The 115,343-nt window shown below is 61.4% G+C and carries 92 protein-coding genes and 5 pseudogenes; 33 read left to right on the top strand and 64 right to left on the bottom strand.

The annotated features are described in order from the left end of the window. Nucleotides 1-4: 4 nt before the first annotated feature. Entirely contained in the window at nucleotides 5-730 is a 726-nt protein-coding gene (locus SB756_RS06600) for a Crp/Fnr family transcriptional regulator (RefSeq protein WP_410910470.1), read from the top strand. A 654-nt stretch (nucleotides 731-1,384) separates the two neighbouring features. On the opposite strand, the gene SB756_RS06595 is transcribed toward SB756_RS06600, so the two are convergent. The 16 genes and pseudogenes from SB756_RS06595 to SB756_RS06520 all read right to left on the bottom strand — a co-directional run bounded on the left by SB756_RS06595 (nucleotide 1,385) and on the right by SB756_RS06520 (nucleotide 19,955). After that, complete coding sequence (locus tag SB756_RS06595; RefSeq protein WP_243055333.1) at nucleotides 1,385-3,862, bottom strand: TonB-dependent siderophore receptor; 2,478 nt, start codon at nucleotides 3,860-3,862, stop codon at nucleotides 1,385-1,387. 96 nt (nucleotides 3,863-3,958) lie between these two features. Further along, a complete protein-coding gene (locus SB756_RS06590) occupies nucleotides 3,959-4,915 on the bottom strand; it encodes a FecR family protein (RefSeq protein ID WP_410910469.1) in 957 nt (318 codons plus the stop codon). Beyond that, entirely contained in the window at nucleotides 4,916-5,428 is a 513-nt protein-coding gene (locus SB756_RS06585) for an RNA polymerase sigma factor (RefSeq protein ID WP_410910468.1), read from the bottom strand. A 204-nt stretch (nucleotides 5,429-5,632) separates the two neighbouring features. Continuing rightward, entirely contained in the window at nucleotides 5,633-8,137 is a 2,505-nt protein-coding gene (locus tag SB756_RS06580) for a TonB-dependent siderophore receptor (protein WP_410910467.1), read from the bottom strand. An 83-nt stretch (nucleotides 8,138-8,220) separates the two neighbouring features. Beyond that, nucleotides 8,221-8,910, bottom strand: coding sequence for a FecR family protein (locus SB756_RS06575; RefSeq protein WP_341795945.1), 690 nt, complete (start codon nucleotides 8,908-8,910; stop codon nucleotides 8,221-8,223). Nucleotides 8,911-9,027: 117 nt separating this feature from the next. Further along, nucleotides 9,028-9,153, bottom strand: a pseudogene (locus SB756_RS06570) (FecR/PupR family sigma factor regulator); the annotation flags it as partial. Then, nucleotides 9,150-9,674, bottom strand: coding sequence for a sigma-70 family RNA polymerase sigma factor (locus SB756_RS06565; RefSeq protein ID WP_410910466.1), 525 nt, complete (start codon nucleotides 9,672-9,674; stop codon nucleotides 9,150-9,152). The pseudogene SB756_RS06570 and the gene SB756_RS06565, both read right to left, overlap by 4 nt. A 283-nt stretch (nucleotides 9,675-9,957) precedes the next feature. Then, nucleotides 9,958-10,344, bottom strand: a complete 387-nt coding sequence (locus SB756_RS06560; RefSeq protein WP_016486135.1) for a cupin domain-containing protein — start codon at nucleotides 10,342-10,344, stop codon at nucleotides 9,958-9,960. Between the two features lie 72 nt (nucleotides 10,345-10,416). Further along, complete coding sequence (locus SB756_RS06555; RefSeq protein WP_410910465.1) at nucleotides 10,417-11,241, bottom strand: AraC family transcriptional regulator; 825 nt, start codon at nucleotides 11,239-11,241, stop codon at nucleotides 10,417-10,419. Between the two features lie 83 nt (nucleotides 11,242-11,324). After that, nucleotides 11,325-11,876: a YdeI/OmpD-associated family protein gene (locus SB756_RS06550; RefSeq protein ID WP_410910464.1), complete on the bottom strand. Its 552-nt coding sequence runs from the start codon at nucleotides 11,874-11,876 to the stop codon at nucleotides 11,325-11,327. A gap of 48 nt (nucleotides 11,877-11,924) precedes the next feature. Next, nucleotides 11,925-13,244 carry a serine hydrolase domain-containing protein gene (locus tag SB756_RS06545; RefSeq protein WP_410910463.1) on the bottom strand — a complete coding sequence of 440 codons (1,320 nt, stop codon included), beginning with the start codon at nucleotides 13,242-13,244 and terminating at the stop codon, nucleotides 11,925-11,927. Nucleotides 13,245-13,264: 20 nt separating this feature from the next. Then, nucleotides 13,265-15,118, bottom strand: a complete 1,854-nt coding sequence (locus SB756_RS06540) for a DUF1302 domain-containing protein (RefSeq protein WP_341795948.1) — start codon at nucleotides 15,116-15,118, stop codon at nucleotides 13,265-13,267. Nucleotides 15,119-15,252: 134 nt separating this feature from the next. After that, nucleotides 15,253-15,723 (bottom strand): acyl-CoA thioesterase, encoded by a 471-nt coding sequence (locus SB756_RS06535; RefSeq protein WP_341795949.1) that lies wholly within the window; start codon nucleotides 15,721-15,723, stop codon nucleotides 15,253-15,255. Between the two features lie 2 nt (nucleotides 15,724-15,725). Beyond that, on the bottom strand, nucleotides 15,726-16,889 hold the full coding sequence (locus tag SB756_RS06530) for an iron-containing alcohol dehydrogenase (protein ID WP_341795950.1): 1,164 nt from the start codon (nucleotides 16,887-16,889) through the stop codon (nucleotides 15,726-15,728). Nucleotides 16,890-16,932: 43 nt separating this feature from the next. Continuing rightward, entirely contained in the window at nucleotides 16,933-18,720 is a 1,788-nt protein-coding gene (locus SB756_RS06525; RefSeq protein WP_410910462.1) for an acyl-CoA dehydrogenase C-terminal domain-containing protein, read from the bottom strand. Beyond that, on the bottom strand, nucleotides 18,717-19,955 hold the full coding sequence (locus tag SB756_RS06520) for a 3-hydroxyacyl-CoA dehydrogenase NAD-binding domain-containing protein (protein WP_410910461.1): 1,239 nt from the start codon (nucleotides 19,953-19,955) through the stop codon (nucleotides 18,717-18,719). Before SB756_RS06520 ends, SB756_RS06525 begins: the two co-directional genes overlap by 4 nt. Nucleotides 19,956-20,055: 100 nt before the next feature. Between SB756_RS06520 and SB756_RS06515 the strand changes: the two genes are divergently transcribed. Together SB756_RS06515 and SB756_RS06510 are read left to right on the top strand one after the other, a co-directional pair. Next, complete coding sequence (locus tag SB756_RS06515) at nucleotides 20,056-20,955, top strand: LysR family transcriptional regulator (protein ID WP_341795953.1); 900 nt, start codon at nucleotides 20,056-20,058, stop codon at nucleotides 20,953-20,955. Nucleotides 20,956-21,056: 101 nt separating this feature from the next. Beyond that, a complete protein-coding gene (locus SB756_RS06510; protein WP_410910460.1) occupies nucleotides 21,057-23,015 on the top strand; it encodes an alkyl/aryl-sulfatase in 1,959 nt (652 codons plus the stop codon). Between the two features lie 18 nt (nucleotides 23,016-23,033). Here SB756_RS06510 and SB756_RS06505 read toward each other — a convergent pair whose 3' ends face one another. From SB756_RS06505 to SB756_RS06495, 3 genes are read right to left on the bottom strand one after another with little or no spacing between them, the layout of a single operon-like run. Further along, nucleotides 23,034-23,333, bottom strand: coding sequence for a DUF202 domain-containing protein (locus tag SB756_RS06505; RefSeq protein WP_341795955.1), 300 nt, complete (start codon nucleotides 23,331-23,333; stop codon nucleotides 23,034-23,036). After that, nucleotides 23,326-23,712: a YidH family protein gene (locus SB756_RS06500; protein WP_338747061.1), complete on the bottom strand. Its 387-nt coding sequence runs from the start codon at nucleotides 23,710-23,712 to the stop codon at nucleotides 23,326-23,328. Before SB756_RS06500 ends, SB756_RS06505 begins: the two co-directional genes overlap by 8 nt. A gap of 13 nt (nucleotides 23,713-23,725) precedes the next feature. Beyond that, the gene (locus SB756_RS06495; RefSeq protein ID WP_410910459.1) at nucleotides 23,726-25,063 is read right to left on the bottom strand and encodes a DUF1329 domain-containing protein; all 1,338 of its coding nucleotides are present in this window, start codon (nucleotides 25,061-25,063) and stop codon (nucleotides 23,726-23,728) included. Nucleotides 25,064-25,213: 150 nt separating this feature from the next. Here SB756_RS06495 and SB756_RS06490 point away from each other — a divergent pair, with 150 nt between their 5' ends. Continuing rightward, a complete protein-coding gene (locus tag SB756_RS06490; protein ID WP_019472166.1) occupies nucleotides 25,214-26,176 on the top strand; it encodes a LysR family transcriptional regulator in 963 nt (320 codons plus the stop codon). Here SB756_RS06490 and SB756_RS06485 read toward each other — a convergent pair. From SB756_RS06485 to SB756_RS06470, 4 genes and pseudogenes are all read right to left on the bottom strand, one after another. Beyond that, complete coding sequence (locus SB756_RS06485) at nucleotides 26,161-27,471, bottom strand: MFS transporter (protein WP_341795957.1); 1,311 nt, start codon at nucleotides 27,469-27,471, stop codon at nucleotides 26,161-26,163. The genes SB756_RS06490 and SB756_RS06485 overlap by 16 nt on opposite strands. Nucleotides 27,472-27,534: 63 nt before the next feature. Then, nucleotides 27,535-28,698, bottom strand: a complete 1,164-nt coding sequence (locus tag SB756_RS06480; RefSeq protein ID WP_410910458.1) for an acyl-CoA dehydrogenase family protein — start codon at nucleotides 28,696-28,698, stop codon at nucleotides 27,535-27,537. Between the two features lie 15 nt (nucleotides 28,699-28,713). Continuing rightward, nucleotides 28,714-30,261 carry an AMP-binding protein gene (locus SB756_RS06475; protein WP_410910457.1) on the bottom strand — a complete coding sequence of 516 codons (1,548 nt, stop codon included), beginning with the start codon at nucleotides 30,259-30,261 and terminating at the stop codon, nucleotides 28,714-28,716. Nucleotides 30,262-30,711: 450 nt separating this feature from the next. Next, a pseudogene (locus SB756_RS06470) lies at nucleotides 30,712-30,822 on the bottom strand (ATP-binding protein); the annotation flags it as partial. 175 nt (nucleotides 30,823-30,997) lie between these two features. Between SB756_RS06470 and SB756_RS06465 the strand changes: the two are divergent. Further along, the gene (locus tag SB756_RS06465) at nucleotides 30,998-31,591 is read left to right on the top strand and encodes a GNAT family N-acetyltransferase (RefSeq protein ID WP_341795960.1); all 594 of its coding nucleotides are present in this window, start codon (nucleotides 30,998-31,000) and stop codon (nucleotides 31,589-31,591) included. After that, nucleotides 31,588-31,947, top strand: coding sequence for a cupin domain-containing protein (locus SB756_RS06460; RefSeq protein ID WP_019472176.1), 360 nt, complete (start codon nucleotides 31,588-31,590; stop codon nucleotides 31,945-31,947). The genes SB756_RS06465 and SB756_RS06460 overlap by 4 nt, the downstream gene beginning before the upstream one ends. Before the next feature lie 162 nt (nucleotides 31,948-32,109). Here the strand turns inward: SB756_RS06460 and SB756_RS06455 are convergent, their stop codons facing one another. Continuing rightward, entirely contained in the window at nucleotides 32,110-33,315 is a 1,206-nt protein-coding gene (locus tag SB756_RS06455) for a GAF domain-containing sensor histidine kinase (RefSeq protein ID WP_341795961.1), read from the bottom strand. A 440-nt stretch (nucleotides 33,316-33,755) separates the two neighbouring features. Further along, nucleotides 33,756-34,298 carry an AAA family ATPase gene (locus tag SB756_RS06450; RefSeq protein WP_341795962.1) on the bottom strand — a complete coding sequence of 181 codons (543 nt, stop codon included), beginning with the start codon at nucleotides 34,296-34,298 and terminating at the stop codon, nucleotides 33,756-33,758. A gap of 359 nt (nucleotides 34,299-34,657) precedes the next feature. Here SB756_RS06450 and SB756_RS06445 point away from each other — a divergent pair, with 359 nt between their 5' ends. The 5 genes from SB756_RS06445 (at nucleotide 34,658) to arsH (ending at nucleotide 38,706) form a co-directional block, all read left to right on the top strand. Further along, nucleotides 34,658-35,452 carry a substrate-binding domain-containing protein gene (locus tag SB756_RS06445; RefSeq protein ID WP_410910456.1) on the top strand — a complete coding sequence of 265 codons (795 nt, stop codon included), beginning with the start codon at nucleotides 34,658-34,660 and terminating at the stop codon, nucleotides 35,450-35,452. A gap of 390 nt (nucleotides 35,453-35,842) precedes the next feature. Then, nucleotides 35,843-36,190 (top strand): metalloregulator ArsR/SmtB family transcription factor, encoded by a 348-nt coding sequence (locus SB756_RS06440; protein WP_410910455.1) that lies wholly within the window; start codon nucleotides 35,843-35,845, stop codon nucleotides 36,188-36,190. Between the two features lie 21 nt (nucleotides 36,191-36,211). Then, the gene (locus tag SB756_RS06435; protein ID WP_410910454.1) at nucleotides 36,212-37,495 is read left to right on the top strand and encodes an arsenic transporter; all 1,284 of its coding nucleotides are present in this window, start codon (nucleotides 36,212-36,214) and stop codon (nucleotides 37,493-37,495) included. A gap of 27 nt (nucleotides 37,496-37,522) precedes the next feature. Further along, a complete protein-coding gene (locus tag SB756_RS06430) occupies nucleotides 37,523-37,993 on the top strand; it encodes an arsenate reductase ArsC (RefSeq protein WP_341795966.1) in 471 nt (156 codons plus the stop codon). 11 nt (nucleotides 37,994-38,004) lie between these two features. After that, entirely contained in the window at nucleotides 38,005-38,706 is a 702-nt protein-coding gene (gene arsH, locus SB756_RS06425; RefSeq protein ID WP_306378839.1) for an arsenical resistance protein ArsH, read from the top strand. A gap of 76 nt (nucleotides 38,707-38,782) precedes the next feature. Here arsH and SB756_RS06420 read toward each other — a convergent pair whose 3' ends face one another. Further along, nucleotides 38,783-39,949, bottom strand: a complete 1,167-nt coding sequence (locus SB756_RS06420) for a PLP-dependent aminotransferase family protein (protein ID WP_410910453.1) — start codon at nucleotides 39,947-39,949, stop codon at nucleotides 38,783-38,785. Nucleotides 39,950-40,029: 80 nt separating this feature from the next. Here SB756_RS06420 and SB756_RS06415 point away from each other — a divergent pair, with 80 nt between their 5' ends. Next, the gene (locus SB756_RS06415) at nucleotides 40,030-40,473 is read left to right on the top strand and encodes a MarR family winged helix-turn-helix transcriptional regulator (protein WP_341795969.1); all 444 of its coding nucleotides are present in this window, start codon (nucleotides 40,030-40,032) and stop codon (nucleotides 40,471-40,473) included. A gap of 72 nt (nucleotides 40,474-40,545) precedes the next feature. Here SB756_RS06415 and SB756_RS06410 read toward each other — a convergent pair whose 3' ends face one another. Continuing rightward, the gene (locus SB756_RS06410; protein WP_410910703.1) at nucleotides 40,546-41,514 is read right to left on the bottom strand and encodes an AraC family transcriptional regulator; all 969 of its coding nucleotides are present in this window, start codon (nucleotides 41,512-41,514) and stop codon (nucleotides 40,546-40,548) included. 101 nt (nucleotides 41,515-41,615) lie between these two features. Between SB756_RS06410 and SB756_RS06405 the strand changes: the two genes are divergently transcribed. Beyond that, nucleotides 41,616-42,863: an MFS transporter gene (locus SB756_RS06405; RefSeq protein ID WP_410910452.1), complete on the top strand. Its 1,248-nt coding sequence runs from the start codon at nucleotides 41,616-41,618 to the stop codon at nucleotides 42,861-42,863. A gap of 107 nt (nucleotides 42,864-42,970) precedes the next feature. On the opposite strand, the gene SB756_RS06400 is transcribed toward SB756_RS06405, so the two are convergent. Next, entirely contained in the window at nucleotides 42,971-43,567 is a 597-nt protein-coding gene (locus SB756_RS06400) for a TetR/AcrR family transcriptional regulator (RefSeq protein ID WP_341795971.1), read from the bottom strand. A gap of 122 nt (nucleotides 43,568-43,689) precedes the next feature. Next, complete coding sequence (locus SB756_RS06395) at nucleotides 43,690-44,913, bottom strand: MFS transporter (RefSeq protein WP_410910451.1); 1,224 nt, start codon at nucleotides 44,911-44,913, stop codon at nucleotides 43,690-43,692. 144 nt (nucleotides 44,914-45,057) lie between these two features. Between SB756_RS06395 and SB756_RS06390 the strand changes: the two are divergent. Further along, a pseudogene (locus SB756_RS06390) lies at nucleotides 45,058-45,219 on the top strand (alkene reductase); the annotation flags it as partial. A 265-nt stretch (nucleotides 45,220-45,484) separates the two neighbouring features. On the opposite strand, the gene SB756_RS06385 reads toward SB756_RS06390, so the two are convergent. After that, a complete protein-coding gene (locus SB756_RS06385) occupies nucleotides 45,485-46,192 on the bottom strand; it encodes an IclR family transcriptional regulator (RefSeq protein ID WP_341795973.1) in 708 nt (235 codons plus the stop codon). Between the two features lie 214 nt (nucleotides 46,193-46,406). After that, a pseudogene (locus SB756_RS06380) lies at nucleotides 46,407-47,131 on the bottom strand (OprD family outer membrane porin); the annotation flags it as partial. Nucleotides 47,132-47,368: 237 nt separating this feature from the next. Here SB756_RS06380 and SB756_RS06375 point away from each other — a divergent pair. After that, the gene (locus SB756_RS06375) at nucleotides 47,369-48,289 is read left to right on the top strand and encodes an SMP-30/gluconolactonase/LRE family protein (protein WP_410910450.1); all 921 of its coding nucleotides are present in this window, start codon (nucleotides 47,369-47,371) and stop codon (nucleotides 48,287-48,289) included. 45 nt (nucleotides 48,290-48,334) lie between these two features. Then, nucleotides 48,335-49,660 (top strand): MFS transporter, encoded by a 1,326-nt coding sequence (locus SB756_RS06370; protein ID WP_341795975.1) that lies wholly within the window; start codon nucleotides 48,335-48,337, stop codon nucleotides 49,658-49,660. A gap of 4 nt (nucleotides 49,661-49,664) precedes the next feature. On the opposite strand, the gene SB756_RS06365 is transcribed toward SB756_RS06370, so the two are convergent. Both SB756_RS06365 and SB756_RS06360 read right to left on the bottom strand, forming a co-directional pair. Then, nucleotides 49,665-50,846, bottom strand: coding sequence for an MFS transporter (locus SB756_RS06365; protein WP_410910702.1), 1,182 nt, complete (start codon nucleotides 50,844-50,846; stop codon nucleotides 49,665-49,667). Nucleotides 50,847-50,977: 131 nt separating this feature from the next. Continuing rightward, entirely contained in the window at nucleotides 50,978-51,655 is a 678-nt protein-coding gene (locus SB756_RS06360) for an RraA family protein (RefSeq protein ID WP_410910449.1), read from the bottom strand. 223 nt (nucleotides 51,656-51,878) lie between these two features. On the opposite strand from SB756_RS06360, the gene SB756_RS06355 reads away from it, so the two are divergent. The 3 genes from SB756_RS06355 (at nucleotide 51,879) to SB756_RS06345 (ending at nucleotide 55,275) form a co-directional block, all read left to right on the top strand. Then, nucleotides 51,879-52,856: a hydroxyacid dehydrogenase gene (locus SB756_RS06355; RefSeq protein WP_341795977.1), complete on the top strand. Its 978-nt coding sequence runs from the start codon at nucleotides 51,879-51,881 to the stop codon at nucleotides 52,854-52,856. Between the two features lie 85 nt (nucleotides 52,857-52,941). Further along, the gene (locus tag SB756_RS06350; protein ID WP_410910448.1) at nucleotides 52,942-54,270 is read left to right on the top strand and encodes an MFS transporter; all 1,329 of its coding nucleotides are present in this window, start codon (nucleotides 52,942-52,944) and stop codon (nucleotides 54,268-54,270) included. A gap of 87 nt (nucleotides 54,271-54,357) precedes the next feature. Further along, a complete protein-coding gene (locus SB756_RS06345) occupies nucleotides 54,358-55,275 on the top strand; it encodes an amidohydrolase family protein (protein WP_410910447.1) in 918 nt (305 codons plus the stop codon). Nucleotides 55,276-55,332: 57 nt separating this feature from the next. Here SB756_RS06345 and dapA read toward each other — a convergent pair whose 3' ends face one another. The 10 genes and pseudogenes from dapA to SB756_RS06295 all read right to left on the bottom strand — a co-directional run bounded on the left by dapA (nucleotide 55,333) and on the right by SB756_RS06295 (nucleotide 70,244). Then, a complete protein-coding gene (dapA, locus tag SB756_RS06340) occupies nucleotides 55,333-56,202 on the bottom strand; it encodes a 4-hydroxy-tetrahydrodipicolinate synthase (RefSeq protein ID WP_410910446.1) in 870 nt (289 codons plus the stop codon). A 332-nt stretch (nucleotides 56,203-56,534) separates the two neighbouring features. Then, the gene (bcsC, locus tag SB756_RS06335) at nucleotides 56,535-60,053 is read right to left on the bottom strand and encodes a cellulose synthase complex outer membrane protein BcsC (RefSeq protein WP_410910445.1); all 3,519 of its coding nucleotides are present in this window, start codon (nucleotides 60,051-60,053) and stop codon (nucleotides 56,535-56,537) included. After that, entirely contained in the window at nucleotides 60,041-61,156 is a 1,116-nt protein-coding gene (gene bcsZ, locus SB756_RS06330) for a cellulose synthase complex periplasmic endoglucanase BcsZ (protein WP_341798901.1), read from the bottom strand. Before bcsZ ends, bcsC begins: the two co-directional genes overlap by 13 nt. After that, nucleotides 61,156-63,438, bottom strand: a complete 2,283-nt coding sequence (bcsB, locus tag SB756_RS06325) for a cellulose biosynthesis cyclic di-GMP-binding regulatory protein BcsB (RefSeq protein ID WP_410910444.1) — start codon at nucleotides 63,436-63,438, stop codon at nucleotides 61,156-61,158. The genes bcsZ and bcsB overlap by 1 nt, the downstream gene beginning before the upstream one ends. After that, complete coding sequence (bcsA, locus tag SB756_RS06320; protein ID WP_410910443.1) at nucleotides 63,435-66,044, bottom strand: UDP-forming cellulose synthase catalytic subunit; 2,610 nt, start codon at nucleotides 66,042-66,044, stop codon at nucleotides 63,435-63,437. The genes bcsB and bcsA overlap by 4 nt, the downstream gene beginning before the upstream one ends. Then, nucleotides 66,041-66,748, bottom strand: a complete 708-nt coding sequence (gene bcsQ, locus SB756_RS06315; protein WP_241800889.1) for a cellulose biosynthesis protein BcsQ — start codon at nucleotides 66,746-66,748, stop codon at nucleotides 66,041-66,043. Before bcsQ ends, bcsA begins: the two co-directional genes overlap by 4 nt. Continuing rightward, nucleotides 66,745-66,963, bottom strand: coding sequence for a cellulose biosynthesis protein BcsR (gene bcsR / locus SB756_RS06310; protein WP_016500278.1), 219 nt, complete (start codon nucleotides 66,961-66,963; stop codon nucleotides 66,745-66,747). The genes bcsQ and bcsR overlap by 4 nt, the downstream gene beginning before the upstream one ends. Next, nucleotides 66,960-68,579: pseudogene (gene bcsG / locus SB756_RS06305) on the bottom strand (cellulose biosynthesis protein BcsG). Before bcsG ends, bcsR begins: the two are co-directional and overlap by 4 nt. After that, entirely contained in the window at nucleotides 68,572-68,757 is a 186-nt protein-coding gene (gene bcsF, locus SB756_RS06300; protein WP_016500280.1) for a cellulose biosynthesis protein BcsF, read from the bottom strand. The pseudogene bcsG and the gene bcsF overlap by 8 nt, the downstream one beginning before the upstream one ends. Then, a complete protein-coding gene (locus SB756_RS06295; protein ID WP_410910442.1) occupies nucleotides 68,754-70,244 on the bottom strand; it encodes a BcsE family c-di-GMP-binding protein in 1,491 nt (496 codons plus the stop codon). Before SB756_RS06295 ends, bcsF begins: the two co-directional genes overlap by 4 nt. A 290-nt stretch (nucleotides 70,245-70,534) precedes the next feature. Between SB756_RS06295 and SB756_RS06290 the strand changes: the two genes are divergently transcribed. Further along, nucleotides 70,535-72,391 (top strand): ABC transporter ATP-binding protein, encoded by a 1,857-nt coding sequence (locus SB756_RS06290; protein WP_410910441.1) that lies wholly within the window; start codon nucleotides 70,535-70,537, stop codon nucleotides 72,389-72,391. Nucleotides 72,392-72,476: 85 nt separating this feature from the next. Here SB756_RS06290 and SB756_RS06285 read toward each other — a convergent pair whose 3' ends face one another. Then, nucleotides 72,477-73,304, bottom strand: coding sequence for an IclR family transcriptional regulator (locus tag SB756_RS06285; RefSeq protein ID WP_341795987.1), 828 nt, complete (start codon nucleotides 73,302-73,304; stop codon nucleotides 72,477-72,479). A gap of 249 nt (nucleotides 73,305-73,553) precedes the next feature. Here SB756_RS06285 and SB756_RS06280 point away from each other — a divergent pair, with 249 nt between their 5' ends. From SB756_RS06280 to SB756_RS06250, 7 genes are read left to right on the top strand one after another with little or no spacing between them, the layout of a single operon-like run. Next, nucleotides 73,554-74,573 (top strand): ABC transporter ATP-binding protein, encoded by a 1,020-nt coding sequence (locus SB756_RS06280; protein ID WP_410910440.1) that lies wholly within the window; start codon nucleotides 73,554-73,556, stop codon nucleotides 74,571-74,573. Beyond that, a complete protein-coding gene (locus SB756_RS06275; protein ID WP_410910439.1) occupies nucleotides 74,570-75,439 on the top strand; it encodes an ABC transporter permease in 870 nt (289 codons plus the stop codon). Before SB756_RS06280 ends, SB756_RS06275 begins: the two co-directional genes overlap by 4 nt. Nucleotides 75,440-75,443: 4 nt before the next feature. Beyond that, complete coding sequence (locus SB756_RS06270; RefSeq protein ID WP_341795990.1) at nucleotides 75,444-76,238, top strand: ABC transporter permease; 795 nt, start codon at nucleotides 75,444-75,446, stop codon at nucleotides 76,236-76,238. 14 nt (nucleotides 76,239-76,252) lie between these two features. Continuing rightward, nucleotides 76,253-76,543, top strand: coding sequence for a (2Fe-2S)-binding protein (locus SB756_RS06265; protein WP_043201539.1), 291 nt, complete (start codon nucleotides 76,253-76,255; stop codon nucleotides 76,541-76,543). Beyond that, a complete protein-coding gene (locus SB756_RS06260) occupies nucleotides 76,540-77,898 on the top strand; it encodes an NAD(P)/FAD-dependent oxidoreductase (protein WP_341795991.1) in 1,359 nt (452 codons plus the stop codon). Before SB756_RS06265 ends, SB756_RS06260 begins: the two co-directional genes overlap by 4 nt. Beyond that, on the top strand, nucleotides 77,895-79,031 hold the full coding sequence (locus tag SB756_RS06255; protein ID WP_341795992.1) for an NAD(P)/FAD-dependent oxidoreductase: 1,137 nt from the start codon (nucleotides 77,895-77,897) through the stop codon (nucleotides 79,029-79,031). Before SB756_RS06260 ends, SB756_RS06255 begins: the two co-directional genes overlap by 4 nt. After that, nucleotides 79,028-80,071 (top strand): ABC transporter substrate-binding protein, encoded by a 1,044-nt coding sequence (locus SB756_RS06250; RefSeq protein WP_341795993.1) that lies wholly within the window; start codon nucleotides 79,028-79,030, stop codon nucleotides 80,069-80,071. Before SB756_RS06255 ends, SB756_RS06250 begins: the two co-directional genes overlap by 4 nt. 75 nt (nucleotides 80,072-80,146) lie before the next feature. Here the strand turns inward: SB756_RS06250 and SB756_RS06245 are convergent, their stop codons facing one another. Further along, nucleotides 80,147-80,917 carry an IclR family transcriptional regulator C-terminal domain-containing protein gene (locus tag SB756_RS06245; protein ID WP_341795994.1) on the bottom strand — a complete coding sequence of 257 codons (771 nt, stop codon included), beginning with the start codon at nucleotides 80,915-80,917 and terminating at the stop codon, nucleotides 80,147-80,149. A gap of 152 nt (nucleotides 80,918-81,069) precedes the next feature. Between SB756_RS06245 and SB756_RS06240 the strand changes: the two genes are divergently transcribed. From SB756_RS06240 to SB756_RS06225, 4 genes are read left to right on the top strand one after another with little or no spacing between them, the layout of a single operon-like run. Continuing rightward, nucleotides 81,070-81,879, top strand: coding sequence for a shikimate dehydrogenase family protein (locus SB756_RS06240; RefSeq protein WP_341795995.1), 810 nt, complete (start codon nucleotides 81,070-81,072; stop codon nucleotides 81,877-81,879). Between the two features lie 4 nt (nucleotides 81,880-81,883). Beyond that, nucleotides 81,884-83,617 carry an FAD-dependent oxidoreductase gene (locus tag SB756_RS06235; RefSeq protein WP_341795996.1) on the top strand — a complete coding sequence of 578 codons (1,734 nt, stop codon included), beginning with the start codon at nucleotides 81,884-81,886 and terminating at the stop codon, nucleotides 83,615-83,617. Further along, nucleotides 83,602-83,922, top strand: coding sequence for an NIPSNAP family protein (locus tag SB756_RS06230; RefSeq protein WP_016500295.1), 321 nt, complete (start codon nucleotides 83,602-83,604; stop codon nucleotides 83,920-83,922). Before SB756_RS06235 ends, SB756_RS06230 begins: the two co-directional genes overlap by 16 nt. Nucleotides 83,923-83,964: 42 nt before the next feature. After that, the gene (locus SB756_RS06225) at nucleotides 83,965-85,638 is read left to right on the top strand and encodes an FAD-dependent oxidoreductase (protein WP_410910438.1); all 1,674 of its coding nucleotides are present in this window, start codon (nucleotides 83,965-83,967) and stop codon (nucleotides 85,636-85,638) included. 108 nt (nucleotides 85,639-85,746) lie between these two features. On the opposite strand, the gene SB756_RS06220 is transcribed toward SB756_RS06225, so the two are convergent. The 19 genes from SB756_RS06220 to tssB all read right to left on the bottom strand — a co-directional run bounded on the left by SB756_RS06220 (nucleotide 85,747) and on the right by tssB (nucleotide 112,195). After that, a complete protein-coding gene (locus tag SB756_RS06220) occupies nucleotides 85,747-86,883 on the bottom strand; it encodes an OmpA family protein (RefSeq protein WP_410910437.1) in 1,137 nt (378 codons plus the stop codon). A 20-nt stretch (nucleotides 86,884-86,903) separates the two neighbouring features. Next, nucleotides 86,904-87,344 carry a type VI secretion system baseplate subunit TssE gene (gene tssE, locus SB756_RS06215; RefSeq protein ID WP_410910436.1) on the bottom strand — a complete coding sequence of 147 codons (441 nt, stop codon included), beginning with the start codon at nucleotides 87,342-87,344 and terminating at the stop codon, nucleotides 86,904-86,906. A gap of 4 nt (nucleotides 87,345-87,348) precedes the next feature. After that, on the bottom strand, nucleotides 87,349-87,885 hold the full coding sequence (tssJ, locus tag SB756_RS06210; RefSeq protein ID WP_410910435.1) for a type VI secretion system lipoprotein TssJ: 537 nt from the start codon (nucleotides 87,883-87,885) through the stop codon (nucleotides 87,349-87,351). Beyond that, nucleotides 87,866-88,963 carry a type VI secretion system baseplate subunit TssG gene (tssG, locus tag SB756_RS06205; RefSeq protein WP_410910434.1) on the bottom strand — a complete coding sequence of 366 codons (1,098 nt, stop codon included), beginning with the start codon at nucleotides 88,961-88,963 and terminating at the stop codon, nucleotides 87,866-87,868. Before tssG ends, tssJ begins: the two co-directional genes overlap by 20 nt. Then, nucleotides 88,927-90,696: a type VI secretion system baseplate subunit TssF gene (tssF, locus tag SB756_RS06200; protein ID WP_410910433.1), complete on the bottom strand. Its 1,770-nt coding sequence runs from the start codon at nucleotides 90,694-90,696 to the stop codon at nucleotides 88,927-88,929. Before tssF ends, tssG begins: the two co-directional genes overlap by 37 nt. Before the next feature lie 23 nt (nucleotides 90,697-90,719). Next, nucleotides 90,720-92,306: a type VI secretion system protein TssA gene (tssA, locus tag SB756_RS06195; protein ID WP_410910432.1), complete on the bottom strand. Its 1,587-nt coding sequence runs from the start codon at nucleotides 92,304-92,306 to the stop codon at nucleotides 90,720-90,722. Continuing rightward, nucleotides 92,303-95,617, bottom strand: coding sequence for an ImcF-related family protein (locus SB756_RS06190; RefSeq protein WP_410910701.1), 3,315 nt, complete (start codon nucleotides 95,615-95,617; stop codon nucleotides 92,303-92,305). The genes tssA and SB756_RS06190 overlap by 4 nt, the downstream gene beginning before the upstream one ends. A 19-nt stretch (nucleotides 95,618-95,636) precedes the next feature. Beyond that, nucleotides 95,637-96,770, bottom strand: coding sequence for a hypothetical protein (locus SB756_RS06185; RefSeq protein WP_410910431.1), 1,134 nt, complete (start codon nucleotides 96,768-96,770; stop codon nucleotides 95,637-95,639). A gap of 73 nt (nucleotides 96,771-96,843) precedes the next feature. After that, nucleotides 96,844-97,107 (bottom strand): PAAR domain-containing protein, encoded by a 264-nt coding sequence (locus SB756_RS06180; protein ID WP_082422857.1) that lies wholly within the window; start codon nucleotides 97,105-97,107, stop codon nucleotides 96,844-96,846. Nucleotides 97,108-97,191: 84 nt separating this feature from the next. After that, nucleotides 97,192-98,208, bottom strand: a complete 1,017-nt coding sequence (locus SB756_RS06175; RefSeq protein ID WP_410910430.1) for a formylglycine-generating enzyme family protein — start codon at nucleotides 98,206-98,208, stop codon at nucleotides 97,192-97,194. A gap of 21 nt (nucleotides 98,209-98,229) precedes the next feature. Then, a complete protein-coding gene (locus SB756_RS06170) occupies nucleotides 98,230-100,497 on the bottom strand; it encodes a hypothetical protein (protein WP_410910429.1) in 2,268 nt (755 codons plus the stop codon). Between the two features lie 17 nt (nucleotides 100,498-100,514). Further along, entirely contained in the window at nucleotides 100,515-103,022 is a 2,508-nt protein-coding gene (locus SB756_RS06165; RefSeq protein ID WP_410910428.1) for a type VI secretion system Vgr family protein, read from the bottom strand. Nucleotides 103,023-103,024: 2 nt separating this feature from the next. Then, nucleotides 103,025-105,676, bottom strand: a complete 2,652-nt coding sequence (gene tssH, locus SB756_RS06160) for a type VI secretion system ATPase TssH (protein WP_410910427.1) — start codon at nucleotides 105,674-105,676, stop codon at nucleotides 103,025-103,027. 151 nt (nucleotides 105,677-105,827) lie between these two features. After that, nucleotides 105,828-106,319 carry an Hcp family type VI secretion system effector gene (locus SB756_RS06155; protein ID WP_197898374.1) on the bottom strand — a complete coding sequence of 164 codons (492 nt, stop codon included), beginning with the start codon at nucleotides 106,317-106,319 and terminating at the stop codon, nucleotides 105,828-105,830. Between the two features lie 13 nt (nucleotides 106,320-106,332). Next, a complete protein-coding gene (locus SB756_RS06150) occupies nucleotides 106,333-108,060 on the bottom strand; it encodes an OmpA family protein (protein WP_410910426.1) in 1,728 nt (575 codons plus the stop codon). A 5-nt stretch (nucleotides 108,061-108,065) separates the two neighbouring features. Continuing rightward, a complete protein-coding gene (gene tssL, locus SB756_RS06145; RefSeq protein ID WP_410910425.1) occupies nucleotides 108,066-108,746 on the bottom strand; it encodes a type VI secretion system protein TssL, short form in 681 nt (226 codons plus the stop codon). Continuing rightward, nucleotides 108,743-110,098, bottom strand: a complete 1,356-nt coding sequence (gene tssK / locus SB756_RS06140) for a type VI secretion system baseplate subunit TssK (RefSeq protein WP_410910424.1) — start codon at nucleotides 110,096-110,098, stop codon at nucleotides 108,743-108,745. The genes tssL and tssK overlap by 4 nt, the downstream gene beginning before the upstream one ends. A gap of 20 nt (nucleotides 110,099-110,118) precedes the next feature. Next, entirely contained in the window at nucleotides 110,119-111,657 is a 1,539-nt protein-coding gene (tssC, locus tag SB756_RS06135) for a type VI secretion system contractile sheath large subunit (RefSeq protein ID WP_410910423.1), read from the bottom strand. Nucleotides 111,658-111,691: 34 nt separating this feature from the next. Next, nucleotides 111,692-112,195, bottom strand: a complete 504-nt coding sequence (gene tssB, locus SB756_RS06130; protein WP_197898369.1) for a type VI secretion system contractile sheath small subunit — start codon at nucleotides 112,193-112,195, stop codon at nucleotides 111,692-111,694. A 408-nt stretch (nucleotides 112,196-112,603) separates the two neighbouring features. Here tssB and SB756_RS06125 point away from each other — a divergent pair, with 408 nt between their 5' ends. Both SB756_RS06125 and SB756_RS06120 read left to right on the top strand, forming a co-directional pair. Beyond that, nucleotides 112,604-113,011, top strand: a complete 408-nt coding sequence (locus SB756_RS06125) for a histone-like nucleoid-structuring protein, MvaT/MvaU family (RefSeq protein WP_403004841.1) — start codon at nucleotides 112,604-112,606, stop codon at nucleotides 113,009-113,011. Nucleotides 113,012-113,335: 324 nt separating this feature from the next. Then, a complete protein-coding gene (locus tag SB756_RS06120) occupies nucleotides 113,336-114,625 on the top strand; it encodes an MFS transporter (RefSeq protein ID WP_410910700.1) in 1,290 nt (429 codons plus the stop codon). Nucleotides 114,626-115,343 lie beyond the last annotated feature (718 nt).

Raw genomic sequence — 115,343 nt, 5'->3', positions numbered from 1 at the left:
ACGCATGCAACACACGGTAAAACCCCAGAACAACCACTTGCTGGCTGCCCTGTCGCCAGAGGCGTTCAGCCGGTTGGCACCGGACCTGGAGCACGTCAACCTGCCCCTGGGCAAGGCGCTGTACGAGTCCGGCGACACCCTGAGCCACGTCCACTTCCCGGTCGATGCCATCGTTTCGCTGCTGTATGTGATGGAGAACGGCGCCTCGGCCGAAATATCAGTGGTCGGTAACGAAGGGCTGGTCGGCATCGCCGTGTTCATGGGCGGCGAAAGCACCCCCAGCCGGGCCATCGTGCAAAGCGCCGGGCATGCCTACCGTCTGCCCGTGCAAAAGATCAAGGACGAGTTCAACCGCCATGGCGAGTTGATGACTTTGATGCTGCGCTACACCCAGGCACTGATCACGCAGATGGCACAAACAGCGGTGTGCAACCGGCATCACTCCATCGACCAGCAATTGTGCCGCTGGTTGCTGTTGTCACTCGACCGCCTGCCGGGCGACCGCCTGTGTATGACCCAGGAACTGATCGCCAACATGCTCGGCGTGCGCCGCGAGGGTGTGACCGACGCCGCCGGCAAATTGCAGCGCCTGGGGGTGATCGAGTACAACCGCGGGCAGATCAGGGTGCTGGACCGGGCACGGCTGGAAATGCTGAGTTGCGAATGCTACGCGGTGGTGAAGAAAGAAACCGAGCGACTGCTGCCCTACATGCCGCCCCCCCAAGGTTGAACCCTGGCCAGATCAGCCAAATCTGCAGCGCGGGCATTGGCCCGCCCCCCCCCGCAGAGACTGAACGCCATGCGCCGGAATCAGACAGTCGCTAGCGGCCCGCTTTTCCCTTTGCATTCAAATGGCCGCTTTCGACCCTTAGCGGACTGTCGCTCCGATTTCACCTTCTTGCCGCTAGAAAGCTTTCTCTTTCATCTGCACGTGCAATGCACCGACAATTCTGAAAAAAAGCGCGGCTTCTGCGTCTCGTGTCGTTCATACATTCGAAAAGAGGGTGAAATGCTGATGGATTTGTCTCGAGACGCGGCGAAGGCTTCTCTTGACGGAGGTATCGACGCCACTGCTGCCCTCACCAGTGGCGTTGCTGCATTCATCTGAAGAGGACCATGCTGGGCTAAAAAAACGTTCGGCAATATGATGGCAAGCGTTCTGGCGGGCACAGTCGATGTTGCGGTACAGACTTATCCGGAGCTGAAACCCAATAAGGACATATGGATGGAAATCGCTAGGGAGTGCGCTGCAAGAAGGGTCTGTAACAGGAATGAAGAATGACTCGACAGCGTAGCAAGCGTCCACTATGGGTAGATGGTGGTCATTGTCGACCGGCAGTATCGCCCCATATCAAACGCTTGCATTAAGGCCTACAGATCGGGCTTAGAACGTACCACGCAAGGTCAACAGGTATTCACGGGGGTTACCGTACCAATTGTTCATCGCGTTGGTTCCCACGGTCTGGTAGTACTTCTTGTCGAAGATGTTGTTGACGTTAACCGATGCCGTCCAGTGCTTGTCGATTTCGTAATCGACCAGAGCGTTCCACACGGCATAGCCTGGCTGCTCGTACTCGAATGGATTCACGGTGGTGACGGTGTTTCCGAACGCATCCTTTACAGAAGAGGTTCCGCTGACGTAGTTTCGGCTCTGGATATTGGCGCCGAGGCCAAGCTTCCAGTGGTCCAGATCCCCTGGCAGGCGATAGCTGGTGAACAGCTTGAGCAAATGCTTCGGTGTTTGAGTGCTCAGCGGTTTGCCTCGGTTGGACGCTGTGCCGGTCTTGACCTGCTCGTTGATATTGAAAGTGTAACCCGCCCCGACCTGCCAGTTCGGCAGAAGCTCGCCGGTGATCTCGGCATCGAAGCCTTTGCTGACAATCTTGCCACCGTCTTCGTAGCAGCATGGGTTGCCGATCACGGTTTCGGAATTGAGCAGCATGGCCTCGTTCTCGCGCTTGGTGTAGTAGACCGCCAGCGAGAGGTTGGCTTTTTTGTCGAACAACTCGGCTTTAGTGCCCACCTCATAAGTATCACCCGTCATAGGCTTGAGCGACTGGTGATCGGTGCCCAAGTAGTTGGTCTGCGGGGTGTAAATCTGGCTGTAGCTGGTATAGACCGACCACTGCTCGTTCAGAGTGTAGACAAGCCCACCGAACGGGGTGATCACCCCGCTCTCCTTGCCGCCGGTAGGGTAAACTTGGCCATCGGATGGCGTCACGCTGGTGATGTTGTCGTCGTAGTCCGAATAACGCGCACCAACAATCAGTTTTAACGGCTCGGCCAGCTGCGCGCGCAGGGTAGCGTAGGCGCCGCTCTTACGCTGGTTCCATGCGGGGAAGTTGATGTACATCCCAGGCATGGCACCTTCAGGCTGATTGCTGATGTCGTCCTGACGTGGGTCGACCGGGATGTTGGCCATGCCTAGACGGAATGACTCGAAACCGCGCCGGGTTTCCTGATGGTCGATACCGAACAGCACCTCGTGCTCCAGGCCGAATGCACGAAAGCGCCCGGAGACGTTGGCGTCGTAAAGGTCTTGGTCAATGGTGTAATTGCGCCCCCAGCGTGAGAACAGCGAGCCTCTTCCAGTCGTGCTGTCGAGGGTACCGGTTGCCTGGCCGATGTTCTGGGTGATGTCTTGGCTGTAACGTGTATAACTGCCGTTGACCTTCCAGTCTTCATTGAAGGCGTGCTCCAGTTTGACGAACAGCTCGTTGGTTTCGTAGTTTGCTGTGGACCAGTCCGCGCCCAGTGATGTGTCGCGGGACAAACCAATGTCGTCGCCAGTGTTGTACCGAGGCAGTCCACTGTCCCAGTAACCCTTTATCTTGCGCCACTGGTGACTGCCGCCAAACGTCAGCAGCGTATCCGGTGTGAGGTCGGCTTCAAGGATCCCATAGTAGATTTCTTTCTTGCTGTTGGTGGTGTCGTAGAAATAATCGCGATCTTCGACGGCGACCACACCTCGCCCACGCAAGCGACCATCTAAACCGAGCGGCCCGGTGACATCGACCTCCTGGCGATAGTTGTCCCAGCTGCCCGCCGAGGTAGTGGTCTTGAGCTGGTTGAACGCCAATGGCTTCTTACGCACCAGATTGAGGGTGCCGCCAGGCTCACCGGTCCCGCTGAACAGGCCATCAGAGCCTCGCAGGATCTCGATATGGTCATACATGGCCATGTCTGGCAACGACTGATAGTTCTGCTGGCGGATCGCCGGAGCACCGCCGTCAGTCTGCACGCTGGTGACCTCGAAACCACGGGAGTAGAACTTGGTATCTACGCCGTTGCCGCCTACCACGGTGATGCCGGTCAGTTTATCCAGCGCCTGTTCCATGTTGGTGATGCCCTGATCCTCGATGTTCTGCCGGGTCAACACCGAGACCGATTGGGGAATCTCACGCAGCGCCACGGGAGTTTTACCCCCAACCGATACAGCGCCTGCGGTGTAGGAACCGGTATTTTCTGTCGTCAGTCCAAGGCCCTGGCTTTGGATGATGGTCGACCCCAGCTCCAGGGCCTTGTCGCCGACTTGGACTTTTTCGATCAAAAGGATGTCACCATTGAAACTCGCCTTCAGTCCGCTTCCACCGAGCAAACGCTGAACCCCTTCACCGGCGCTGAACTGCCCGCTCAATCCCTTGCTCTCCTGCCCCTTCAGTACCTCGCTGGCCACCATCAGCCTCAGACCTGCCTGGTCGGCAAAACGCGTCAAAGCTTGGTCCAGCGAACCTGGAGCAATGTTAAAGGTGTGGAGCGTGCTCTGAGTGCGTTCGGCCGCCTGTGTCGCAGTAGTCATGGCAAAGGCGGCAATGGTGGTAATGGCGAGGCTCAGGGCTGTCCGGCGAATCAAGTGCTGCATGTGTCCCCCCTTGCTGAAATCAGCGAAATAAAAATCACTCTCGACAGGGAAAGACGACAGGCTGCAAAAAGCCGACAGCGCGATAGCAAAAAATTTTCAGCGAGACACACGCACCCTGGTGTTGTCGCGTTCGATGAGGGTCAGCCAGGGCAGTTGGCGAATCCGCACAGGGAGCGAGCGTTGCAACAGCTGCAACTGTGCCGGCAAGTCATTGGTGCCGACGATGCCGGTCACCGGCAATTGGCGCAGCTCTGCGTCGCGGATCCAGATCAGCCCTGAGTGATAAGGTTTCATGGCGTCAAGCACATCACCAAGCGTGCGGTTGTTGAAGACGAGACGATCATGCAGCCAGGCAGTTTCGGCACTCGCGTCTACTGCGTATGGCTGGGACACGCCGTTGTCGTCATAGTCCAGCGCCTGGCCTTCCTGAACCTCAGCCGTTTGCACGGCATCGTTGGCTTGCACGTCTACCCGCACCGCATGTTCAGTGACCACCAGATGGACACTGCTGTCCTGCCGACGCACATCGAAAGCGGTGCCCAATGCGCGCATGCGCCCCTCGCCCGCCTCGACGTCGAAAGGCCTCTTTGGATCAGCAGCGACCTGCACGTACAGCTCGCCGCTATAAAGTCGCAGCACTCGCCGCGATCCATCCACATCGACGTCCAGTCGCGTCTGCGGTGCCAGTTCCAGGCGCGAGCCATCCGCCAGTTGCAGCGTACGGCGTTCACCCACTCCCGTGCGCTGGTCCGCCATCCAGCCGTTCTCGGCTGCCTGCCATGTCAGCCCGCAGGCAAGTCCCACCGCCAGCACCAAGCCCAAAACCGGCAGGCGCTGGGGGCGTGATACGGGGCATTGTAGGGCGCTACCCAACTGCTCCCACAGCCGTTCAGCCGCCTGTGCTGCCCGCTGATGCCCCGGCGAGGTTTCGCACCATTGCAGGTAACCCTCCCAGTCGACCTTCTGCTTGTCGCCCGAGTGCAGGTCGACCAGCCACTGCAAGGCTTGTTCGCGCAGGGCAGACTGTGTGGCTTGAGAATCAGGCACGTTCACTTAGTCTTCCATCAGCCCTAGGCGGCTGGCGCAGTGACTCAACGCCCGCATGATGTACTTGCTGACCATGCTCGGTGAAACGCCAAGCCGTTCGGCAATTTCCGTGTGCCCCAGCCCGTCGATGCGGTTGAGCAACAGTGCGTGGCGGCATTTTTCGGGCAACTCGTCCAAAGCGTTGTGCAGCAGGCGCAACTGCTCGCGCAAAAGCAGAAGCTCAGCTGGCCCCGGACTGGAGTCGAGCAACTCATCCTGAAGATCGTGCAACGATGCCTGAGTACCACGCCGCGAACGGCTGCGACAAAAGTCGATGATCAGGTTGCGCATCATCCGGATCAGGAAGAACTGCGGATTGCTGATGCTCTGAGTCCGTTCTTGGCGGTCGAGGCTCACATAACGCAGGAAAGTGTCTTGGGTCAGATCCGCAGCCAGATCACGATCACCGAGACGACGGTAGGCGAGTTGCTGGAGTTCGCGGTGGTAAAGGCGAAACAACTGCTCCATTTTGTCGGCCACTGCGCGCTCCGAGAGAGGTGACATCCATTTTTTGTGGAGTGAGCATACTGACTGTGAGAATCATTCGCAATGATGAGGATGCCGGATGAATGTCTGCAATGGGTCGAAAGCGGCCGGTCCTGAATGGCCGCTTTCGACCCAAAGCGGCCAGTGGGAAGCTTTGAATCTTACCCCCTACAGCCCCTCCAGATAATCAGTCACCACTTACCAGAATGTGCCACGAAGGGTCAGCATGTGATTGCGCTTTTCGCCATACCAGTTGCCAGACGCCGAAGAACCTAACGTTGCGTAGTAGGTCTTGTCGAAGATGTTGTTGGCGTTGTAGGCCAAGGTCCAGTGATCGTCGATCTTGTACTCGACGAGCGCGTTCCACACCGCGTAACCGCCCTGACGGTAGTCGTAGGCTTCGTTGCGCAGCACATTACCGGCGCTGTCGATCACACTGGCGGTACCGTTGACCAGATTCGCGCTCTGCACGATCGCGCCACCACCGACCTTGAAGTCGTGGAACTGGCCGGGCAGCTGGTAGGTGCTCCACAGTTTGAACTGGTGCTTAGGCGTAATGCTGCTGAACGCAGTGTTGTCCTGGCGGTTGCGATTGTTGTTGTAGGTGTAGCCGGCCAGCACATTCCAGTCCGGAAGGATCTCGCCGGTCAGTTCCATGTCGATACCCTTGCTGACCACTTCGCCTTGGGTCAGGTAACAACAGTTGCCACCGAACAGCACGTTGGTGAGCGTGTAGTTCGGGTCGACCACCGCCTCGTTGTTACGCTTGGTGTAGTACAGCGCAAACGAAACATTCACCGCACCATTGAACAGCTCGCCCTTGATCCCGGTTTCGTAGGTCTTGCCCTTCATCGCTTCGATCGAGCTGCCTGGCAGTGGACCTTGCAGCTTGTTCTGCTGCGGCTTGTAGATCTCGGAATAGCTGACGTAGGTCGACCACTCGTCGTTCAGGTCGTAGACCAGGCCCCCGTAGGGCACCAGCTTCGTGGGCTCGCGGGTGTCGATGTCGGACTGTACGCTCCACACACCGTTGCTGCGCGCGCGGTACAGCTGCTCGAACTTGTAGCGCTGGGCCCGGGCACCGACGATCAAGTGCAACGGCTCGGCCAGTTGAAGGCGCAGGGTGGAGTACAGGCCGTACTGGGTCTGGGTGTTAGGGCTGTAGTCGCGGTAGAAATCTTTGTTAGTCGCCGGCATCGGCCACGGCGTGGAGCTTGGGTCGAACACGTCGATGCCGCCACCGGAACCGGCCGACTGCATGGTGCCTTCCCACTGGCTGGTAATTTTTTGATAGTCGACTCCCATGAGGAACTCATGATGCAGGTCGAATGCCTGGAATTTACCGGCGATGTTGGCATCCCAAAGCTTCTGGTCGCTGCGGTACTGGTTGACGTTGCCGCTCCAGGCCGGACCATCGAGAGTGACCGGGTTGACCGAACCGAAGTTGAACGCACTCTTGCCGAAGCCGGAGTCCAGGGTCTGGGTGTAGGTGACGTTGGCTTTCCAGTCGTCATTGAACTTGTGGTCGACCTTGGCGAACACCTCCTGTGAGCGGCCATCCAGATAGGCCCAGCTCTCGGTCAGGCTGGTGTTGCGCGACAGGCCCAGGTCGGCGCCGGTGGCATAGCGCGGCAAGCCAGTGCCGGAACCGGTTTCGTGAATGCGCTCGGTGCGGCCACCGACGGTCAGCATGGTGTCTGGCGTGATGTCGGCCTCCAGAATACCGTAGACGATCGGTTTTTCAGTGGCACGGTCGTCGAGCATATACTGGCGGTCGGTGTAGGCGGCTACCAGGCGACCACGCAGTTTGCCGTCGAAACCCAACGGGCCAGTGACGTCGAACTGGGTGCGGTAGTTGTCCCAGCTGCCGGCCGACAGGTCGACCTTGAGCTGGTAGGTGTCCAGAGGGCGTTTGCGCACCAGGTTGATCATGCCACCCGGGTCACCGGTACCACCGAACAGGGCGGACGAACCCCGCAGTATTTCTACGTGGTCGAACTCGACCATGTCGTAGTTCTTGTTCGAGTAGAAGCTGCCCGACGTAGTACCCAAGGCCATCGGTGCAGCACCGTCAATCTGGATGTTCTCTACCTTGAAGCCGCGCGAGTAAAAATCCGAAAGGCGGAAGTTGTTGTTCTTCACCGTGATGCCGGGGGTAATCTTCATAGCATCGGCAAGGTCAGTCATACGCTGCTCTTCGATGACCTGGTGGGTGATCACCGACACCGATTGCGGTGTTTGCCGCAGGCTTGTCGGGGTCTTGGAGCCGATACTGACCTTCTCAGTGGTGTACGAGCCGGTATTCTCGGTCATCATGCCCATGCCCTGACCTTCGATGAGGATACTGCCCAGTTCCAGTGCAGATCCGCCGTCATTTGTCAGCGGTTGCAAGGACCAGTTGCCATCCGCGGCCTGCGTTGCTGTCAAACCGGTGCCCTCTAGCAGCAGGTGAAGTGCCATGTCGGCAGGCATCTCGCCGTTGACTGCTTGTGCCTGTTTGCCTTCGACCATGTTCGGAGTGTACGGCAGACTGATGCCGGACTGCTCGGCAAAGCGGTTCAACGCCTGGGCCAGTGGTGCTGCGGGCAAGTTATAGAGCTGTGCAGGTTGCTGCGCCTGAGCCATTTGGCAGAGGCTGGACATCGTGCCAATGCAGATGGCCTGGGCAAGCAAGGCGGGACGGTAACGGGATAGCAGATCCATCGAGTTGTGGCTCCTGAAAAGTGCGGGCTTTTTCTTCTTGTCGAAGGAGCCGGCGAAATCCCGTAAATAACCCGGCATTTTTTTCAGGCGGGAACGATGCGTACCCACAACGACGTACGCCAGACCAGGCGTACAGGCAGCGTGTGGGTCAGGGTGCGCAGGGCATTGTCTGTATCGTCGAGCTGAAATACGCCAGAGATCTTCAGCCCAGCCACGGCAGGGTCACAACCCACCCAGCCTACACGTTGGCGAGCCAACTGCTCGACCAGGTCTGGCAGGAGCATGTCCTGGGTGATCAACACGCCACGAACCCAGGCAGAGCCCTCGAAAGTCGGCCGCTCGACAAGTTGGGGGCCGGCCCTGTCGATGCGCCATTGCTGCCCGGCATGCGCCTGTGCTGACGCCTGGCCCGGAAACAGAACGGCAACACTGCCCTGGTCAACGGTCAACCGCGTGTAGCCGTTTTCCTGGCAAAGGCTAAAGGCTGCGTCGGTAGTCTCATAGCGCCCTTGCGCCGTAGTTACGCATAGCGGGCGCTGCAACGCGCCGAGGGCCGTTTGTACGTACGCCTGTCCTTCTCGCAGTGTGATTCGGCGCTCGCGCGAATCGAGCCTTACATCCACGGCACTCCTGCTGTCGAGTTGCACCGTACTGCCGTCGGCCAGTACGAAGCGGAGCCGCTCGCCGGTGTTGGTGCTGTAATCGGCGAAACTGGTGCGCCACGGCGACTGCTGCAAGGCACCACCCGCCATGCCCAGGCCAAGAAGGCCCAAGCCGAGCGCCTTGATTGCCGTGCGGCGCCCCTGATTACCCAATGTAGTGATTGCGACACCAGGCGGTAACTCTCGCGCGAGTGGGAAACAGGCTTGAGCCTCCAGCAGGGCTTGCCAGCGTGCCTCATGCCTTGGATCCGCCTGACGCCAAGCCATGCACGCTGCACTCACGCTCGGAGCGTGTTGTGAGGACTCGAGTTTCACCAGCCAGTCGATGGCTTGATCGAGGACCTTGTCTGTCATGTTTCGAGTGTGAGCTGGTAGCAGTGACGAATGGCCTTGGCCATGTACTTCTCAACACTGCTCAGGCTGACCTCCAGGCGGACGGCAATCTCTTGGTAGTTGAGCCCCTCCAGGCGCGACAGCAGAAACGCCATGCGTACCTTCGGTCCAAGGCCGTCAAGCATGGCGTCGATCTGCATCAGCGTCTCCAACAGCATCAGTTGTCGCTCAGCACAGGGCACTTCAGCCTCAGGCAACTGCGCCAGCGCCTGCAGATAGGCGGCCTCAAGCTTTTGCCGGCGATAGCGGTCGATCAATAGCCCTCTCGCTACGCTGCTCAACCAAGCCCTGGGTTGTCGCAACCCGGCAATCTGCTGCGGGCGCAGAATCGCATGCAAGAAGGTGTCCTGTGCGACGTCGGAGGCCTGGTCACCGAAGTGATGCCGCCGTTGCAGCCAACTAAGAAGCCAGAGGTGATGATCACGGTAAAGACCAGCGATACGCTCGCGTGTTTCAGGTGCGATAGCAGGGGAAGGCAACACGATGGCTCCTCGCTTCCGTGATCAGAATAAAGTGCAGGTGTTAATCATTCGCAATGATACGAGGTTCTTGGGGGCACTCTCAAGCGGCTGATCAACTACCCGCTATACATCCTTGTGCACGCAAATGTTCGCCCTCAGCTCATAGAGATTAATAATTTACCTAGCATTGGTGGCAGAACGTCCGCTATGGGTCGAAAGCGGTCGATCGCGAAGCGGCCCCTCCATGCCGGATAGGTGTCCGCTTCAGACCTGAAGGCAGCTAGCCAATATTACAGACGTCAACTCAGATCCAAACGTCATTCACAGCCGTTCGCTCCCCGCCTTCATGACCGGTATTCAACACGCCTCGCGGCTCGATCATCATGAGTTTCGTCTCCGTCTCTGCTGCTGTTCTGTGCTCTACACCACGCGGCACCACATACAGCTCGCCCGGCTTCACATGCACGCAGCCCTCTGGGAGATCGATGCGCAAGAGGCCTTCGAGTACCAGAAACGCTTCATCGGTCTCGGGGTGCGAGTGCCAAATGAATTCACCTTCGATGCGAACCACCTTGAATTGGTAGTCGTTCATTTCCGCGACCACCCGTGGACTCCACTGCTGCTCGATAAGCGAAGCTTTTTGAGTCAGGTTCACAGGTTGCGGTACGCATTGCTGATGTATGCCGGACATGGCAGATCCTCTCTAGTTGGAGCGACCAGCCTATCGAATGGGAAACACGCCTTTCTTGCACGATCCTGCACCTCAGCGAGAAGCACGCAAGCGTTCCAGCCAACGCAGGGGCGGCACGCCGTAGGTGCGAGTGAAGTGCCGGGTCATGTGGCTTTGATCGTGAAACCCTGCGGCGAGGGCGGCATCGACCAGGGTGAAGCCATCCAGGATCAGCCTGCGAAAACAATCCAGGCGCCGTAGCGTGACAAACCGGTAAGGGCTGGTGCCGTACAGGGCGCGAAAGTCCCGCGACAAGCTCCATTGCTCACGCCCGCTGGCCTGTTCGAGCCTCTCCAGCGTGATGCCTGCGTGCAGATGCTCCATGATGAACGCTCTGGCTCGCTCGGCGCTGCGGTAATCCAGACGTTTGCGGCCACGTGGCTTACCGCCCACGGCACGCAGCGCCATTGCCAGGTCATACACGGCGTCCTGCTCCTCCAGTGTTTCCAGAGGATGGTCCAAGGCTTGTACGAACGCCTCGCTGGCGCGATACAAACGGGGGTCGCAAGAGAGCCCGCCAGCGATGAAAGGCAACGGTTCGCCCCCGAGCACGTTCTGGATCAACGACGGGTCGATATAGGCCATCCGGTAGCGAAAGCCCACCTCCGTGCCGGCCATGCCGTCATGTACTTCATCCGGGTGCAGCACCAGTGTGTTGCCTGGCACGCCGTGGCACAGCGCCCCCTTGTAGTGAAAGCTCTGAACACCGGCAAGGGTACGGCCTATCGAGTACGTGTCGTGACGATGCGGGTCGTAGCCATGGCCACCAAACCAGGCTTCGATACGCTCCACGCTGCCAGGCGTAGTGCTGCGTATGACCCAATCAGCAGTGGATGACGGGTTTGCTTTTCGATCCATGAGTATGCTTGCCGCTATCGAGCCATGTTGGATGGGGTGCTTGACCCTTGGTGCTTCAGGATTTCCACCTGCGGCGGCATTTATCAATCTTGCGCCTCAGGCGCACGCAAGGCCTTGCTGTAGTAACCAGACGGGTCGAAACAGCAAACGTGCTTCTTGCCGGAGGCAAGCATATCGCATGCGTTGGCTATTCGTTTTGCCCGCGTGTGGGCCTGCTTGGCTGACGTGATCCAGTGTATCCAGTCTACTCGTGCGAGGGTCGTCGTATTGGTCCAGACCAGACGCGCCTCAGGCGTGGCTGCCAGTGCCTCCTGAAAATCGGGGGGGATGTCAGGTTCGGGCTCTTTCTTGACCGGGGTCAACTCCAGTTCAACGATGTCCCCAATGGCCGCATTTGCAGCTTCTAGTAACGCAGCGCTGATCTGCAGCCAATGGCTCAGTTGACCATCCGGTTCAAGGGTTGCCTGGAAAGGGTATCCATTCATTGTGCCTTCAACTGTGGTCCTTCCTCGCCTGGGAAGCCGTGCACTTGCCTCTTTTGGCAGGACCACGAAGGCCCATGACGGATCATTCCCAGGGTTTGCCGGACGAAGAAGCGTTGCTTCGAAGCGGGATTTCACAACGGTCTTTGTCATTGCAACGCCTCCAGTCACGATGCCAGGTTCAATTGCAGTAAAGACACTTTAACCCGGCAAGGCCGCCAGCACCGCACCCACCATGCTGTTGAACGCAGCGGGCGAGTCGACGACGCGCGCAGGGGCTTTTACCTCGCCGTCGGCACGGGTGGCGCGCCGGGCCTGATCGGCCGTTGCTGACAGCTTCACGATCACCACTTCGCGGCGGGGGTTGATATAGATTTTCTGACCGAAGCGCCCACTGGCCTCGACCGAACCGTCACCGTCGTTCTTCTGGTACCAGTAATTGCGGTAGCCGTAACCCGGGCGGCCAGGGCCGAGGTTGCCTTGGGCGAACACCGCCGGGTCCGCAGGCTGGAATGTGCTGTGCACCGCCTGGTTGAAGCTGTCGCCTTTGGCATCACGGGCCAGTTCGCGGCGCACCAGCTCGGCGAAGCGGGCGGTGTCACGCAGGTTGCAGCTGATGCCGCCACTGGCCATTTCGGTGCCCAGCGGGTCGACCTGCACGTAGGCATCGTCCTCGGCGAAGCGTGACCACAAGCGCTGCTCGACCAGTTGCGCCCAGTTGAGCCCGGTGATGCGCCGCAACGCCCATGCCAGCGCTTCCGGTGAGCCGTTCTGGTAGAAGAACGGCGCCTGGCTACCCGCGTGCGGCGCCTGCTGCACCTGCTGGAGGAAGCTGTAGATATCCCCTGGCATGCCCTCGCGCCGCGGTATCAGGCCGGTGGCGGCAAACAGGCCGAGGTCCGGCGGCATCTGTGGTGGGTACTCCACCGCCACCTGCATGTCCAGGTTGGCCTGCACCGTCGCCTCGCCGAACGGCGTGCCGCGCAGTTCCGGCACGTAATGCGCCAGTGTGCGCTGCGGGTCCAGCGCACCCTCGGCGATCAACTGGGCGGCGATCAGGCCGGTGACCGACTTGGTCATTGACGCCCAGATATGCGCCTGGCCGGGTTGGAACCCTTCCAGATAATGCTCATACACCACCTTGCCCTGATGCAGCACGATCAAGCCGTCGGTGCTGGTTTGCTGAAGGTAACCGGCCAGGGTCAACGGCTGGTCGCCGGCGCTGAAGGCCAGTTGGTCGAGCGCCGCCGCGCTGCCTTCGGCCAAAACCAGCGGTGTGGCCGCGCGGCCGATGCCACGGGTGGGCGACACCTCGCGGGCGTGGCGCATGGACCAGCGCAAGTACGGTGGCTGAAAGGCGTTGGCCTGGTTGACGCGCAATTCCGGTGCTGGTGGGAACCCCTGCATCACGCCCTGCCCGGTCGGTGCCCCGACCGCCAGCCCTGGTGCCAGCGCACCGGCCAGTATCAGGGCGATGCCGGGCAGGTTGGCGGATGATGGCTGCATGCTGCGCTTGGACATTGTCTTGCTCCTTGGTTGTACTAGAAATTGGCACCCACACTGAACGCGACATAATCGCGGTCGCCGCGGGTGCCGTAATCGCCGTCGAGGTAATCGGTGTAGGCCAGGCTTGCCCAGTACTGAGTGGCCAAGCTGACGTCCACGCCCAGGCTGATGGAGCGCGAGCCTTCGTTGAAGGCCGAGCCGTCAGCGGGTGAGTAGCCTTTGACGTCATGGGCCCAGGCCAGGCTGGGGCGAATGTCCAGGCCCTGGACAAGGTTCGGGTAGCTCCAGGTCGCGCGCAGCCGGTACCCCCACGAGAAAGGCGTGACAAAACCCTCGCCGTTGCAGTCGCCCGGGCTTTTCGAAATCGCCAGGCACAGGCTGTTGTCGGCCAGTTCGCCGTTGCCATAGGCACCGGAGCGGCCATACCGGGCCCCGAAACGCCCCTCCAGCCCACCGACATAGGTGGCGCCCACCTCGCCCATCAGCAGCAGCTGGTTGGCGCCCATGACCTGGCTGAACGCCTGCACGGCCGACACCTGGGCCTGGGTAACCTGCTTGCGCCGGTAACCGTCGAACGGCGTGCTGTCGGTTGCCGGGCGCAGACCATCGGCGTTCAGCGGGCTGCGGCCGGGGGCATTGAGCAACGACTGCAACACATCGTTGCCGTTGAGTTGTACCGGCATGTTCGGCCGATAGCTCACCTCCCCTTGCACGGCGGTACCGTTGCGCAGGGTGGTGGCGAAGGTGAGGCCGTACAGGCGGATGTCCTCCGGGTATTGCGCCTGGTATCGGGAAGTGCCCATGCGCAATGCACCGGCCAGGGTCTGCCCGTTGCTGGAAGCCAGGAAGGCGCCGCAGTTGGCCAGCGCCACACCGACATTGCCGCACAGCTCCCTGGCAAAACCCGTATTGGCGTAGTAGCGGCTGCTGACCGTGCCCAGGTAGGGGGAGCGGCTGTGGTAGTTGGCGGCGAACAGGCCGAACTCGGTATCCAGCCGTTCGACGTACCAGTGCAGCGAAAAACCCCATTGGCCGCCATTGCGCGGATCCTGGTCGGCGCCCCGGGGCACCCGCACGCCCTCCTCCGTCAGCGTCACACCGAACGGGGCCAGGGCCTGCGAAACGGCCGGGTTGGTGACCATCTGCCCGCCGACATCCAGGCCCCGGCAGCCCTCGGGCATGAAGTCGTTGCCGGAAAAGAACGTTGCGCAGTTGTCCAGCCGGGCCTGTTCCCAGTCCAGCTGGTAAAAGGCGTCGAAAGACAGCGCCTGGTTGAGGTTTTGCGTGACATACACCAGGTTGACCGGCGCCAGGGCGTCTTTCACCTCGGAGCCTGGCCGACGCAGCGCCGCCTGGTTGAAAGGGTTGATCACGTTCAGCCCGCCCTGGATGAACAGGCTTTCCCCCCAATTGACCACCTGTTTGCCCAGGCGCAGCGAACCGGGCTCGCCGTCGATGTCGTAGAGGGCATAGGCGAAGGCATCGAGCAGCTCCGCGCCTGCGGTTTTCGCCGATACCTGGCGATCGTGGTCGTCGATATCGACTGCGCGCTGGCTGTGGTCACGCTGCGCGGTGTCGTACCAGTAGCTGCCGCGCAGGAACACACCGAGGTTGTCGCGCCGCAGCTCCAGGTCGTGGGTGCCTTTGAAGATCGCCGAGAACACATCGCCCGCCCGGTAGTTGCGTCGCCCGTCGTTGCCATTGGCCGCCTGCAACTGCTGTTTGTCGGGGTTGGCGGTGCTGACTGCGCTGCCGAACGACAGGGCCGAGTCGAAACGCCCCTGTAACGGGCCAACGTCGAATTGCACGCCCGCCACCGGGGTGGCGAGCAGGCAGCACAGTGCCGCCAGCGGCGCGCGGCGCCGGCAGAAAAGTAGGGTTGCGCTCACTCTTAACCTCTTGTTGTTTTATTAGAGAGGGAAATGATGGGTTCAGCGCGGACGCGCCGGCCGCCCAGGCCGGCGGTGTCGGTGACCAGAAGTATCAGGCAGGTTGAACGCCCCTCACAAATAGCGTCTTCGGATCAATGCCATGCCGGTTCGTTATGGCTGGATGGGTCGGGCGACGCGATCAGGCTGCCGAGAGCGCTGCGCAGCCTGGCGGGGATGGCGACCGGGCGGTTGTCGCGACGGTCGACGAAAACGTGGGTGAAACGGCCGGCCGCGCAGGCTTCAGGTTCGCCCTCGACGAACACGGCCAGCGTGTAGTGCACCGAACTGTTGCCCAGACGCTCCACGGCGATGCCCACTTCGATGCGTTGCGGGAAGGCAACGGCGGCAAAATAGTCGCAGGCGGACCCGGCCACGTAGGCCACCACCGGGTCGTGGTGGATATCCAGGCCGGCATGTTCGATCAGCCAGGTATTCACGGCACTGTCGAAAAACCCGTAATAGACGACGTTGTTCACATGCCCATACACGTCGTTGTCATGCCAGCGCGTGGTGATCGGCTGGAAGTGGCGGTAGGCGCCGCGCAGCGGGCGCTCCCTGGCCATGGTCAGAACGCCGCCTGGTAGAGGGCCAAGGCATCGGCAAGGGTGACCTTGCGCGGGTTGTTGACCAGCAGCCGTTGCTGTTGCAGGGCATCCTCGGCCAGCAGCGGCAGGCTGTGCCGCGGTACACCGACATCACGCAGCCGGCTGGGCAGGCCGCAGCGTGGCGCGAGCTGCGCAAGCTCATCGATGAACTGGCTGCACAGGTCATGGGGGTCGCCAGGCACCAGGCGCTCGCCCAGCAGTGCCGGCGCCAATGCCGCATAGTCGGCGAACGCCTCGCGCCGGTTGAAGCGCATCACGTGGGGCAGCACCAGCGCATTGGCCAGCCCGTGCGGCACGTGGTAGCGCGCCCCCAGCGGGTAAGCCAGCGCATGCACCGCCGCCACCGGCGCGTTGGCAAATGCCTGCCCGGCCAGGCAGGCGCCCAGCAGCATGGCCTGGCGCGCCGCCAGGTTGCCACCGTTGTGTACCGCCTGGTCGAGGTTGCCGGCCAGCAGCCCCAACGCTTCGCGGGCCAACAGGCTGGACACCGGGTTGCGCTTGAACCGGCTGGTGGTGGCCTCGATGGCATGGACCATGGCATCGATACCGGTGGCCGCAGTGATCGCCGGTGGCAGGCCCAGGGTGCGCTCGGCGTCGAGCAGCGCCAGGTCAGGCAGCAACAGCGGCGAAATGACCGCCATCTTGGCCGCCTCGCCGGTGGTGATCACGGCGACCGGGGTGACCTCGGAGCCGGTCCCGGCGGTGGTCGGCACCTGGATCAGTGGCAGGCGCTGGCCCTTGGCCTGGTCGATGCCATAGACCGCCTCCAGGGTCTGGTCACAGGCGGGGTGTGCCAGCAGCGCCACCAGCTTGGCGACATCCATGGAGCTGCCGCCACCGAAACCTACGATCAGCTCGGCGCCGATATGCCGCGCCCGGCCCACCGCGGCCAGCACGCAGGCATGGCTGGGGTCGGCGCTGACCTCACCGAAGATCGCCACGCTCAGGTGAGCCTGGGTGAACCCTGGCAGTAAATCATCGAGCATGCCCAGGTTGACAATGCCCGGGTCGGTCACGATCAGCACACGGCGCACGCCGCGTTGCTGGCACAGCTGCGCCAGGCGCCCGGCGGCACCGGGTTCGCACAGCAGATGAGGGGTGGTGGCAAAACTGAAAGGCTGCATGCTCATGTTCCTCTTGTTGTTGTGGGTGAACAGCTGGGCAGAGTCAAAAGGCGAAGTGCGCTTCATCCAGGCTCATCAGGCACTGTGCGCCGCCGCGCAACGCCTCGCAGTGGGCATTTGCGCGCGGCAATACCCGCCGCCAGTAGAAGCCTGCGGCGTGCAGCTTGGCTTGGTAGAAGGCACTGTCTGCGCTGCCTGCGGCCAGTGCCGCGCTGGCCGTTACGCCAGCGCGCAGCCACAGCGCGGCCAGCAGCACGTAGCCCGAGTAGGCAAGGAAGTCGACCGACACTGCGCCGATTTCCTGCGGGTCACAGCGGCAGGCATCGACCACCTCGGCGCTCAGGTTGCGCCATTCCTGCAGGCGCTGGACGACCACCTGGGCCATCCCGGCCAGCTCGTCGGCAGCGCAGCCGCGAGCCGCTTCGAGCAACTCATCGATGAGCAGGCGCAACTGCTCGCCACCATCGCCAAGCACCTTGCGGCGGATCAGGTCCAACGCCTGGATGCCGTTGGTGCCTTCGTACAACTGGGTGATACGGCTGTCGCGCATCAGCTGCTCCATGCCCCATTCGCGGATATAGCCATGCCCCCCGTACAGCTGCACCCCCAGGCTGGCGACCTCCTGGCCGACATCGGTGAGGAAGGCTTTGACAATGGGGATCAGCAACGCCGCCCGGCGCCCGGCGGCCGCTTGCACGTCTGGCTGCGGGGCACCGTGCTCCTGATCCAGTGCTTGCGCTGCAAAGGCCGCCAGCATGCGGCAGCCCTCGCTGAGGGTTTTCTGGGTCAGCAGCATGCGCCGCACGTCCGGGTGGCAGATGATCGGGTCGGCATTGCGCTCGGGTGCCATCGGCCCAGCCAGGCTGCGCGACTGCAAGCGCTCGCGGGCATAGGCCAGGCCACCCTGGAAGGCCGCCTCGGCGATGCCCAGCCCCTGCAGGCCAACCTGAAACCGCGCATCGTTCATCATGGTGAACATGCAGGCCAGGCCCTGGTTAGCCTCCCCCACCAGCCAGCCGCGGGCGCCCTCGAAGTTCATCACGCAGGTCGCTGCACCCTTGATGCCCATCTTGTGCTCGAGCGCACCGCATTCGACGGCGTTGCGCGCGCCTAGCCCACCGCTACCGGTGCATTCGAACTTGGGCACCAGGAACAGGCTGATGCCACGCACACCGGCCGGCGCATCCGGCAGGCGCGCCAGCACCAGGTGGACGATGTTGTCGGTCAGGTCCTGGTCGCCGCCGCTGATGAAGATCTTGCTGCCGCTGATGCGGTAGCTGCCATCGCCTTGCGGCTCGGCGCGGGTGCGCAGCAGCGCGAGGTCGGTGCCGGCCTGTGGCTCGGTCAGGCACATGGTGCCGGCCCATTCGCCGCTGACCAGCTTGCCGAGGTAATCGCGCTTGAGCGCTGCGCTGCCATGCCGATGCAAGGCCAGCACGGCGCCCTCGGTCAGGCCGGAATAGATCCGAAACGACAGGGACGCGCCCATCAGCATTTCGTGAAAGCACGCCGCGACCATTTGCGGCAGCCCCTGGCCATCGTGCTCCACGGGGCCGGTCATGCTACCCCAGCCCTGCTGCACATATTGCCGGTAGGCCCGGCGAAAGCCATCGGGGGTGCACACAGCGCCTTGCTCCAGGCGGCAGCCCTGCTCATCGCCCTGGCGGTTAAGCGGCGCAACCACCTCGCCGGCAAACCGCGCGCCTTGTTCGAGGATGCCATCAATGGTTTCGCGATCCAGCTCGTTGCCCAGGCGGGCACAGTGCGCCGTCACATCGAACAGTTCGTGCAGGACGAAGTGCATGTCACGCAGGGGGGCTCGGTAGCTCATGCGCGGCCCTCGCGCACATCGGCCAGCTGCTTGCCCCCAGCCACCAGGCGCATCAGCAGGCCGGCCGGGCGCCAATGTTCGCCGAACAGGCCTTGCAGGCGTTCCAGCCGCGCCAACAGCAGGCTCAACCCCTGCTGGTCGGCCCAGCGCATCGGCCCACCGACCTCTGCCGGGAAGCCATAGCCATGCAGGTACACCCGGTCGATGTCGGCGCTGCAGCTGGCCACCGACGTCTCGAGAATCTTCGCCCCTTCGTTGACCAGCGCCAGCAGGCAGCGCTCACGGATTTCCTCGTCGTCGATCACCCGCCGGCGCACGCCCAGGTCCTGGGCGACCTTGAGCACCAGTGCATCGACCTCGGGGTCGTGCATGGCCTCGCGGCTGCCGGGGGCGTAACGGTAGTAGCCGTGGCCGGCTTTTTGCCCGAAACGCCCCAGCGCGCACAGGGCATTGTCGACCTGCACCAGAGGCGCATCCATGGCTTTGCCGGCCAGCTGGCGCGCCCGCCATTCCAGGTCGACGCCCACCACGTCATACATGCGGAACGGGCCCATGGCCATGCCGAATGCCTGCAGCGCCTCGTCCACCTGCCGCGGCGTGGCGCCTTCAAGCAGCAGCTTGCGCGCCTCGGCCGCGTAAGTGGCGAGCATTCGGTTGCCGATGAAGCCCGGGCAGTTGCCGGCCACCACCACTTCCTTGCCCATGCGCTGCCCCAGGGCCTGGGCCGCATCGAGCACTGCGGGCGAGGTGCGCTCCCCGCGCACCACTTCCAATAACTTCATCACATGGGCCGGGCTGAAAAAATGCAGCCCCAGTACCTGTTCGGGCCGACGGGTCACGGCAGCGATGGCATCGATGTCCAGTGCCGAAGTGTTGCTGGCCAGGATGGCTTCGGCTTTGAGCGTGCTGTCCAGGGTGCGGAAGATGTCCTGCTTGAGCGCCAGGTTCTCGTACACCGCTTCAATCACCAGGTCGGCTTCGGCGAGGTCGGCATAGGCCGTAACCTGGCGCACCCGCGCCAGGCAGGCGTCGGCCCCGGCCTGGTCAATACGCCCCTTGGCCACCTGCTGTGCCCAGGTCTGCGCAAGCACCGCCAGGCCGGCTTCGGTAGCACGCGGGTCGTTATCCAGCCACAGCACCGGTAGGCCTGCACGGGCCAGGCTGATGACTATGCCGCGGCCCATGGTGCCGGCACCAATCACCGCCGCCTGCTGAATGTTATAGGGAGTACTCACGGGTGACGCTCCTGATGACTGTTATGAAGGCATTGCCCTCACCCTAGTCAGGCGCCTACTATTTTTGAAATTCTCATTTTCCATCCCATGTATTTTTTGCATGAATATAGCCAACTTCGACCTCAACCTGCTGCGCGTACTGGACATGCTGCTACGTGAACAGAACGTTTCCCGCGCCGCCGAGCGCCTGGCCCTGACCCAGCCGACGGTGAGCAATGCCTTGGCGCGCCTGCGCGACCTGCTCGGCGACCCGCTGCTGGTGCGCGTGGGCCGGCGCATGCGCCCCACCCCGCGCGCCCTGGCCCTGGAAGGCCCGATCCGCGCGGCGCTGCAACAGATCGAGCAGACCCTCGGCGCCGGCGACAGCTTCGACCCGCAGCTCAGCCACCGCCAGTTGCGTATCGCCCTCACCGACTTCGCCGAGCAGCTGTGCATGCCCGGGTTGCTGGCCACCTTGCAGACCCACGCGCCACATTTGCGCGTGGACGTGCTGCACCTGACGCCCAACCTGCCGGCCGAAGCCCTGGACCGAGGCGAACTCGACCTGGTGCTGGGGCGCTTCGATGATGTGCCCGCGCGCTACGAGCGGCGCCACTGGCGCAGCGAAACCCTGCACGTGGCGGTGCGCCAGGGCCACCCCGAAGTGGATGGCGCGCTCGACCTGCAAGCCTTCCTGGGCCTGCGCCACCTGTGGGTGCACGGCGGTCAGACCCGCGGCATGGTTGACCAGTGGCTGGGTGAACAGGGCCTGGCCCGTCGCATCGTCTACACCACGCCCAATTACCTGCAGGCCGCGCACCTGGCCGCAAGCTCCGACCTGTGCGTGGTGCTGCCCACCGCACTGGCGCGCCATTTCGCCCGGCTGCTGCCGCTGCAGGTATTGGACCTGCCGTTCGCCCTGCAGCCCTTCCAGCTGGAGCTGGTGTACCTTGCCCACCGCCAGCACGACCCGGCACTGGCCTGGCTGGTGGCGCGCATCATGGAGATTGGCGCCAGCTGAGCCATCGCATTTGGGCATGGGTGGCCATGCAAGAGTGGTATTGGTTCGCCAATGAGCTCTGTCCTTAGAGTGTTCGCCCTCAGAACAACAAGGACCACCCCATGCGCCTACGCACACTGCCCTGCCTGCTGGCCCTGGCCCTGCCCTACGCGGCGCTGGCCGAAGGCCCCGCCAAGGACGCCACCGACCTCACCCGCCAGAGCAATCAACATTGGTTGCAGCGCCTGCCCTTCGCCGACCGCAGCGATTTCGACAATGCCCGCCGCGGCCTGCTTGAAGCCGCCGACCGGGCCGTGGTCAATGCTGATGGCAAAACGGTCTGGGACCTGCAGCGCTACGCCTTCCTCACGGGCGAGGCACCGGCCACGGTCAACCCGAGCCTGTGGCGCATCGCGCAGCTCAATACCATTGCCGGGTTGTTCAAGGTCACCGACGGCATCTACCAGGTGCGCGGCCTGGACCTGGCCAACATGACCCTCATCGAAGGCGAGCGCGGCCTGATCGTGATGGACCCGCTGCTGTCGGTGGAAACCGCCCGGGCCGGTTTGGCGATGTACTTCCGCCATCGCCCGCAGCGGCCGGTGGTGGCGGTGATCTATACCCACCCGCACGTCGATCACTTCGGCGGTGTGCGTGGGGTGATCGACGAGGCCGAGGTCAAGGCGGGCAAGGTGCAGGTCATCGCCCCGCAGGGGTTCTTCGAGCATGCCATCAGCGAAAACGTGCTGGCTGGGCCGGCGATGAAGCGCCGTGCGCAGTACATGTACGGCGCGCCGTTGCCACGCGGGCCACGCGGCCAGGTGGATGCCGGCCTGGGCAAGGGAGTGCCGGCCAATGCCACGGTCAGCCTGATCGCCCCGACCCGGCTGATCGAAAAACCCTTCGAGACCCTGCGCATCGATGGTGTCGATATCGAGTTCCAGCTCACACCTGGCACCGAAGCACCTGCTGAAATGAACCTGTGGTTCCCCCGGTTCAAAGCCTTGTGCATGGCCGAAAACGCCTCCCACGTGCAGCACAATGTGCTGACCCTGCGCGGCGCCCAGGTGCGGGATGCCAAGGTGTGGGCGCACTACCTGGACCAGTCGCTGTTGCGCTATGGCCAGCAAGCCGAAGTGGTGTTTGCCCAGCACCACTGGCCCACCTGGGGCGGCGCGCAGATCCGCGAATACCTGGCCGATCAGCGCGACATGTATGCCTTTATTGACAGCCAGACCCTGCGCCTGATCAACCGCGGCCTTGGCCCCACCGAGATCGCCGCCGAGCTGACCAGCTTGCCGCCACGGCTGGCCAGCAAATGGTACAGCCGCGACTACTACGGCTCGCTCAGCCACAACGTGCGGGCGGTGTATCAGCGCTACATGGGCTTTTACGACGGCAACCCGGCAACCCTCAACCCCTTGCCGCCGAGCGAGGCCGGCACGCATTACGTCAAGGCCCTGGGCGGCGCCGAGCGGGTGCTGACCCTGGCCCGTGAGGCCTACGGCAGCGGTGATTACCGCTGGGTTGCCGAGCTCACCCGGCACCTGGTATTCGCCCAGCCCGACAACAGCGCAGCGCGCGAGCTGCAGGCCGACGCCCTGGAGCAACTGGGGTACCAGAGCGAGAACGCCACCTGGCGCAACGCCTACCTGACCGGTGCGCAAGAGCTGCGCAACGGCGTGGCCCCGGCCGCAAGCAAGGGCGGCAGCGCCGACGACCTGGTGCGCGCCCTGACCCCGACGCTGTTCTTCGACTACCTGGGGGTACGCGTGGATGCCGCCAAGGCCGCCGAGCAGGACCTGACCATCAACTGGCACTTCACCGACCTGAACGAAGACTACGCCCTGACCCTGCGCAACGGTGTGCTCACCCACCGCGACCTCACTCGCCACGGGCAGGCGGATGTCGAGGTGAACATGAGCAAGGCCACCCTCGACCGCATCGCCCTGAAGCAGACCGGCTTTCTCAAGGAAGCGACCCTTGGGGACATCAACATCAGCGGCGAGCGCATGAAGTTCATGCGCTTCATGGCCGGGCTGGACGAGCCGGATGGGCGCTTCAATATCGTCACCCCCTGAAGCACCCGCAGCGCCGCTCTAGAACGAGCGGCGCAACCACACGCCCAGCACCAGGCCCGCCACCCCCAACGTACACAGCGGCACGCTCCAGGCGGCGGCGTGGCCCTGCTCGCGGCGCAGCATGCCCAAACCACGGCGGTAGACGCCGCGTTCACGCGCCCGGCCAAGCAGTGCCAGCAGCACCGCCATGCCAGCAAGCACCGGCATTTCGCCACGCCACGCCAGGCAGGCGACCAGCAGCAATGCCACCTGCGTGCGCCGCCAGGCCAGCACCGTACGTTCGGCCTGCAGCCCGGTGTCGCCCGTGGGTTCAGCCATGCCAACGCGCCCATAGCAGGCCCACCAGCGCCACACAGGCAAGCCCGCACGCCACGCTCAGCAGGGGCACCAGGCGGGGCAGCGGCAATGGCGCCTCGCGGCGCAGTGCGCGTTCCACCGCCAGCCAGCGCCAGCCGGCGCCCAGGCTCACCAGCAAGCTGGTGGCCAGCAACGCCAGCTCCATCGCCACCCGCCCCGACGTGGGCCAGGTATGGGCGGCGAAGGTTTCGATGGCGATGGCGCCGCCGAGCAACGCCAGGGCGGTGCGGATCCAGGCAAGAAAGGTGCGTTCATTGGCCAGGGTGAAACGCGGGTCGGGCGCCTTGCCTTGCCCCAGCAACCAGCGCTCCCAAGGGCTGTGACGGTGATCGGAATTCATCGGGGGTCCTGTGTCAGCGCAGCCCTTGGCTGCGCAATGCGCCGGGTGAGAAGTACGAAGCACTGGTGCGCACATCGAAAGCGTACGGCCTTGGCTGCTCGTTGGTCAGGCCCGACAGCTGATAGCGGCCACTGCGCAGGTCATAGATCGCCTCCATGGCATTGACCAGCGCCTGCCCGGTGACGTGGTAGTAGCTGTGCGCCTGGGCAGTGCGCCACAACTGCCCCTGGTGATCGAAGAAGTCCGCCTCGACGATGGCCCAGCTGTCCTCGTCCAGGTAATAGCGGCGGCTGGCATAGATATGCTTCGCCCCAGGCTTGAGGGTGCCCACCACTTCCCACACCCGGTGCAGCTCGTAGCGGGTGGGTTGCGGGTTGACGTGGCCCGGCCCGATCAGCGCGGCATAACCGAGCAGTGGCGATGCCAGGCGATAGCTGTTGTACGGCACGTGCAGGGCCTTCTTGCCCACCAAGGTCCACTGGTAGAGGTCCGGTGCACCATTGAACATGTCGCGGCTGTCGGCGGTGCGCAGGCCGGCCGTGCCCGGGGTGATGCTGTCATAGGCCAGCGCCGGGGCGCGCCGCACCCGCCGCTGGCTGCTGCTGTACAGCCACGACAGGCGCGGCTGCGCAACCTGATCGAGGGTTTCGTGCAGCACTACGGCATCGCCCGCCAGGCGCGACGGCGCGGTCATGCGGTAGCTCAGGTAGTACAGCACGTTACCCGTCTGGCCATCGTCAAGCACGTCGGGACGGGCAAACGTCTGTTGCAGGCTCATCGTGGCAAAGCGCCCATCGCCACGCGGTGTGATGCTGTCCGAAGCCAGGCTGAAACTGCCGTTGCGTGGCCGGGTGAGGTGGTTCCACAGCACCTGCAGGCCGTTGTCGGGCCTGGGGAATGCCAGCACGCCGTTAAAGCCTTCCACGCCGTTGCCGTCATTGACCAGGCGAGCGCTGGCAGCATTGTGCCGGGCCCATTCGCCCACCTGAGGCGGTACCGCGACACTGCGGTGGGACGGGTATACCGGCAGGCGAAACGTCTTGGGGTAGCGCTGGATCAAGGCCACCTGCCCCGCCGTCAGTTGCTCACGGTACTGCCCGTAGTTCTGCGCCGTGATGACGTACAGCGGCTGCTCATCGGCGTACGGGTCCAGCGGCGTGCCGTTGACCGCCAGCGACACCTGCCCCGCTTGCAGGCCCCCGCGCCAGGCCGGAATGCGGCCGTCGCTGCTGGCCCCGCGGTCAGCCCCCACCGGCGTCAGGTCTGGAAGCAGCGGCGTGGCCGCGACATGCAGGGCCAGCAGGCTGACGTTGATGAGCAGAATACTGCGTAGCAGGGCGACAGGTTTCATCGGGCTTGGCCTCTTGTTGTTGTGTTGTCCTGGCCGGGCTTGCCTTGGCCCGCCCTTTCGGGGTGATACTAGGAGCCGCGCTTCGAACGCCACAAATAACGTGTTCGGATACGTGCCATATCAGTTCGGCATACCCTTGGAACCGCTCCGATGACCCTGAAACAGCTCCGCTACCTGATCGCCATCGTCGAAGCCGGCAGCTTCTCCTCGGCTTCACGCCGCGCCTACATTGCACAACCGGCGCTGAGCAGGCAGATCAGCCTGCTGGAAAGTGAACTGGAAATGCAGCTGCTTGACCGCCAGCACGACGGCATTGCCCTGACCGATGCCGGACGCCAGCTTTACGAGGTGGCCCGCCAGGTGGTGCAGAAACTGGACTCGGTGAAGGACGAGCTGAAATCCAGCCGCGGCGACCCCAAGGGCCACGTGGCCATTTCCATTCCGGCCACCGCGGCCGACCTGCTGCTGCCGGAAATCGTCAGGCGCGCCGAACAGCGCTTCCCGGGCGTGACCCTGACGGTGTGGGACGGCCTCAGCCGCGAAGGCGGCCAGGCCATCGAACTGGGCAAGGTGGACTTCGGTGTGGTGCCCAATGCCGAGGAACTCGACCATGTCGAGGCCGAGCCGATCTTCACCGAGGCGCTGTACTGGGTCGGCGCATCAGCAGCGGGCACACCCGACACCATCACCCTGGCCGAAGCCGCCGCCACCCGGCTGGTGCTGCCGCCCCGCGCGCTGCACCTGCGCCGGCGCATCGAGCAAGCCGCCATGGAGGCCGGGGTGCCATTGACCGCAGCTTACGAACAACAATCGGCGCCCGGCATCGCCAGCCTGGTGCGTGCCGGCCTGGCGGCGACCATCAGCAACTGGCCGCCGCTGAGCGAACTGCTCGAACCCACGGCGGCGCGGCGCATCGTCGAACCGCGCATCAGCCGCACCATCGCCTTGGCGCACTCCCAGCACAAACCCTTGTCATTCGCCGCCGGTTGCCTGCGCGACCTGGTGCGCGGCGTGCTGATCGACCTGGTCAACAGCGGCCGCTGGCGCGGCGAACTGATCGGCAAAGAGCCCGAACCGCTGGAGGCCGTCCTGGGCGTTCAGCTGGCAGTCTGAGCGCGCGCCTGCCCGTCCCTTGCAGCCGACTCGCGCAGGCGTTGTCGGGTGCGCTGCGGGTTCAAGGTGGCCAGGCCGACTAGCCCGGCCACCACCAGCACCGCGCCGCATACCAGGAACCCCTGGGCATAGCCCGCCGGGTGTTCGGCACCCGCGCCCTGCACCAGCAAGCCGGTCACCACCGGCGCTGCCAGCCCGGCCAGCGAGGCGATGCCGTTGCCCATGGCGAGGATGCCGCCGCGCTGGGCCGCTGGGGTGAACTCGGCGAGCATCGCCGGGCCCACGGAATACATGACCAAGGCCAGGCCACCACTCAAGGTCAGCGCGGCAACCCGCACAGCGGTGCTCAGCCCGGGCAGGATCAGCGACGCCGACAACAGCCCGCCCAGCACCAGGCACACTGAAACGAATACACCACGTGCCACCCGTGAAGGCAGGCCGCGACGCATCAGGCGCTGGGAGAACCACGCCAGCAGCAAGCTCAGCGGTGTGGTCACGACCACGAACATGACGAAGATGCGCCCGGTCTGCAGCGGGTCGATACCCAGGCCCACTTGCAGGTAACTGGGCACCCAGGTCAGGGTCAACGCCAGCGACCAATTGGCAGCGAAATGGCACAGGTAGTTGCCCAGCACACTGGCGTCGCCCAGCAGCCGGCGATAAGGGATTGCCGGCTCATCGGCCTTGAGCTGGCTGCTGCGCAGGCGCTCCAGGGTGCCCTCCTGGCCCAGCCGCCACCACAGCAGGCACCAGACCAGGCCGATCAGCGCAAGGATGATGAAATTGCTGCGCCAGCCGTAATGCAGGCTGACCCAGGGGATCATCGCACCGGCCACCAGCAGCCCCATGGCACTGCCAGCATGCAGCAGGGCCACCGGCAGGTTGCGCCGATCGTTGGGGAACCACTTGTACAGCGCATGGGTGGCCACAGGCGATGCCGGCCCCTCGCCGATGCCCAACAACACCCGGCAAGCCACGATGGCCCACAGTGAGGTGGCAAACAGCATCGGCAGCTGGATCAGCGCCCAGAACAGGCCCATGCCCAACAGCAAGGTGCGGGTGGGGCGCCGGTTGGCCATGAAGCCACCGACCACGGCGGAGATCGCGAAAAACCAGTGCAAGGCACCGCCGATCAGGCCGAACTGGGTGGCCGTCAGGCCCAACTCGGCGCTCATCGGCACCGCCACCAGGCCGATCACCACCTTGTCGAGAAAGTTGACCAGCATCAGCAGGGCCAGCAGCGCCGCCACCAGCCAGGCAGTACGGGGGTTGGGCAGGGAAGAATCCGCAGTCATGGCGAGTACTCTTGTTATTGTTGTAGGTGTTGCCAAAAGGCCGCCGCAGGGGCGGCCCGATGGTCATGCAGGCATCAGCACGCCTTTGGCGATGGTGTTGCGCTGGATCTCGCTGGTGCCGGTGAGGATACGCATCATCCGCGTGGCGCGGAAAACCCACTCCACCGGGTGGCCCTGCATCAGCCCGGCGCCGCCATGCACCTGCACCGCCTTGTCAGCGATGCGGAAGGCCGCCTCGGAGACGAACAGCTTGCACATCGGCGCCTGGGTACGGATATCGCCGCCGGCGTCGCTCACCTGGGCTGTGGCGTAGACCATGCTGCGCGCAGCGTGCAGCTCGGTGGCCATGTCGGCGATCATGTGGTTCACCGCCTGGAACATGGCGATTGGCTGGCCGAACTGCTTGCGGCTGCGCGCATGCTCGATCGACAGGTTCAGGGCCAGGCCGGCCATCCCCAGCAGGGTCGGGCAATGCAGCAGGCGGTTGAGGGTGATGCGCCCCATGGCCAGCTTGAACCCCTGCCCTTCTTCACCAATCAGGTTGGCCGCTGGCACGCGTACATTGTCGAGCACGATATCGCCATGGGCACCCCCGCCGGACATCACCGAATAATCGCTCTCGATACGTACGCCCGGGGCCTTGAGGTCGACTAAGAACGCCGAAATACCCTGGGCGCCCTGCCCTGGCCCGGTCACTGCCAGCAGCACCGCCAAGTCGGCGTAGGTGGCCCCGGAGATATAGCGCTTGCTGCCGCTGAGCACATAGTGGTCACCGTCACGGCGCGCCTGGGTGCGAATGGCGGTCGCATCCGAACCGGCCTCGGCTTCGGTCAGCGCAAAGCACACGGCTTTTTCAGCGCGGCACACGGGCTTCAGGAAGGTCTCGATCTGGTAGGGGCTGGCCACCTTGAACAGGTGGCCGACCCGCGGCGGCCCAGACAGCTCGCCCAGCACATGCGGGGCCAGCATGGAGCCTGTCAGCACCGTCGCTTCTTTCACCGCGCACAGGTCGGCCACGTTCAGGCCGGCCCCACCCATGCTCTCGGGCAACATGATGGTGTACAGGCCTTGTTCGCTTGAACGCTTCCATACCTCCCGCAGCACCGCCTGCGGGTGCGGGCGCGCCCAGTCCAGGTTCGCCTGCTGCTCCAGCGGGCGAACCTGGTCACGGACGAAACCCTCGATCGCTTCGATGATCTGCGCAGCATTTGCACTTGGTTGATACATGGTGATGCTCCCTGGTCAGATACGACGTTCGCTGTGTTGCCAGTAGGTGTCCCGGACGAGGCGGCGCACCACCTTGCCGTTGGGGTTTTTCGGCAGTTCGCTGACAAAGTCCACGCCGCGCGGCTTCTTGAACCCGGCCAGCGCACGACCGCAACGCTCGATCAGCTCGGCGGCCTCCAGTTGCGCACCTGGCTTGAGCACCACCACCGCACGTACCGCTTCACCCCACTGCGCATCGGGCACGCCGACCACTGCTACCTCGAACACTTCGGGGAAGCTGTAGATGACTTGCTCCACTTCGCTGGGGTACACGTTGAACCCGCCGGATATGATCATTTCCTTCTTGCGATCGACGATGAACACGTAACCCTGCGCATCGACCTTAGCCAGGTCGCCGGTGAGGTAGTAGCCGTCACGCATGACTTCGGCGGTGAGCGCCGGGGCGCGCCAATAGCCCTGCATCACGTCCGGGCCCTTGACCACGATCTCGCCGACTTCGCCGGGGGCCACATCTTCGAACGCGTCGTTGACCACCCGCAGGTCGGTCTCGAAGTAGCACCGCCCGCAGGAGGCCAGGCGTTGATAGTCGCCGTCTTCCACCAGGTGGTCCTGCTCGGTCAGCACCGTGACCAGCGAGCAGGTTTCACCAGCGCCGTACCCTTGCACCAGAATCGGCCCGAACAGTTCGATGGCCTTTTTCACCAAGGCTGGCGCCATGGGCGCGGCACCGTACATGACCAGCTTCAGGCTGGCCAGGTCGAAGCGCTCGACGCCAGGGTAATTGACCAGCCGGTTGATCATCGCCGGCACCAGGAACAGCCGCGTCACCCGTTCGCGCTGGATGGTCTCCAGCAACAGGCGGTCGTCGTAACGATCGAGCAGCAAGTTGCAGGCGCCCACCGCCAGCAGCGGCATGATCTGCATGCCGCTGGCATGGGTGATGGGCCCCACGTGAGCCATGACGTCGCCTGGCCCGGAGCGCCGTGTGGGGCTGGCGATGCTCTTGCGCACCAGCGCCTTGCGGTTGCCGAACGAGAGCATGGCGGCCTTGAGCACGCCCGAGCTGCCGGAGGTGTAGTGCAGCACGGCCAGCGCATCGTCGGCCGGGTCCAATCCCAGCGCTGCGTCGCTGCCGCGCTCAAGCAACGCGGCATAACCCAGGTCACCGCCCTCGCCCTCCAGCACGATGAGCTGTCGCAGCAGCGGCAACTCCGCACGCCGCGTCGCCAGCGCCTGGGCAAAGCTAGCGTCGGTGATCAGTGCAACGCTGCAGGAGTCTTCCAGCACCCGCACCACTTCATCCAGTGACAGCCGCGCATTGATCGGCACCTTGACCATCGCCGCCTTGTACAGCGCCACTTCCGCTTCCACCAGCTCCACGCGGTTGGCGGCGAGGATCGCCACATGCTCGCCCACGGCCACGCCCAGCGAGCCCAGCCCTGATGCCAGGCGGTTGCTGCGGCGCTCCAGCTGGGCGTAGGTGACACGTGTCTGGCTGTCCGCCACGGCGATGTGGTCCGGCCAGTAGCGGGCACTTCGGGTAATGATCGTTCCAAGGTTCACGTTGTTGTTCTCGTCGACAGGAAGACATCGACGATGCTAAACAGCCATGCGCGGGCAGATGTAATACAAGATTCAGATGCCGGCCATAACGTTATTAGCTGGCGCAATGCATGAGACGTGCGAACTACCGCTCGATGTGCGTGCTGGAATACGTCGACCACCCGCTAGGCCGTATGATCGAAGGCGATGGCCAGCGCAAGGGCCATTTCAAGGAAGCCGAGCTAAGACCTCAGATCCTCAAGGGCTCTAGCGTCTGTATCGGCCCGGACATCCAAATGTCTGCATGGGGTCGTAATGTGACGGTCATACCTGATGGACACCCATTCAAGGTTCGATCGTCTGTGCTGGCCTCATTGCCGGCAAGCCAGCTCCCACAGCAATATCACCAGCCTTCAGGCGAGTGCTGGACTTGTGGGAGCCGCGTTTGCCGGCGATGGACCGCTCATTGTCGATGGATTTCAACCTGAAGCCAGGGTACAGCCGTGAGAGCCAATGATCCTCGCTCAGCGACTTGCCGGATGCAATCTTCCCTGAGATCAGATGTAGCACGGCACGACCAATCCCCAGGGCTGAGCCCTCAGACGGCTATCTGCCTTTGAGCATGGGCAGCGTCGCATGCCGTGCTGACGGTGTTCGCCCAGAGCATGATGGAAACCGTTGAATCCGCCTAACCTGCCAGCCTGCCTATGGCGTAATCCTTGAAAACCAGGTACCCGATCCCTTGGGAGCACTGTACATGCTTATCGACTTCAGACCCGCTCAAGCCTCGGATGCGCAAGATATTGCGCGCTTCTTTCAACTGACGTCGGAGGGCATGGCCGATTACATATGGAGCAAGCTTGCAACACCGGGAGAAGCATTGCTGAGTGTCGGCACGTCTCGCTATGCCAGGGAACAGGGCGACTTTTCCTACAAGAACTGCCTGATGGCCATTTTCGAAGGGCGCGTCATCGGCATGATGCATAGCTATGCCTTGCGCGAGACCCCTGACAGGCCTGTCGAGACAGACCCGGTCCTCGCGCCGTATTCCGACATGGAAATACCCGACACCTTATACATATCCAGCCTGGCCCTGGATGAAGCCTGGCGCAGCCAAGGGCTGGGCGTCCAGTTTCTTCGCCACGCTCAGCAACGGGCTGAGGACTCTGGCCTGGATGGGCTATGCCTGATTGATTATGCAGAAAACCACGGTGCACGACGCTTCTACGAACGTCACGGTTTTCAAATTGTTAAAACCTGCCAGATCGTTCCGCATCCGATGCTGAGCGTAACCGGTGAAGCCTATTTGATGTATCGCCCTACCCACAACGTGCTCGAGGAAAAACCATGAACAAGAAGCTGACCGTCTTCCGCGAACTGGATATCCAACCGGTGCGCGACCTTCCTTTTTTTGAAGAGGTCGTGGAAGGCACCCCTCATACGCTGACCTCCAAGTATTATCACGATGAACAGCAAGGTCGCATTTCCGGAGAATGGGAAGCCAGCACCGGAGCGTGGCGCATCGACTACAAAGTTTGGGAGTTCTGCCATGTCTTGAGTGGATGCTGCGTCATCGAGCTTGAGGGTTGCGCCCCCATCACACTGGCCGCTGGCGACACGTTCATTATCGAACCGGGCGCCAAGGGCAAATGGACCGTACTGGAAGACATGAAAAAGAACTTCGTGATCCTCTTGCCCGCGAACTAGGCACCGGGTGGCGTTTCATCGAGCGCAGCGCAAAGCCAGTGTGCATGCTGGCCTGCTGCCGGCGCTCGAATGTTCTTCGGCAGGAGCCCTTTACCTCATGGCTGCGCTGTCGCGCATAGAACCAAGCGTTCGGCGAAGCCACCTATCAACTGAGACCCACATCTAGTGCTCTTTCGTCCACTCCAAGGTGCCAGGGAACCTCGCGACGAAGCGCGTGCCGTCCTCAGGCGTAGAGGTTACTGACAGCGTCCCGTTGTGACCCGTTACGATCTGAGATGCAATATACAAACCGAGCCCCAGCCCCTCCCCGCGGCCACCACCTGCTGACCGTTTAAACGGTTGGAACAGTAGCGGTAACAAAACGTCGGGGATTTCTGGGCCATGGTTCATCACTGACAGAACTACATGATTTTCTTGCATGCTTGCGATCACCTCTATCGGGAGATCATGCGCCCCATGAGCAACGGCATTGCCCAATAGGTTTGAAAGCAATTGCCCCATTCTCCCAGCATCACAGAAGACCCCAGGTGAAATGATCACCTCTTGACGGATTTTGACGTTGGGATGACTCATCATGATTTCATTGATGACAGCAATAAAAATGTCACCCAGGTTGTCCACCAAAGTCCGTTTGACCGGAATGCCTCCCCCCAGCTTTCCTCGAGAAAAATCCAGGACATCTTCAATCAAGTTATTCATCCGCTGCGAGCTTTGTCGTATTGCAATGGCAAGCTGCTGCTCGCGACCGGCGGGCAGCCTGGCCTCCAGTAGATCAGCGCTCATTCTGATAGCGCTCAGTGGCGAACGGAGGTCATGCCCCAGTACGGCAATGAACTGCTCCCGGACAATGCCGGTCTCAGCCGCATTGGCCAGTTCAATCGTTTTGGCCTCAAGGTCCGCCAGAACGTCGAGTTGAACAGCTATTAACTGGGCGAAAAGCGTTAGTGTGTTGCACACTGCATCTTCATCAAAATCTGCTGGCACCTGATCAATGGCGCAGAGCGTTCCGAAAAAATCTCCGTTTGTCCTGGTGATAGGAATGGAGACATAGCTTTCCAAGCCGTATGTCTTAGGGGTGTGGTGGGTTGAGTACACCGGATGCTCACTGGCATTCTTGAATATAACGGGTTTGTGGTGCTGACGAATTTCGTGGCAAATCGTCGTTTCCAGCACCAACTCGCCGCCAGGTATGAGCCCAAAATCAATAGAATCATCGACGGCGCAAGCCACCCATTTCCTCTCGGTGACACGCGCAATTGCCGCAAAGCGCATGCCGGTAACATGCTTCACCATATTGAGAATAAGCGGAACGGCCTCGATCTTGGCAATCGTACTAATGTCATGTGAAAGGTCAGACGGATAAGGCATCAAGTCGCCGATTGGATGAATGGCAAATGGGCATTAAAGCGGAAGCCCCAGCGTTTGACAATGAACCCGCGCAGGGTACGCGGCCGTCAACATGGGCATGCGGTTACAATCGATATAGGTGGCTGTCTGGCAGATCCAGTTATGTGGCAGGCGTTGGTCGATTCAGGTGCCCGCTGGGTTGGCAGGGATGCGAGAAATGACAATTTGGCTTGCCATCCACCAACGGCAGCTCTGGGTCGGTCGCAGTCGGTCTCCACTGGCCCCTAACGACCCATAGCTGCCAGCGATCCAAAGCTCTTTAGTCAGTACCGGCGATGGGCCGCGAAGCGGCCCCGGTTACAGTTGTCCGCTATGGGTCGAAAGCGGTCACCTCAATCAGCACCTCCATTTCAGGCTCGGCTGCAAGTTGATCCGCCATTGCGGCAGGCGCCCGCCGCCATCTAATGACCTTGCACAACCCCATCAGGCTGCGTGCCCATGCTTGCGAGAAAAATCTCGGTCTCCCGATTGGACCGCAGGCAGACCACGCGACACCCCGACGGCACCGTCGCCACGAATTGCTTCATCGCCTTGCGAGACGAGGTTTTCGTCCGCCACATGAACCTGAAAAACCCCGGCAGGTTGGCCAGCAGTTCCGGGCAGTCATCCGGCAAGTCTGGCCGGGACCGACCGCGGTTCAGCATGGTTCTGAGGAGCACGCGCCAGAATCGAAGCGGCGCCGAGCGATCGATCCATATCACCATGTCAGCGCGGGCCAGGCGGTTGCGCCAGGTAGCCGAATGGCCGCCTTCGAAGATCCAGCGCTCACGAGCCTCGACCTCGTGGCATAGACGCGTCTTCTCGTCCCGGCTCCGCTCGACCCAGCCTGGCTGCCAATGAATCGTGTCGATATGCACGACCGGCAAGCCTGTGCGCTCGCCCAGCTTGCGCGCCAGGGTACTTTTCCCAGAACCCGGCTGACCAATGATCATCACCCGCTGCATTGAAGCTCCCTCTCGCCATGCTTGTTGAATATGGGGCGCGCGATTCTACGGCAATGGGCGATGCGGTCAACTGCACTGCCTTGGGCAGCTGACAGGTTGAATGACGCGCCCTCATCTGCAAGGAAGCGCCCGTCGCCATACGCTTCAGAGCCCCGTCTGCTCCTTCTTGGGGGCAGTCCAAAGATCACCTCTGACACGGCTGGCAGCTATGGGGCGTAAGCGCTGAGTCGCGATCGTCTGCTTTCTGCCCGCCGCTGCCATCTGCGGACAGAAATGTTAAACATTCTTAATTGTTGATTAATTACTTGCTTGCTTCTCGCCCCGGTAAAATTTCGCGCTTTCATGTGGAGAACGCTCCGATGCTTCGAATGCTGTCCTGTGCTGCCCTCTTGACCACTTCACTCGCCTGCTGCGCTGCTGACGTTGTACAAGGTGGCGAGCAAACGCTGACCGTTCTGAGCTCCGGCGGGATCATGGGCGCGATCCGAGAAGTGGCGCCAGCTTATGAGAAGAAATATGGCGTTAAGTTAGAAGTTCTCGCCGCGCCTTCGATGGGGGAAACCCCGCAGGCCGTCCCAAAAAGGCTCGCCCGCGGTGAGCAGGCGGATGTGGTTCTGATGGTAGGTTCGGCGCTCGACAACCTGGTCGGCAGCGGTCAAGCCGACAAAACCAGCCGAATAGATCTCGGAAAATCTTTCATCGCCATGGCCATTCGCAAAGGCGAACCGAAGCCGGACATAGGCACTATGCAGGCCTTGCGCACGGTGCTGCAAAACAGCAGCTCTGTCGCCTACTCCGACAGCGCAAGCGGCGTCTATCTCTCCACGACCCTGTTCCCTCGCATGCAACTCGGTGACCAGTTCGTGGCCAAGGCACACATGATACCTGCCGAGCCTGTCGGCGCGGTGATCGCTCGCGGGCAAGCCCAGATCGGCTTCCAACAGCTAAGTGAGCTTAAGCCAGTAAAGGGTATCGACATTGTTGGTCTGATCCCGACTGAAGCGCAGAAAATGACCATGTATTCGGGCGCTGTCGTCAGCAAGAGCCAGCATCATGCCGCAGCCCAGGCGCTCCTCAACTATCTGGCATCGCCAGAAGCCGACGCAGCGATCAAAGATAGCGGCTTGACGCCACTACCTCATACAGCAAGCTGACTGCGAGCGCCGGCATCGGTAATGGGAATGCGGCAAGACACGAATTGTTGCCCGTAGCCTTCGCTCCGCGAGCGATCGACTCATAGCTGCCAGTCGTAGCTTAGGTGATCTTTGTGGGAGCGGGCATGCCCGCGAAGCAGGCGACGCGTTGGATGGCACGGGCTTCGCCCGTGTTCGCGGGCAAGCCCGCTCCCACACTGATCGCGCAAACTTTTAGATTTTAAATAGGACAGCTGCTTCCACCGGGTTCGCGCCGGCCTCGGAAAAAGAGCAATGGCAGTGCTTTCGCAATGGCAGCTATCACCTCATTGCCGACGCTCAGTCCAAATGTCCTTGCACTAAACATATGGAAATTCGTATATTCGGATTTCCATATGTATTGGTGCAGTCATGATTACACCGCCTGATGTATTCAAAAGCCTGTCCGACGAGACCCGTGCTCGCGCCACCCTGCTGATCGCCAGTCTCGGTGAGCTATGTGTCTGCGAACTGATGTGCGCGCTGAACGACAGCCAACCCAAGATCAGCCGCCACCTCGCACATCTGCGCAGCAATGGCATGCTGTTGGATCGCCGCCAGGGGCAATGGGTGTATTACCGTCTAAACCCCGAGCTGCCAGCCTGGGTGCATGAGATGTTGCAGGTGACCTTGCAGGCAAATTCGCAATGGTTGGCCGACAACACTCTTCGGCTGAAGAACATGGACGGCCGCCCCGTCCGTGACGCTGCCTGCTGCTGATCAACATCGAGCGAGATCTTCATGCTGGTCGCCATTGCAGTCTTTGTTTTCACTCTCATCCTGGTCATCTGGCAACCGAAGGGGCTTGGCGTTGGCTGGAGTGCCGCGCTCGGTGCCCTCATTGCCCTGGCGGCGGGTGCCGTCTCGCTGCACGACATCCCGACCGTGTGGGCCATTGTCTGGAATGCCACCGCCACCTTCATCGCCGTCATCATCATCAGCCTGCTGCTGGACCAGGCCGGTTTCTTCGAGTGGGCCGCGCTGCATGTGGCCCGCTGGGCAGGCGGTAGCGGCTACCGCCTGTTCGCCTTCTGCGTCTTGCTCGGTGCTGCCGTGTCGGCGCTGTTCGCCAACGATGGTGCGGCGCTGATCCTCACACCCATCGTCATGTCGATGCTGCTCGCGCTAAGGTTCTCGCCCGCCGCAACGCTGGCCTTCGTCATGGCCGCTGGCTTCATCGCCGACACGGCGAGCCTGCCGCTGGTAGTTTCCAACCTGGTGAACATTGTTTCGGCCGACTACTTCAGGCTGGGCTTCAGCGATTACGCCTCGGTGATGGTGCCGGTGAATTTCGCCAGCGTGGCTGCAACCCTCCTGGTGCTGTTCGTGTTCTTCCGTCGTGATATCCCGAGGCAGTACACGGTCGCGGCCCTGAGGACGCCAAGCGAGGCGATTCATGACCGCGCTACCTTCAATGTCGGTGGCTGGGTGCTGCTGGTGTTGCTGATCGGCCTGTTCGCCCTGGAACCACTGGGTATCCCGATCAGTGCGGTCGCTGCAACTTGTGCGGCAATCCTTTTTGCCGTCGCCGCTCGCGGGCACCGCATCTCCACCCGTCGTGTGCTGCGCGAAGCGCCTTGGCAGGTGGTGATCTTTTCTCTTGGGATGTACCTGGTGGTCTACGGGCTGAAGAACGCCGGCCTCACGGATATGCTCACCCACTTGCTCAACCGACTTGCGCAGCAAGGGCTGTGGGCTGCCGCCATCGGCACCGGGTTGATCGCTGCATTGCTGTCCTCGGTCATGAACAACATGCCCAGCGTGCTGGTCGGCGCCTTGTCGATCCAGGCCAGCGAGGCGCAAGGGCTGGTGCGCGAGGCGATGATCTACGCCAACGTCATCGGCTGCGACCTCGGCCCGAAAATCACACCCATCGGCAGCCTCGCCACCCTGCTCTGGCTGCATGTGCTGGAGCGCAAAGACATGCGCATCACCTGGGGTTACTACTTCAAGGTCGGCATCCTGCTGACGCTACCGGTGCTGTTGATCACCCTTTCGGCCCTGGCATTGCGCCTGAGCCTCTGACATCCGCCACGAAGCGGAGGAGCCCCCATGCGAGTCCTGTTCATGTGCACGGCCAACAGCTGCCGCAGCATCCTTTCCGAGGCCATGTTCAATCACCTGGCGCCTCACGGATTTGAAGCCGTCAGCGCCGGCAGTTTCCCGAAAGGCCACGTGTTGCCTCGCAGCCTGATCACCTTGCAGCATGCGGGCATCTCTACTGAAGGGCTGAGCAGCAAGGGCAATGACGCGTTCGAGGGTTGCCCTCCTGACATCGTCATCACCGTTTGCGACAAGGCTGCCGGCGAAGCTTGCCCGGTGTATTTCGGCCCTGCACTGAAGTCGCACTGGGGACTGGAGGACCCGTCCGATGTCGTGGGTGATATGGCGTCGGTAGACGCTGCGTTCCGCGCCACGCTGGCCCGGATCGAGTCACGCTGCCAAGCATTCTTCGCACTGCCTTTCGATAACCTCGACCATGAGCAGCTCAAGCATGAGCTGGATCGCATCGGTACCCTTTAACAGGAGGAAACATGTCCGAGCAACTGCCTAATCTCGACCTTGCCCTATTCGATGTATCGCCAGCGGCAACCCGTTCCAGCGAGCACAAACCGCGCATCCTGCTGCTGTATGGGTCGACCCGCGAACGCTCTTTCAGTCGCTTGCTGGTAGAAGAGGCCGCACGCCTGCTGGAGCACTTCGGTGCAGAAACGCGGGTGTTCAATCCGTCGGGCCTGCCGCTACCTGACGATGTACCTGTCGACCACCCCAAGGTGCAGGAACTGCGTGATCTGGTGCAGTGGTCGGAAGGCCAGGTGTGGTGCTCTCCAGAGCGTCATGGTGCGATGTCTGCGGTTTTCAAGGCACAGATCGACTGGATCCCCTTGGCGCTGGGAGCGCTTCGCCCCACCCAGGGCAAGACCCTGGCAGTCATGCAGGTGTGTGGCGGCTCGCAGTCGTTCAACGTGGTCAACCAACTGCGCGTGCTCGGGCGCTGGATGCGGATGTTCACCATCCCGAACCAGTCCTCGGTACCCAAGGCCTACCTGGAGTTCGACGACGCTGGCCGTATGAAACCTTCGCCGTACTACGATCGCGTGGTAGATGTGATGGAGGAACTGGTGAAGTTCACCGTCTTGCTGCGTGACCGCCAGGAATTCCTGGTGGATCGCTATTCGGAGCGCAAGGAACACGCCGAGCAACTCTCTGCCCGTGTGAACCAGCGCTCGATCTGAGCGCTATGCCTGGCATGCCCGCTATGGGTCAAAAGCGACCTGTCGTGAATTGCAGATTTCGACCCATTAGCGATCGTCAGGCCGCCTGCTGGATCAGTGCCTGACGCAGGACGTCCGCCAAACGCTTAAGGCCTTCATCCAGCTTGTCGGGAGCAACATGGCTGAAGTTCAGCCTCAGGTGCCCTGGATGTTTGTCAGGCTCTGGGAAGAAGGGCTCTCCGGGCATGAACGCCACATTGGCCGCCAATGCCGGTTCGAGCAATGACCGGGTATCGATGGGGTGCTTGAGCGTCAGCCAGAAGAACAACCCTCCCTCTGGCATCTGCCACTCGGCCAAGTCGGCGAAGTGCGTCTCCAATGCGGCCTGGAAAGCGTCTCGACGAGCCCGGTAATAGTGGCGTAACGCTTCAAGATGACGCTCAAGCCTTTCTGTTCCCAACCATTGAAGCACCTGCCATTGGCCAACCCGACTGGTGTGCAGGTCCGCCGACTGCTTGAGCCGCAGCAAGTGCGGGAACAGGTCGGGGCTGGCAATCAGATACCCAATCCGCAAGCCGGGCAGCAAGGTCTTGGACACAGTACCGGTATAAATCCAGCTGGTGGTGTTCAGGCGGCTGACAACCGGCATGGCCGCGACGCCGTCGAAACTCAGTTCCCGATACGGCTCATCTTCGATCAATGTGACGTTGAACTCATCGAGAAGCGCCGCGACTTCGTCCCTTTTTCTGTCGCTGTAGCGCAGCCCCGACGGGTTCTGGAACGTTGGAATCAGATAGATGAACGCGGGGCGGTTCAGGCTCAGCAGTTCGCGCAGCGACTCCAGGTCCGGGCCATCGCGTTCCATCGGCAGCGAAAGGCAGTGCGCACCGAAGAACTGGAAGCTTTGCAACGCGGCCAGATAAGTAGGGGCTTCCAGCAGTACCGGCGTCCCTTTGTCGATATACAGTTTTGATGTCAGGTCCAGAGCCTGCTGCGAGCCGCTGAGAATCAGCACTTGGCTAGCCTCGCACTTGATTCCCAACGCCCGGGCTTCCCTGGCCAGCGCCTCACGCAACATCGGCTCACCCTCGCTCATCCCGTACTGGCCCATGCTGGTGGGCATTTCAGCCCAGTCCACAGAGGGCAGCATCTCCTCTGCCGGCAGGCCTCCTGCAAAAGACATCATCCCTGGGCGCTGCGCGGCGGCCAGAATTTCACGAATCAAAGAGCTTTTAAGGCGCGAAACACGTTCAGAAAATGCCATGGATCACCTCTGGCCAAGCGCGAACAATATAGGTCAAACTCCTTTACCTAAAGTAGAACGCTCGTCGAGAATAAGTCAACATGATTGACCTAAAAAACCAGGAAGCACAGCAGCAGGCCATGGAAGCGTTTTTCTTTGGCTATCAGGCGTTCACCACCAAGGCCGACGAGATGCTTGAGCGCAGGGGCTTGGGCCGTGTGCATCAGAGGATCGTTTTTTTCATAGCCCGGCACCCACACCTCAGCGTCAAGGAGCTGCTGGCCCTGCTCGGCGTGACCAAGCAGGCGCTGAACATACCGCTACGGCAATTGGCAGAGATGGGATTAGTGGACAGCGTGGCATCGCATACCGACAAACGGATGCGGTTGCTTCAGCTGACCAAAGAAGGCTCGCGACTTGAACAAATGCTGCGACGTGAACAAGTAAAGCTGCTTGAACGGGCATTCGGTGAGGCCGGAGAGGCGGCGGTAGCGGGATGGCTGGCTGTCAATGCGGCATTGGGGAAGATACAACATTCAACGTGAACCCGGATGCCCGGAACATGCGCATAATGCCAAAACCGCCCATTATGGCCCTTCCACTAATTGCACTCAGTTTCAGATGGCAGCCGACTGCCTCAACCTCCGACTCAACCCAGGCGTCTTACCCGTAACACGCTTGAACGCCCGACTGAATGCCGCCTGAGACGTATAGCCCAAACGCTGCGCGACCTCTTCAATAGGCATCCTTTCCAGCGTCAACCACTGGCTGGCAAGCCGCATTCGCACCTCGGTGACGTAGCGCAGCGGGGTCATGCCAATCGTCACTTGAAAACGCTCCGCAAAGACCGAGCGGGACGTATTGCATTGCTCCGCCAACTGCTCGACGGTCCAGTCGCGGCCCGGTTGTTGATGCAGCGCCAAAAGTGCACCTGCCAGCCGCGGATCGCGCAGGGCGGCCACCAGGCCGGAGGCGTTACCGCAGGCGCACTCGACCCAACCTCGAACGACCATGGCGGCGACCACGTCGGCCAATCGCGCGAGGATGCCGGCGAAACCGACGCGTGCGGCGCTGACTTCGCGCTCCATGGTGGTGAGAATAGGCACCAGCCCGGGATAACGCTGGCCGCCTGCATCAATCAGCATCAGGCCCGGCATCAGCTTGCCAAGGCCATGGAGGCTGCCCAATTCGAACGCCATGCAGCCACTGAACAAAAGCGTGGTCGGCATGGGGCCGGCATCGGTGCCGGTTTTCACCCCGCTGACGGCGTCGCCGAGAGGCTCGCCGTCCAGAAGGTCAATTTCTTGCACGGGCACGTGCGTATGCGAGAGCAATTGATGGGCCGCACCATGGGAGATGAAGACGGCGTTACCGGCGGACAGCGCATAGGTTGTCCCGTCTTCCATGCGCAGCACCGCGTTGCCGACCGCCAGGAAGTGGAACCAGGCATGCCCGGGTTTGGCAGCGAAGCCCAAGCCGAAGGCCGGGCCCGCTTGGATACGCCGGTAGTCGACACCGCGCAGGCGCATGCCGCGCAACAGCTCGTTGATGAGATCGGAAGAGAGGGCAAGTGGGTCTTTCGGCATTATCCAGGTGTTTTGGTCAAAAAATTGAGTTTTTAGATCATAGATCATCCAAACTCTCGCGCCTAGACTACGGGTCAATTGAAGATTGGGAGATCCGTGCAATGACTGACCTTGTATGCAATGCCGTACCCGACAGCCGTTCCGGCGCCGGGCCGGATGCAGAACCTGCAACCCCCGCGTGGATGGCCGTATTCTCGTTGGCCATGGGCGTGTTTGGCTTGCTGACCGCTGAGTACCTTCCGGCCAGCCTGTTGACGCCGATGGCGACCGAGTTGGGGGTATCCGAAGCGCTGGCTGGCCAAGCGGTAACGGTGACAGCCGTGGTGGCGCTGTTCGCCGGCCTGTTGGTGCCAGGCCTGACTCGCAGTATCGATCGCCGCTGGGTGTTGCTGGGTTTTTCCACATTGATGATCGCTTCCAATCTGTTGGTTGCCGTTGCCTCCAGTTTCGCGGTGCTGTTGTTGATGCGTATCTTGCTGGGCATCGCGCTTGGCGGGTTCTGGAGCATGGCGGCGGCGGTGGCGATGCGTTTGGTGCCGGGGGCTTTGTTACCGCGAGCACTCTCGATCATTTTCAGTGGCATCGCCATCGGGACGGTGGTTGCGGTCCCGCTGGGCAGTTATCTGGGTGGGCTTTATGGCTGGCGCAGCGCGTTCTTTGCAGCGACGGCGGTGGGTGTGGTGACCCTGGCTTTCCAGGCACTCACGCTGCCGAGCCTTGCGCCGCGTCGGCCGGCACGCCTACGCACGGTGCTTGAGGTGTTGCAGCGTCCAGGCATTGCTATGGGGATGTTCGGTTGTGTGCTGGTGCACAGCGGCCACTTCGCGATGTTTACGTATGTTCGGCCATTCCTCGAAGGTACGACCGGCATTGGCCCGCAGGGGCTGTCGCTGATGTTGCTGGGTTTTGGTGTGGCGAACTTTGTCGGCACCTTGGTGGCCGGGTGGATGCTTACTCGTCACCCGTTGGCCACCCTGGTCTTGATGCCCGCGCTGGTGGGCGTTGCGGCACTGGCGCTGGTCCTGTTGCCGGCGTCGGTGCCAGGGCAGGCTGTACTGCTGGCCGTCTGGGGCCTGGCCTTTGGGGGTGTGCCGGTGGCGTGGTCGAACTGGGTCGCCAGCGCGGTCCCTGACCAGGCGGAAAGCGCCGGGGGCATGGTGGTTGCGTCTGTACAGTCGGCCATCGCAACAGGCGCAGCCGCTGGTGGGGCAATGTTCAGCCTTGGTGGCAGCGCAGGCGTATTCGTCGCGGCGGCGGTGCTGATGCTGCTGGCCGCGTTGCTGATTGCACTGCGTGTGCAAGTTCCTTCGGTAGAGGGCGCTTTGCTGAACGGGTCGGCACTCCACTGATAGCCTGACTCTCCAAGCGGCTTATCTACTCCGGCGCCTACCGGCGACCCAAAGCTGCCAGAGCGGAGGCTCAGGTTCTGCTTCTTCCAAGGGCTGCGGTTACCCGCTCATTGCGCCACCTGGTTTCTAAGCACTCCCCGCAACAGCAGTTCGAGCGCCCTGCTTGCCTGCGCCAAGCGCGCAGCGCCGTCTTCAGCCTCCGCGATCCACGCAGCCGCTTCTGCCAAGCTGCCATGTATCAACGAGGCCAGCGCTTGAGCGTCAGCTTCGACGACAACGCCCTGTACCATCAATTGATGTATCAACTGTCGCATCGACTCTACACAATGTTGCTGTGCCTCCGGCGAGCCGCCACCCAACACAGCCCTGGCATCACGCAGCACGATCCGCTGAATCTGAGGCTCCAGGGCCATTTCAAGAAAGGCATGACAGCGCTGGCGAAAGCCGTCCCAGCCATCCTTGGCCGAGTCAGAAATGGCACACAGGCGCACATCCATCTCCGCATCGAGCTGCGCGACCACTGCCGCCAGCAACCCCTTCTTGTCGCCAAAGTGATGGTACAGCGCCCCCCGCGTCAGGCCCGCCTGGGCCGTCAGATCATCCATGGAGGTGTCCGCATAGCCGCGTTCACTGAATACTTTGCGTGCAGTCTCCAACAACGTGGCTCGGGTTTCTTCCATTGCGGCGCGAGTGCGGCGAACCATCCAGCTACTCCTTGTCTTCAGGCGGCATGAGGTGAGCGTATGCGAGTGCCGTCATACAACCTGTAGCCATTGTCTTGATCTCGACGCGCGCTGACAAGCGCCTGCTTCCTGCCCTCTTCGCCTTACTCGATGCAGGGTGGAGGCAAGGCAATCCGATCGGCGGCCCGCTCCCGCAGGCGGCAGTAACTCCAGAAAGCGACCAGCAACACCGCCACGCCGGCGCCCAGTGCCACGTTGAATCCGGCCTTGGCACCCAACACATCGACAACCTGCCCCGATGCCGCAGCCCCGCCGGCAACCCCGACGTTGAGGCCAGCGAGCAACCAGGTCATGCCTTCAGTCAACTTGTTGTGCGGAACAATGCGCTCTACCAGCGACATCGCCACGATCATGGTGGGCGCAAAGAACAGGCCCGCGACCAGGACTGCTGCGGCCAGCCCGATGATGTTGCCTGCCAGCAGCAGCGGCAAGGTGGTCGCCGCGGTCGCCAGCCCCCCCACTAGCAGCAGCTTGCGCAGTGGCGTATCGAGTTTCAGGGCACCGAACACCAGCCCCGCTACGCAGGAGCCGATGGCATAGCACGACAGCACCAAACTCGCCGCAGCCGGCATGCCCATCAGCTCGGCAAACGCCACGCTGACGATGTCGACAGTACCGACGATCACGCCCATCGCGACCATCAGCAAGGTCAGCAGGCGCACATCGGCGAGGCTGAAGATCGACACGCTACCTTGCTCCATGTCGGCGTCAGCCCTGACTGGCGGCTCAGTGCTGACCTGCACGGCCAGTGCGAGCGCACCAATGGCCAGGAGCACCGCGGCGGCCAGTGGTCCTGCTTGCGGCACTACCGCCACGCTCAGCCCCACCGAAATGGGCGGGCCGGCAATGAAGGTAACTTCATCGAGTACGGTTTCTAGCGAAAAGGCTGTCTGCAACTGAGGCTTACCGCGGTAGATCGCAGTCCAGCGGGCACGCACCATGGCCGACATGCTCGGCATGCAGCCGGCCAGGGCGGCGCCAGCGAATAACGCCCAGTCCGCCGTCTGCCAATAGCTGCACGCCAGCAGAAGGAGAATGCCCAGCACGCTGAGCCCGGCGGCGGCTGGCAATACCCGGCGCTGGCCGAAGCGGTCGACCAGACGCGAGACCTGAGGCGACAACAGGGCATAGGTCAATACGAAGGTGGCTGCCACTGCACCCGCCAGGCCGTAACTGCCGCGGATCTGCGACAACAGGGTAATGATGCCTATACCCGTCATCGGCAGCGGAATACGGGCCAGAAGGCCCGCCAGAACAAAACCCTTGGCCCCCTTTGCCTGGAACAATGCGCGGTAGGTTGTGAACATGCTCGACTCTCCTTATCGAATGGCCTGCGTACGCCTGGGCCCCAAATACATACACCTCGTATGATTACGACCCTATTATCATACGGGATGAATGTAAAGCCGCTGTCTTCCCGTATGATGAGCATCCGTGCGTAAGAAAGCCCTCAGCGCGCCAGCGCTGCCCTGATCACCGCCGAGGCAACCAACATCAGCGCCCTAGGCCGTGGCCACGCTGCAACCGCCGGTATCTGGAGCGCCGAACAGACGGCTGGCTGGAAGAAGGTCACCGACGCTGTGCATGCCAAAGGTGGCAAGATTGTGCTGCAGCACCGTGGTGTTGAGCTGAGCATCGCTCCCAGAGAGCGCTATTACGGCGGCGGAGCCAAGGGCTACACCGACTGGCCGAATGGCAATTACTGAACCCGCGCATCACAACAGGCAAATACACCATGAACAACCCCACCGGCCTTTCACAAGGCCGTCAAGTACGGCTGGGCGCAGGTGACACGCGTCTGGCTGAGGAGAACGCTTCAGATCTGTGCCCCGCCCTGAGGCCGTCCGCAGCCAGATACCTTACAGCGAGCTTATTGACTCAAGCGGACTCCAAAGACGCAGACTTGAAGCCCAAGCTTCGCATCAGATCACGTGCCGCTTCGAAGAACATGGGCTTGAGGCTTTCTGCGTACTCTTCCGTCAAACGACTCGCAGGCCCTGAAATGACAAGGGCGCCCATGAGTTCCTGTTGGGCACCGTAGATGGGCAGCGCCATCGAAGCAGCATGAGGGTCCGTTGCGCCTTTGGAGTAGTAAGGTTTTTGCAAGTCAATCCCGATTTCATAGGGAGCGCGCAAGGCCTGCGCACCCGCTGCTTCATCCATCGGACGCATGTCACCAGGTTGCAGGTTCAAACGCAGTCGATGCGATGAGTTGACGCGATATTGGCACATCCGATACGCACCGTGACGTACATAAAATGAAGCAGTTTCACCCGACTGTTCAGCCAGGTAATGCAAGCGTGGCATCACGTGTTTTTCGAGGTCCAGCGCTTCTTGGTATACAGCGTTCAAACGCATGACTTCACTCGCCAACTGATAGCGACCATCAGCCATGCGGGTAATGAACCCGTGGTTCTCCAGAGACACCATCAAGCGCATGATCGTGCTTTTGATCAGCCCGGTACGCTCAACCAGCTCGACAAGGCTCAGCGCAGAGTCGCCTATCTGAAAAGCGGTCAGCACGGTCAAAACACGGTCTGCCGATGCCACACCATTCACCGCTGGACGCGGCCGCGCTTTTGCCATTTGCAAAACCTCACACGATTGAGGCCCTCCATTCAACGCGAGGGCAGAAAAACCCCATTATCCGACAACGGTCGGCCCCCGCCAACGTAGCATGCGCCGTGGGCCAGATAAAAAAGCCAGCAGGGCAATGGCTGCGCCTGCTGGCAAGGGGTCAATCGGTTTCACATGAGGGTATGTTCAGCGCCTTGAGTTGAGGGCGCTGACTACCCGCTGTCGACCAGTGCCTCATACCGGTACGCTCACCCGCGCGCGTGAAGCTGAGCAGCATCTTGTCAGTCCACAAATACAGGCTGCTGCCGCCAGCCCCCTTGTCGATCGAACCCTGGTTGACCTGCACAAAGTTGCTATCGTCGGAAACGCTTTGATACCCCAGGGTCAGCGAGTGGCCTCGCAGTCGATGGCTGAACGCCGCACTCCAGAGATCATTGTCGATTTCGCCATCGCCACCCGCGGTGTAACCCCCGATGGTATAGCCTTGGCTACGCCCCGAGCTGCTGCCGTTGGCGCCGTCCGCAAGGGTGCGGAAATAGTGCAGGTCAGTGGTCAACGAGCTGTCATCGGTCAAGATTTCATCTTGGCGGTCAGGCCGGCGCTGCTCCAGTGGTCAGCTGCGCCATCGCCATCGGAAGGAATCATGCTGCCGCCCAGATGCCGTCCCCTGCCGCTGTCCAGCGTCAGGCCCAACATGGCCGTGGCGTCCACGCCGAACCCAACCACACCCTCGGTAAAGCCCGAGCGCAGGTCGAGCAGAAAACCTTGGGCCCACTCCTCGGTTTTAGAAGGCGCCGCCGCGCCCTCTCGGTTATCGCTGTTGAAGTAAAAATTGCGCATCGACAGTTGCGCATGGCTGTCGATGATCAGATCGGCTTGAGCAGGCAGGCCGATGACGCCGCCAATGGCTGCCAGCGCAATGCGACAGGTCGAATGTTGGGCTTTCAAGAAAAGCTACTCCGAGGAACAGTTATTATTTTTTCGAAACGACGTTTCCTTTAAATGGAGTCAGATTACCCTCAATTCGTCAACAGGCGCACAAGAAAGCGGGCCTTAGCGAAAAGCATCACCAAAATTCGCTTCACCCCTCGTCCGGTTATGGTTTATTTTGCAACGCCGTTGCATTAAATAAATCAAAACAACAATCCGGACGCCTTGGCGTCCACTGGCCCTACAGGAGCGCCCATGAGCTTCTTTGCTGCCCCTCCCACGGTAGAAACTACGGTATTCACCCGCCTGCCCGACCGTTTCCGCACCCCGCGCCCGACTGCCTGGGCCAATGCCAACCGCCAGGGCCGTGCCATCGACTCGTTCCTTGAAGGCCCATCGTTCGATCGCCGAGGCCATCTGTACGTGACCGACATCCCCAACGGGCGAATTTTCCGCATCTCGCCCCAAGGCGAATGGGAGTTGGTGTGCCAGTACGATGGCTGGCCGAATGGCCTGAAGATTCACCAGGACGGACGCATCTTCATCACCGACTACAAGCGTGGAATCATGTTGCTCGACCCCCAGACAGGTGCTATCGAGGCGCTGCTCGACTCGGCCGGTTCCGAGGGCTTCAAGGGTGTCAATGATCTGGTGTTCGCCCCCAACGGCGACCTGTTTTTCACCGACCAAGGTCAGACAGGCCTGCAAGACGCCACAGGTCGGGTGTACAAGCTCGACGCCGGGGGCAACCTGACTTGCCTGCTAGGCACTATCCCCAGCCCCAACGGCATCGTCTACGACCCCCACCTCAACCACCTGCTGGTGGCCGTGACCCGTGCCCAACAGATCTGGCGCATTCCCCTGGGCAATGGCTCGATCGTCGGCAAGGTCGGCGTGTTCGCCCAATTGCACGGCGGGCTGGGTGGGCCTGACGGACTTGCCCTGGATGCCCAAAGCAACCTTTACATCGCCCACACCGGTTTCGGTTCGGTGTGGAAGCTGTCGAAAGTCGCCGAGCCACTGGAACGCATCGTCTCCTGCGCAGGGATCAGCAACACCAACCTCGCCTTTGGCGGCGACGACGGCCAGACCTTGTTCATCACCGAATCCGAGACGGGCAGCATCTTGCAGGTCAGGACCAAGGCTCCGGGCCTTGCGATGTTCTCGCACTGCTGACAACGCCCCGCTTCACTGACGACAACTACAAGAAGACCAGACGACATGAACGATCAAAATCCGAATCTACCCCCGCTGAGTGAGGCCGAAGGCGAACGCCTGATGCGCCGCGTGCTGTGGCGCCTGCTGCCGTTCATTTTCTGCTGCTATGTCATCAGCTACCTGGACCGCACCAACGTCGGCTTCGCGGCCATCTCCATGAACCAGGACCTGGGCCTGACCGCCACGATGTTCGGCTGGGCAGCCGGGCTGTTCTTCTTCGGCTATTTCATCTTCGAACTGCCCAGCAACCTGCTGCTGCAACGCTTTGGCGCACGGGTGTGGATCGCCCGCATAATGGTTACCTGGGGCTTGCTTTCGATGGCCACGGCGTTCGCTACCGGGCCGGTCAGCTTCAGCATCCTGCGCTTCCTGCTGGGCGTCGCCGAGGCAGGCTTCACCCCCGGCATCTATCTGTTCTTCACCTACTGGTTCCCGGGCAAGTGGCGCGCCAAGGCGACCGCAGCCTTCCTGCTGGGCATTCCCACCGCCAACATCATCGGCTCACCGCTGTCCGGCTGGTTGATGCTGCAACACGACGTGATGGGCCTGAAGAACTGGCAACTGCTGCTGGTCACGGAGTCCTTGCCGGCCGTGCTGCTGGGGATCGCCTGCCTGTGGGTGCTGGTCGACAGCCCGGCAAAGGCCAAGTGGCTGAGCGAGCGTGAGAAGCAATGGCTAGGCAACCGGATTTCGCAAGAGCAGCAGTCGATCGGGGCAAACCATGGCCATACACTGCGCTCGGCACTGACCAACCCGAGGGTGTTCACCCTCGCGGCGGTCAACTTCTGCTGCATCGTGGGCTCGGTCGGCATCGGCATGTGGTTGCCGCAGATCATCAAGGGGCTGGGCATCTCCGCGGACAAGCTGGGCTTCGTAGTCGCAGTGCCTTACCTCCTGGGCGCTATCGCCATGACCCTCTGGGCACGCTTGGCCAACCGTAGCGAACAGCGTCTGCCGTACGTGGTTGGCGCGCTGGCTATCGCCGCCCTCGCCTTGGTCGCAGCCGCGTTAGCAGCAGACCCGCTGGTCAAGATCGCTGCGCTGTGCGTCGCAGTGGCCAGCATCCTGTCGTTCCAGGCCACCTTCTGGGCCATCCCCTCGACCTTCCTCACCGGCCGCGCAGCCGCCGGCGGCCTGGCGATGATCGTGTCGATCGGCAACCTGGGTGGTTTCACCGGGCCGTTCATGATCGGCATGATCAAGGACGCCACTCACAGCTTCGTCATACCGTTCTTCGCAGTGGCAGCCATACTGGTGATCGGCATCATCCTGATGGTCTTGCTGGGCGACCCGGCCAAACGGCAAGCCCCCCAGGGCCATGCTGTCTGAGCAATCAATGGCGGCGGTACAGGAGGTACTGCCCCAACAGCCCCAGCATCAGCACCGCGCCGGCGATCCCCAGTGCCTCCGGCGCGCCCCATCGAGCGGCGATCAAACCTGCGGCCATGCCGCCCAAAGCCTCGAAACCAAAGCGCATGGCAATGTAGAAGGCGATGACCCGGCCGCGCAAATGGCTGGGCGCGCCGCTCTGCAACTGCATGTTGGTGCTGACGTTGCTCAATGTGATGCCAAAACCCAATACCGCCAACGCCAGCAGTGCCAGCGGCAGCTCCCCCGCCAACCATAGGCCCATCAAGGCGACCCCGCACGAAAGCGCCCCGACCTCGGTGAACTGTCGCAGCCGTGGCAAGGCGCCGCCTACCGCCAACACCAGCGTCGCCACGAACGCCCCCGCCCCTGCAGCCCCCCATAGCCAACCCAACACCCGCGCATCTCCGGCGAACACCGCGCTGGCCAGGATGGGCAACAGTGCCGCGTAACAGGAAGCCAGCAAGTTGATCATGATCACGTTGACCAACAGCTGGCGCACGTTGCGGGTCTGCCACATATAGTGCAGACCCTCGCGGAACACCTGAGCGGTTGAGCCGCCGGCCTTGGGGCTGGCAGTACCGCGGACCTTGAGCAAGCCACCCAACAGCGCGAGAAAAGCCACGGCAGTGAGCAGGAAACAGGCTGCTTCCCCGGCAAAGGCAATCAGCGCCCCGGCCAGTGGCGGGCCAACGAAGCGCGCGGCATTGATCAGCATGGCATTGAGCACGAGCGCATTCGGCAGGTCGCCCGGGTTGTCGACGAAGCTGCCGATCAGCGCCTGGCGCAGTGGCGTTTCAAGGGCGTTGAGCAGGCCTAGCAGCAGGGCCATGCCGGCGATGAACGGCCCGTCCACCCAGCCCAGCCAGGTTGCGACGCCCAGCACCAGCGACTGCACGATCAAGATCATTTGCACGATGATGAGCAGCCGGCGCTTGTCGTGGCGATCGATCCATGCTCCCGCTAGCGGGCCGATGACCAGTTGCGGCGCCAACGACAGAAAGGTGATCAGCCCCAGTAGCACGGCCGAACCGGTCAGGTGATAGGCCAGCCAAGCCAATGCAACCTGCTGCACCCACTTGCCCAGCGTGGAAACACCCTGGCCGACGAAATAGATCTGGAAGTTGCGATGAGAGAGCGCCCGCACAGCGGCGGGCCAGCGCGTGCGATGCTGTGGTGATAAATCGGTCAAGTCTTGGAATCCTCAATAGCCCCGCGACCAACACCGATCCATCAGCCACTGCGCACCCCATCGCAAGGTGCGCAGGTGGAGCTGAATCAGCCTGGAAGCAGGCAGCCTTTCTTCTTCAAGGACTCCAGGACCCAGGAGCGGTCGTTGGTGCCTTGGGCAATTTTTTCCATCTGCGCGGTTTCGGCAGCGTGTTTGGCGGTGGCACCTGCGTAGACCTCGGAAATATGGTCGTAAGGCACGCACAGCAAGCCATCGTCATCACCGATCACCAGGTCGCCCGGCTCGATCACCATACCATCGATGGCGATCGGCACGTTGATCTCGCCCGGGCCATCCTTGTAAGGACCACGGTGCGAAACACCTGCAGCGAACAGCGGGAATTCACCCGCGCCGATGTTGGCAGCATCGCGGATGGCGCCATTGATGACGATACCAGCCACGCCACGCTTGACCGCGTAGGCCACCATCATTTCACCGATCAGCGCGTTGGTCAGGTCGCCGCCGGCATCGACCACGATCACATCGCCCGGCTGAGCGATGTCGATCGCGTAGTGCAGCATGAGGTTGTCACCTGGACGGGCTTTGACGGTCAAGGCCGGGCCGCACAGTACGCCTTGGCGATGCATGGGGCGCAAGCGGGCTCCACCAGCCGTCATGCGATTCATCGAGTCGCTGACATTAGCGACCGGAACCTCACGGTAGCGTGCAACCCACTCCTCGCCAACCTTACGCGGGCGCTCAAGCACTTGGAAGCCAATGCTCATGTGACATACCTCTCTTGGTGTTATTCGATGTCATCGGCTGCTGCCGAATGTGTTTTTAGAATGTCATTTCATTAAAATCATTGCAATGAGATTTTTCAGCCTAGACCCGCCTGTCTACGCGATAGATTTTAATTTTCTTGCAACAGCGTTTCATTATGATAGGGTTTAGACCATTGCCGCAGATGCGCGGCTGACTGCCCCTGACAAGAACAAGGTACCCACGATGTCCCGCACCATTCTGCTGACCGGCCCAGAGCTTGCCGCCGAGGCCATGAACCTTGCCGCCGAACAGGGCGTCAGAATCGTTCCCACCACGCCCTACCTGCCAGCCGAAGAACTGGAAGCCATCATTCGCGCCGAACAGCCCGATGCCATCGTGGTACGCCAGGGCAACCTGACCCGCGCCATGATCGAGGCCTCGGACAAACTGAAAGTGATCGCAAAGCACGGCGTGGGCTATAACACCATCGACATCCAGGCCGCCGCAGACCGCTGCATCCCGGTATCGATCGCCGTAGGCGCCAACGCCCAGTCGGTGGCCGAGCTGGCCTTCGCCCTGATGTTCAGCGTGGCCCGCCAAACCGCACTGCTGGACGCGCGCATGCGTGACGGGCATTGGGACAAGGCTTCTGCCAACGGCATCGAGCTCTCGGGCAAAACCTTGGGCCTGATTGGCCTGGGCTCGATCGGCGGCATCCTCATGGACCTGGTGTCGCCGTTGGGCATGAAAGTCAAGGTATTTGACCCTTACCTCAAGCAACTGCCAGACCGCCCGCACGTTGAACGTGAAGAGGATTTCCATCGCCTGCTGGCTGATAGCGATATCATCAGCCTGCACTGCCCACTGACCGAGACCAACCACAACCTGATCGGCGCTGCCCAGCTTGAGCGCATGCGCCCAGGTGCCATCCTGATCAATACCGCCCGGGGCGAGCTGATCGACACTAACGCCCTGGTCAAAGCGCTCAGCGAACGCCGCATCGCCGGTGCCGGCCTGGACACCTTCAACCCCGAGCCGCCGCCTGCCGACAGCCCGTTGTGGGGCCTGCCGACCTTGGTCGCCACGCCGCATGTCGGCGCCAACACCACCGAGGCCCGGGACCGTGTGGGCCTGGTAGCGCTGAAACAGATTCTCGATGTCTGGGCGGGTAATGCTCTGGACCCGCGTTGCGTGGTCAACCGCCACCTGTTCGCCAACTGATCACTCCACGCTTCACGCGCCCGCTTGGTGAAAAGCGACGCGTTCACGACGCATCACTCCAGAAAAAAAACAATTGGAGAGCACCATGACTTCAGCAACATCCCTGCCAAATGAACTCGAACGCAGCACCATGCGCCGAGTCGCCTGGCGCCTGCTGCCGTTCCTGATCGTCTGCTACCTGATCGCAATCATCGACCGCGGCAACATTGGCATGGCCTCCTTGCAGATGAACGAGGACCTGCAGCTCACGGCCAAGATCTTCGGCTTTGCCAGCAGCCTGTTCTTCTTTGCCTATTTTTTGGTCGAAGTGCCCAGCAATCTGGCCATGCAACGCTACGGTGCTCGCATCTGGATCGCCCGCATCATGATTACCTGGGGCCTGATCTCGGCAGGCACGGCGTTTGTGCAGGGCGCCAACTCCTTGTACGTGATGCGCTTTCTGCTGGGCGCGGCAGAGGCCGGATTCTTCCCGGGTGTACTGCTGTATCTCACCTACTGGCTGCCGTCGGCCTACCGTGCGCGGATGGTGGCGCTGTTCATGGTGGCCATCCCGGCTGCCAATTTCATAGGTTCACCGCTGTCAGGGTTGCTGCTGAGCCTGGATGGCTGGATGGGCATGCGCGGCTGGCACTGGCTGTTCATTCTGGAAGGTATCCCTGCCGTTCTGCTGGGCATCGCCTGCCTGTTTGTGCTTACCGATCGCCCCGAGCAGGCCAAGTGGCTCAGTGACGAGCAGCGCGGCTGGCTCATCAAGCGCCTGGCTGAAGAAGCGTCGAAAAAGACCGCCATCGGCCATATCTCGTTGTGGAAACTGCTGCGCCACAAAGACATCTGGGTGCTGGCACTGATCTACTCGGGTGCTTCTGCCGCAGGCAGCACCATGAGCGTATGGGCCCCTCAGCTACTGAAAACCTTTGGCCTCAGTGCCATGGAGATCGGACTGGTGAACGCCATCCCTTACGGCATAGCCTCGGTGCTGATGATCATTTGGGGTCGCAGCTCCGACCGTACCGGCGAGCGTCGCTGGCACACCGCAATGACCATGCTGCTGATCGCGGCAGGACTGTTGATGACTTTGTTCACCTCGTCGCTGCCAGCAACAGTAGTGATGCTGACCATGGTTCTGGTGGGTGCCTACTCGATGAAAGGGCCGTTCTGGGCGCTGGTGTCTGGCTGGCTGTCTTCCTCGACCGCTGCTGCGGGCCTTGCAGCCGTGGGCGCCATGGCCAACCTCATCGGCGGTGGCCTCATGGTCAATGCCTACGGCGCCATTCACGATGCCACTGGGAGCTACTCTCTGGCGCTGATGCCATTGGCCGCGCTGTGCACCGTGGCCGGTGTCGCGGTACTGGTAATCGGCCGAAAGCGCCAGCGCGAGCAAGCTGAAACATCCGGCGCCGCCAGCGCAAAATAAACCGCACAAGCTGCACCTCGATGCCCACTTTCCTGCCTCATGAACGTGGGCATCGTCTTTCATAATTACAAGAAAAGAGGAGTAGCCATGACGTTGTCTCGTCGCCAATTCTTGCTCGCCACCGGCGCACTGGGCGCTGTCGCCTCCATGGGCACCATGGCCGATGCGCCGTTCAGCAAAGGCGATGCGCCCCCCCGCCTGACGCCGCCTGAAGGCAGCATCGACTGCCACATGCACCTTTACGACAGCCGCATCCCGGCCGCATCTGGCGCTACCCTGCTGCCGCCGAACGCCTCGCTGCAGGATTACCGCAGGTTGCAGGAGCGCCTGGGCATCCGCCGCATGGTCATCGTCACGCCGTCAACCTACGGCACCGATAACCGCGTGATGCTCGAGGGTTTGTTACGCAGTGGGGGCGACGCCCGAGGCGTGGCGGTTGTGTCGAGTGCGATTACCGACACGCAGCTTGCCGAATTACACCAGGCGGGCGTGCGGGGTATCCGCTTCAACCTGAGCGTTGGCAACCAGGCACTCGATGGGCTGGAAAGCCTGGCCGCGCGAGTCGGCGAAATGGGCTGGAACGTGCAGGTCGCTCCCGGGCCGCTACTGCCCGAGATTGCCCCACGCTTGCTGGCATTGCCGGGCAAAATCGTTATCGACCACATGGGCCATGTACCGCAGCCCTTAGCGCTGAAGTCGCCGGCTTTCGCCGCGCTGGTGCGGCTGCTGGACACCGACCGAGCATGGATCAAACTGTCGGCTCCCTACCTGCGCTCGAAGACCGGAGCACCGCTATTCGAGGATGTCGGCAGAGTCGCCAGTACATTGATAAGCCATCGCCCTGATCGCATGCTATGGGGCAGTGACTGGCCGCACCCGACGCTTCCCGTCAAACAGAAACCCGATGATGCGCTGATCCTCGACCTGCTGATGCACTGGGCACCAAAGGAACAGACTCGAGCTCTGATATTGCGCGACAACCCCGCCCAGCTCTACTTTTTCTGATCACCTGCCAGACCTGATGCCTGGCTTTTTCGTGGGAGGCAAAGGCTGGGCCATCGCCTACAGGGCATCGGGTAGCGCCAGCACAGCCAGCAGTTTGTCTCTGGTCGTTTGAGTGCAAGGCTGCATCGGCTCGCGCAGCTCGTCGGTCATCAAGCCCTGGAACTGCAATGCCGCCTTGACCACGGCCGGGTTGGGCTCGGCAAAGGCCATCCTGATCCAGGGCAGCAACTGGTAGAACGTGCCACGCGCAGCCGCCCAGTCGCCGCTATCCACCTGCCGCAGCAGCCGCACGTAAAGGTGCGTATGCACATGGGCCGAAGCCGAAATGGCCCCTGCACCGCCCAGGCACAGGTTGTTGAATATTTGCAGGTCTTCACCGGCCAGCACTTGGGCATGACCGTCCTGGATCAAGGCCATGGTGGTTTCGCTGTCGCCGCTGCAGTCCTTGACTGCCGCGATACGGGGGTGGCGCACGATCCGGCGCAAGGTTTCGCGCTCGATGCGCACGCCGGTGCGGTACGGGATGTCGTATACGATCAACGGCACGCTGGCGGCATTCGCTACGGTATTGAAGAAGGCCTCTATGCCGGCCTGCGAAGGGCGGATGTAGCAAGGCGCCGGTACCAGAAGCCCAGCAATGTCACGCCGCTGGATTTCGGCCTGGAAGGCCAGCAACTCACGCAGGTTGTAACCCGACAGGCCCATCACCACCTGGCCTGGCGCCGCCCAGGCCAGCACGGCATCCAGCACAGCCAGTTGCTCGGCCTTGGACAGTGCCGCCGCCTCCCCCGTGGTACCGCACACCACAAAACCGGCCACGCCGTCTTCGAGCAGCTTCTTCACCAGCTTTTCCAGTGCGGCGAAGTCCACTTCATCGGCGCGCATGGGCGTGACAAGGGCAATCCAGATACCACGGAAATTCGACATGCAAAAACTCCTGATGTTGACCGAAAGTCAGCGTCAGCGGGTGAGGAGTCGAAGTGGTCTGGCAGGGATACCTGGCGCCTTCTGTCTCGTCAGCCCACCTGACGAGACAGCGCGCCTCGGTCAGATGAGCGGCTGTTTCTTGGATTTCTTGGCAACGGCAACGCACGCCTCTGCCTGGGCAATGAAGCCCGAAGCGGAAATGGCGTGGTTGGACATGGACATGCTGGCAAACCCGTTGCGTAGGTATGGCTGGATAATGGTGGGGCGACGTGCCTGGTGTCAACCCTTGGTCTGCATCGGCCCGTGTAGCAGCGTGCAAGCAGGTATTGCCGTCAACGCCACTCGCTGTAAGGCTCCAGCGGCGTTACCGGCAAGGCCAGGTTGCCCCGCCACGGCTCGAACAGGTAGCGCAGGTAGAGCATGGCATGGCTAGGCGCGTAGTCATCGCTGTGCTGCCAGTCGAAGCCGCCGCCCAGTACCCACCGATCACTCAGGCGCCGTTCGAACAGGCCGCGCAGGCGGTAGCCCAGCCCGCTGCTGTCGCTGGCTTCGCTCATGGCATAAATGTTGGAGTCAACGTCATATTGCGCCAGCACCCTGCGATTGACGTGGGCGTCCGGGTACAACCGGCTGCTGCCACTGTGGGCCTGGGACCAACTGACCGAACCCTCCAGCAACAGCGACCAGTCGTAGTTGCGCCAGGCGTAACTGACCGGCACGCCTACCGACGTGTAACGCTGTGGGCTGTAGTAGCCGCCCTGCCCCAGGCTGTAGCCGCCCAAGTCCTTGTCATGGCGCCAGTGCATCAGCGTCAGGCCAACACGCACACGCTCGTCGGCCCTTTCCACCACTCGGTGGTAATAGCCGGCCATGGCCCGAGTGCGCTGGTTGTCGGCAACGTTTTCGCCATACAGCCAGTGATGCCCCAAGCTGGCCCAGACACCGTTGTCGCCCCCTTGGTCCCAGCTCAGGCCAAGCGTGCCGCCATTGGCTGTGACACCGCCCCAACGCACGCCTGTCGGGCGGTCGCGTGCGCCGGCAAACGACAACAGCGAGTTGCTCATGGGCCGCCGCGATGCAGTCAGCGACCAGCCAACTTGACCGAGGTCTCCGCTGAGCGTTGCGCCACCCAGCCAGTTATTGACCGCATAGCCCTGGGTGGTGCCCAGGTCGACCGCCCAACGGCCGCCCTGCCAACCCAGCGCCAGCACGCTGCCATCAGCGGTCTGCGAGCCGCCGGGGCACGCAGGCAGCGATTTCCCGGCAGCGGTCCGGCCGACAAACTGGCAGCTACCGAAGTCGGGTGTGTAGCGGCCCTGATCGTTCTGCTCGAACGAGCCTGCATCCATGCCGATGCGCTCAACACGGGCAAAGGCGGTGCCGTCCTGCCAAGGGGTATCGACATGCAACAAGGTCGACTGGGTACTCAGCTCGGAGGTGCCCGGCGTACCGTCGTCCTGCCGCCAACCGTAGTCGTGCATCAGCGTCACATGGGTATTGCGCTGGCGATACAACGCATCGACGTCGCTGCGCAGGCTACGCGCCAGCCAGTCGTCGGCGTCCTGTTCACGGCTGGCCAGCGTCAGGGCACGGTCATCCCGTGGCGAGGCGGCAGCACGGTCCAGCAACTGCGCATCGGCCATTGCTGCGGCGTAGAGGTCCAGCGCCCGTTGCGGCTCGTGCTGCGCCACCAGGCGGGCAGCGTCCCGGCGCAACAATGGGTCAGGCCGGGGCTGCTGCGCTGCAAGCCGGTCGAGCAGCGCGGCCGCTTGGTCGTGATTGCCCAAGGCCACCCAGACAGCCGCCAGGCGCCGCTGGGCGTTGCTGTCATCGGCGGCCACCTGTGGCACCTGCACGGTCATCATGTGCCGGGCCTTGGTCAGATTGCCTTCAGCCACCGCGCTTTCGATCACGCCAAGGCGCGCTTCCGGTCGCCCGGGCTGTATGGCCAGCACACGCTGGTAATAACCACGAGCCTTGTCAGGCTCACCGCGCGCTGCCGCCCAGTCGGCCAACAATATCAGGTCGTCGGGGCCGCCTTCTCCACGCGCCAGGCTGGCTTCAAGCATGGCTGTCGCCTCAGTAACGCGGCCTTGAGCCTGCAGCTGCTGCGCCGAGGCCAGGGTCACGCGGCGCTGAATGCGCTGCTGCAGGGCATGCATGTCAGCGCTCCAGGCTGCCTGCGGCACTGCACCCAGGCTGTCCAGGGCCAAGGCATCACGGTCGCTGGACTCCAGGAACAGGCCATGGGCATAGCGGGTTGCTGGGTCGCGCGGCTGGTGCTGCACCAGTCTGGCGAAGGCCGCATCGGCCTCGGCGGTGCGGCCCTGGTGACGCAGGCTGTTGGCCAACTGATACACCAGCCAAGGCTCATCGGGGGCCAAGGCAGTGGCCTGGGCCAGCACCTGGCTAGCCGCTGCCCAGTCTTCGCGTTGCAGCGCCTGCTCACCCTGCTGACGCAGGCGTGCAAGTTCCAGGCTGCGACGCAAACTGGCGAACTGCACCTGCTGGCGAGTCGGCAGCCTGTCCAGGTACGCCTGCGCCTTGGCTGGCGATTGCGCCTGGTACACACGGATCAGGCCACGCACGGCGCTTTCATTATCCGGTGCCATGCGCCTCACTTGCAGGAACTGCCGCTCGGCGGCAATCGCATCGCCTTCAGCCAGCGAAACATCGGCCAGGCCGAGCAAGGCGTACTCATCTTTCGGGCGTTGCTGGCGCGCCTGCAAGTACAGTGCTCGGGCGCCTCGCAGGTTGTTGGCCTGCAGGGCGCGCTCAGCGTTGTGAAGTTGCGCCCAATACTGGCTGGACGACTCCAGGTCCTTCCATTGGCTGATCCAGTAGGTGTCCTGTTCCTTGGCACTCGCCGTCCGGAACGCTGTGTTGGCGTTTTCGTAACGGCCCTGACGCATCAGCGCATAACCCAGGGCGCCGTGCAGGCTGGCATCGTCCGGGTACCGGCGCAGCGCCCGACGCAGCTGTACTTCGGCTTCGGCATTTCGGCCCTTGTCGAGCAACGCCTTGCCGCGCTGGCCCGCCTGCCAGGACGGGTCGGCCAACAGCGTGCGCTGCTGTTGCAGGTTGGCGCTGGCCTGTGCCAGCAGCGGCGAAGCCGGGTAGCGCTTGAGGAAGGCTTGCCAGGCCGCTGCGCTGGTGCTGCTCACCGCTTGCCCGGACAGGTAGTCGAACTCCCGCTGGGCGGCAGCATCCCGGGCGCCGGGGTCGCGCGCCAGCTGATCGAGCAGTGCCAGCGCTTCGCGGTCACGCTTTTCGGCGAACAGCCAGCCAGCCAGGGTCTGGCGCAACCCGGCACTGCCGGGGTACTGCTGGTCCAGCTGCTGCAACTGCCTGATCGCCTCGGGCCGCTGACCTGGCAGGTTGCCGCGCACGCGCCAGTAATCCAGGGCCAGCTCAAGGCTGGGCGGCTCGCCGGCGAACAGCTGCTCATAAACCGCCAGCGCCTCCTGATTGCGCCCGGTAACGGCCAGCAGGCGCGCCTGCTGCAAGCGCCGCGCAGTCTGTGGCTGCTGCAACGCGAGCAGGCGCGCGGCCTGGCGCGCTTGCAGGCTACCGGGTGCCAAGGCATTGATCCTGGCACTCAGCTGTTCGGCCTCGGTGATGTTCTTTTCGCGCAATGCCAGGCTCAAGGCCGCCAGCAACACATCCGGGTTGCGTGGCTCCAGCAGCTGCAGGCGGCCCAGTGCATCACGCACCAGGTCGTCGCGGTGCAGCGCCTCGCCCCGGCGCACCTGGTCCAGCAGCCATTGGCGCTGCTCCCCGGCGTCCTTGGGTTGTGCGACGGCCTGGCAAGCCACCGTCGCCAGCATCAGCACGCCGATCATTCGCTGCATGGCGCACTCCAGGCCGGCAGCAGGTGGCCGTGCGAGTCAAAACGGTAACGGGCTTCATCCCAACCCTGGCCAAACAGCGCCAGCACCTGGCTGTAGTACGCCTTGGCCTCGACCGGCTGCTGATGCAAACGCTGCCGCTGCGCTGCCAGGCCAGCCACGTGCTCGGGAGAAGCCGCCAGCAAAGGCAGCAAGGCCGCAGAGAAACCGGCCGGGCCATGGCCGCTGGCAGCACCGCTGCGCGCATCCACGTGCTCGGGCGGCAGCCCGTCGCGTGTGGTCAATGCTGCCATCGGGGCATAGCGGGCCACCAGCTCGGCACGCTGGGGCGCGTCCTTGGCCAGCATGCCAACCCACAGGTAGACCCGGATGGCATCGTAATCACCGCCACTGCCATGCTGTGGGTCCGCTGCCAGCTCACCGGCCGGCGTCCACAGTAGCCAGTCCGGGGCGAAGCCTTTGGGTGACGATGCCAGCCACAAGCGCCGCGTATTGGCCGCCAGTTCGCCCCACAGCGGGTCCACCAGGCTGAAGCGGTCGAACAGTTGCAACGGCAGGTAACTGGGGTTAAGCCGCGTGCCACGGGCATCCTCGAAGCCGTAGTCGCCCGGCAGCAGCATCACCCCCAGGCCTGGCAGCTTGCGTACGGTCTGCGCAGCGATGCGCCACAGCAGGCGCTGGCCCAGTTGCGTGTAGGCCGGTTCGCCCCACAACCGCCCCGCTTCCAGCAGGCTGTAGGCAATCCACAGGTCGGCGTCGCTGGCATTGTTGGTATCCAGCACCTGCCACTGCTGCTGGCTGTTACGGCCCCACAGCCAAGCGGGAAGATGCCGGGCGAGGTCACCCTCGGCCAGGTTGTTGGTGGTCCAGCGCAGCAATTGCGCGAAGGCCTGCCGGTCATTGCCTACCAGGGCGAAGAACAGCGCATAGCTCTGCCCTTCCGAGGTGGTGATCAGGCGCTCGTCGCTCGGGTCGATGACCCGACCGTCCACACTCACCAGCTCGGCCTTGAAGCGGTCCCAGGCGGGCCAGGAACAGGCCGTCGCGGCATTGGCTAAGAAAGGCAGGCCGAAGGTGACCAGCCCCACCAGCAATCGGCGCATGATCACCCCGCCTCACCCAGGCGGCGCTTGCCTGCCCAGCGCAGTGCCCGCCAAAGCAGGAAGGCAAACAGCACCACGCAAATGGCCGCGATCGCCGCCAGCAGCACCGGGTGCTCGGACAAGTGGAACCACAACAGCAACCACCACGGCAATGCACCCACGAAGTAATGCTCGCCCACAAACTGGCTGGTAACGCCGCTGCTGCGCACCAGCGTTACCGAACCGGCCACCGCATCGAGCTTGCCCACATCGCCGAGCGTATCGCGCAGCAAGCCGTAATCGCTGTCGCTGCTGGCCAACAGGGCAACGACACTGCGCTGCGGGTGGAACGGCGACTTCAAACCGGTGATGGCCGCGATCGGTGCCTGCGCGCTCACCGCCACGCGGCTGCTTGCAGGCACCGCCCCGGTGTCGAAGCGCTGGCTTCCCGGCAGCCCTGCGCTGCGGCCTTGCAGCAACCAGTCACGCTGGGCGCTGAGCAGCAGGCCAAGGTTGGGCGCATCGCTCAGGGCTTCAGGCAGGCTGCCTATCAGCAGCAAGTCGGCATCGGCCGCTGCGGCCTGCTTCCAGTCATCCACCAGTTGCAGGCCCAGCGCCGGGTAACCGATTTGCCCGGCCAACCCGCCAATGGTATCGAGCAAGGTGCCGACCTGCATCGCCGTGGGTTTGCCCGGCATGATGACCAGGGTTTCGGAAAGGTCGGCCATGCGGCTGAACGGGAAGCCGCTGCGGGCAAATGCACGCAGGTCGGGCATGGCGATGTAGTGGTGATAACCGGACAGGTCGATGGTGGAGTTGTCGTCGATCGCTGCCCGCACATCCACCGGCAGGGATGTCTGGCAACGGTCGCGCTGGGCGCTGCCCAAGGTGCTGGCAAAGCTGAAATCAAAGCGCAGGCGGTTGCGGTCGCCGATTTTCAACGCCGGCACCAGTGACTTTTCGGTCAACGCAGTGCTGTCGCCGGAGAACACCGCCAGGCGCATTTCTTCGAGGGTGCCGCTGCGTCGGTCATTGCCCACCAGCGGCATGCTGGTGATGTACTGGTCGTTGACGCTGATGCTCAGGCGCGATTCGTCGGTCACCGCAGGCGCCGTGTAGCGGTATAGGGTGCGCAGCGGGATGCCCTGGTTTCGCCAGACAAACAGGTCGGGCGGCAGGTTCAGCTCCAGCGTCACCGGCCTAGGTTGAAGGCCACTGACTTGCAGCTGCTCGGGGTAGTCCAGCAGCTCGGCAAAGCGTACCGGCCGGTCGGTGCGCGTCCAGTTGGGGGCATCGTAAGGCTGACGTGGTTGCAAGGCAGTCATCTGCTCCACTTTCACCCGGGCGCCACGGAACAGGTTGTTCCCAACCGCCAGCGCCGATGCAGCCTTGACCAGATCATCGTCGTTGCGGCCCAGTACCAGCAGCACTTTGCTCCAGCGGTCATCCGGGTGGTCGATCATCTGCAGCACCGGGCCATCCACCGGCGGAAACTGCTGCAGGTCGGCGAGGAAGGCCGGGCGACGGTCGTTGGTGGCAAACACGATGCTTGGCTTTGGCGTGCCCGCCCGCGCCGGCAGGCGGTTGTACAGCACCGGGAAGGTTGCCTTGCGCCAACCGGCCTGGCTGCCGAAGTACGACGCCAGGATCGCCGCCGCGCGTTGCTCACCCAGGCTCGGCACGCCACTGAATACCACCGGCAGTTCCACTTTGCCGGTATCACGCGCATCGAAGAACGGCAGCGGGAAATACGCCAGGTCGTTGTCCAGCGCCAGGGCCTGCTCGTGCAACTGCACCTGGCTCTTGCGATTGAGGTTCAGCCACAGGCCGCTGTGCGCCGGGTCTTCGCAGATGTCGGTGTAGTGCCCGACAAACTCCAGGCGTACCCGGTTGAAGTCGCTGAGCAGCTTCGGGTCCAGCGGCAACTGGCGGCGCACGCGCTGGCCAGGCTGGTCCTTCTCCACGGGCACCACGCCCATCATTTCGTCATTGAGGTAGACGCGCAGATGCGACAGGTTCGGCAGCAGCGCTGGCGAAGGCGTGTAGTCCAGTTGCAGACTGGCGTCAGTGACCAGACGGTCGCGACGCACGCCGAACTCGATGTGTTCAGTGTTGCGCACCCCCAGCAACAGGCTGTCGGATGCATGCCCGAGCTGCGCGAAGGTTTTCATCACTGGCCAGTTCGGTACCGTGGGTACGGCTGGCTCGGCAAGCGGGGCTACAGAGGCGGCAGCAGCAGGCTGCGACAAAGCGGCAAGCAGCGCCATCGCCAGGCCCCAGGTACGCGCGGGATAACCAGTCATCATGCGTCTCGATCAACAAGGTTCAAAGAAGGAACAGCCCGTGGTGTGCGGGGCCAGTAGCTGGCCAGCCAACGTGCCAGCGCGCGCAGTGGCTGCAGCCACGCGTGTACCCACGGCGGCAGGTGCTCTAGCAGGCGCAGGTAACCGACACCGCCCAACTTCAGCACATCGACCAGGCTGCGCAGCGGGCGCTCGACCTCATGCTGCTCGCTCCAGCCCAGCCAGGCATCGGCGCGAGCAAACGTGCAGTGCACCAGATCGATACGCTGCTGTTGGCTTAGCGCGTTGAATACCAGGCCCACGTGCTGCCCGACCGTACGGGTGACACAGGCCTGGAAGGCGAACTCGCGCTGGCCACGGTTGAGCAGCAGGCGCACCTGCTCCCCCGGTTTCAGCGCAAGGCCGTCGTGCAGTTGCAGGCCGACACCGCCATCGGAGTAATCGACCAGGGTGCACGGGTAGGCGTGACCGCTGGCCAGCACCAGGCCTGCCGGCAGGCGCATCTGCACCCGGTGGGCGCGGCGCACCTGGCGCACTTCGGCGGCCACGGCAACCGCGGCGCCGATGATCAGCAGGTTGTAGACCACCCACAGCGAACTGACGATCACCGTGCCGATTTCTGCCGCCGGGCCGGTGAACAGGCGCCACACGGCAAAGCCCAGGCCCGCTACGTTGAGTGCCGCAAGCCACAGGTACGGCTGGGCGATGTGCCAGTCGAACTGCTCCTGCTCCATCAGGCCGCCCTTGGCGGTAACGTTGAACTTGCCTTTTTTCGGGGCGAACAGCGCGACCGTGGTGGGGCGGGCGATGTACCAGGCCAGCACGGTCTCGTACACCTCGCCCCAGAAGGTTTGCCGGTACTTGCCCTGCATGCGCGAGTTGGTCAGGCTGGCGTGGATCATGTGCGGCAGCACATACAACAGGATCATCAACGCCGGTGCGTAGATGATGTAGGCATGCAGTAGCAGGAACGCCAGCGGTGCGGTCAGGAACACCAGGCGCGGCAGGCCAGCCAGGAAGTGCAGCATCGCATTGGCATAGCACACCCGCTGGAACAGGCTCAGCCCACGCCCGAACACGGGGTTGTCGGTGCGGAAGATCTGCACCATGCCGCGTGCCCAGCGAATGCGCTGGCCGATGTGCGCCGACAGGCTCTCGGTAGCCAGGCCGGCCGCCTGCGGGATGCTCAGGTAGGCCGATGACCAACCCTGGCGGTGCATGCGCAAGGCGGTGTGGGCATCCTCGGTCACGGTCTCCACGGCAAAACCACCGATGCTTTCCAGCGCGGTGCGGCGCAGTACCGCGCACGAGCCGCAGAAAAACGCCGCGTTCCACATGTCGTTACCGTCCTGGATCAGGCCGTAGAACAGCTCCCCTTCATTGGGGCGGCGACGGAACGAACCCAGGTTGCGCTCGAACGGGTCGGGCGAAAAGAAATGATGCGGCGTCTGCACCAGTGCCAGCTTCGGGTCCTTGAGGAACCAGCCCACCGTCATTTGCAGGAAGGAGCGCACCGGCACGTGGTCGCAGTCGAAGATGGCAATCAGCTCGCTGTCGGTCACACCCAACGCATGGTTGAGGTTGCCGGCTTTGGCGTGCTTGCTGTCCGGCCGCACGATGTAGCCCACCCCCACCTCGTCGGCGAACGCGCGGAACGCATCGCGGCGGCCGTCGTCGAGGATATAGATCCGCAGGCATTCGCGTGGCCAGTCCAGGCCCAGGGCCGCCAGTACTGTGGTGCGCACTACCGACAAATCTTCGTTGTAGGTGGGGATCATCAGGTCTACGGTTGGCCAGTGCTGCGGGTTGGCAGGCAGGTTCGCCGGCTTGCGCTGCAACGGCCAGCTGGTCTGGATGTAGCCCAGGATCAGCACGAACCACGAATAGGTTTCCGCCGCCAGCAGGATCACCCCGCACACCAGGTCAGTGGTGTCGTTCCAGTTCAGGGTCGCGGTGTAGCGCCACCATAGATACCGGCAGGATATGATCGTCGACAGCACGATCAGCATCAGTGTCGGGAAACGCCCCGGCATGTGCCGCACCAGCATGGCAATGCCCAGCAGCAGGCCGATGAACACCAGCTGTGCCAGGTAGCCGAAGGGCTCCGTCACGCACAGCAGGGCCAGGCCCGTCGCGCACAGCGTCAGCGCACTGTAGAACGCCCGCCGGGCGAACACGCTCAAGCCGCGCAAGCGTGCCGAGGCTTCATGTCTGAAGGCACTGCCACGGTAGCGGGCAGGTACCTGCTGCAACCTGCCGATCACCAGGCTGCGGTAATGGCCCGCAACCTGTCGCGCATTCCGCAACTGCTCGCGCACGGTGGCCCAGACCCCCCGCGCGAACCCTGGCCGGTGTTGCGCCGGTTGCTGCCTTAGCAGCAGCCACAGGCTCTGGATCAACAGGCGGACCGGGTCGCCCAGGCTCGGACGCTTGCCCGCCAGTTGCGGGTACAGGCGCTGGCGCTCGGCCAACAGCGCCTGCCAGGCGGGGGACTCCAGGCGCAGAAACAGGAAGGCCAGCCATACGCCGAGGGTAAACAGGCAGGCTACCGGTAAGCGCGCACCGCGCGCGCTGAACCAGGTGTAGGTCGACAGGGGGCTCAACGTCACGGCTGGCGCCTCGTCAGGCAACGTACCGCCAGGCTCTGCACATCTCGGCAGGCCAGGCTATGCGGCGCGTAATGGCCGAGCGGTGCCTTGCATGCCAGCGCTTCGAGGAACGCCTCGTCGCGGTGCACCACCTGAATCGGCAGGCGATCACGGAACAGGTCACGCCATACCATCAACAAGTCGCTTTGCAAGCGGCTGGCCGGGTCGTAACGGTTGACCAGCAGCATGTCGTAGCGCTCGACCGGCTGGCGGCCGAGCAACAAGTGGCTGGCCATCTCGGCCTCGGCCACCAGTACTCGCACATCGGTCTCGATGCTGTGGCCAGCGGTATCAGGCGGCAGTTGCGGCAGGTCGAACAACACCCAGTCGAAATGCCCGGCCAGCTCGGCCTGACGCGCGCGCCATGCCTGCGCGTCGGGCATGGGGCGCGCCACGCCATCTGGCAGGTTGCCGAACGGCAGCAGGCATAGGCCATCGAGTACTTCATACACGGCATCGCCAACCGGCCGCCCTTGCCGCTCGGCCAGCGCCCAGCCTTCTTGCGTACCTAACGGCAGGTTGAAGTGCAGCCCGAGCAAGTTGCTTGGGCACAGGTCGATCAGCAGCACCCGCTCGCCCACGCCCTGCAGCGCATAGCCCAGCGCGGCCAGCAAGGCGCTGCGCCCCAGGCCACCACGCACGCCGTGCAAGGCCAGGCTGGTCATGCGGACACACCCTCGCGCTGCGCTGCAGCCGCGTGCAACGCGCCCGGGGTGCTGGCCCGATAGCTTTCACCCAGCAACGGCCAGCGCTGCAACGCCTGCTGAACCCCCACCAACATGGAAATGTCCTGGTAGTTCAGGTCTGGCATCGCCAGGTGCTGGCGCAACTGGGCGATATCGTCGCTGCGGTCGGACGGGTCTGCTTTGCCAGTGTTCATGGGCGCTCCTCGGGGATGGGCTGCCAGTCGGGCTGGCCTTGCAGGCGCATGTAGGCGCGCCCCTGATAGTTCACAACCTCCGCCCCGGAGGTCTGCGCAACCTGTTCTGTGGTCGGCAGGTCGGCCAGCAGGCCGGGCACATCCAGCGCCTGCTGCTGGCCCAGGCCGGCGTAAACGCGCGACACAAGCTCGGACAGTGCCAGGTAGCTGGTCGGTGCCGCGACACGCAGCGGCTCGCTGCGGGCCGGCTGCCCCATGCCGATGAACTTCAGGCCGACCGGTACATGGGTGATCGACGGCGTAGGGATTTCACGCATGCCTGACAGCTGCATGCGGTCACCGTGCAGCGCAGCGCCATGTTCCGGGACAATGGCCACGACCACGCGGCGGCCACTGCGCTCCAGCTCGTCGAGGAAGGTGCCCAGCTCACCAAACAGCCGGTTGGCGCGGGTGGCGTAATCGGCCACGCGGGTACCGCCGTCGGCGGTAACGATACGGTTGCCGTCGTGCAGGCTGATGCTGTTGTAGAACAGCGACACATGCTCGGCGGCGCTGCCTTGGCGCTGCCCCCACCAGCGGCGTAACACGTCCAGGTCACTGGCAATCGGCGAGCCGTCGAAACCGACCAGCGCGCGCGGGAAGTCGGTATTGCGCAAGCCGGGCTGCGGCATGTGCTGCTGGGTGATGTCGCCGATGAAGTTGTCGAACTGGCCGCTGTGGTTGAGCAAGGTATTGCTCTGGAAGCCGAGCTTGGCCAGGTTCTGGAACAACAGGCACTGCTCCGGGGCGCTCTGGTAAAGGCCCGCGTGGGACGACTGCCCGCAGCTGGCACGTAGCACGCGGATGGCCGCCGGCCCACTGTAGGAGGTGGCCGAATTGAACTGGTCGAAGACCACGTCCAGGCGCGACAGCAGCGGGTTGTCACGCAGCCCCGCGGCAGACAGGTCATCCCAGGCCAGCGAGCAGATGTTGATGATCAGCAGGTCGAACGGTTGCTCATCAACATTGATGGCAGGGAATGCCGTCACCCGCTCCCGCTCACTGGCGAAGAAACGTTCGAGCCAGCTGTCGAGCGTGGCATTGTCGGCAAGCGCTGCGGCCTGCACGGGCTTGCCGGGGCCGGCAGCCACATTGCCGGACGGCTGGCCGGCGTTGACGGCCAGTGAAGGCAGCCCGCCCACGGCCAGCCACGCCAGCCCCAGCAGGCTCAAGGTGCTCAGGCGCAGCCAATGGCGCAAGTACAGGTAGCCCACCAGCAACAGCGCCAACGCACCGAGCAGGTTCCAGTTGATGAAACGGCCCAGCAGTTCGAGCATTTAGTCCCATGAAAAGTCGAGCACACCCGGCTGTGCCAGCAGGCGGCTGAACGGCGGGAACCAGGTGTCCTGGTAGAACAACGCGACACCAATCGGCACCGCCACCAGCTGCCGCGCGACGCGCAGCCATCTCCCCGGCAAAGGCAGCAGCAGGAAAGCGGCGAACAGCAGGTTCGGCAGCGCCTGGAAGTCCAGCATGCCGAGGGCGACCAGCAGGAATTTTGCCAGGAAATAGAGGTTCCACCCTCCCAGTCCAGGCCAGCGCGCCAGTACCGGGAGGGAGGCGATGGTCTTAGTCATTACGGGGTTCTTGGCGTGCAGCGCGATGGCGGACGCCCAGCGGTTTCAGGTAACGGGGTGCAAGGCGGCGGCGCAACCAGCCGCGCAATGCAACGCGCAGGCGCAGCACCAGCAAGGCCAGGGCAAACGTCACCAGCGCAGTGATGGCAATTACTTGCAGGAGCTGCACGAAGTTCATGCTGTACCCCGCTTGCCCAGGGCAATCCGGCGTGGTGCCAGGGCCGACCTTGGGTGCGCAGGCTGTTGCGCCGCTGCATCCAGCCGCGGTGGCTGCGGTGCGCTGTCGTCGAGGAAGGCCGGGGTGGCCAGGCTGTCGACCCCGGCGAGTACCTCTTGGCTGATGAACAGTTCTTTCCACGACAACTGGAAGATGTGGTCAAGCGCTTGCTCGACCCCTTCAGAGCGGCAGGCGAACAGGAACAGGAACAGGACTTCGCCCACCACACAGGCAATGTCACCATCGCGGCGGAATACCGTGCGCGAACAGGCCTGCAGCGGGGTCAGGCCATGGGCCGGGCGCAATACCAGCAACTGGTGGACGATTTCGCCGTTGCGCACACCGTGCCACATGGTGTTCACGGCTTGCGCAAATGCACGGGGCGCTACCAGCCCGCAAATGGCCAGCGGCCGCAGCCGTGCGAGCAAGGCATCGAAGTTGCCCGGCAGATGCCGCCGCCATACGTAACCCTGGATGCTCTCGACCATGGTCAGGAAACGCGACAGGCTGGCACCGAACGGCACGATCTGGGTGGCACCACAGGCCAGCAGCAGTTGCTCGTCCTGATAGCGCAGGGTTGGCGCCATCTCGCGCACCACCAGCTTCAAGGCATTGCCACGTAACTGGCGCAGGCGGTGCAGCTCGCGTGCCAGGCTGTCCAGGCGCTGCCCGCCATCCATGGCAAAGATCACCGTGGCAGACACCGCTCTGCTGGCTTTGGCGCTCAGTTCGTCAAGGTTTTCGCAGACCTGCCAGTGCTCGGAGAAGGCGGGCGCGCCTTCCAGCACCGGGCGCTGGGCCAGGCACAGCAACTCATCACCACCGGTGTCGGATGGCACCTGCGGCGCTCCGGTAACGGCAAACCCGGTGTCAAGGCGCGCCAGCTCCAGGTCTCGGGTACCGGCCTTGCCGAGTGGGTTGCTCCAGAAATGCTGCAGGTAGCGCACCCCACCTTTGCCGCGGTACACCTGGGCCAGCCCGTCTACGCCCTGATTGAACGCGCGCAGCTGCTCCACCCGTCCAACACCCTGCCCGCTGCTGATGACCAGCAGCAGCGCAGCCTCGGCCAGCAATAAGGGCCGCAGGGCATTGCACCAACGGGCAACGTCATCGCCCGCCCAGGCCTCGAGTGGCGCCAGCAGCAACAGCACACGCCCGGGCACGTCGATGCGTGGCAAGTCATCAACCAGGTGCAGGGTGGCTTGCGGGGTGGTCTCGTACAGTGCCAGCTCGGCCGGGCCCTGCGCCGCATCGAGCGCACCCAGCACATCACCCATGGCTTGCGCATCGGTGATCAAGGTTGCCCGAACGTCGTCGAGCATGCCTGCAAGCACTTGGCGGCATAGCAAAGTGGCGTCTTCCGTGGCGTCACAGGCTACCCAGTACAGTCCTTGTTCATGAAGGCAGCTGCTTTCGGCGCCTATGCCGGAAATAGCCAACAACGGCATTCCATTCGTCAAAACAGTGGCTCTACGTCAAAAATTTAAACGGCTTTGAAGCTAGATTTGCACATGGGTCGTCGACGGCTTTTGACCCTCGTCAAAAAAACGACAAAAACACCGACGCACCATTTAAGTGCGTCAATTCTACAGCAGCAAGGCAAAATAATGTCAACCGCAAATGTAATGAATTGCAAAGGTGTGTCGAACGCTGCACCAAGGGCAGGATGCTGCATGCGAATGTGTCGATGTGCGTTAAGGTTACCTGTCAGGCAGATGCTGATTTACCGGAGACACGCATGCTTCGCATTTTTGAACGCTGGCTAGACCCCTTCCCCCCTGACGAAGTACCGCCGCCGCCAGTTGGCCTGTTGCGCTTCATGTGGGCCTGCACCCGGGGCGCTCGCGGCTACATTCTTGCCTTGGCACTGCTCAGTGCCGGGGTGTCGATTTACGAAGCCTGGCTGTTTGCGTTCCTCGGCCAGGTGGTCGACCTGCTCTCGGCCTGGCAGGCCGGTGGCGCCGCCGCCAGCACACAGGAAAGCCACGTACTGTGGGGGATAGGCATCGTCCTGGTTACCAGCATCGGGCTGGTGGCGCTGCGCACCCTGGTGCAGCACCAGGTGCTGGCAATCAATCTGCCGCTGCGCCTGCGCTGGGACTTCCACCGCCTGATGTTGCGCCAGAGCCTGTCGTTCTTCTCCGACGAGTTCTCTGGCCGGGTTACCACCAAGGTGATGCAGACAGCGCTGGCGGTGCGCGAAGTATTGTTCACGCTCATCGAGATCCTGCCCGGCATCGGCGTGTACTTCATTGCCATCATCGCCCTGGCCGGTGGCTTTGCCCTGAAACTGATGCTGCCGTTCATTGCCTGGCTCGTGCTGTTCGGGCTGGCCATGCTGTATTTCGTGCCACGCCTGGGCAAGGTCGGGCAAGAACAGGCCAACGCACGGTCGTCGATGACCGGGCGGATTTCCGATGCCTACACCAACATCACCACGGTGAAACTGTTCTCGCACTCCAAACGCGAAGCGCACTTTGCCCGTGCAGCCATGGAGGATTTCAAGCAGACCGGCTTTCGCCAGATGCGCCTGGTCAGCCAGTTCGAAATCGTCAACCAGGCACTGGTAGTGGGCTTGATCTTCGGCGCAGGCGGCTACGCGTTGTGGCTGTGGCACCAGGGCCAGGTCGGCACCGGAGCGGTCGCGGCCATTACCGCCATGGCCCTGCGTATCAATGGCATGTCGCACTGGATCATGTGGCAGATGACGTCGCTGTTCGAAAGCATCGGCACCGTGCAGGACGGCATGGCCACCCTCACCCGCGGCCCCAAAGTACAGGATGCGCCGGGTGCCACCGAGCTGGTAACCGGCGGCGGCGCGGTGAGCTTCGACAAGGTCTGCTTCAACTACAACGGCGAGCGCCAGGTGCTCAACGACCTGAGCCTGCATATTCGCCCGGGCGAAAAGGTGGGGCTGGTCGGCCGTTCCGGCGCCGGCAAGTCCACCTTGATCAACCTGTTGCTGCGCTTCTACGACGTGGACAGTGGCGAAATTCGCATCGATGGGCAAAACGTCGCCAAGGTGACGCAAGACAGCCTGCGCAGCGCCATCGGCATGGTCACCCAGGACACCTCGCTGTTGCACCGTTCGATTCGTGACAACATCGCCTATGGGCGCCCGGACGCAACCGACGCGCAAATCCGCGCCGCTGCAGCCAATGCCCAGGCCGATGGTTTCATTAGCCAACTCAGCGACCGCCAGGGCCACAACGGTTACGACACCTTGGTGGGCGAGCGCGGTATCAAGCTGTCTGGCGGCCAGCGCCAGCGCATCGCCATTGCCCGGGTAATGCTGAAGAACGCACCGATCCTGCTGCTGGACGAAGCCACCAGTGCGCTGGACTCGGAAGTGGAAGTGGCGATTCAGGAAAGCCTGGACGAAATGATGCAGGGCAAGACCGTCATCGCCATCGCCCACCGGTTGTCGACGATTGCCGCCATGGACCGGCTGATCGTGATGGATGAAGGGCGCATCATCGAGCAAGGTACCCACGCCGAGCTGTTGGCGAAGAATGGTACTTATGCCCGACTGTGGCAGCACCAGAGCGGTGGGTTCCTGGGTGAAGACCAGGGCGTGGCCGAGGCGGTTGAATAGGCTCACCTGAAGCTGACGCGGGCATTGTGGGAGTGACCTTGCCGGGGCGCTCCCACAGAAATCGCGCCTACCTGAATCTGGTACTTCAACCAAACACATGCGAAGGCCGGCGCAGCACCGGGTCGAACGGGTTGACCCGTTCGCCAATCGCCGCCGCCTCGCGCTTGAGCAATGCCACCACGGTCGGCATGCGGTTGGGCCCAAGGCGGTCGCTGATGGTCGCCACGCTCAACGCTGCCACCGCATGGCCGTTCCGGTCCAGAATCGGCACTGCCAGGCCGGCCATGCCGTCGAGCACTCCGGTGTTGCGCCCGGCGTAGCCGAGGCTGCGCACGTTGTCGATTTCGGCACGCAGCAACACTTCGTCGTAATGATGAAAGTCCTTCAACCGCGGCAGGTTGTAGCGGATCACCTCGTCCCGCTCCTCCTCAGGCAGGAAGGCCAGGATCGCCAGGCTGCCCTGCCCCACGCCCAACGCCACGCGGCCGCCGATGTCGCCGGTAAAGGTACGGATCGGGTACGGCCCTTCGCTGCGGTCCAGGCACACGGCATCGAACCCCGAACGCGCCAGCAAAAACAGCGAATCGCCCAGCGAAGCCGACAACCGCAGCAGGCTGGGGCGCACCACATCGCGCAGGTTGCCCGCCTGCCCGGCCTTGGCCGCCAGGGCAAAGAAATCCAGGCTCAGCCGATAACGCTTGCTGGTGGCGCACTGGTCGACCATGCCCTCCTCGATCAGGCTACGCAACAGCCGATGGGTGGTGGGCTGCGCCAGGCCAACCCGCAGCGCCAGCTGGCTGACCTTCTCGCCCTCCCCCCCGCAATCACCTAGCGCGCGCAGCACGGCGAACAAACGCGACACTGCGCTTACGCCAACTTCCTTGGCGCGTTCATTTCGTTTACCGGAATCCATTTTTCGTTTAACCCATAGAAATTTCATTGAGTGGAATAATTTCAAAATAGCTGTCACTCAGTGAAATTACTCTTTGTCGCCATCCTAATCATTGCCCTACTCTCCGGTCCATAGGGCGATATCACAACATCGGCCGCCGCCATAGAAGCGAGCGCCAACGTCCGTAAAAGCTTTGCTTTTCGCCGCTGGCGCTCTGCCCACCCTGAAGCTGCCGGGTTACCCCGGTTCCGTTTGCGATGGAGCACAGCCATGACCTTTCTGTTGATCGACAAGCTTTGCAAGCGCTATGGCGCTACGGAGGCAGTGGCCAGTTCGTCACTGGCCATCGAAAAAGGCGAGTTTGTCTCCCTGCTCGGCCCTTCGGGCTGCGGCAAGACCACCACCCTGCAGATGATTGCTGGCTTCGTCGAAGTAACCAGTGGCCGCATCGTCCTCGACGGCCGCGACATCACCCACGCCAAGCCGGCCAGCCGGGGCCTGGGCGTGGTGTTCCAGAGCTACGCGCTGTTCCCGCACATGACCGTGCGCGACAACGTTGCCTTCGGCCTGCGCATGCGCAAGGTGGCCAACGCCGAGATCGCTCGGCGCGTCGACCAGGCGTTGGCGTTGGTACGCCTGGACAAGCACGCCGAACGTTACCCGCGTGAACTGTCCGGCGGCCAACGCCAGCGTGTAGCCCTGGCCCGCGCACTGGTGATCGAACCGCCGGTGCTGCTGCTGGACGAGCCGCTGTCAAACCTGGACGCACACCTGCGCGAAGAGATGCAGTTCGAAATCTGCCGTATCCAGAACGAAGTCGGCATCACCACCCTGATGGTCACCCACGACCAGGCCGAAGCCCTGTCGATCAGCGACCGGGTAGTGGTGATGGAAGCCGGGCGCATCACCCAGATCGATGACCCTTACCGCCTCTACGAGCACCCGGGCACGCCGTTCATTTCCGACTTTGTCGGCAAGGCCAACCGCCTGCATGGCGTCACCGGCCCCGGCGGGTTACCGCAGGCAGCCGCCCAGGGCCCGCTGGTCCTCAGCCTGCGCCCGGAAAAGATCAGCCTTGGTGCAGCCGGCAGCGGCAAGCTGGCAGGCCGCGTCAGCTGCCGTTACTTCCTTGGCAGCCAGTGGCTGTACCGCGTCGATACCGCCTTGGGCAACCTGGCGGTGGTGCGCGCCAACGATGGCAGCGCGCCGCTGGACGAAGGTGCCCCGGTCGGCCTGGACTGGAACGATGCCCTGCTGCGGGTGCTGAACACAGCCGAGGTGGCCGCATGAGTACGGCAAAACTGCGCAGCAACACCTGGGGCTACGGCCTGAGCAGCCCAGCCCTGCTGTTGTTCCTGGCGTTGCTGGTGATACCGCTGGGGCTGACTGTGCTGTTGTCGTTCAACGCGTTCGACTACACCAGTGGTATCCAGGCCGGCCAGTACACCTTCAGCCATTACCTGAGCCTGGTGACCGACACCTATTACTACGAAATCTTTTTTCGCACCTTCTGGATCAGTGCCCTGGTCACCTTGTTGTGTGTGCTGATCGGCATCCCCGAAGCCATGGTCCTCAGCCGCATGGGCGCGCCGTGGCGCTCGATCTTCCTGATCCTGGTGCTGACCCCGCTGCTGATTTCGGTGGTGGTGCGCGCCTTCGGCTGGAGCCTGCTGCTGGGGTCTGACGGCCTGATCAACCAAGGCATCAGCGCCCTCGGCGGGCAGCCGGTGAAGCTGCTGTACACCCCGTTTGCGGTGATCATCGGCCTGGTCCACGTGATGCTGCCGTTCATGATCATCCCGGTGTGGACCTCGCTGCAAAAGCTTGACCCGGCCGCCGAGCAGGCCGCGCTGTCGCTGGGCGCCAGCCAGTGGACGGTGTTCCGCCGCATCGTGCTGCCACAGATCATGCCCGGTGTGCTGTCGGGCACGCTGATCGTGTTCGGCCTGGCCGCCAGCTCGTTCGCCATCCCGGGCCTGCTGGGCGGGCGGCGGCTGAAGATGGTCGCCACCATGATCTACGACCAGTACCTGGCCGAACTGAACTGGCCCATGGGCGCCACCATCGCCGTCGCCCTGCTGCTGATCAACCTGCTGGTGATGCTCAGCTGGAACCGGCTGGTCGAACGCCGCTACAAACGCGCACTTGGAGTGTGAACCGATGACCCGTAACGGCCCGCTGGCCTTGTCTTTTCATGCCTTGGTGATGCTGTTCATGCTCGCCCCGCTGGTGGTGGTGTGCCTGGTGGCATTCACCCCGGAAAACACCCTGAGCCTGCCCACTGCCGGCTTCTCGCTGCGTTGGTTCAGCGCTGTGTTCGAGCGTGCCGAGTTCCTCGACGCGTTTTACACCAGCCTGAAACTCGCCGCCCTGGCGGCCTCGCTGGCCACCCTGATCGCCGTGCCGGCGGGCCTGGCGCTGACCCGCTACAGCTTCCCTGGCCAGGGCTTTGTCAACGGCCTGCTGCTGTCGCCGATCATCATCCCGCACCTGGTGCTGGGTGTGGCCTTGCTGAGGTTGTTCGCCCTGCTTGGGGTCAATGGCAGCTTCACCTGGCTGGTGTTCGCCCACGTGGTGGTCATTACTCCGTACGTGCTACGCCTGGTACTGGCTGCCGCCATCGGCATCGACCGCAGCGCCGAACAGGCCGCGCAAAGCCTGGGCGCCGGGCGCATCACGCTGTTCTGCAAGGTCACCCTGCCAATGATTCTGCCCGGCGTGGCCGGTGGCTGGCTGCTGGCGTTCATCAACAGCTTCGACGAAGTGACCCTGTCGATCTTCGTCACCTCGCCTGCCACCCAGACCCTGCCGGTGCGCATGTACGTATACGCCACCGAGTCCATCGACCCGATGATGGCCGCCGTCTCGGCGCTGGTGATTGCCGTCACCGCCCTGACCATGATCGCCCTGGACCGCGTGTATGGCCTGGACCGCGTATTGGTGGGCAAGCAATGACAAGGAATGCCCCTATGCCGCTGTTCAAGCGCGTGGCCGAACACGACCGCGAGCCGCTGCCCTTCCTGCTCGACGGCCAACCGGCTCAAGGCATGAACGGCGACACTCTGCTGACCGCCATCCTCACCAACGCCACCCACCTGCGTGGCAGCGACTTCAGCGCCGAACCGCGCGCCGGTTTCTGCCTGATGGGCGCCTGCCAGGACTGCTGGGTACGCCTGCAGGACGGCCGCCGGGTGCGCGCCTGCTCGACCTTTCTGGAACCGGGCCAATGTGTCACCCGCGAACCGGGGCGCCAGCCATGAGCGCAACCGTCATCATTGGTGCCGGCCCCGCCGGCATCCGCGCCGCGCAAACCCTCGTGGCCCATGGCGTGCGCCCAGTGCTGCTGGACGAAGCCAGCCGTGGCGGCGGGCAGATCTACCGCCAGCAGCCGGCCAACTTTCGCCGCTCGGCCAAAGCGTTGTACGGCTTCGAGGCGGACAAGGCCCGGGCCCTGCACAACACCCTTGAACAACTGCGCGAGCAGATCGACTACCGGCCGGAAACCTTGGTGTGGAATGCCGAGCAGCAAGTACTGGACACCTTGCAGCAGGGCCAGTTGGCCGACCGCCTGGCATTCGACCGGGTGATCGTCGCCACTGGCGCTACCGACCGCGTGTTGCCGATCCCCGGCTGGACCTTGCCCGGGGTGTATACCTTGGGCGCCGCGCAGATCGCGCTGAAGTTTCAGGGCTGCGCCATCGGCGAGCGGGTGGTGCTGGCTGGCACCGGGCCGCTGTTGTACCTGGTGGCCTACCAGTACGCCAAGGCCGGCGCCACTGTCAGCGCAGTGCTCGACACCTCGCCGTTCAGCGCCCAGGTACGCGCCCTGCCGCGCCTGTTGCTGCAGCCGGGCACCTTTGCCAAGGGCCTGTACTACCGCGCCTGGCTCACCCGCAAAGGCGTGCCGGTGCATCAGGGGGTGACCCTGCTGGGCATCGAAGGCGAGCAACGCGCCAGCGCCGTACGCTGGTCGCGCAATGGCCAACAACACACCTTGCCGTGCGACGCCGTGGCATTCGCCCACGCCCTGCGCAGCGAAACCCAACTGGCGGACCTGCTGGGCTGCCAGTTTGCCTGGAACACCATCAACCGCGCCTGGCTACCGGTACGTGACGCCCAGGGCCGCGCCAGCAGCCCCGGTGTGTACCTGGCTGGCGACGGCGCCGGCATCCTCGGTGCCGACGGCGCCGAAATGACCGGTGAACTGGCCGCCCTGACGCTGCTGGCCGACCTCGGCAAACCTGGCAACCCGCAACGCCAGCATCAGCTGGAAAAACGCCTGGCTACCCTGCAGCGCTTTCGCCAGGGCCTGGAACAGGCCTTTCCGTTCCCCGAGCAATGGGCTCGGCAGGCCCCGGACCCGTTGACCGTGTGCCGCTGTGAACAGGTCAGCGCTGGCGAAATCCGCGCCACCGTGCGCGCCGGGCACTGGGAAATCAACCGGGTCAAAGCCATGTGCCGGGTCGGCATGGGCCGTTGTCAGGGCCGTGTGTGCGGGGCCGCCGCCGCCGAACTGATTGCCTGCGAAAGCGGTCGGTCCATTGACCAGGTCGGGCGCCTGCGTGGCCAGGCACCGGTCAAGCCCCTGCCCTTCGGCCTGGAGATCAAGCCATGAAGTGGATCGAGGTGGACGCCATTGTTGTCGGCGGTGGCATCGTCGGCAGCAGCGCTGCATTGACCCTGGCCCGCGGTGGCAAACAGGTGGCGCTGCTTGAACGTGACTTCTGCGGCTCGCACTCCAGCGGGGTGAACTATGGCGGGGTCCGTCGCCAAGGCCGCTCGCTGGCCCAGCTGCCATTGTCGATGCGTGCCCATGCCATCTGGGGGCAGTTGCGCGAGTGGATCGGCATCGACGGCGAGTACACCCGCAGCGGCCACCTGAAGCTGGCACGCAGCCAAACCGACTTCGACGCCTTGAAGGCTTATGCCCGTCGGACCCAGGCCTTTGACCTGCGCCTGCAACTGCTGGAGCACCGCGAACTGCGCCAGCGCTTCCCTTGGGTGGGCGATATCGCCGTCGGCGCGTCATATTGCCCCGAAGACGGCCATGCCAATCCGCGCCTGGTGTCACCCGCCTTCGCCCAGGCGGCCCGGCACAGCGGCGCCCAGTTGCACGAACAATGCAAAGTGCTGGAGGTAGACCACGACGGCCAGCGCTTCACCATGCGCACCAGCACAGGCCAGTGCTTCAGGGCGCCCTGGTTGCTGAACTGCGCCGGTGCCTGGTCGGCGCAACTGGCCGAGTACTTCGGCGAAGCGGTGCCGCTGACGGCGGCCCACCCGGCCATGCTGGTCACCGAGCCACTGCCGCTGTTCATGACCGCCAGCACCGGGGTCGAAGGCGGCGGTATCTACGCCCGCCAGGTGGCGCGCGGCAACTGCGTGCTGGGCGGTGGGCGTGGCTTTGCCCTGACCCCGACCACCGCCCGCCCGGGGCAAGCCGCAGTGCTCGACATCCTGCGTAATGCCACCGAGCTGTACCCGGCATTGGCCGGCGCCCAGGCGATTCGCACCTGGAGCGGCACCGAAGGCTACCTGCCCGATGACGAACCCGTGATCGGCCCCAGCCTGCGCCAACCCGGCCTGCTGCATGGCTTCGGCTTTGCCGGCGCCGGTTTTCAGATTGGCCCGGCAGCCGGGGAAGCCCTGGCGCAATGCGTCCTTCATGGCGCGCCGGCCATCAGCCTGGCGGCCTTTTCCATCAACCGTTTTCAGCCCAGCCACCACTACAAGGAAAACCTGTCATGACGCACAAGCAACGTTTGCTCGCCCTGTTCTGCACCGTACCTGGCCTGTTCGCCTGCCTGCCCGCCATGGCGCAACCCACGCTGTACCTGGGCATGAACGGCGGCACCATGGAGCGGCTGTTCAGCGACAACATCCTGCCCTCGTTCGAGAAGGCCAACGGGGTGAAAGTGGTGATCGTTCCCGGCACTTCGGCCGACATCCTGGCCAAGGTCCAGGCCACGCCGAACAAGCCGTCGATCCACGTGATGGTGCTGGATGACGGCATCATGTACCGCGCCATCGGCATGGGCCTGTGCAGCACGCTCAAGCCCAACCCGACGCTCGCCCAGCTGCCGGAGAAGGCCCTGATCAAGGACAAGGCTGCCGCCGTCAGCCTGGGTGTGACCGGGCTTGCCTACAACAGCCGCCTGTTCAAGGAAAAAGGCTGGGCAACACCCACCTCCTGGAACGACCTGGCCGACCCGCGCTTCAAGGACAAAGTGGTGTTCCAGTCGATGGCGTCATCCACCTTCGGCTTGCACGGTTTCCTCATGTACAACCGCCTGCACGGTGGCAGCGATACCGACGTCAACCCGGGCTTCACGGCCTGGAAGAAGAACGTTGGCCCGAACGTGCTGGAGTACATCCCAAACTCGGCCAAGCTTTCGGAAATGGTGCAAACCGATGAGGCCGCGTTGTTCCCGCTCACCCCTACCCAGGTGACGGCGCTGAAGCTCAAGGGCATCCCGGTGGAATACGCCGCGCCCAAGGAAGGCGCCGTGGTGCTCAACCAGGCCGAATGCGTCACCGCCAACAACGACCAGCCGGAGCTGGCGCAAAAGCTTGCCGAGTTCCTGCTCAGCCCTGAGGCGCAGGCACCGGCACTGGAACTGGGTGACCAGATCCCGTCCAACCCCAACACGCCGACCAGCGACAAAACCCGTGGCCAGGTCGAAGCCATGCAGACCTACCTGCAAACTGCCGTGACCATCGACTGGGACCAGGTCAACACCCAGCGCCCGGAATGGAACGCCCGCTGGAATCGCCAGATCGAGCGATAGGCCGAGGCCCCCTGGCCCGCTCCCGGCGCCCCAGGTGCCGGCCAGCGGGCACCGTCACCCCGCCCGCATGGCGCCTCAATCCAGCACTGGCCGCAACAGCGCCTGCGCCTCGTACAGTGGCGGCAAATAACGCATGCGGATTTCATCAACACTCAACCGCGAGGCATGAGTCGTGATGGTCAGCGTCGCTTTCAACTGCCCGGCACGGTCCAGCAACGGTACACCCAGCACCCGCATACCGACTTCATATTCCTGGTCAACAATACAGAAGCCCTGCCCCTTCACCCGGTGCAATTCCGCCTCCAGCTGTGCCCGGTCTGTGAGCGTGTAGGGCGTCAACACCCGCAACGGGTTGCGTGCAAAGTACTCACCTCGCTCCCCCTCACCCAGCCAGGCCAGCCAGATCCGCCCGCCGGCCGTGCAATACATTGGCACCCGCGAACCGGGCCTGATCGACAACGACGCCACATGGCTGTAGCGGCTGCGCACCAGGTGGATGATCTCGTCACCATCGCGGGTACCCACCGACACATGCTCCTGGGTCTGGCGCGCAACCTGCTCGACAATCGGCCGTAGCATGCGCGGCAGCTGCGCCGAGTCCACGTACGCCTGGCCAATACGTAAAGCCTTGGGCGTCAGCCAGTACTCGCGGCTGTCAGTTTCGGCAAAGCCCTCGTGCACCAAAGTCAGCAAAAAACGCCGTGCGGCACTCGGCGTAAGGCCAGACAACCTGGCCGCCTGCGGCACGCTCAGGCGCGGTTGCTCAGCGCTGAACAATTGCATCAGGGCCAGGCCTTTCTGCAAGCCGGCGATCAAATCGCGGGGGTGGATGGCGGGCGTGTTCATCTTTACGACTCGCAAGTGGAAAAAAACAGCCGATTACTGCGATAACCGGATCATGGTTGCGATTATCGCATCAAAAGCCCGATCAACGCATTGTTGCTCTTCCACCTCTGCATCACGCTTGCCTTCACAACAACATCAATAAGGAGGTCAGCATGATTCGTGGTTCCACTGAACTGGTTGCCATCGTCGGTTCGCCCATTGCCCAGGTGAAGTCCCCCGAGAACTTCAACACCTGGTTCGCCAACAACAACTGCAACGTCGCCATGCTGCCCATCGACCTGCACGAAGCCGCGCTGGGCAGCTTTGCCGACAGCCTGCGCGGCTGGCAGAACCTGCGCGGGTGCGTGGTCACCGTGCCGTACAAGCAGGCCCTGGCCAGCCGCCTGGATGGTTTGAGCGAACGTGCGGCTGCCTTGGGTTCGGTCAATGTGATACGTCGCGAGCGCGACGGGCGCCTGCTGGGTGACAACGTAGACGGCGCCGGCTTCCTCGGTGCTGCGCGCAAGCATGGCTTTGACCCGGCGGGTAAACGGGCGCTGGTGATCGGTTGCGGCGGGGTTGGCAGTGCCATCAGCTACGCATTGGGCGAGGCAGGTATCGTCAGCATTACCCTCAGCGACCCCAGCACAGCGCGCATGGGCGCTGTGTGCGAACTACTCGGCAATGCCTTCCCGGGGCTTTCGGTCAGCACGCAGTTCAGTGGACTGGAAGACTTCGACCTGGTGGCCAACGCCTCCCCGGTCGGCATGGGCACAGGCGCAGAACTGCCGTTGTCCGCTGCCCTGCTGGCCACGTTGCAGCCAGACACCCTGGTCGCCGACGTGGTCACTTCGCCCGAAATCACCCCGCTGCTGAACCGCGCCCGGCAAGTAGGCTGCGCGACCCAGACCGGCCCGGAAATGGCCTTCGCCCAACTCGGCCACCTTGGCGCCTTCATGGGCGTGACGCCGCAGGAGATCTGAGGCCATGGCCACTCTTGAACACATACAACACAGCTTTGACCTGGTGGTATTGGGCAGCGGCGCCGGTGGTTTTGCCGCCGCCGCCACGGCGGCTCGCCGCGGGCTGAAGGTGCTGGTAGTGGAAAAGGCCGAACGTTTTGGCGGCACCTCGGCGATATCCGGCGGCGCGGTGTGGCTGTACGGCACCGATCAAGCCCGCGCCGCGGGGGCCAAGGATTCACCCGCGGCCATGCGCACCTACCTCAAACATGTGATCGGCGACGGCTACGACCCTGCCCTCGCGGACGCCTTCATCGAACATGGCCACCAGGCACTGCGTTGGCTGGAACAGCACACCGAGCTGCGCTACGCCCTTCGACCGCACTCCCCGGATTATTACCCCGATGCCCCTGGCGCCACCCAGTTTGGTCGGGCGCTGGAAATGGTCGAGTACGACGGCAAGCACCTCGGCCCACGCTTCAAGGACCTGCAAATGCCACCGCCCGGCATGCTGTTGTTCGGCGGCATGATGGTCAACCGCGTGGATATCCAGCATTTCCTCAGCATTCGCCGCTCGCCCAGGTCGTTGTGGCATTGCCTTAAACTGATGGCACGTTACGCACGGGACCGCCTGCAGCACCCGCGTGGCACCCGGTTGACTACCGGCAACGCACTGATCGCCCGCCTGGCCACCAGCGCCTTTGCCCATGGCACACAGCTGTGGTTGCGCAGCGAGGCCCTGGAACTGATCGTTGAACAGGGCGCGGTCACGGGCGTGGTGGTACAGCACGAGGGGCGCCGCGAACGGGTACTGTGCCGCGGCGGTGTGGTGTGCGCCATGGGCGGGTTCGCGGCGGGCGCACTCGCCGCTGGCTACCGGCCAGCCCAGCAAGCACCGCACCTGACCATGTCACCCGCTGCCAACGACGGCGCTGCCCTGCGCCTTGGCCGGGCTGTTTCGGCAGCGCAGGGCGAGGGCCTGGCGGCCAACTTCTTCTGGGCGCCGGTTTCCGAACTGCGCCACGCCAGTGGCGAGCGTGAGCGCTTCCCGCATCTGGTTACAGACCGCGCCAAACCCGGCGTGATCGCGGTGAACCCGGCCGGGCGGCGCTTTGTGAACGAATCCGACTCCTACCACCACTTCGTGCAGACCATGTTCGCCAACGGCCTTTCCAGCTGCTGGCTGGTCTGCGACGCCGAGGCCATGAACCGCTATGGCCTGGGCCTGGCGCGGCCAAAACCGGTGAACAACCAGGCGCTGATCGACGCCGGTTACCTGTATCAGGCGGCAACACCGCAAGCCTTGGCCAAGGCCATCGGAGTCGACCCGCAGGTATTCGTGCACACCCTGGAGCAATTCAACGCCGACGCCTGCAACGGCATCGACCGCGCGTTCGGCAAAGGCGGCAACAGCTACAACCGCTACATGGGCGACCCGCAGCACACCCCCAACCCATGCCTGGCGCCGCTTGCCAGCGGGCCGTACTACGCCATCCGTATCCACACCGGCGACCTCGGTTCGGCCTGCGGCCTGGTGACCGACGCCCAGGCCAACGTGCTGAACCGCGACGGCCAGCCAATTGCCGGCCTTTATGCGGTCGGCAACGACATGAACTCACTGATGAAAGGCACCTACCCCGGCCCCGGCATCACCCTGGGCCCCGCCCTAACCTTCGGCTGGCTCGCTGCCAACCACATCACCGCGCGCCTGCAGGCGCCGGCCACCCAAACGGAGACCCCGGCATGTACTACGAACTGAGAACCTACACCCTCGACCCTCTGAAAATGGCCGACTGGCTGGCCCTGTACCAAAGCCATGCGCTGGAAGTGCAAAGCGAGCACCTGGGTAACCTGGTGGGCTTTTTCACCAGCGAGTTCGGCGACGTCAACCAGGTGGTGCACATCTGGGGCTATGCCAGCCTCGACGAGCGCATCGCCCGCCGCGCCGCGATGGCAGCCGACCCGCGCTGGGCGGAATTCTCCCGACGCAACCGCGAACTGGCGGCAGTAGTACGCCTGCAATCGCGGCTGATGCGGCCCACCGGCTTTTCGCCGCTGCAGTAAACCGTAAGCCATCTCCTACCAACGCCTGAGCGGAACCCTTGCATGCAACCCCTCGAATGCGACGTACTCGTCATCGGTTCCGGTGCCTCTGGCCTGGCGGCCGCCGTTACCGCCGCGCATCACGGCCTGCACGTGATCGTTGCGGAAAAAGCCAGCCAGCTGGGCGGCACCAGCGCCTGGTCGGGGGGCTGGCTGTGGGTTCCGCGCAACCCGCTGGCCGTTGCCGAAGGCATCGTCGAAAACGACGATGCCCCAGAACGCTACCTGCGTGCGCAAACCCATACGCACGAGCTGGACCCACGCCAGCGTGCATTCCTGCGCCACGGCCCCGAAATGGTGGCGTTTTTCCAACAGCACACCGCTGTACAGTTTCAATCCGGTAGCCGCATGCCTGACATGCGCGAAGGTGACGGCAGCGCAAACGGCGGCCGTTCGCTGTGCGCACTGCCCTACGACGGCCGCCTGCTCGGGCCTTGGCTGCACAAGCTGCGCCCGCCGCTGGACATCGTCAGCCTGGCCGGCATGGGCATTGCCGGCGGCGCCGACATGGCCGCCTTTTTCAATGCCACACAATCGCCCAAGGCAGCGTTGCATGTAGGTAAACGCCTGCTGCGCCACGGGCGCGACCTGCTGCTGCACCGACGCGGCCAGCAACTGGTCAACGGCAACGCACTGGTGGCACGCCTGCTGCGCAGCGCCCTGGACCTGGGTGTGACGCTGCTGACCGACAAGCCGGCCAGCCGCCTGTTGGGGGAAGGCCGGGTCAGCGGCGCGCTGTTTGCCGATGGCCAGGCGATTCACGCACGCCGGGGTGTGGTGCTGGCCTGTGGCGGCTTCCCGCACGACCGCAAGCGCATCGCTCAATTGATGGCTCATGCGCCGGATGGCACCCGGCATTACTCTGCAGCGCCCAAAGAAAACAGCGGCGACGGCCTGCGCCTGGGTGAACAGGCCGGTGGCCTGGTAAGTACCAAGCTGGCGCAATCCGGTGCCTGGGCACCGGTTTCGCGGGTACCACGCAAAGATGGTACCTTCGGCCATTTCCCGCACCTGATCGACCGCGCCAAACCCGGCTTCATCGCCGTGCGCCGCGATGGCCGGCGCTTCGTCAACGAAGCCGATTGCTACCATGACTTCATGAACGCACTGTTCGCTGCCACGCCGCAAGGCGAGCCACCTGAAGCCTGGCTGATCTGCGACCACGCCGCGCAACGCCGCTACGGCATCGGCTGGGCCAAGCCGTTTCCCTTCCCCACCCGCTTTTACCAACGCTGTGGCTACCTGCACAGCGGCGCTACGCTGGCGCAGCTTGCGCAACGCTGTGGGATCGATGCCGCGCAGTTGCAGCGCACGGTGGAAGGCTTCAACCACCCTGCGGCACAAGGTGAAGACCCCACCTTCCAACGCGGCGCGTCAGCCTACAACCGGGCCCAGGGCGAACCGCAGCAGGCACCCAACCCGTCGCTTCGGCCGTTGCTGAAGGGGCCGTTTTATGCGGTGAAATTGCTGCCAGGCAGCCTTGGCACCTTCGCCGGGCTGGGCACCGACGCCTCGGCCCGCGTGCTGGACCACGCGGGGCAGCCGATACCCGGGCTGTTTGCAGTGGGTAACGACATGCACAGCGTGATGGGCGGGTACTACCCGAGTGGGGGTATTACCCTTGGGCCGGGGATGACTTTTGGATATGTGGCTGGAAAAGCATTGAGTAGTTCATAGTCAACAAGCCACTCAAGCTGCTCCAGAGATCACGTTGATTTTCTCTGGTTTGAGGCTGTCTCGCTTCTCACTCAATGGTCACTTTCACTACGCGGCTCTATCTGAATATCATCGCTCTACCATTTCCTCGCACGCATGGCTTTGCGGCACTATTCGGATGTCCACACGCCGATTCTCTGCTCGACCATCGAGGGTGTCATTGCTGCTAACCGGCTGGCTGGCTGCCACGCCCTGCACAGCAAAACAACTGTCTGGAATATCCCCCATACGCTGCATCCAGTCGCGCACGGCAGAGGCTCGGGCTCGGGACAGTTCAAGATTTTTGACGGCATCACCCCGCGCATCCGCATGCCCGGAGATAACGATCAGCCAACCCGGTTGGGCCTTGATGTCAACCAGTGCGTTGATCAGCAGCCTGGTGGAACCGGGCTTGAGTTCTGCACTGCCAGGGTCGAACAGATTCAAACTGTCGAGCTGGATCGGCTCAGGCGTGCGGGGCTCATTGGCTTTCCTGGATGCCCACTCTTGCCAGCCTAGCCAACCCACAAAGACACTGCTGACCGTCAATGTCAGCAACCACGGCAACAAAGCGCGCTTCTGTACTGAAGGCTCGACTACAAATGTGTAGGTCGGCGGCACCGAAACAACAGACCCGATCTGAGGACTGACCACTGGCTCACCACGCGGCGCCCAGGCTTGCAAAGGAAGCGGCATCGTCACATCCCTGCTTCCCGATACCCGCTGCACCACATTGCTGATCTGGTGTCGGAAAACCGTAAGCGAAGCTAAAGGTGCGTGGCCAAGTCGCTCCAGACGGTGCTCCAGCCGCCCCAGCTCAACAGTCAGTTCACTCAGTGCCGACCAGTTGGACCTTCCCCAGTCCATTGTTCGAATCAAAGGATGTAGCTGAGCGAACAACCAGGCGATGAGATCGATGCGAGCTGAAGCCTGCACGGGCCACAAATGCGGCCACTGGTCCATGATTGTAGAGAGCAGCGCCACCCCTTCGGTCAAACCAGCGAGCCCCGTACGATAACTGCGCGCCAGTACAAAGGACGCTGCCGTCTGCAACTCTACCCCGTTAAGTTCGAAGAGCCGTAAGCACAATGCTTCAACTTTCACCCAGTCAACGTCGGGACACGCTGGGTGGTTAAGCTTGGCCAGTTCACCATGCAACACTCTGAACTCATCAAAACTGCCTGGGTCCCCACCCAGGCGAACCCGCATTTCAAAAAGCGCCGTCATGTGGCCCCCTTGTCGTAGATCTATGGCTTGGAGAGATAGCCTTCCTGCTTCAGGTGGCGCACAACCACCCTGCCCTCAGGCGCAAGCGTGGTGCCAAACGTGACCCGGCCACCCCCCTTGATGAGCACGTCGAGTGCGTATTCCAGATGACCCGGCTGTAGCTGAGGAAGCAATCCGATGCGCACCTCTGCGAGCCGCGGTTCATACCTGCGCAGCGTGTTCACAATGTCATTCATCAAGCCATGGGCCGTGGCCGGCAGCCCTTGTAAAACCGTCCCCATATCCGGCAAGCCATAGTCCGGCAGATGGGCGAGTGTCCCCGCACGGCTGTTGAGAATGCGCTGAAGATTGTCCAGAACCGAAAGCGTCAGCTGGTCATCGTCAGTGACCCTCTCCAGTTCCAACTCCCCGCTGAAATTCTGCAGCAGCGTTTCGTAAAGCGAAGGGCCTGGTTCAACCATTTGCTCAGTCCTCGGTACGCGGGCGCAACTTCAACCGGTTGTCACCGAGTTCGATAACCCTGGGCTTGTCCGGGTACAGGTCAGCACGCTGCAAAGTCAGACGCCACGCGTTCTGCACATTGTCCGGGCTTCTGAACAAGGCAATGACGCCAATATATTGGGCCTCACTCTGCAACGGCGTGCTGAGCTGAGCTGCCGCCCCAGGTTTGACCACCACGGCCTTTTCATTGAGTAAGTCGCCACCCAGAACCCGCTCGCCATGGCTTGCCAGATCCTCGTAGGTTGCCCTGCCCAGTGCCTCGTGATCGCGCAACTGGTAAACACGCACCAACACCGGGACCGATAGCCCACTCATGTCCACACTGGCGGTGTTCATCGCCGACCGCCCTGTAAAATCCAGATGCAGCGTTTTGACTTGCTTGTAGAAAATTGCATGGGCCGTGGAGGTGGTGCCGTCCACCACCTTCTGGGTGAGGCCACAGCCGCCCAGCAGTGTCACCAGCGCAACGACCGTGACGCGGTTAGAAGCGGTACGCCACATGCTGTACCTCCCTGTTGCAAGGATTGAGTTGCAGGCCTTGATATCGGCCCAGGTTGACAGTGATGGTGTTGGGGTGGGCCACTGGCTCTTCGCCCGTCGGCAAACCCAGTACTGCAGTCATTCCCAACCTGACTTGCGTACGGCCCAGTACCGGCGCCGGCAACAGGTGCAGCGGAATCGACAGCTGTAGCTTGGCCGTACAGCGCCACCCGAGATACACCTCCAGCAGCACCAGCAAGTCGAGCTGCAGCCGACCACCAGGTAGCCATTCACGCGCTTCATCCGGGTCGTCGGTATGCAGCAGCAGGCGCAACTGGCTGTTGGCATCTAGTCCGACAGCGCCTAGCGGCGTGCCTTGTGAAAGACTGACCGGGCTGTCAATTGCGAGGCTGGCCAGCCGTTGGAGTACAACCCGCTGCGGCCAATGCCCGGTTACGTATGCTTGTGTGCTTGGGGCCAGCAACTTCACCAACGCGGCAATCCCCTCTGCGTTGCGGGTGGGCAAGCGCATTACGCTGAGCAACGCCAGAAAGCGTGACATCGGTGTGGCGATACGTTCGGCCGTACCCGGTACCCCAAGCCCGATCAAGCCCAGCAAGCACTGTGAGGTCGCATCGCGCCCGCCCGCCTCAAAAGTCGCGGGATACGAGTACTTGCGCCAGATACGATAGAACTGGGTGAACACCCGATGGTTGAAGATATCGAGAAACGCCTCGATCGCTTCATGGCCCTCACGGCGCTGGGCAATGTCGTCCAGATAGGCCGTGGGCAGCGGCGAATCAACACCATACAAACCCAGTAGCCGCGTGCGTACGGTAATAGGGCGATCAGGACAGGCGTCGTCGAATTCTATGGCCTTCAACTCACTCGCGGGAAAGCCCATGCCAGGGTCGGGCCGAAAGCGGACCCCGTCATCCCCCGGGTGTGCGGTACTGCCTAACGGTGGTTGATCGACCAGTACATGCTCCAGCAACTGACAGAAGCGATACACATTGGCCGACGCCACCTGCCCCTCCATTACATCTAAAAGCCCCTCAGCCTTCAGCCGGGAATACGCTGACTGTGATGTTCGCTCCATCGCAGGCACCTCCCGGTAGGTTGCAAGATCAACGTCAGTTGCGTGCACAAGTGGATGTCGGCATACAGCGCGAAGAACCGGCTGAGCATTTCACCGAACAGGCAGATGTCCCCTTCCCCCGAAAAGCCATTACTGTCGATCGTCACCTCGATATCCACGCCGCGCAGCAGGAAGCCTTTTTCGAATCGCTGGATAAGGTGATGCTTGACATCAACGATGGCCTCCAAACGACGGCGATTGGTTTCGCTACCCGTCCACTCATACAAGGCCAACGTGCCACGCAGCACTTCAGCACTGTTGAGCATGGGCAAGAAGTTCGAGCCCAGATGGCTCAGCACTCGCCAGTGGAAACGGTCACGATTCGGCGGGTAGCATGGCAGCGTGGGTGAGGTCAGGTTGCGCACCTGCAGCCCGGCCTGGGTGGACTGCGCGGCAGCATCGAGCAAGGTACTGCGCAGGGCCTTGCGCGGCAGCTGGCCATTGGTCCCGGTAAGGCGCAGTGACAGGCTTTTGCGCTTGAGCAACACATCCTTGTCAAAGCCTTCCCCGCCCAGGATCAGCCAGGTGTCATGCAGGCCATTGGCGCCCTGCCTGAGGCGGGTATGAAAGTACCTCTCCGGGGCCTCATCGCGGAGCATGCCACCCTTGTGGCGAAAGCTGCTGAACGGCACGTAGTCCTGACGGATACTGTTCTTCGAACCGGACACCCTGTCTACGGAATAGATTTCCGTGTGACCGTCCTGCAGTCGCATCGGGCGAAGCAGGTACTCGTTCTGCAACGGATCCAGGTTGAGCGGATCCGCGTCCAGTGGAAACAAATTGATCACGGGGACCGCGTGTAAACGGATGTGCTCCTCGTTGGGCGTGAAGGCATGCGACCATGCCTCACATAGCACGACGTCAAGCTCGAACCAGGCAGCGTTCAGTGGCAATGACAACGACTCCAAGCCGCACAACGTCACGAACATGAATTTTTCGCGGAAGGTGAAGTACTCAAGCAGCAGCTGATAGCCACTGAACGCACTATCACCTTTGGGCCAAAGGCGGTCATCGTCAGCGAAGCCCTTGGGCTTGAAGTGGCCTTCAAGCACCTGACGTTCTGCCTCGCCCGGCATGCGCACATACAGCGCCTGTACCTTCAAGGTCAGTGCTTGATGCAGTGCACTGGCCAATGCGGCATCAGCGTTCAGGTACAGCGGTATCTGAGCAAGATCCAGCCGGGTCCAATCTGCCATCTCCCCACACAGGAAGCGCAAACGTAGCACCGCACGCCCATCAGGCTCGTGATCAATACGCACGGTGTCAAGCGTGAGCGGCTGAAGCGGCAAATCCTGTGTCGTGCAATAGCGACAGCGGGTACGTTGCGGACCCACTGGCTGAGACAGCACCTGGAACCCCCTGGCAATGGATTCGCTGCCTTTCATCTGGCTGACATCAGGCATGAGCTCAACGATGGCCAGCGAGGGGATGGTGCGCAGGTAGTGCGGCCACAGCAGGCTGACCAGTCCCTCGGTCAGCTCGGGCAAGTCGTCGTCCAGCTTTTCTCGCAGACGCCCCATCAAGAATGCGAAGCCCTCGAACAAGCGCTCCACGTAGGGGTCTTCGGCTCCGGGCTTGCCCAGATTGAGCTGCGCCGCTCGGTCGGGAAACGCCTGGGCAAACTCTTTACCCGCTTCCCGCAGGTAGCGCATTTCGGCATCGAAGTACCGTAGGGTTAGGTTGTCCTTACTCAAAACAGGGTCCTGATCAATGTGAGTTAGCTGCACAGCACCGCAGCACGTACCGGGTCAATCGCTACCAGCGCCGCCAACTGCTGTTCCATCTGCCTTGCCAGTGCTGGCCGGTCGGCATCGTTGCGCTGGGCTTTCAAGCGCAGCAGCTTGAGCAACCGTGCCTTGACCTCGAAGATCAGATCGGGCTCCCAGTCGGTCAGGGCGTGGTGGTGCGCGGCGGTATCCAGTTCAGTGAACAAATGAATGGCCAGTTCGGCCTTGCCGTACTGCTCGGCCACCCGGGCCATCAGCAGGCGCAGCAACCAGCGTTGCCGCCCGGCCTGCGTATCAGGCCGGTTTGCAAGCCACGCCAGCGCTTGCTCGACACCCTCAGCATCGGCTTGCGCCAGTGCCTCAGGTTCCAACGCGAGGATTTCGCAGGTTGCCGTGGTGGTTGCCGAGGCTGCAGCAGGCAGCCATTGGGCGGAGCGGCTGTCGCTGACGTGCTGGTTGATCCACTCGCGTGTGATTTCATCCGCGAAGGCCGAGCCATCGTTCCAATACAGCATGTCCAGCCCAGGCAAGCGCTGCAGCAGCATGTTCAGGTCATGTTTGACGATGGCTGCCCAGCTACCTTGCGGTTGGGGTGATTTGCTCAAGGCCTGATGCAGATGCCATTGCAGGTCCAACCAGAAATGGTTGACACCCTCGGCATACATCCGCTCGACCTGGTCGATCAACTCACTCCAGCGTTGCTGCACGTGCAGGCGTTTTAACTGGGCGCGGTATTCACCGCGCGGGGGCGCCAGCCGGGTAATGCCCTGTGCGTCTTGCGGCGGTACCTGATGCACGGTGTCCCAACGCAAGCTCTTCATCAGCCTATGCGCTGCCAGCCAACCTTCTGGTTGTTCACGCAGGTAGCTGGCCAAGCCCCGGCCACTGTCCAGCAAATCGCGACCGGACTTGATGGGTGATGCGCTCGGGCCAGGGGCGCTACTTCTCGGCGGTGAGTCACTGCTGGTCTGCGGGACGATTGCATCAACACCTCCCGACATAGCGAGTCTATTGCTGAGGGCGCCGTACAAGGCGTCCAGCCCCGGTCGCTGGTCTGCGGGCCAGTTGCTGCAGCCGTGCTCCAACCACACCAGCGCAGCCACCGTTCGCTCGGTTTCAGCCTTGACCACCTGAGGGTACAGCGACAGGCTTGCCAGGACCCTGCTGCCGGCAAGCCACTCCAGGGCCATTTTGCGGCTATTGGGACGCGCCGGCAGGATGTCGCAGGCATAGCGCTCCATCAGCGCCGCCAGCAAACTCAGGCCATCTGCCAAGCCGGACTCACCGTCCCTATGCAAGCGTGCCCACAGGTAGTAGGTGGCAACACGAAGGTCTTTGCAGGACTGCTGGAGCAGCTTCTGCGCCAGTTGGGCCACAAGGTCGACATCCGCCCCGGAGAGTTTGTTGACCTCTTCGCGCATGCGCTGGAAATCGTCGTCGTAGCCCGGGTCCTCTCCCACCGGTGCATCACCGCTGATGGGCGTTAGCCAAGGCTCCCAGGATTCGCTGTGTTTGCGGGCAATGACCAGTGGCTCGCTGGTGGACAAACAGCTTTCGATCAGGCTTTTCAGGCTCATTCGAAGCCCCCATTGTGCGTGTACTGCGGGGTATCACGGCCCTCTACCAGAAAGATCTCTCGCGGCAGGCTGAACCCGCGTAACTTGAGCAGCGCCAGCGGCCCTTCGCCCAACTCCGTGCGCAAATGCCAAGTCAGGCCCAGGCCATCTGGCGCATCCAGCACGACCCGGAAGCGACTGTCGCCGTCATCCAACGCCGTGATGTTGGCCTGCTCCAACAAACGAATCAGCCCCCAGGTGCCCTGGTAGTCCGCAAACAGACGTTCGCCGGTATGAACACTGCTCCACGTCAGGCTGATACCCGGATGATCACCCTGCCCGGGCCAGCGAAAGCGTTGCCAGCTTTCTCGCTGGTTGAAGTAGTGGTGCTTTTCACCGTTGAGTACGAAGGTGGTCTGCACCACATCACGCACAGGCTTGCCTTGCAGCTCGAAGCTCAAGCCCATACCGCCATCGGTGTACAGCACATCGGCCAACTGGCTCAGCTGGTTGATCGCGGTGAGAAAGTCCGGGTTGAAACGCAGCCCCTGGCTCTGCCCCGCGTCGGCCACCCAGCGGCTGCCTTCCTTGCGCAGAAGCCCCGTGAGTTGCTGTGCCAGAAACTGTTCGATCCGCCCGGAGTCGGCGCGGATCATCTGCCCCAGCATGGGCAATGAGGCGTCACTGCTGGTGACGGCGAAGGGATAGCGGCCGCTGAAAGCGCCCTGCCACTCATCGACGATCGCGCGCTGCCAGGTCCGGTTGAGGCCGGCCGACGACGGCTGCAGAATCTGTTGCCACGCCTGATCCAGCGGCTGCACGAACAGCGTATTGGCCGCTGGCCCCCAGTCGGCGCCGAGGCTGGCGGCGATCAGGTTGCCATAGGCCTGGGTGTCGGTCAGGTCCGCGCCTTTGCCTTGGAATACCGTCTGTGCCACGGCCTGCATCATCGCCTCGGGATCGGGCGCATTGACCACCTGCTGCAGCTTCAAGCGCACACCGGTGACCCGCGTGAGGAAGGCTTGCAGGCTCAGGCGGCCATCGACTGATCGCCCTTCAGTGTCCTTGCCCAGCAACGCCATCAAAGGGCCAAAGGTACTATCGAGCGGGCCGCTGGGTGTTTGGGGAAGTTGATCGACGATCGGTGCTGCTTTTTGCCCTACCAGCTTCTGCGCGGATTCGATCAGGGAATCGGCCAGGGCCTGGCCACGAACGCCGGCCTGGCCCTGGTAGCTCAACGTGTTCATCAAGGCGATCAATGGTGACTGGCGCACGTCACTCACCAGCGTCAACTGTGCAATCACATCGCGCAGGCCATGGCCCTGCTGCCAGCGCAGGCTGTTGAGGAAGGTTAGCCAGGCACTGCTGTAATCCTGGAAGTAGCGGGTGGTCAACCGCTCCCTAAGCTGGTCGGGGCTCAGCGCCTTGGCGATGTCGTTGGGGTGGTCGCTGAGTACCCAGTCGATCTCTTCGCGCCGGGCTTGCGCCGAGTCTTCAATGGCTGCACGAACCTGCCCTTCCCAGGCTTGGCGGGTGAATACACCGGGGACCTGTTCAGCACTGGCGAACAGAGCGCTTGCATCGGTGTCGCCGACCAGCTGTTGCAAACCCAACGCCGGGTAGTGGTTCGCCGCGGTGTCGAGGACCTGCTGGTACAGGCTGCTTTCAGCGTTTCGCTGACCCAGTTCACGCAGCAGCACCTGGCGTGTTTGGGCGATCAACCTGAGATTGGCCTTGATCGCCCAGTCAGGGTGCTCGGGCAGATGCTGGCCGTAGAATGTCCACAATGTCGGTTCGGCAGCGCCCAAGGTCTCGGCCAGGAAAGCAGCATCGGCTTTTTCTGGGCGCGCCAGCATCAGATAGGCTTTGAGGTAGATGTAAGCCTGCTGTGTCCGCTGAGAGCTCGCCGGAGGCAAGTTGACCAACGCCTTGAGCCGTTTTTCCAGCTCAGCGACGGCTGGGTCACGGAGCAGCTGGTTATTGGCCTGCGTATAGAGGGGCCACACCGCTTCACGCAGCTCGTGCGTCCGGCTCAGGCCAAAGCGCTGATACCACGGTGCGCCGTGTTCTGATCGGTAGCCCAGGCGGGAGAGTTCGCGTACCAGCTCACCCAGTGCCTGTTTAGTGTCTGTACCTGCTACAGGCTGCTGCAAAGCGCTGTACGCCGCCGCTATCTGACCGACCTCGGCACGGTTGCTCGCAAACGACAACAGCAAGCCGATGCCCCAAATGAAAGCGAGGCCGAGCGCAGAAACGTAGGCGACTCTGGCTGGGTGCCAACCCAGTCGCCGGGCTCGGGCGGAGCGATCGTTGAGGATCCCTGACCATGCTGGGTCTTCAGGCCAGTGATGATCCACGCGAAGGTTGTTCTGGAGTCGCAGCGGTAAGCTGAACCACACTCCACGCAACCAAACGTCGCGTCGCCGGAACAGCGCGGACAATGCAGCGCACCATCCGGAGACACCCTCGGTCGCAACATCGCGTGACAATCGAAGCAAGAAATCATGATCAGAGTCTTTTTGAAGCTGCGATAGACCCTGCTCACGTAAGGGTTGTGCGAGCATGCCTAAGTGGTCGGCGAGCCGCACTGGCGATAATGGTACCGGGAGCATGCAGCCTACCGCTCCGATTTCGCGCGCGTGCTGCGGCCACATACTGTCGCAGACCTGCCACACATGCAGCAGCAATTGGCAGCGTAGGGTTTTGGCCAGATTCTGCAAACGACGAACGCTATCGTTCATCGCGCTCACGTTATTGCTTTGGTCTTTGTTCAACACCCAGACCACCCCATTGAGCGCACGGTTGCGGCATAGGCCGCGCCACTGCAAAAGCAACGCGTCTTGCGGTTCACCTTGGATGCTGCCGGCCCACAGCAGCACGGTGTTTTGCCCTTCCAGCCAACGCTGCTCGCTCAACCCAGGGGCAATCGCCTCGATCTGCTCAGACTCACCGACCACCAACAACAGTCGAATTTTGCGCCGCCAGAAGAAGCCGTAGCGTCCCTTCAAATGCGCCCTCAACTCGGGTACGCCGAAAGGATCCTCAGCATTAGAAACCACGTTTCTGCCAGTCGAACGAGTCCGGTTGACTCCGAGCTTTTGTCCCATCAGAGCAATAAAATCTCTCGCGCCCAACATTCGGATAGCCAATTCGCCGACGCCATCGAGAAAGAGAAATATCAAACAGCCGATCAACAACACTGCTGTCCATTGCAAGCGTGCAGTCTCACTCCTCACCTGCACTACGGGATTATCGACCCAGATCAATACCCCACCCGCAACGAGCAAACACAGGATCACTATCCAGACGCTGATTCTCTTCTTTTTCACGATCAATCCCTATTTCAAGATCTCATGCAGGCCGGACAATAAAAATTTGAGCAGAGGCATCGTGTAGCAGGACCACCTGCGGACCGTCCTCCGCCTTGGCACACTCACTAGCAACGATTAATGCGACATTACCTACTGCACATCCAGGTAAACCAAACGAATCATCCAATCGATGACACCTGGCCACGTTGAAAGGGAAACGTGCTGCATTCACAGCGATACTTGTCTCACGTAAAACGTCACCAGGCACCTGAGCCTGCCAACTGAAGTACGTTTCTTCTCCGGCACGCAGTTGCCCCCAAAGAAATGCATCCGTAACTGCATCCTTGATAGAGCGACCAGCGCACTCAAGTTGGACAGGGCGATGAACCAGGGCGATCGAATCAATTTTTTGCGTGTTACACCACTGCGAAGAGCCCAACAACACAGCTGTCACGGTCTCGGCCTGTTCAGCAACGGGGTTTAGAAAAAGATTAATTTCAACGGACATTAACAGTTGATGTCGTTCCGGCGCATCCAACCAAGTGTCCAGCCACATTACGCCATCATCGTCCATTGCAAAGACCACGTTATCAGTTAAACGGTGGTTGGTGGTAACTGCAGACCAAATAGACAGAAGCTCTTCATTGCAAAGCACTTGGTTATGCCTGATACGAACATCCACAGCAAGACTGCGCGCCCCGATCTCTAAATCAGACTCCAACCCACGTACAACTTTTTGTAAAAATCCACGTAAACGCTTAGCGTATTCGGACTTTGAGTGATTTTGTACCGACGGTTTTAATTGGCTCAACCGCATTGTCAAGGCTTGTCCTTCCAGATAAATAGGTTGGAGAGGCTTACTACCCAAACGCAGGGCCTGAGCAAGTTTATTATTACCCGCCCCGGAACAATAGGATACGGCCAATACGGCAACCGTACGCTGGCCGCGCCGAATGAGTGACCGCTCCAACTCATCGCGACGCTCATTCCAACTCTCTATATAATCTCGATGTTTCTCGTACGCCAACAAACGCAGTGCGTAGAACACTAACCCGGTAATCAAAACTCCTAATAATGCGCAGATCCAAAACCAAAATGATGTATGCCAACTGTCCACCCGCCAAAGCAGGGCCATCAACCCGCCAATTACGAGCGAACAAAGCAAGATGACCACACCCCACCGCCAGTGCCGAGGTTGCCGGGGTAGCAATCGCCTCTCGGGTAATGAGTTCAGGTCAACTGCCATCTCACAGCCTACCTGCTTGAGGAAGCGACGTGATTAACTCACAACCACAGGAACAGCAATGACCGTCTAAAGCAATGGGCCGACCTTTAACTTTCGAACCTGTATCCCCCTCTGCTATTTCATTCACGCCGTGCCCAGGTATTGGACAAAAAACAGCATCACCTACGCAAGCGACATCAAGCTGCATGAATTTCAATCCACGGGTGCCGGCAAGTACCTTGCCTCCCGAAGACAGTTTGTCGCCAACACGAATAACTCCGCGCATATCATTAAGCACTCAAAAATAAGATCATCACCCGCCTTTCAGGCAGCCTATGTTTAAATACCCCCTGAAATTTAGAGCCCACCATTACTCAATCCGATTGTCACTGTTAACAACACACCTCGCCGTTTTGTCGCCCAACACAATCATCTTATCTTCGGATGCATAACCATGCGGATTCTCAGGGGTTCTGTGCACATTCACTCCTCCTCCCCAACTGGGATTGGCATATGCCTGACCACGTGTAACTTTTGTATCCCGGCCATAGTAGTCCTTGGTCACTGGTGTTTCCGGCCCCTGGGGGTCAATTTCAGGGGAGTACTGATAATAATTTTCGTCATACCAATCCTTAACCCACTCCAGCCCATTATCCGACATGGCATAAAGGCCCAACGGATTGGGAGGAAACCTGTCTACCGGCAAGGGCGTGAGCCCCTTCGTGCTCCACCCCATTTGTCTAGCAAACTCCCTACGATCTCGAGAAGTAGAAATGTTAATTCCTTTCGGCCCTCCCCCATATTTAGTAAAACCATCATTTGTCTGCTTATAAGTACCGTCATCAGTGGCCACCATCAAAAACTGCCCGCGGCTGCGTGCCGCGTACTCCCACTGGGCCTCAGTGGGTAATGAGAAAGGAAGATTGGACACTTTAGCCAGCCAGTTGCAATAGCGGTCGGCTTCATACCAGTCCATATGCGCTGGCAAATTAGGTAAAGAATTAATGTTCCTCCACTTTTCCTGTATCCCCCCCACTTCAAAAGAACGCAACTTAAGACCACTGCTTTTAAGATACATCTCAAACTCTTTATTTGAGATCTTAAATCTTGCAATAGAAAAGGTACTCAACTTGACCTTATGTACTGGCCGGCTATCTCCATCACTATCATAAGACATTTGCTCCGGCCCATACTCTAAGCCATAATCCCCCATCAAATATTCACCCCCCTCAACAAACACCAAGTCCCTTTTTACTTCTTCGACAAAATGCTTCATCTCTATCGGCGTTATCCCGAGGTCCTTATAATCAACTCCGCTCGCCAACTGGTCACAGCCTGACAAACTCAAAAAAACCAAACAAAATATAGACACCTTAAAAATTTTCACGACCACTCCAATTAGGTTTACTCAGACAATATCCGCACTACAAGGACCAAACTTGCAGCGTCGCGGGTAATTCGGATTACGACCAACGTTTAGTTTATAATAGACTGTATCATTCATAGCGAGCGCATAACCAGAAGAACCAAACTCCTTCAACCGATCATAAATTATGGCCAATTCGCTTCGCTCATATTTTATTTCATAGAATTCTCTGTCTCGATCCCTCCCTAACTCAAGAAAGTCTACCAAGCTTCGCTCATGCCGCTCGACGGCGTCCAACTCATCGTATCCCTCTGATGGGCCATTCCCTTGCGCATTGACACGAGACAATACTTTATGCCACTCCGGCTTGCTCTGAATACTTCTGAGCACACAAAGCACCGCCTCTTTTCGTTCCCCGTAGCGATCGAGAAACCCGATGTTTCCTGGATCTATATTATCCCACTTACCATGACGCGTTAGAAGGTGAAGCAATATACCCTTAGCTTCAGGTGTGTAGCGCAACAGATCCAACTGTCGAGTGATAACATTTTTAGCTAACTGATTCCGTCGTCTCGAAGCATCAATACTCTTCTTCGTCTCATCAGCCAATTCACCAACCTGTTTTGTGAAATCGTCTGCAATGTTTTCAATTGTTTTTTTTACGAGTGAGTAATACTCATATACATTAGCTTCAACGACCTCCATTTGCATAACACAATACTTCGTATACACTTCAAATGCATCCTCATCCATAACTCTAAAAAAACCATAATTCCTTTCATTCAATTGATAAATCAACCAAGCACCAAACTCCAGAAAGGTATTGCCATCCACCTCACAAATAAAGCCACCTTTGGCACCCGCCCCTTTGCATAGAGAGGCTGCAAAATGAAAACAAAACTTCCCATTAATAAAAGTACAATGAAAACTCAAGCCGGCACCCACCCCCGCCAACCCTGCAATACTGGGTCCTATTTTACAAAAATCGACGTACTCTCCAGTAGTCTCCAGTATACCGCCATTTGTTTCCCCTGCCGCTGTCGGCTTTAACCATTGCAGTGATCCCGTCAGTGTTCCTTCCGCCCTCGCACCTGCAAAAGCTTCTGCCGAAAGTTCTATCCCTTCATCTTCACTGTTCATCTGCTGATGAAAATCGTAAGCTCGGCTTCTTCTTTCACTGAAACGTCTCAAACGACCAGGTTGGCCCATGACGGTTTGCTGGTCACCACTACTGACCACTTGGAATTGAGCCTCCACCTGAAGCGTCGCTCCAATAAATGCGGCCAAGCGAACGTTCAAACTTAGGCGCATCATCCCTAAATCAAACGGGACCTCGTTCTCATCAGAGGGATTAACTGTAAGCGCCCATCCGATGCGATCCGGGGCGTAAATTGAAAAGGACGCTATGCCGGCAGCCGCAGTCAAGCTGCCGCCACCCTCTCCTTTGATGGAGAATTGTTGCTTACGTGGATCAATTTCAACATTTGCGCCGAAATTGGAAACAAAGCGCATAAACTGTGCTCCGCCCTCAAAGTCAATATGATCCCCCCACGTTGCCTCACCTTGTGCGGCAGCATTCCAGCTATCTGCCCAGTCAAAAAGTGAACAATCCATACTCAGCGCCTCAGGATCAAAACCAAGGTCTGCCCATTTAACAACATCCTTCAGATCAATTTTTATTTTTGGCCAATTCAATCCGGCAAGTTGCCTCTTAAGCTTCTTGTCGTCTATGCGTCGAATCTTTCCATCACTGCGTCGCTCAAAGATACTTTCAGCGCCGCCTTTTTTGTCACTACTTTTCAACGACACAGTATGGAGTTTTCTGCCATCCTTGCCTTTACTGTAGTAACCTTTTTTTACATAAACTACAGGCGCTCGTTTCTTACCCGCTTTTCTTTTAGCAGACTGACCACTAACAGGAACAAGCTCCACAACATCATTATATTTCATGTCTTGAGTAGAAAACTCACCAATTTTTTCTTTTAACTTTTCTCGCTTCAGCTCCAAATTTTTCTCAGCTCGCACTACAGCGTCATGAAATGACGCCTCAGGCGCTGTTGTGGTTTCTGCAGCAATTCCATATTCTTCAATTGCAACGGAGTAATTAATTTTTTCCTGATGAAAATCATTTACGCACTGCTGCATTTCCTTCCAATGCGCCTCAAACTCTGCAGCCTCACTGTCAGCAATAAAAACCAACTCTTCGGTTTCCGGACAAAAATAACACTGTACCGATTGATGATGAGCCACTACAACGGGTTTACTTTTGCAAATCCTGTTTCCTGCTACTGAGATATCCGCACCGCTCATTTCCTATCACTCCGAAGTTACTCAAAGAATAACTTTATGCTTTGAAGATCAATTCCATAGTGGGATTGTGTATAACCATTCCCATCTGTCATACCTCTGAGCACGCTGCCATCGGCAGCTTCAATTCGATACCGTACGTAAGGTTTTGGCTGGTCACTGACTTTATCTCTAACTTGAAAGCCACCTTGCATGGGATTGATGTAAACAGGATCTTCCAGAATCATCGGCGCCAGGGCCTTCTCCAATGAGGCAGTGCCTCCCCAAGCGATATTGTCATTCTTGATATGCAGTTCACCCGGGGCACCGATCTCAACAGATCCGTCTTTTATCTTGATATAGGCACCTCTGCTAACCAGAGTGATGCCGTGTTGGGCATTGAGAACGATCTCGCCATTACTACTATTCAAAGCAAGTTCCTTGTCTGCTTGTAACGTCATCGCATCGCTTTGTGCCTGAATGTCCACAGGGCCACGAGCCGCAATTAACCTGAGCCCTAACTTTTGGGCGAACAGACTGATTGCCTCACCTGCGGCCACGCTAAAACGTTTGAATAGGCTGAAGTCAGCACTATCACCAGCCGTAGCTGTAATAGAGTTTTCTGCCGATAGTTGGATGTTTGCAGGTGTAACCATAGCTATCCCGGCAGGTGCCGAGGCAAGGAGTCCCGAATCTTTGAGCCGCGCCAATGCCTCCCGCAGGCTCTGTTGGGCCTGATTATCAGCTGGTAACGCTCCCGACACAGCTGCGCTTTGCGCCAGTGCGTTCACCAATGCCAGAGCGTTATTGAGCTGAGCCAACGCTGCTCCCATCTCTAGCATTGTCCCTTGGGCTTGAGGCTGAGCATCAGCACTGATGAAGATGCCACTGCCGCCACGGATCGCGGCATGCCCATCGGTGCGCAGTTCCGCGCCCTCCCCGCGAGGCCGGCGATCGGCATCGACCAGATGCCCCAGATTGAGCTGGCTCTTACCACTGTGTTCAGTAGTGAGCTTGACGTGCTCCTGCCCCCGCGTATCGTCCATGCGCAACTTGTTGTTCGCGGGTGTGCGCAACACGTTGCGTTTGTAGTTGCGCAGCGTGACATGGTCGGGGTGCTGGCTATCGTGCAGGGCATGCGCGATGTAGGGCCGGTCCGGGTCGCCTTGCTCGAACGCCACCGCCACTTCGGTGCCACAAATCAACGGCATGTGCAGGCCATGGGTATCGCCTGCATAAGGTCGCGCCAGTCGTAACCAGACACTCTCCTCTCCCGCGCGCCATGTGTCCCGGTCGAACAGGAAGTTCACCCGATAGCGACCCTCCAGGTCGATATGACCGTAGGGGTCGTTCTGTTGGGTACTGGTGACCCGCGCCGGTACCGTACCGGCGATCTGCGGTTTGTCCCGCAGCGCTGGCCGAAAACATATCGTCTCCGAATAGGGTATCGCCTCGAAAGCGACTTCCAGGCTGCGGTCGCGTGCAGCCTCGACGGTCAGATGCGTCACAACGACCCCGGGCTCAAAGACCTGCGGTGCCCCGTCAGTGATCGTGACCACCTGCCCTGGGGCGAGTGTCACACTGCTGCTGGCGCCGTTGCAGCGGGTTTGGCCGTTAAGAAAGCGCTCATGGCTCAGGCGCGCATAGAAGTAACCGCTCTCGCTGAGCAGGTCCTCATCCTGGGCAATTGCGTCACCCAGCGCGGTATAGGGTTCGCCGTAGTGATAACCCTCCCCATACGTGGTACTCGCGCCACGGCTGTGATCAACGTCGCCATCCAGAAAAGCCGCAGCATCGCGATGGTGATAGGCACGAACGTTGATGCACTGCTCCACCACTTCGTGGCTGACCTGCAGCGCCCAGACGCCATCCTGCCCGTTGCTGGTCAGACCCGACAGCGGGCGAAGCGGCAGGCTGACGCCGAACTGGTAGTAACGTTGATGATCATGGAATTGGACAACGTCAATCGACAACCTGTCGTCGTGGGTGAAGCAGTACCAGATGCCCACCTCCGCCAACAAACGGCTGATGAAGGCAAGGTCACTTTCACCGTATTGCATCACCTGTTCCCGCTTGGGGTATTCGCGAACCAGGTCGAACAGGAAGTGCTGGCCTTCGAACCGATGGCGACTGCGCAGGATGCTTTCCACGATCTCCGGTACCGACTGATGCTGGTAGATCCGGTACTGCTTGCCTCGGCTGAGCAATGCCAACCGGGCCTGCAGGGTCACCTCATAACGGGCTTCATCCCGGGCGCTGGAAATGCGCTTGAAACCCGTGATAACGCCATGCAGCGTGCGTGCCCCTCGTGCAGTGATCGCAGTTTGCGGTGGCTGCACTGACGCCCCCATATGAAAGCTGGCATCCTTTCCGAGGATTTTCGCAGCTTCGATATCCTGCGTCGGGGAGGTGAACGCCACCGTGTACTTGAACGGTTGGCTCAGCCATTCCTTACCTATGAACGACAGTACATCGAGCTCAACCGCATCGAGTTCATCGATTTCAAGCGTGTAATGGTTATGGATGGAACCTAGTAAAGGCTTCGTCATGATCAAGCCCTCTCGACAGCCAGCAGCGCTGCGCCGTGTTCATCGGAAAAACTCAAACTGATGCCGCTGTCCTCGCAGTGCCCGAGCGTCACTGTTTGAGTAGGCTGCCCGAGGGCTTGGCGCTGTAGTAACTGCTGACTCAGCACTGGCAGAATCTGCTGGTTCAGCAAGCTGTCGATGTTGCGGGCGCCGGTATCGGGCAGCAGGCAGGCGGCGACCAAGGCCTCGTACAGCGAGTTGTCCACCTCACACTGCAAGCCGTAATGACGCTGAAGCCGCTTGGCAACCTGGTCGAGTTTGATCGCGACAATGCGTTTGAGCGCGCCAGCGTCCAGTGGGCGGTAGATCAATGTCTGGAAGCGCGCCAAAAGTGCAGGCTGAAAGTGCGCGCGCAGCACGGGCCGCAACAACTCATGCAGTGCGGCGTCTTCGATATCTGGCTGACGCTCTACACAACCTTGCAGCAGGTCACTGCCCAGGTTAGAGGTCATCAGGATCACGGTATTGCGAAAATCGATCTCCCGCCCTTCGCCATCGCGCATGACGCCGCGATCGAACACCTGGTAGAACAGGTTGAGCACATCGCGGTGGGCCTTTTCGACTTCGTCCAGCAGCACGACACTATAGGGGCGCTGGCGAACGGCCTCGGTGAGCACACCACCTTGGCCGTAGCCGACATAACCAGGCGGTGACCCTTTCAGCTGGCTGACGGTGTGCGCCTCTTGGTACTCGGACATATTCAGGGTGATGAGCGACTTTTCTCCGCCGAACAGGCTACTGGCCAGGGCATGCGCCGTTTCCGTCTTGCCGATGCCACTGGTGCCCACCAGCAGGAAGACGCCCATCGGCGCATTGTCGTTCGTCAACCCTGTGCGGGCGGCACGTAGCCGTTGAGCAAGTGCAAGCAGGGCTGGCTCCTGACCGACAACGCGTTCGGCCAGCTGATCTTCCAGGTTCAACAAGCTGGCATGTTCGTCCTTGAGCAAGCTGCCCAAGGGCACCCCTGTCCAGTCGGCGATCACTTCAGCCACACTGCGGGCACACACGTCGAGCGACAGTAGCGGCCGACTCCCCTGTACGTAGCTCAGTTCTTGTTGCAACTGCGCGCAGGCCGCTGTATCGACCTGTTCAGCCTGGCGGACGTCGAGCAGCTGGTGCGTAAGCTCAAGCTCTTTTTGGTACTGCAGCTCCAGCGCAACCTGCTGGCTCTCCAGTTGAACCAGCTGGGCGTTGATCTTCGCCAAACGAGGCTCAATCACCCTGCCGGTAAGCTGTGCATCCTCTTCCAGCGCAGTTCGCTCTGCAGTCAAGGCCGTCTTCTGAGACTTGATGTGAACCAGCGCCTGCGGCTCACAATCCAGGCTGATGCGAACGCGTGCGCAGGCGGTATCTATCAGGTCAACCGCTTTATCAGGCAGGCGGCGCCCCGTCAGAAAGCGCCGCGACAGGCTAACCGCCGCCTGCACGGCTGCGTCTTGAACATGCACACCGTGGTAGGTGACGTAACGCGCTTTAAGCCCGCGCAACATCAAGCAAGCATTGGCATCATCCGGCTCATCCACCTTGATCATCTGAAAGCGCCGCTCCAGCGCCGCATCGCGCTCGAAGTACTGCTTGTATTCGCTCCAGGTCGTGGCAGCGATGGTTCGCAATTCGCCACGCGCCAGGGCCGGCTTCAGCAGGTTCGCCGCATCAGCGCCGCCTGCCTGATTGCCAGCACCGATCAAGGTGTGTGCCTCATCGATGAACAGAAGTACCGGTGCCTCGGATTGCTGGACGGCCTCGATCACGTTCTTGAGCCGCTGCTCGAACTCGCCTTTGACCCCGGCTCCGGCCTGAAGCAGCCCCAGGTCCAGCGTACGGATGCTCACCGGTTTCAGGCTGTCAGGGACATCGCCGCTGGCAATGCGCAACGCAAGCCCCTCAACCAAGGCGGTTTTTCCGACACCGGGATCGCCGACCAGAATGGGGTTGTTCTTGCGGCGACGGCTCAGCACATCAATCACTTGACGAATTTCATCGTCACGACCGAAGACCGGGTCGATCTGCCCCGCTGCGGCCTTGGCGGTTACATCATGACTGAACTGATCCAGCGCCGACTGCGTCGCATTGTCATCAGGGTACGTTGCAGACTTGGCGTCCCGTCCCACTTCTGACCTGAACGGCGACATCAGAACCGGCCGGCCTTCTTCCGAATCGCGTTCAAGCAGCGCTTGCACGTGTTGAAGTTGCGTTGGCACTACACTCAGTAAAGGCCAAGCGGCTGAGCATTTAAGTAAATCTGGTGCCTCAATCAAGGCGCCCAACACGTGCACGGAACGCAGTTGCTCACAGTCACGATCCAGCGATGCCAGTAACCAAGCACTACTGATCAACTGCTGCAACTCTAGACTTAATTGGGGCTTGCCAAGTACGCTGCGCGGCAACGTATCGAAGTGTTCAAGTAATCCTTGCCACAGGGCTTCCACATCCCAGCTATAGCGGCGGGCGATGACTACAAGATCACCCTCTCCTTGCTCGAACAACTTAAACACCCAGTGTTCAATACTGATATGACTGTGCCCGCGTGCCTGACACAACGACGCGGCCGCCGTCAGTGCCTGGGTGCAATAAGCGTTGAGACGGCGGAGCAAACGGGTAGGATCGTGTGCCATTCAGGGCATCCTTGTCGTCAATGATCAATGTAACGTCATGAGCGCGACGTATCTGAAAAGCCCAGGTGTATTTGGCTGAACGCCCGCGCACGGACGCTCAACCCAATACACTGGAGGCCGTCAGCAGGTACCGACCGACGGCCGTGTTTTATCAGGCGGTGGTCCGTTCGTTCCAAGAATCCGAATGGATGATGTTTCCATCCTTGTAGGTCCAGACAATTTTCTCGTAGCGAAGCTCGACCAACTCCAGATGGTTGTGCCTTTCTTTTGCCGGGTCTTTTACGTCATGCATCTTGGGTGCAACTTTCACGACCTTGACGTTCTCCAACTTGGTGTTGAAGTATTCAACTTCCTGGCCAGCGTCATTGATTTTGTACCATTTGAATTCCGCTTCTTTGAGCGTCTGGCCGGTTGTCACGGCCTTATAGAGATATGGGGAGGAGGCATCGATTTCTTTTGTAAAAACAAAAGGCGTATGAATTCGCGTACCCGTCAATTTCCCAGTATTGTTATCCGTAGGGATGTACAGGTCATGATCCTGGCCGACCACTTCAATACTGCCCTCCCGGTCTTTGACATCGACCGAGCCTTTGATATCGGCACCGCCATCGTCTTTCAGCCACAGGTAAACAGGAATAGCCATTAGAAATCCTCTTTCAAGTGTTGTAGGTCGCGGAATGCGACAGGGGTTGCAGGCCTGAGCCCGCAGTCGAGGACTGGCACGCCCCCGCCTCCGGTACCAGGCGAATCTCAACTCGGCGATTGGCCGACCGTCCTTGTTCCGTGTCATTGCTCGCAATTGGCCGACTGGCTCCCAGGCCTTGCACCGCGAAGCAGTTGCTGGGGATGTCCCCCATGTGTTGAATCCAGTCATGTACTGCGGCCGCGCGTGCTCGCGACAAACGCAGATTCTGTTGGTCGCTGCCCGTCCCGTCCGTGTGCCCCGTGATCACAATCAGCCAGCCTGGCTGGGCCTTGATGCCCGCCAACGCCGTGACCAGAATCTTGGTTGACTCCGGTTTCAGCTGCGCGCTGCCACTGCTGAAAAGTGAGAGGCTGTCCAAGCGAACCATTGCAGGCCTTTCGGGCGAAGCCTGAGGTATCGTCGGGCTGCGGTGCCCGTTAATGGCTGCCCGCAGTGATGGGCGTAGCTTTTCGCCCTGATACAAGCCAAGGCCCAGCGACCAGGGCGCCCCTTGGCGGTAATAGGTGTCCAGGCGTTGCGCATCCTGGTGAAGCACAGCCAGGGCGGAGTCCCGTTGCAGCGCCTGGTCAGGACTAGCACTCACCGAAACAGTGGCATAACGCCGTAGGTCGTCTGTGACCTGGCGTACCAGCAATGTGTTCTGCCATGCAGAGCTGACCAAAGCGATGGAGGCTGCCAGTACAAACAGCCAGACACCGATCAGCAACGCCCTGGGTTGCCCACTGTTTCGAGCACTGCGAGACAGTAAATGCAGCAGAGCGTCAGGGAACGGCAATGACGCATTGGCATCATCAGTGCCACCCTGGTTAAAGCAGAGCCCGGTCCGCGCCTGCAGCCAGCGGTGCCATAGGTTGTTTTGATGGCGCCTGCCGGAAATGGGGGCCCATGCAACGGCAACGGCGTTGGCGGCGATCTCCTGGTGAAAAGGCCGCACGTGCATTTCCGACATACACACGTCCTTCAACCAACCTGCCGCAGCGTTCAACTGCACTGTGTCTCTCAGTCGAGCAGCGCGGGAATCAGGGTCCTTGTCCCACCTCTGCCATTCAGCCAGGCTCATGCGCATACCTGACTCATGCACCTGCACACTTGACTTGGCCGCGGCCCAGGTGAACCAGGCTGTAGACTGCGAAGTGCTCGGGAAATAGCCCACAACCAGCATCGACAGGGGGCTACCACGCTCGCGCAACATCACAACTTGGCGGTACACGCTGCGTAGCTCATTCGCCAACACTGCAGCGTCTGTGTGCATGTTGGGGTCCACAACCCACATGACACTCAGCTGGCCGTGCCATTCAGGCCGTAGCAGCAGCAGACTGGCAACCGTTGTGGGCAGCTTCTGCACGTCGGGCACCCGGACATAGCAACCCTCCCCCGTTACTCGCAACGCCAATTGCTCAGCGGGCACTGCACCAAACAGCTCAGCCAGACAATCGCCTACAACCAGAACAATGGGATGGCGGTAAGACCGAGCAGGCAAGCTGGCGCCATTGCTGCTTTGTAATTCTCGCCGTTTACCGGCGATACGCAGGCTTCGGCGCCACCCTGCCCATACTGCCAGCGCGACGAGCACGGAGATCGGGAGCTGCCATTCAAAAGCAAGCGGGAGCATGGCTATGAGCAACAAAGACAGCGTTCCGGCCCATAGCCAGAGCGCTTGCTCCTGTCTGCGCAACATCCCGCTCACTCTTGCACCCACAAGAGCGAGGCCACTGCCTCACCCAGCGTATGGTCAAGCCCCCACCAGATACCTATCAACAGGCCTGCTGCGACCACCACGTGGGCCAGCGGGGACTGCAGCCACCGCCACATCGGTAGGCGTGAACTGCTCCCCACCTGGGTAACCAGAGACTGACTCGTATCAAAGGGGGGAACATGCGCATCGATTGCAGCGAACAGTTGCTGCCGCTCTGGGTGATTGACATCGCGGTAGCGCCCCTGAAAACCCAGCATCAGTACTCGCTGAAAGACCGTGAAGACGTAAGGGTGTGCAGAGGATTCACGCAGCACGGTGCGCATGTCTTCGTAAAGCGATTCACCAGCCTGATGACTGCTGAAAAACCTGGCCTGCAAGGTCTCCATTGCCCAATCCTCATGGGCCTTGCCCTCGGCGCAAGCGAGCACCGTCTCATCCAGCAAGGCACATTGCGCATGGCTGATGAGCTCGATGCTACGGCGATCCAGACCGTCCTCCTCAAGGGAGGCCCGAACATGCTCGACATCCGCCACGCAACGTGACCAAAGTTCCGGGCTACTGTGCGCCCCTGTGCCGTGTCGCAACTCGACTACTAGCAAGTAGGTGTCCTGCAGCAAGGCGTCGATATCCGCCTTGGCTGCGACGGGCTTCTGCTGAACGAGACTCATGAGCGCAGTACCGCAAACAGTTCAAGTTTGACGTCCTGAAACACGCTCGGCACATAGAGGGCGCACACGCCATCCGCCAACATGGCACGCCCTTTCTCATGCCTCAGATCCAGTGCGAAGTACTGGTTCTCCAAACGCAGCGGTATCGCCGCAGGCACATGACTCAAGGGTTTCAAGGGAACGCCATCGAGTGCTGCGTTGACGAGATAGTCCACATCATCAGGACAGCCGATCTTGCACAGCCTTGGGAACTGGCCCTGCACTTGCACGGCTGGCAGCCGGCAGTGCACAGACAGGTAAAAGTCCGCCCCTTCGGGCTCAAGCAAGCGAGGATCGTTCAGGGCAACCTGCCAACGGTTGGCACTGCGCGCTTCAAGTATCAAAGCCAGCACACGTGACGGCAGGCTGGCCTCCAGCAATGTGGAGAGCGTACGCATCAACGGTGGGAAAACGGCCTCAAGGTTCGCATGCTGATAGGCAGGAATGTCCTCGATGCTCTGGTCCAACGAAAACGTCAACAGCGCCCCTGCAAACTTCACCATCTGCTGGTACACCTGCTCCGGATGCCGACCAGGATGCGCTTTAAGGTCCGCCAACACGGGCTGGTAGGTATTCAGCGCATTGAGCAACCAGAACAACGTCACATCAGCGACAGCAAAATCTGCCATGCGCTGGTTGCTCTCGCGGCGCATCCCCATCAACCGCTCACGTTTGGAGGACAGCTGGGTCAACAAGTTATCCAGTTGAAGCAGCAATCCAGCGTGCGCATCAAACTTCAGCAAGGGGGGAATGTAGGCCAGATCAATTTCCCAACCACCCCGCCCATCCCGTACCAGGCGCGCTACTGGGCAGGTGAGGTAGTCGGCATTGTCATCATCATTCAGGCGCAAGCTCAGTGCATGTTCGAGCACGCTGATGGACTGCACTTCATCGCTGTAGTGATCCTGGACATCCCGCCATACCTGACGGTATCTGACGGGACGCTCGACTCTGCCACCTTCGAACAGGCAATTGTTGCCATTGGCCTGTTCCAGCGGCAAAGCCAGCACAACCGTTGCAGCTTGACTATCGCCAGGCAGCGCGCGTGATAGCTCCAGGGCACTGGGAAGCTGATCCAATCGATCAGTGTCAATCAACGTTCCATCGGGCATGCGGACATGCAGCCGAGTGGCCATGAGTTTACCCAGTTGCAGTGCATCCGCATCAAATGCGACTGCCCGGATACCCCATGGATGAACCCATGCCAATGAAGCAACAGTCTGATTCGTCCACGACTCAAAGTGCGCCTGCTGCTGAAACTGCTGCGCAGACAACACCACGCCGGACGCCCACATAGGCCGATCGATCTTCACGTTCAAAGCTCCTGGCGCCGTCAAGATTTTGCTTTGGGCATCTGCGAAACCAACGACAGATTGATGTCCATGCCCTCAACCTGAAAATGCGGCACCGCAAACAACTTGACCCTGAAGAAACCGGGATTATCGTCAATGTCTTCGACAACCACCTTCGCCTCTCTCAGCGGATGCGATGCCTGCAAGTCATCCCCGGGATCGGTCATTTCAGTAACCAGCCCGCTTATCCACCTGTTCAGCTCCAGATCCAGCAGACGGCGGTCCTTGGTGGTACCAATGTTTTCCCGCTGAATGAGTTTCAGATAGTGCGCGATGCGAGAAAGCAGGAATACATAAGGCAACCGCGAATTGATGCGACTATTGGCGGTGGCCTCAGGGGTGTCATAAAGCGCGGGTTTATGGGCTGAGTTCGCCGAAAAGAAGCACGCATAGTCGCGGTTCTTGTAATACGACAATGGAATCAAACCAAGATTGGCGAATTCAAACTCGCGGGTTTCCGGAATCATTACTTCCGAAGGGATCTTCACTTGACTGCCCGTGCCCATATCGTACAGATGGATCGGCAGGTTGGTCACTGCGCCGCCTGATTGCGGCCCTCGAATTTGCACACACCAACCATTCGCGATAAAGCTTTTGACCATATTCGCCGCGAACGCAAACGTCGAGCTCACCCACAGGTATTTATCGTGGTCGCGGCCCTTGACCCGTTCTACATAATTAAACAATCGGACTGGGTTGGTGTCGGGCCCATAAGGCAGTCGCCCCAACGTACACGGCATTGTCGCACCGACGTACCGGGCATCATCGCTTCGAGTAAAAGCGTGCCACTTGATGTATTCCGCACGCTCCATGTAGTTACCGATGTCCTTGATCGCGGCCACCTCTTCCATGGTTTTCTTGCCAAAGAACGCAGGCCCCATCGAGCACAAGAATGGCATATGGGCGGAGGCTGCAACTTTGGAGATGTTCCGCAGCAGCGCAATATCTTGAGCCCCTCGGTCGAACTCGTAGTTGGAAACCGCCGCCGCAATAGGCTCACCACCCGGGGTATCGTATTCCTGGGTATACGTATGCAGGTACAGGCCGCTCTGAGAGATTTCCGGCGCATCCTCGAAGTCCTGCGCCAGATGCTCCTTACTGATATCCAGTATCTCGATCCGAACGTTCTGCCGGAAATCCGTCTGATCAATCAAGGACTTGGCGCCACGCCAGATCGACTCGACCCGTTGGAAGTCGGCATGATGCATGACGGCGTCCAGCTGGAAGCTGATTTGAGCGTCAATCGAAGCAATATGCTCGTCCAGCAGGGCCCGGTCCAGGCGCTCCACCTGTGGAGACACTTGCTTGAGCCGTTCGAGAAAGACGCTTACAGAAGCAGTGACGCGCTCATTGGCCGTGGCCTCGGACAAAGCATCCACGCTCTGATAGGCGTCAATCCCACCCATCTGATCAAGTGGTTCGAGATTTATTTTTTCAAACAATGTGTGATAGACATTCTGGCTGTCTTCCACCCGCACAGTGGCGCCACGCGATTGCGCAGAGGATTGCTCTTCGGACATTTGTTTGCTTCCCGTCTATAGAGATGGTGGTTTTCTAGCGTTCGCCTTGAGGGGCAAGGGCAGCCAGTTCCTTGCGCAGTTCGTTGCTCAGTGCCTCATCTTTCAGTATGCGTTCCAACTCAGCACGGAACGTTGCGTTATCCAAGAGATTGGCTTTCAACTCACGCAGCAGGTTTCGCATCGCCAGCAGGGCGCGTAATTGCGGTATCTGGCGAGCAACCTGTTCGGGCTCGAAATCCTTCATGCACTGAAAGCTCAGCTCAACAGGCGTTTCTCCACCTTCGTTCGTGAGCGTATCTTCAACGACCAGCTTGAGGCTTGGTGAAAATTCCGAGAGCACACTGTCAAAATTATTTTTATTGACATTCACCTTGCTCCGCTCGGACAACGGACGCTGCTCTTTGCCGTTACTGTAGTCCCCCATCAACATGAGCTTGAGCGGTAGCTCGACTTTGCGTTGAGCCCCACCCGTATGCAAATCAAGCTTGATATTAACGCGTGCCTTAGGCACCTCATTCTGAAAACTGTTTGAAGCCATAACGCCTCCTGAAGGCAGGGGGCCGAGCCAGAACGTTTTCCCGCACCCTGGGTCGAGCCGGTTTGACAGAGCACTGTGCAATGCATCCCCACCAACGATGGCGTCTTTCTTCCACTTATGCCACCCCTTCAGAAGAATCCAGAAACTTCCTACAAAACTTCTCCATCATGAGAGTCAATCGAAGGATAATTCAGCCCTTGACACTAGCAAATCAACCCAAATCCAGAGCGAGAGAACGAGGTGTTTAATCGAACCCGCTTGAAATGTAGGAAGTTGCCTACGGAAAATGCAGCAGAAATAAACGCTCGCCGACGACACTATCATCTGAAAATATTTCAAACCATTTAGCCCTTGCGTCACGGCTCAGCGAGCGCTATTACTAACCCCATCACCCGATGGAGATGAGCCATGTCCCGCCTCGCCGAATTCCGCGCCCTCGAGCGACTGCTCGCCGCGAAAAAGTCTGAACTCTCCTTCATCAAAATCGACCCGCGCCTTATCCGCGAATTCGAATTTGAAAGCAAACTCCACAACCTGCTTGCCGAATATCAATTCAATCTGTCGCATGTACTGGCCATCATCGAAAGCGAACACGCGAACAACAATGTCTACCCGCACTGCCCACCTGTCGCACCGCTGCCGCGTTACAGAGCCCGGCAAAGCAAATACTATATAAACCCACACACAGGGCAGGAAGTTGAAGCAAAGAGCACCCTGCACAAAACCGTGCGGTTGTGGATTCAGCAGTACGGCCGGGAGGAGGTCGAAAGCTGGGCAACTGCATGGTCTGTGTACACGCCCAAATCTGACCAGTAGCCCCCCTCACCCTGCCAGGCACGACCACCACAGCCTGCCCTTCCCTTCTGGACCTGCGCTCCATCAGGCAACCAGGTTGAACGCCTTCTACCCTTTATTGGCGTGAATCCCTGCCGCGCCCGCAAGCCAACGCAACCGTTCGGTAACCGAACAGTAGCCCGTCTCTTGAATTGACGCTGCCGCCTTCACTGCTCACCATGCACCGGCCTTGCGTGCCCGTCCTGCCTGGGAGCCGGTCACGTACCCGTAGCACCGCAGCTGAATACAATTTCAAGAAATGAGCAGTCTATGAACCACACCAAGACCACCCCCGCCGCGCCCCGGATGCATCAGGGTTCGATTGGCGACAAGCTTCGCGGCGCCTTCGGCGTCGGCAAGACCCGTTGGGGCATGCTCGCCCTGGTGTTCTTCGCCACCACCTTGAACTACATCGACCGCGCCGCACTTGGCATCATGCAGCCCGTACTGGCCAAGGAGATGAGCTGGACGGCGATGGACTACGCCAACATCAACTTCTGGTTTCAGGTTGGCTACGCCATCGGCTTTCTGCTGCAGGGCCGGCTGATCGACAAAGTTGGCGTAAAACGCGCCTTCTTCTTCGCCGTGCTGCTGTGGAGCCTGGCCACCGGTGCCCATGGCCTGGCCACTTCGGCGGCCGGCTTCATGGTCTGCCGTTTCATCCTGGGCCTGACCGAGGCCGCCAACTACCCGGCCTGCGTGAAGACCGTGCGGCTGTGGTTCCCGGCGGGTGAGCGGGCGATCGCTACAGGCCTGTTCAACGCCGGCACCAACGTTGGCGCCATGGTCACCCCGGCCCTGCTGCCGCTGATCCTCGCCGTGTGGGGCTGGCAGGCCGCGTTCATCGCCATGGGCAGCCTGGGCCTGGTGTGGGTGGTGCTGTGGGTGCTGAAGTACTACAACCCTGAAGACCACCCCAGCGTGCGCCAGAGCGAGGTGCAGTACATCCAGCAGGACGATGAACCCGAGCCTACCCGCGTGCCGTTCAGCCGTATCCTGCGCCTGCGTGGCACCTGGGCGTTTGCGGTGGCCTATGCGATCACTGCGCCGGTATTCTGGTTCTACCTGTACTGGCTGCCGCCGTTTCTGAACCAGCAATACAGCCTGGGCATCAATGTGACCCAGATGGGCATCCCGCTGATCATCATCTGGCTGACGGCGGACTTTGGCAGCATCGGCGGCGGCATCCTGTCGTCCTGGCTGATCGGCCGTGGCGTGCGGGCCACCACCGCACGGCTGGTGTCGATGCTGATCTTTGCCTGCACCATGGTCAGCGTCGTCTTTGCCGCCAACGCAAGTGGCCTGTGGGTCGCAGTGGCCGCCATCTCGCTGGCGGTCGGCGCGCATCAGGCTTGGACAGCGAATATCTGGAGCCTGGTGATGGACTACACGCCCAAGCACCTGGTGAGCACGGTGTTCGGCTTCGGCAGCATGTGCGCGGCGATTGGCGGGATGTTCATGACGCAGATCGTCGGCAGCGTGCTGACCGCCACCAACAACAACTATGCCGTGTTGTTCACGATGATTCCGGCCATGTATTTCCTGGCGCTGGTGTGGATGTACTTCATGGCACCACGCAAGGTCGAGAGCGCCTGAGGGCGCTAGCCACTTACCTCTACGGGGCCCTTGCGGGCCCTTTTTTTGGTCTGCTGATCAGACCGTGAAAGCGCGTTTTCTGTAGGGGCAGCGTTGATTACAAGGGGAAACACAAGCCCTGTAGGAGCAGCCTTGCGCTGCGAAGAGGCCATTGCAGCCGAAGATGATCTTTAGCCTTACCGGCCTCTTCGCAGCACAAGGCTGCTCCTACAGGGGTTAAGCGGGAGATTGCGTGATGGTTCCGAAATCAGACGGTGGCCAGCACAGGAGAGCGCCTGAGGGCGCTAGCCACTTACCTCTACGGGGCCCTTGCGGGCCCTTTTTCTGGTCTGATGATCAGACCATGAATGCGCGTTTTCTGTCGGGGCAGCGTTGATTGCAAGGGGAAACACAAGTCCTGTAGGAGCAGCCTTGCGCTGCGAAGAGGCCATTGCAGCCGAAGATGATCTTTAGCCTTACCGGCCTCTTCGCAGCACAAGGCTGCTCCTACAGGGGTTAAGCGGGAGATTGCGTGATGGTTCCGAAATCAGACGGTGGCCAGCACAGGAGAGCGCCTGAGGGCGCTAGCCACTTACCTCTACGGGGCCCTTGCGGGCCCTTTTTCTGGTCTGCTGATCAGACCGTGAAAGCGCGTTTTCTGTGGGGCAGCGTTGATTGCAAGGGGAAACACAAGTCCTGTAGGAGCAGCCTTGCGCTGCGAAGAGGCCATTGCAGCCGA

It is taken from the genome of Pseudomonas sp. SIMBA_068 (genome assembly GCF_046534705.1).
Classification (GTDB): domain Bacteria; phylum Pseudomonadota; class Gammaproteobacteria; order Pseudomonadales; family Pseudomonadaceae; genus Aquipseudomonas; species Aquipseudomonas putida.
Note: the sequence above shows the minus strand (reverse complement) of the source record. Positions and strands in the feature narration are given on the sequence as shown.

What these genes read in the sequence shown, in the direction of transcription:
- SB756_RS06600 (WP_410910470.1), top strand. Translation starts at nt 5, where the DNA reads ATGCAACACACGGTAAAACCCCAGAACAACCACTTGCTGGCTGCCCTG.
- SB756_RS06595 (WP_243055333.1), bottom strand. Translation starts at nt 3,862, where the DNA reads ATGCAGCACTTGATTCGCCGGACAGCCCTGAGCCTCGCCATTACCACC.
- SB756_RS06580 (WP_410910467.1), bottom strand. Translation starts at nt 8,137, where the DNA reads ATGGATCTGCTATCCCGTTACCGTCCCGCCTTGCTTGCCCAGGCCATC.
- SB756_RS06560 (WP_016486135.1), bottom strand. Translation starts at nt 10,344, where the DNA reads ATGTCCGGCATACATCAGCAATGCGTACCGCAACCTGTGAACCTGACT.
- SB756_RS06555 (WP_410910465.1), bottom strand. Translation starts at nt 11,241, where the DNA reads ATGGATCGAAAAGCAAACCCGTCATCCACTGCTGATTGGGTCATACGC.
- SB756_RS06550 (WP_410910464.1), bottom strand. Translation starts at nt 11,876, where the DNA reads ATGACAAAGACCGTTGTGAAATCCCGCTTCGAAGCAACGCTTCTTCGT.
- SB756_RS06545 (WP_410910463.1), bottom strand. Translation starts at nt 13,244, where the DNA reads ATGTCCAAGCGCAGCATGCAGCCATCATCCGCCAACCTGCCCGGCATC.
- SB756_RS06535 (WP_341795949.1), bottom strand. Translation starts at nt 15,723, where the DNA reads ATGGCCAGGGAGCGCCCGCTGCGCGGCGCCTACCGCCACTTCCAGCCG.
- SB756_RS06530 (WP_341795950.1), bottom strand. Translation starts at nt 16,889, where the DNA reads ATGCAGCCTTTCAGTTTTGCCACCACCCCTCATCTGCTGTGCGAACCC.
- SB756_RS06525 (WP_410910462.1), bottom strand. Translation starts at nt 18,720, where the DNA reads ATGAGCTACCGAGCCCCCCTGCGTGACATGCACTTCGTCCTGCACGAA.
- SB756_RS06515 (WP_341795953.1), top strand. Translation starts at nt 20,056, where the DNA reads ATGAATATAGCCAACTTCGACCTCAACCTGCTGCGCGTACTGGACATG.
- SB756_RS06510 (WP_410910460.1), top strand. Translation starts at nt 21,057, where the DNA reads ATGCGCCTACGCACACTGCCCTGCCTGCTGGCCCTGGCCCTGCCCTAC.
- SB756_RS06505 (WP_341795955.1), bottom strand. Translation starts at nt 23,333, where the DNA reads ATGGCTGAACCCACGGGCGACACCGGGCTGCAGGCCGAACGTACGGTG.
- SB756_RS06500 (WP_338747061.1), bottom strand. Translation starts at nt 23,712, where the DNA reads ATGAATTCCGATCACCGTCACAGCCCTTGGGAGCGCTGGTTGCTGGGG.
- SB756_RS06495 (WP_410910459.1), bottom strand. Translation starts at nt 25,063, where the DNA reads ATGAAACCTGTCGCCCTGCTACGCAGTATTCTGCTCATCAACGTCAGC.
- SB756_RS06490 (WP_019472166.1), top strand. Translation starts at nt 25,214, where the DNA reads ATGACCCTGAAACAGCTCCGCTACCTGATCGCCATCGTCGAAGCCGGC.
- SB756_RS06485 (WP_341795957.1), bottom strand. Translation starts at nt 27,471, where the DNA reads ATGACTGCGGATTCTTCCCTGCCCAACCCCCGTACTGCCTGGCTGGTG.
- SB756_RS06480 (WP_410910458.1), bottom strand. Translation starts at nt 28,698, where the DNA reads ATGTATCAACCAAGTGCAAATGCTGCGCAGATCATCGAAGCGATCGAG.
- SB756_RS06465 (WP_341795960.1), top strand. Translation starts at nt 30,998, where the DNA reads ATGCTTATCGACTTCAGACCCGCTCAAGCCTCGGATGCGCAAGATATT.
- SB756_RS06460 (WP_019472176.1), top strand. Translation starts at nt 31,588, where the DNA reads ATGAACAAGAAGCTGACCGTCTTCCGCGAACTGGATATCCAACCGGTG.
- SB756_RS06455 (WP_341795961.1), bottom strand. Translation starts at nt 33,315, where the DNA reads ATGCCTTATCCGTCTGACCTTTCACATGACATTAGTACGATTGCCAAG.
- SB756_RS06450 (WP_341795962.1), bottom strand. Translation starts at nt 34,298, where the DNA reads ATGCAGCGGGTGATGATCATTGGTCAGCCGGGTTCTGGGAAAAGTACC.
- SB756_RS06445 (WP_410910456.1), top strand. Translation starts at nt 34,658, where the DNA reads ATGCTTCGAATGCTGTCCTGTGCTGCCCTCTTGACCACTTCACTCGCC.
- SB756_RS06440 (WP_410910455.1), top strand. Translation starts at nt 35,843, where the DNA reads ATGATTACACCGCCTGATGTATTCAAAAGCCTGTCCGACGAGACCCGT.
- SB756_RS06435 (WP_410910454.1), top strand. Translation starts at nt 36,212, where the DNA reads ATGCTGGTCGCCATTGCAGTCTTTGTTTTCACTCTCATCCTGGTCATC.
- SB756_RS06430 (WP_341795966.1), top strand. Translation starts at nt 37,523, where the DNA reads ATGCGAGTCCTGTTCATGTGCACGGCCAACAGCTGCCGCAGCATCCTT.
- arsH (WP_306378839.1), top strand. Translation starts at nt 38,005, where the DNA reads ATGTCCGAGCAACTGCCTAATCTCGACCTTGCCCTATTCGATGTATCG.
- SB756_RS06420 (WP_410910453.1), bottom strand. Translation starts at nt 39,949, where the DNA reads ATGGCATTTTCTGAACGTGTTTCGCGCCTTAAAAGCTCTTTGATTCGT.
- SB756_RS06415 (WP_341795969.1), top strand. Translation starts at nt 40,030, where the DNA reads ATGATTGACCTAAAAAACCAGGAAGCACAGCAGCAGGCCATGGAAGCG.
- SB756_RS06410 (WP_410910703.1), bottom strand. Translation starts at nt 41,514, where the DNA reads ATGCCGAAAGACCCACTTGCCCTCTCTTCCGATCTCATCAACGAGCTG.
- SB756_RS06405 (WP_410910452.1), top strand. Translation starts at nt 41,616, where the DNA reads ATGACTGACCTTGTATGCAATGCCGTACCCGACAGCCGTTCCGGCGCC.
- SB756_RS06400 (WP_341795971.1), bottom strand. Translation starts at nt 43,567, where the DNA reads ATGGTTCGCCGCACTCGCGCCGCAATGGAAGAAACCCGAGCCACGTTG.
- SB756_RS06395 (WP_410910451.1), bottom strand. Translation starts at nt 44,913, where the DNA reads ATGTTCACAACCTACCGCGCATTGTTCCAGGCAAAGGGGGCCAAGGGT.
- SB756_RS06385 (WP_341795973.1), bottom strand. Translation starts at nt 46,192, where the DNA reads ATGGCAAAAGCGCGGCCGCGTCCAGCGGTGAATGGTGTGGCATCGGCA.
- SB756_RS06375 (WP_410910450.1), top strand. Translation starts at nt 47,369, where the DNA reads ATGAGCTTCTTTGCTGCCCCTCCCACGGTAGAAACTACGGTATTCACC.
- SB756_RS06370 (WP_341795975.1), top strand. Translation starts at nt 48,335, where the DNA reads ATGAACGATCAAAATCCGAATCTACCCCCGCTGAGTGAGGCCGAAGGC.
- SB756_RS06360 (WP_410910449.1), bottom strand. Translation starts at nt 51,655, where the DNA reads ATGAGCATTGGCTTCCAAGTGCTTGAGCGCCCGCGTAAGGTTGGCGAG.
- SB756_RS06355 (WP_341795977.1), top strand. Translation starts at nt 51,879, where the DNA reads ATGTCCCGCACCATTCTGCTGACCGGCCCAGAGCTTGCCGCCGAGGCC.
- SB756_RS06350 (WP_410910448.1), top strand. Translation starts at nt 52,942, where the DNA reads ATGACTTCAGCAACATCCCTGCCAAATGAACTCGAACGCAGCACCATG.
- SB756_RS06345 (WP_410910447.1), top strand. Translation starts at nt 54,358, where the DNA reads ATGACGTTGTCTCGTCGCCAATTCTTGCTCGCCACCGGCGCACTGGGC.
- dapA (WP_410910446.1), bottom strand. Translation starts at nt 56,202, where the DNA reads ATGTCGAATTTCCGTGGTATCTGGATTGCCCTTGTCACGCCCATGCGC.
- bcsC (WP_410910445.1), bottom strand. Translation starts at nt 60,053, where the DNA reads ATGCAGCGAATGATCGGCGTGCTGATGCTGGCGACGGTGGCTTGCCAG.
- bcsB (WP_410910444.1), bottom strand. Translation starts at nt 63,438, where the DNA reads ATGATGACTGGTTATCCCGCGCGTACCTGGGGCCTGGCGATGGCGCTG.
- bcsQ (WP_241800889.1), bottom strand. Translation starts at nt 66,748, where the DNA reads ATGACCAGCCTGGCCTTGCACGGCGTGCGTGGTGGCCTGGGGCGCAGC.
- bcsR (WP_016500278.1), bottom strand. Translation starts at nt 66,963, where the DNA reads ATGAACACTGGCAAAGCAGACCCGTCCGACCGCAGCGACGATATCGCC.
- bcsF (WP_016500280.1), bottom strand. Translation starts at nt 68,757, where the DNA reads ATGAACTTCGTGCAGCTCCTGCAAGTAATTGCCATCACTGCGCTGGTG.
- SB756_RS06295 (WP_410910442.1), bottom strand. Translation starts at nt 70,244, where the DNA reads ATGCCGTTGTTGGCTATTTCCGGCATAGGCGCCGAAAGCAGCTGCCTT.
- SB756_RS06290 (WP_410910441.1), top strand. Translation starts at nt 70,535, where the DNA reads ATGCTTCGCATTTTTGAACGCTGGCTAGACCCCTTCCCCCCTGACGAA.
- SB756_RS06285 (WP_341795987.1), bottom strand. Translation starts at nt 73,304, where the DNA reads ATGGATTCCGGTAAACGAAATGAACGCGCCAAGGAAGTTGGCGTAAGC.
- SB756_RS06280 (WP_410910440.1), top strand. Translation starts at nt 73,554, where the DNA reads ATGACCTTTCTGTTGATCGACAAGCTTTGCAAGCGCTATGGCGCTACG.
- SB756_RS06275 (WP_410910439.1), top strand. Translation starts at nt 74,570, where the DNA reads ATGAGTACGGCAAAACTGCGCAGCAACACCTGGGGCTACGGCCTGAGC.
- SB756_RS06270 (WP_341795990.1), top strand. Translation starts at nt 75,444, where the DNA reads ATGACCCGTAACGGCCCGCTGGCCTTGTCTTTTCATGCCTTGGTGATG.
- SB756_RS06265 (WP_043201539.1), top strand. Translation starts at nt 76,253, where the DNA reads ATGCCGCTGTTCAAGCGCGTGGCCGAACACGACCGCGAGCCGCTGCCC.
- SB756_RS06260 (WP_341795991.1), top strand. Translation starts at nt 76,540, where the DNA reads ATGAGCGCAACCGTCATCATTGGTGCCGGCCCCGCCGGCATCCGCGCC.
- SB756_RS06255 (WP_341795992.1), top strand. Translation starts at nt 77,895, where the DNA reads ATGAAGTGGATCGAGGTGGACGCCATTGTTGTCGGCGGTGGCATCGTC.
- SB756_RS06250 (WP_341795993.1), top strand. Translation starts at nt 79,028, where the DNA reads ATGACGCACAAGCAACGTTTGCTCGCCCTGTTCTGCACCGTACCTGGC.
- SB756_RS06245 (WP_341795994.1), bottom strand. Translation starts at nt 80,917, where the DNA reads ATGAACACGCCCGCCATCCACCCCCGCGATTTGATCGCCGGCTTGCAG.
- SB756_RS06240 (WP_341795995.1), top strand. Translation starts at nt 81,070, where the DNA reads ATGATTCGTGGTTCCACTGAACTGGTTGCCATCGTCGGTTCGCCCATT.
- SB756_RS06235 (WP_341795996.1), top strand. Translation starts at nt 81,884, where the DNA reads ATGGCCACTCTTGAACACATACAACACAGCTTTGACCTGGTGGTATTG.
- SB756_RS06230 (WP_016500295.1), top strand. Translation starts at nt 83,602, where the DNA reads ATGTACTACGAACTGAGAACCTACACCCTCGACCCTCTGAAAATGGCC.
- SB756_RS06225 (WP_410910438.1), top strand. Translation starts at nt 83,965, where the DNA reads ATGCAACCCCTCGAATGCGACGTACTCGTCATCGGTTCCGGTGCCTCT.
- SB756_RS06220 (WP_410910437.1), bottom strand. Translation starts at nt 86,883, where the DNA reads ATGACGGCGCTTTTTGAAATGCGGGTTCGCCTGGGTGGGGACCCAGGC.
- tssE (WP_410910436.1), bottom strand. Translation starts at nt 87,344, where the DNA reads ATGGTTGAACCAGGCCCTTCGCTTTACGAAACGCTGCTGCAGAATTTC.
- tssJ (WP_410910435.1), bottom strand. Translation starts at nt 87,885, where the DNA reads ATGTGGCGTACCGCTTCTAACCGCGTCACGGTCGTTGCGCTGGTGACA.
- tssG (WP_410910434.1), bottom strand. Translation starts at nt 88,963, where the DNA reads ATGGAGCGAACATCACAGTCAGCGTATTCCCGGCTGAAGGCTGAGGGG.
- tssA (WP_410910432.1), bottom strand. Translation starts at nt 92,306, where the DNA reads ATGAGCCTGAAAAGCCTGATCGAAAGCTGTTTGTCCACCAGCGAGCCA.
- SB756_RS06180 (WP_082422857.1), bottom strand. Translation starts at nt 97,107, where the DNA reads ATGCGCGGAGTTATTCGTGTTGGCGACAAACTGTCTTCGGGAGGCAAG.
- SB756_RS06170 (WP_410910429.1), bottom strand. Translation starts at nt 100,497, where the DNA reads ATGAGCGGTGCGGATATCTCAGTAGCAGGAAACAGGATTTGCAAAAGT.
- SB756_RS06165 (WP_410910428.1), bottom strand. Translation starts at nt 103,022, where the DNA reads ATGACGAAGCCTTTACTAGGTTCCATCCATAACCATTACACGCTTGAA.
- tssH (WP_410910427.1), bottom strand. Translation starts at nt 105,676, where the DNA reads ATGGCACACGATCCTACCCGTTTGCTCCGCCGTCTCAACGCTTATTGC.
- SB756_RS06155 (WP_197898374.1), bottom strand. Translation starts at nt 106,319, where the DNA reads ATGGCTATTCCTGTTTACCTGTGGCTGAAAGACGATGGCGGTGCCGAT.
- SB756_RS06150 (WP_410910426.1), bottom strand. Translation starts at nt 108,060, where the DNA reads ATGTTGCGCAGACAGGAGCAAGCGCTCTGGCTATGGGCCGGAACGCTG.
- tssL (WP_410910425.1), bottom strand. Translation starts at nt 108,746, where the DNA reads ATGAGTCTCGTTCAGCAGAAGCCCGTCGCAGCCAAGGCGGATATCGAC.
- tssC (WP_410910423.1), bottom strand. Translation starts at nt 111,657, where the DNA reads ATGTCCGAAGAGCAATCCTCTGCGCAATCGCGTGGCGCCACTGTGCGG.
- tssB (WP_197898369.1), bottom strand. Translation starts at nt 112,195, where the DNA reads ATGGCTTCAAACAGTTTTCAGAATGAGGTGCCTAAGGCACGCGTTAAT.
- SB756_RS06125 (WP_403004841.1), top strand. Translation starts at nt 112,604, where the DNA reads ATGTCCCGCCTCGCCGAATTCCGCGCCCTCGAGCGACTGCTCGCCGCG.
- SB756_RS06120 (WP_410910700.1), top strand. Translation starts at nt 113,336, where the DNA reads ATGCATCAGGGTTCGATTGGCGACAAGCTTCGCGGCGCCTTCGGCGTC.